Genomic DNA, 106,361 nt, shown 5'->3' with positions numbered 1-106,361 from the left:
CATGCTGGCGGGCTATGTGCAGCCCGAGGACGGGCGGCTGATCGATGCGCCCGGCTCCCTCAAGGGCGTGATCGGCGCCGCACCCGTATTCTGAGATTGCTCGCATGACTGACACCGGCCCCGCTCCGAAGCCCGGCATCCTCGACATCGCCCCCTATGTCGGCGGCAAGTCGGCCATTGCCGGCGTCGCCGAGCCGATGAAGCTGTCGTCCAACGAGAACGCCCTCGGCGCCGGCGAGAAGGCGCGCGAGGCCTATGTCGCGGCGCTCAAGAACATCCACATCTATCCCGACGGCCGCGCCACCAAGCTGCGCGCCGCCGTCGCCGAACACCACGGTCTGGAGCCCGAGCGGCTGATCTTCGGCAATGGCTCGGACGAGGTCTTCGCCTTGCTGAACCAGACCTATCTGACCGCCGGGGACAATATCGTCTGCGGCCAGTACGGCTTCCTCGCCTATCAGATCAGCGCCAAGGCCTGCGAGGCCGTCGTCAAACAGGCTCCGGAGCCGGGCTACAAGGCCGAGATCGACGCCCTGTTGGAACAGGTCGATGAGCGGACGAAGATCGTCTACGTCTCCAACCCGTCCAACCCGACCGGCAGCTACAATACGGGCGAGGAAATCCGCCGCCTGCACGCCGCCCTGCCCGAGAACGTCCTTCTGGTCATCGACGAGGCCTATGCCGAGTTCGTCACCGAGAGCGACTGGGAGACGGCCCTGCCGCTGGCCAAGGACGCGCCCAACGTCGTCGTCACCCGCACCTTCTCCAAGATCCACGGCCTCGGCGGCCTGCGCATCGGCTTCGGCTATGCCCCGCTGGCGGTGGAACAGGCGGTCGACCGCATCCGCCTGCCGTTCAACGTCTCGGTCGCCGGTCTCGCCGCCGCCGAAGCCGCCCTCGGTGACGAGGCGCACCAGCAGGCCTCGCGCGATCTGGTCCAGACCTGGCGCCCGCGCCTGACCCAGTCGATCCGCGGCTTCGGCTTCGACGTCCTGCCTTCGGCCGGGAACTTCGTGCTGGTGCTGTTCAACGACGGCAAACACACCGCCGCCGCCGCCAACGACTGGCTGAACGCCAAGGGCATCATCGTCCGCCCGGTCGGCGGCTACGGCCTGCCCAATGCGCTCCGCATCACCGTCGGCACCGAAGACCAGAACCGCGCCGTCATCGACGCGCTCAGCGAGTTCGCGGCTTCCTAGAAGGGCGCTAACGCCGGCGACGCGGTCACCGGCGGCTTGAGCTAATCAGCGCAGCCGTTCGAGCAGGGCCTGGGATGCCGGTTCGATGCGGCCTTCCACCATGGCCATGAAGGCCGCGCGCTTCAGACCGGCCGGGGCGGGCGGCAGGAATTCGAACACCACCTTGCCCGGGATGCGCCGGAAGCCGTGGGCCGGCCAGTGCTCGCCCGAGTTGGTCGCCACCAAGGCGCAGCTGGCCTCCAGATCGCGATAGATGGCCGCGACGCCGGGCTTGTACTGGCCGGGCTGGCCGGGAGGGGTGCGAGTGCCTTCGGGGAAGATGATGATCTGGCGGCCTTCAGCCAGCCGGGCCTTGGCCTGACGCGTCATGTCGCGCAGGGCCGTCGCGTGACCGGCGCGGTCGACGGCGATCATCTTCGTCTTCCAGGCGAACCAGCCGAAGAAGGGCAGGGGCATCAGCTCCTTCTTCAGCACGAAACAGGGCTCGGGCAGGATGGCCAGCAGGGCGACGATGTCCAGCATGCCCTGATGCTTGGACGCGACCAGCGCCGCGCCTTTCGGCCGGTATTCCAGCCCCCGCACCTCGACCCGGACCCCGGCGATATGGCGCAGGCCGAACAGCACGGTCCTGGCCCAGGCCTTCACCACCTTCATCGCCACGGGGACGGGCATCAGCAGGGCCGGCGACAGACCGACCGCGAACACCGCCATCGACAGATAGGTCCACAGGGTGAACAGCAACGAACGCAGGGTAATCAACCAGCCGTCTCCGTAACGCGGTCCGGAGCCGAGGCGGTCGCATCCGGGAAGACCGGGTCCCGTTCGGGATGTTTGCCGGTCAGCCGGTGCAGGCCCTCGCGGCCCAGAACGGCGAGGTATTTCATATATTCCAGCGTCATGCGCCGCGCGGTGACGGCCGCCTTCCACCAGCGGGAATTGTCCAGCGACGGGGTCTCGACCGCATAGGGAACCAGCTTGATGTCCGGCGCCACGCTGTGGATCTCCAGCAGGGAGCGCGGCATGTGGTAGTCCGAGGTCACCACGATCAGCCGTTTGTACTCATGAGACCTGGCCCAGGCGCCGATTTCCTGGGCGTTGCCCACGGTGTTCTCGGCGTCGAAGCCCAGATCGACGCAGCAGTTGAACAGCTTGTCCGAGCCGGGCGTCAGGGCGCGCAGCTCCTGGCGGCGGACCGACGGATTGACCCCGGAAATCAGCAGCCGGTCGCCCTTGTCATGCTCCAGCAGGCGGATGGCCGCATTGACCCGCTCGGCCGAGGGGCCGGTCAGGGCGACAATGGCGTCGGCGCGCTCGGGCTCGGCCGCCGGGGTCAGTCCGCGCACCCGGTCGGCGAACACGAACAACCCGACCAGCCACAGCAGCGCGATCGTGCCGATAAGCGTCAGAAACTTCATCTGAACCTCCTATCGTCGCGAACGGCGTCCGCCAAGCGTCCCCGGATCCGGCGCGGCCCGCGCCAGGGTGGTCTGAGCCGCGATTCTGGCCGCGACAAGCGCCACCGTACCCGCCAGCAGCGGACATGGCGAGAGCAGCAGGATGTCGCTCCACGCCAGCGGCAGGGCGGTCGTCAATCCACCGGGGCCGCCGAGGGCTCTCAGGGCCGCGATCAGCAGCGCCGCCGCGACTGCCCCGCTGGCGCCCGCCCCCGCGGCCAGAAGGCCGAACCGGGTCTGGAACAGGCCGGCGATATAGCCCTCGGTGGCCCCGGACAGGCTCAGGGTGTCGATGACCGCGCGCTGGGCCTGAAGTCCGGCCCGGGTCGCATAGACGATGGCGGACGCCGCGGCGCAGGCGATCAGCAGGAAGCCGGCCAGGCTCAGGGCGGTGATCAGGGCCGCGGATCGCTCGACCTCGCCGCGCCAAAGGGAATGGTCGTCGACACTGGCGTCCAGCCCGGCCTCGGCCAGGGCGCGGCTCAGAACCACGGTGCTGGCGGGCGCCTTCGGGTCCAGCCGCACGGTGACGAGGAAGGGCAGGGGCAGGTCGGGCAGGACCGCCTCGCCCAGCCAGGGGCGCAACAGGTCCTCGGCTTCCTTGCGGTCCATGACAGCGGCCTCGGACACGCCGGGCACGCTGGACAGGGTCTCGGCGGCCCGTCCGGCGGCGGCCAGACCCGTCTCCCCGACACGTGGACGCACCTGCACCGTCGCCTCGGCGCGCAGCTGACGCGCCCAGCCGTGGGCGGCCCGGTCGGCCGCGACCGCGCCGACGCACGCCAGACAGGCGATGAAGCACAGGACGGCGATCACCGCCGCCAGCCAGGTCTCGCCCGCGGCGTCGCGGGGCAACAGGCCCGGGGATTTTCCGGAGAAGGGCGACTTCATCCGACGCCTCCCGTCAGCCTGCCGCGATCCAGCCGGAGCCGCCGCGCGCCCGACTGTTCGGCCAGAGCCTCGTCATGGCTGGCGATCAGCACCGTGGCGCCCAGCTTGTTCAGGGTCTGGAACAGATTCAGCAGCTTGTCGGCCATAGCCTTGTCGACGCTGCCGGTCGGCTCGTCGGCGATGATCAGCTCGGGCTTGGTCATCACCGCCCGGGCGATGGCCAGCCTCTGCTTCTCGCCGCCCGACAGGGATGGCGGTCTGGCGTCCATGCGTCCGCCCAACCCGACCCAGCGCAGCATCTCCTCGACGTCGGGGGCGTATTCGGCGCGCTTGCGTCCAGCCAGCCGCAGCGGCAGGGCCGCGTTCTCGAACAGGTCCAGATGGTCCAGCAGGCGGAAGTCCTGGAACACCACTCCCATCCGCCGCCGCAGGGGCGGGGCCGCCGACCGGGGCAGGTCGGTGACGTCCTGTCCGAACAGGGCGATCCGGCCCTCGGTGGGGCGCTCGGCCAGTGTCAAAAGCCGCAGCAGCGACGACTTTCCCGCGCCGGACGGGCCGGTAAGGAAGTGGAAAGAGCCACGCGGCAGAATGAGGTTAACGTCCCGAAGCACGTCGGGCGAATCGGCATAGCCGAACCCCACGCCGGTCAGGCGGACGGTTTCGGGCGCGGATTCAGCAGCGGCGGCGCGGCGGGGCGGAGCAGGCATCGATTTTCTTTGGGACCGGGGCGCGCGCGCCTCGACAGGAGGGGGCGGATCACGCCCCGCAGTCAGACCGCATGATACTGACCTGTCCGTCCTGCGCCACCAGCTATTTCACGCCTGACGAGGCGATCGGCCCCAATGGCCGCAAGGTCCGTTGCAAGACCTGCGCCCACGTCTGGCACGCCTCCCTGGCCGACGAACCGCTCGAACTGACCGCCCCGCCCGAGGCCGCCCTGGTCGAGATGGTCGCCAACGGCATGGTCGGCGCTTCGGCCGGCGGCTTCGGCAAGCGTGAGGACGGTCCCGACAGTCTCGCCGAGACCCCCGCTCCCGAACTGCCCAAGGCTTTCCGCGCCCGCGCCGAGGAACAGCGCCGCGTCCGCCGCGCCGCCACCCACGGCGCCGTCTGGGCCGGTCTGGCCAGTGTCTTCGTGGCCATTCTCGGCGCCGCCTGGCTGTTCCGCGTCGAGGTCGTCGACCTCTATCCGCGCGCCGCCGCCGCCTATGCCGCCGTCGGTTCGCCGGTGAACGCCACTGGCCTGAATTTCGAGGCCATGGCCATCAAGGTCGCCCCCTATGATCCCGGCAAGGTGATCGTTTCGGGCTCGGTGCGGAACATCCGCGACCATGAAATCGTCAGCCCGCCTGTCCGCATCGCCCTGCTGGACGCCCACGGCGCCGAAATCGGCTTCCACGTCATCACCATCGACGCCGCTCCGGTCCTGCCGGGCGGGGTCCAGGGTTTCGCCGCCGTCATCCCCGATCCGGGTGCCAAGATTTCCGGCATCGGCGTCGATTTCGTCGCCACGCCGAAGGCCAAGGCCGAACACGCCGCCGAGGACGCCCACGACGCGCCCGCTCATGAAGCGCCCGCTCACGGCGACGACCATGCCGCGCCTCAGGCCGGGCACGGCGACGAAAACGGCTCCGATCATGGGGCGGCCCCTGCTCCGGCGGGCCACAGCTCCGGCCCCCTGACCGGTCATGCGGCCGAGAGCGGTCTGCGTCCGGCCATCGACCACGAAATCCGGGCCCCGGCCCTGGCGCCCGTCGACGCCCACCCTATCGACAGTGGGCATGGCGAGGCGGTATCCGCTTCGCATCATGGCTGACTCCTCCTCCCCGACGTCTTCCACGCCCGAAGTCCTGCTGTCCGAGGCCGAGATCGCCCGGATCGTGGCTGAACTCGCCGAACGGATCGCGCCCGTCATCGACGACGACACTGTCGCCGCCGTCCTTCTGACCGGCGGGTTGTGGTTCGCCGCCGACCTGACGCGAGCGCTGTCGCGGGTCGGCCGTCATGTTCGTTTCGACGCCCTGTGGCTGGCCTCCTACGGTGACGAGAAATCGAGCCGGGGCCGGATCGACATCCACGCCCCGTTCCAGCGCTCGCTGGAGGGCCGCAAGGTCCTGATCCTCGATGACGTCTTCGATACCGGTCTGTCGCTGGCCGAGGCTGTGCGGATCGCCAAGGAGAAGGGCGCTACGGAGGTCCTGACCTGCGTCTTCGCCCGCAAGCCTTTCCCCTTGCCGCGCGCGCCCGAGCCCGACTTCTTCGGCTGGCAGGCCCCCAACCGCTTCCTCGTCGGCTACGGCCTCGACAACGCCGGCGCCATGCGCGGCCTGCCGGACATCTGCGCGCTGGATTAGTGGCCTAAAGCCAGTCCGCCATCGGTTCGCGGGCCAGCATCTCCTCATAGGTCGGGCGTGGGCGGATGACGGCCCAGCGGTCGCCGTCGACCAGCACCTCGGGGACCAGAGGCCGGGTGTTGTATTCGCTCGACATCACCGCGCCGTAAGCCCCCGCGCCGGTGAAGACGACCAGATCGCCGGCCTGCAGCGGCGGCAGGTCGCGACCCCGGGCGAAGGTGTCGCCGGTCTCGCAGATGGGTCCAACCACGTCGTAGGCGGTCGGTGCATTGTGGCCGCCGGCCTCGCGCGGTCGCACCGCCTTGATCTCGTGGAAGCTGTCGTACATCGCCGGGCGGATCAGGTCGTTCATGGCCGCGTCCAGCACCAGGAAACGGCGGCCGTCGGCCCGTTCGGTGATCTGGATCACCCGGCTCAGCAGCACGCCGGCATTGGCGGCGAGCAACCGGCCCGGCTCGAACGCCGCCTCTACATCAAGCCCGTCCAATACCCGGGCGGCCATGGCCACATAGTCGGCGGGGGAGGCCGTCGGGGCGCCGCCGACATAGGGCACGCCCAGTCCGCCGCCGAGGTCGAGGCGGGTCACGGTCTGACCGCTGGCGCGCAGTTCCTCGGTCATCGACCGCAGCAGGCGGAAGGCGGCTTCGAGCGGCGTCAGGTCAGTGATCTGGCTGCCGATGTGGCAGGCCAGACCCACGGGCGTCACGTGCGGGCTGGCGGCGGCGCGAATATAGAGGGCCATCGCCTCGTCCGCCGGAATGCCGAACTTGTCGCCTTCGCCGCCGGTGGTGATCTTGGCGTGACCGCCGGCGCCGATCTTGGGATTCACCCGAATAGCGATCTCCGGAACCTTGCCCAGACGTTCGGCGATGGGAATGAGACGGTCCAGCTCCGCCGGGCTCTCGACATTGATCTGACGCACGCCCGCCTCGATGGCGAAGGCCAGTTCGCCGTCGGTCTTGCCGACGCCGGAGAAGATGATTTTGCCGGCCGGCACGCCTGCCTTGAGCGCGCGGCGGATCTCGCCTTCGGACACGGTGTCCGCCCCGCAGCCCAGCCGCGCCAGGGTCGCCAGCACCGACAGGTTGGAGTTGGCCTTGACCGCATAGGCGATCAGGGCGTCGCCCAGGGCTTCACGATGGGCGTCCGCCGCCTCGCGCAGCACGCCGTAGTGCCGCGTCAGGGTGGCGGTGGAATAGACATAGGCGGGCGTCCCGACCGTCTCGGCCAGGGTTTCCAGAGACACGCCCTCGGCTTGCAGGGCGCCGTCCTTCAGATCGAAATGGTGCAAGGCGTCTCTATTGGGGATCACGTCCCGCGGCGGGGGCGCCGAGGGGATTGGAGGGGCCGCCGTCGATCGGCACCTGGCTGGACGGCCGGTTGACCGTGGCGGGATCGGGCAGATGGGGCGCCCAGGCGTCACGCTGCGCGCGCTCGGTCGCGCGAGGCGCAGGGGCTTCCAGATCAGCCATGCGGCCGCAGGCGGCGGCCGAGGCGGCCATCACGGCGAGAGCGCCGAGAACAATCAGCTTTTTCATAGACGCGACTTCCAATCGGCGATGCGAGCGCGGACCTGCTCGGGGGCGGTGCCTCCGAAGCTCTGGCGGCTGGCGCAGGAGGCCTCGGGAGAGAGCACCTTGTAAATGGCCTCGGTCACCCCGGGTTCAAGCGCCTGCAATTCCGACAGGGGCAGTTGCGCCAGACCCACACCGAGGCTCTCGGCTTTCTTCACCGCCGCGCCGGTCACATGGTGCGCCTTGCGGAAAGGCAGGTTCAGTTCGCGCACCAGCCAGTCGGCCAGATCTGTGGCGGTGGAGAACCCTGCGCCGGCCGCCGCCGCCATACGTTCCGTGTTCGGAATAAGGGCCGCGACCATGGCCGTCATGGCGGTCAGGGCCAGATCCAGTGCGTCAAAAGCCTCGAACACCGGCGGCTTGTCCTCCTGCATGTCCTTCGAATAGGCCAGAGGCAGGCCCTTCATCACCGTCGACAGGGCGACGAACGAGCCAAGGATGCGCCCGGTCTTGGCGCGCACCAGTTCGGCGGCGTCGGGATTGCGCTTCTGCGGCATGATCGACGAGCCGGTGGTCAGGTCGTCGGGCAGGGCGGCGAAGCCGAACATCGGCGTCATCCACACCACGATCTCCTCGGCCAGCCGCGACAGATGGCCCGCCGTGATTGAGGCGGCGGCCAGGCTCTCCAGCGCGAAGTCGCGGTCCGAGACGGCGTCGAGCGAATTGGCCATCGGCCGGTCGAAGCCGAGGTCGGACGCGGTCGCATGACGGTCGATGGGGAAGGGAGACCCGGCCAGGGCGGCGGCGCCCAGCGGGTTCTCGTTCATCCGCTTGCGGGCGTCGGCGAAGCGTCCGGCGTCGCGCCCGAACATCTCGACATAGGCCATCAAATGATGGCCCAGGGTCACCGGCTGGGCGGTTTGCAGGTGGGTGAAGCCGGGCATCAGGTCGCCCGCATGCTGTTCGGCCCGGGCCAGCAGCGCCTTCTGCAGGGCGACCAGCTGATGGCCGGTGCGGTCGCAGGCGTCGCGCACCCACAGGCGGAAGTCGGTGGCGACCTGGTCGTTACGGCTGCGCGCCGTGTGCAGACGGCCCGAGGGCTCGCCGATCAGTTCGCTGAGGCGGGCCTCCACATTCATGTGGATGTCCTCGAAGCTGTCGCGGAAGGGGAAGGCGCCGTCGCGGATCTCGCCCTCGATGGTCTCAAGCCCGCCCAGAATGGCCTCGCCGTCGGCCGCGCCGATGATCCCCTGTTTGATCAGCATGCGGCAATGGGCGCGCGATCCGGCCAGATCCTGGGCCCACAGACGCTGGTCCACGCCGATGGAGACATTGATCGCCTGCATGATGTCGGCGGGCTTGGACGAGAAGCGGCCGCCCCACATGTCTTGACCTGCGGGCTTTTGATCCGCTTTGGTCTTTTCTTCGGGGGTGGAAACGTCGGTCATGAGCGGCTCGAAGACGGCGATCGGGGTAATTCTGGGGGTGCTGCTGATCGGAGCGATCGGCGGCGGCGCGTTCCTATACGCCAAGCCTGACGCCGCCGCCAAAGTTTCCGCAACCGCCGAGGCCCCGAAAAGCGCGCTCGCCCGGTTCGCGACCGGTTCGCTGGTCACGCTTGAGACGCCCGCGGCCACTCCGTTGGCGCCCGATTATGTGTTCAAGACCGCCGAAGGCGCCGACGTTCGCTTCGCCGCCTTCCGGGGCAAGGTGGTGCTGGTCAACCTGTGGGCCATGTGGTGCGTGCCGTGCCGCACCGAGATGCCGACCCTGGCCGCCGCTGCGAAGACGTATGAGGGCAAGGATTTCATCGTCCTGCCGATCAATGTCGACGTCGAGCCCGACGCGGTCGCCGATGCGAAGAGTTTCATCGGCGTCCACGAACCCCTGCCGCTCTACAGCGACCCGAAATTCCAGCTGCCGTTCGAGTTTCCCGGCAAGGGCAAGATGCCCCAGACCATCCTGCTGGATCGTCAGGGCCGTATCCGGGCAACCTTCGCCGGCGAGGCCGACTGGAACAGCCCCGAAGCCCGCGCCCTGATCGACGCGGTGCTGGCGGAGCCTGCCTGAAGCCTAGTGTCCGGCTGGAGCCGGCACGCGCTGGTCGGTCGACGGGTTGACGGCGCCGGGCTTGCCCTCGGCGGCGGCCTCAGCCTGGTTGGCTTCCAGATGGTCGGCGACCTTGCCCGCGCCCTTCTCGACGGCCTGGGCGGCCTTCATGGCGCCGCTCTCGACCACTTCGCCGGCCTGGGCGGCGACTTCCCCCGCCTTGTCGCCGGCCTGGGCGGCGGCGACCTCAGCCTTGTCGCCCGCGACGGCGGCGTCGGACTTGGCTTCGGTGGTTTCGGACTTCGTGCAGGCGGCGGCGCCCAGGGTCAGGGCGGCGACGGCGATCAGGGCGGCGGGAATGCGAACGGACATCGGAAATCTCCGGCTGAGGTGAACCTTGGCTGGAGAAACGCGGGCGACGAACGCCGGTTGCGAGGGGCTCTTCGTCGCGGGGACCGATGGTGGCTGGAGGCGGGCTCGAACCGCCGACCTGTGGGTTATGAATCCACCGCTCTAACCAGCTGAGCTACCCAGCCACGCTATCGGTCGCCCGGCGGAGCCTGACGGCCGCGCGCGGGAAGAGGCGTGCCTATATAGACGGCGGGGCGGCGGTTCAAGTCGCTTCGCAAAAAGCCTGTCCTGAAGCGAGGACGATCGGTCGCAACGACAGTCCCCGGTCGGGCTGGAACGGTCAAGCCCGGCTTCCGTTTTTCCGCCGACAGTTCTGATTCCCCGCCTGAAAGGTTCCCCGATGCGCACCCTCGTCCTGGCCTCCAGCGCCTCCCTGATGGTCCTTGCCGCGGCCTGCGGGGCGCGAGGCGAGAACGATGCGACAGCGTCCGGCGCCGCCTCGGGCGCCCAGGTCGAGACCCGGCCCGCCAATGGTCAGGGCCAGACCCCCGCCTTCGCCGGCCAGACCCGGGCCCCGGGTCTCACGACCGATGTGAAGCTGGCCTCGACCGTCGTCGCGGCGGGGCTGGAGCATCCGTGGGGCCTCGCCCTCCTGCCCGACGGCCGCTGGCTGGTGACCGAACGGCCCGGCCGGCTGCGTATCATCACCGCCGAGGGCCAGAAGGGCGAGCCGATCACCGGCCTGCCCGCCGTCGCGGCGCGCGGTCAGGGCGGTCTGCTCGACGTCGCCGTCGGCCCAACCTTCGCTCAAGACCGCTTGATCTACTGGGCCTATTCGGAACCGCGCGAGGGCGGAAACGCCACCTCGGTCGCGCGCGGCCGCCTGTCCGACGACGGGACGAAGGTGGAGAACGTGCAGGTCATCTTCCGCGCCCTGCCGACCTATGACGGCGACAAACATTTCGGCGGCGCCCTGGCCTTCGCCCCCGACGGCAAGCTGTTCATCACCCTCGGCGAACGCTCCGACGCCCCGATGCGGCCCCAGGCCCAGGACCTTGGCTCCCACATGGGCAAGGTGATCCGCATCAACGCTGACGGGTCGGTCCCGGCCGACAATCCGTTCGTGAACACGGCCGGGGCCCGGCCCGAGATCTGGAGTCTCGGCCACCGCAACGTCCAGGGCGTGGCGATCACGCCCACCGGTCAGGTCTGGACCATCGAACACGGCACGCGCGGCGGCGACGAGGTCAACCACGACCGCGCCGGGGTCAACTACGGCTGGCCGATCGTCGCCTATGGCACGGAGTACGCCGGCGGCGCGATCAACGGCGGCGTCACCGCCCGCGAGGGTCTGGAACAGCCCGTCTACTACTGGGACCCGGTCATCGCCCCCGGCGGCGCGACCTTCTATGAGGGCGCCATGTTCCCGGGCTGGCGCGGCAATCTGCTGGTCGCGGGCCTGAAGGAGAAGCACATCGCCCGGCTGGTGCTGCAGAACGACCGCGTCGTCGGCGAAGAGCGTCTGCTGACCGATCTGGGCGAGCGCATTCGCGATGTGGCGGTCGGGCCCGACGGCGCCGTCTGGGCCATCACCGACGAGACCGACGGCAAGCTGGTCCGGCTGTCGAAGGCGCCCTGATGTTCGATGGAGGCCTGGCCTCCGAGTCGAACGGAGGGTCCTCGGGCTTGCAGGCCCGCCGCGTCGCCACTCCGCCACCAGGCCGACGGAGGCATCGGCGCGGCCAGGCGAACGGCCGCAAGGCGTCACTGCGGGGTGATGACGGCCAAACCGTGATCGGCTTGTTTCCGGCGTGAAGCCTCAGTTCCGGCGGAACAGCCGCGAGGCGCCGTAGCCCGTCGCCGCCGCCAGCAGGACTGACAGGACGCCGTACAGCCACGGCCGGCGATGGGCGAATTCATAGACGTCGCGCTCGAACCCGACCTTCTCGACCGTCAGGGTCAGGTTGGACACCGATTGCGGTTCCCCGTCCCGGAACAGCCAGACCTCGGCGTAATACTGGCCGGTTGGAGCGACGGCGGGCAAGTCGATCTCGGCGCGGAACAGGCCCTTGTCGACGAATTTCACCCCTTGAGGATCGGTGTCGTAGAGCGCCGCGGCCTCCTTCAGCCGGATGACGGCGCGGCGCCAGTCGAGGTAGTCGTCGCCCAGCCGCGACACCACCACATCGCGCACGCCATAGCGGGTCACGGTGCGCTGCTCATCCGGAGCCCCGATCCGCAGGTGGTCAACGCCGACGCCCAGCCGGCGTAGCTGGCCGAAGTCGGCGATGTCGCTGAGCGGCCGTGTCGAGGCGGTCATGTAGAAGCCGGGCGCGCCCTCGAACAGCACGGGACGGCTGTTCAGCCAGACGCCCATGTTGCGGGTCTTTTTGACGAGCCGGACCGGAGTCTCCGGGCCGCGCATGACCACGACCACATCCGTCGGGCTGTTCGACGGGTTGAACACCGCGCCGTACAGAACGATCGAGGCGCCCCGGAAGCTGGAATCGACCCGAATCCGGGCGTTGGTCAGGGCGGCGGCGACGCGCAGTTCTCCCTCGGTCCCGGCCGACTGCTCGGAAGGCGGAATGGCGGGGGCGGGCGCCGGCCCTTCGGGAATCAGGGGCGCTGAAATCGCAGGAGGAGGGGGAGGCGGGGGCGCGTGGATCATCGGTCCGCGATCCCCGGGGCCAGCAGGAAGATGTCGTGCGGCTTCACGAACAGCTCCAGCCCCATATAGACACCGACGCCCAGGACGATCAGCCCCAGCAGGGCGCGCAGCTCCTCGGCACGAAACCGGCTGGCGAACCGGGCGCCCAGCTGGGCCCCGACCACCCCGCCCAGCAGCAGGAGAGTCGACAGGACGATGTCGACCGTCTGGTTGCGTCCGGCCTGCAGGATGGTGGTGATGGCCGTGGTGATGATGATCTGGAACAGGCTGGTTCCGACCACGGCCCCGGCCCGCATGCGCAGGACATAAAGCATGGCCGGCACCAGGATGAAGCCGCCGCCGACGCCCATGATGGCTGACAGGATCCCGGCGAAGATCCCCAGGGCCAGCGGCGGAATGGCGCTGATGTAGAGGCCCGATTTCGGGAAGCGCATCCGGAACGGCAGGCCGTAGAGGAACAGGGGGCGGCGGCGGTCCTTGTGCGGGGCGGTTTCGCCGCGGCGGCGACGGATGATCTCGGTCAGGCTCTCGTTCAGCATCAGGGTGCCGATGGCGCCGAGGAAGAGCAGGTAGGACAGGGCCACGACCAGGTCGGCCTGACCCAGCAGCCGCAGGTAGCGGAACAGCTCGACGCCCGCGACCGCGCCGATCGCCCCGCCCGCCGCCATGATGCCGCCGAGCTTGAAATCGACCGCCTTCTGGCCCGAGTAGCGGATCACGCCCGAGGTCGAGGAGGCGACGACGTGGCTGGCCTGGCTGGCGACGGCCACGGTCGGTGGGATGCCGAGGAAGATCAGGATCGGTGCCATCAGGAAGCCGCCGCCCACGCCGAACAGGCCGGACACGAATCCGACCGCCGTTCCCAGCAGAACCAGGATCGGCCAGTTCACCGAAACCTCGGCGATCGGCAGATAGATATCCAAAGGACGCGCCTTCGGCTGACGGACAAAAACAAGCGCCGGAAGGCGTGGGGAGGGTCTAGCGCCCGGGCGGCGGCTTCACCACCCGGTGCGCGTCATTGGGGCGTTCAGGCCCGATCGCTCAGCCGAGAGGATCGGTCTGGAAGGCTTCGACGGCGGCGCGGGCCGAGGCGCGGGCCGAGGCGGACAGGGTCGGGCCCAGCCGATCGGCGGCCGCCTTGGCCTCCTGGTCGCCCTGACGCGCTGCGATCAGATACCATTTGTAGGCCTCGGTCGGGTTCGGAGCCACGCCCTCGGTTCCGTACTGATAGATCTTGGCCGCGTTGAACTGGCTATTGACCTCGCCGCGGTCGGCGGCCTTGACCAGCCAGTCCAGGGCCTCGGCGCGGTTCCCCGCGCCGCCGACGCCGTCATAGAGATACATGCTGTAGGCGCGCATCCCGAGCGGGTCGCCGGCGCCGGCCGCGCGCCGGGCCCAGAGCCGGGCTTCGGTCTGGTTGCGGGCGACGCCGTTCACGCCGTTTTCGTACATCTCCACCAGCTTCAGCTGGGCGGCGGGCAGACCCATGTTGGCGGCGCGGGTCAGGGTGGCGACGCCTTCCGGCTTGCCGCCCGACAGTTCCTCGGTCGCCTGGTCGAACAGGGCCTGAGCCTCGCTCGAGGGGAGGGGCACGGCGTCGGTCGGGGTCGCGTCTCCCGTCAGGGCCACAGCGGCCAGGGGCGCGGCTTCCTCGGCGGCGGCGGCCGGAGCCAGACCCAGAGCCTGACGCACGCCGTCCATGCCCGGCAGCTCGAAGCCTTGCCCGCCGGCCAGACGATTGGTCGTGTAAAGGGCGCCGACCAGGGCCATGCCGGTCACCGAGGCCAGGAGCCCCTTGCGAATGGTCGAACCGCTCTTGGCCTGCTTGTCCAGACGCTCCTGCAGGCGCGACTTGCCGCCGCGCTTCAGGCCGAAGCCGGCGCGCGGCTCCTCGGCTTCCGGAGCGGCGGTCATGGCGGCGCGGGCGGCGTCGATGGCGCTGCGGGTCGAAGCGGCGCGGCCACCGGCGGCGCCGGCGGACAGGCCGGCGCGCATCGAACGGGCATCGACGAAATCGGTCTCGGCGGCGAACTCGTCCGTACCGGCGTCGAAGGCATCGGCCGGGTCGAAGGCCGGAGGCGCGCCGAAGCCGGCTGCGGCCGGGGCCTGAGCCTGGGGCGCGAAGGCAGGTTCGGGTTCCGCCGCATGGGTTTCGGGCGAATAGACGTCGGGGGCGACGGCGGCCGTGGCCTCCAGGGCGTCCTCGACGTCGGCGCCGCCGAAGCCGCCGAAAGCGGGGGCGGCGAAGGGTTCGGGCAGGGCTTCCGGCGCGGCGGCAGCCTGGGCGGGTTGAGCGAAGACCGGGGTGGAGAAGCTCGGCTCGATCACCGGCTCGGCGGCCGTGGGCTGGGCCAGACGCGGCGAGGCCAGGATCTCGGCGACCGCGCGGGCCGGGTCGAAGACGGTGTCGGCCGCGGCCTCAGGCTCGCCGAAGCGGCCGGGGAAGGGTGCGGGCGCGCGCTCGTCCGAGATGAGGGGATCTGTCGACCAGATGTCGTCCGGCGCCGCGCCGAAATCTTCGTCGGGGAAGGCGGTGGCGCGCCAGTCGGGCTGGCTCAGGTCCGAGGCGGCTGACAGGGCGGAGGGAGCGGGAGCGGCGTGCGGCGCCTCGACCGGCTCGGGGAAGTCGAGCGAAGAACGGCCGGCACGGTCGACGCGGCTCTCGATGCGCTCGCGGGCCTCTTCCAGCAGGCGGGCGGTGCGTTCCTCCGACAGGCGCATCCGTTCCGCCAGCTCGCCCGAGGCGCGGTCGTAGGTCTGTTCGATACGGCTGGAGCTGTCCGACAGACGCCGGCCGATGTCTTCCAGCGCCTGGGCCGACTTGCGCTCGGACTGGGCGATGCGATCGGCCAGACGGTCCGAGATGCGGGTGATCTCCCCGCCCAGCTTTTCCAGCGCCAGGGCGTGCTGGTCGTCGGTGCGGTTCAGTCGGTGTTCGACGGCCTGGGCGTAGCGGCCCATGTCGCGATCCAGCTTGTCGCCGAGGCTGGAGTTCAGGTCGGCGGCGATGGCTTGGCCGGCGCGGGCGATCTTGTCCGAGACGCCCGCCTCGACCCGCTGGATGGCGGCGTCCAGGGTGGTGGCGCGGGCGTCCGCGGCCTGCATCCGGTTGTTCAGGTTCTGGGCGATGCGCAGGACCTCGCGGCCCATGGCGTCGATGCCCTGGGCGGAGCGCTGCTCGGCGGCGCGGGCCTGTTCGCCGATGGCGGCCATGGCGCGCTCGATGCGGTCCATCCGGCCTTCGCGTTCGGCCGTGTCCAGCCGCTGGATCATCTCGGCGCGGTTGGCGTCGACCTGACGGGCCAGGGTCTCGGCCAGCTTCTCGAAGCGGGCGGCCTCGCGCGAGCCTTCCGGCTCGACCCGACCCTCGGCGGCGCGCAGCCGCTGGTCGAGGCCGGCGAACGAACGTTCCAGACCGCGCAGGGCCTCGGTCGTGTGGGCCTGGGCGGTGTCCAGACGCGCGCTGACCTGCGCCATCATCTCCGTGCCCACGCCCTGACCGTTTGGCAGGGCGCTGACCGACTTCTCGGCGGCGTCCATGCGCTGCCGCAGTTCGTTCAGGCTGGTCCGCTGGCGTTCCTCGATGTCGTAGAGGCGCGCGGCGATGGCGCCGATGCCGCTCTCGACCTTGCCGAAGGTGGCCTTGGTATCGGGGCCGACTTCCTGCTCGAAGCGGCGCAGGCGGCGGTGGCCTTCCTTGAGCTCTTCGGAGATGTCGTCGATGCGACGGCCATAGGTGCGCGTTTCCTGGTCGGCGCCGTCGAGGCGGCGCACCAGACCGGCGACGGCCTGATCCACGCCCTGGATGGCCACGGTCGAGCGGCGCTCGGCGGCTTCCAGACGGGCGGCGATGGCGTCCACCGACGCGGCGACGCGCTGCAGGGTGTCGTCCGAATGGGAGGAGGAGAAGGAAGGCGACGAGGCGGCGTAGCGCTCCTCGCGCTCATAGCCCGGCTCGCGGTCATAGGCGTCGTCGAGGCGGCGCGAACGGCTGCGGCGTTCGAAGGAGTCGGCGGCGTGGGCACGGCGGGACAGGGGCACGACGATTTCCTCGTCCTCGCCGTCGTCCATGATCATGGTGTTGAGCCACTCGCCCAGCGTCATGCCGGAGCGACGCGCGAGGTCCTTTGCGACTTCGCGTGCCTTGGGGTCGATACCCTTGACGCTCCAAGGCGCAGCTGCGCTCACCGATTCGCTCCCCGACGTACGAGACGCCACGCTAGTCGCCCATATCCGGGGTGTAAATCTTACGTTAACCCCAAGATGTTGGGGGCGACCGATCTTCCTGTGGAAATCCTCTGTCCCCAAGGCGTGTGTGGCTTAATCATGGTTAACCACCCGTAAAGATTAACGCCCGGGCAAGGAATTCGGGCCCTCGGGCTTGTTTCCTCCGGCCTTCGCCGCCAGTTGGGCCGGGTGCCTCTGAACCCCACCCTGATCCTTCTCGCCGTCTGCCTGGCCGTGACCGTATTCGCCGGCTGGCGCGGTCAGCGGCCGCCCGATCTGTTGAAAGGGGTGCGCATGGCGCCCTGGCGCTTCCTGATGCTGCTGTTCGGGGCGATCAGCTTCCTGCTGGCGGTCCATGTCGCCGCCCTGCTCGGGATCACCCATCCGGGCGGCTGATCAAGCGGAGCCTTTAGGAACTTCAACGCCTTAAGGCGGTTCAGTCTCCAACCCCGAACATGAGGAACAGGAGACGACCATGGCCGACGATCTGACCGCCGCCGAGGCGGAAAAGGAATTCTGGAAGCATCTGAAAAGCTCCAACACCGGCATGCTGGGACTGGACCAGCCCGGCTATCACAACCAGCCCATGACCGGCTTCCGCGAGGAGGAGACCGGGACGATCTGGTTCTTCACCCGCGATGACACCGACTTCGCCCGCGACGTGGCCGTTGGCGGCCAGACAGGCATGTTCACCTATCAATCGAAGGATCAGCAGGTTTACGCCTGTATCCACGGCGACCTGTCGATCGACCAGAACCGCGAGCGGATCGACAAATACTGGAACCCGGTGCTGGCCGCCTGGTATCCCGAGGGTAAGGACGACCCGCACCTGACCCTGATCCGCTTCGACGGCGACGATGGCCGGGTGTGGGTGTCGAAGAAGGGGCCGGTCGGCTTCATGTTCGAGATCGCCAAGGCCAATCTGACCAAGACCCTGCCCGACGCCGGCGGGGTGGCGGACGTCAATCTGAACTAGCTTGCCCTGACGACGGAAAGGGCGTGGTCTGTCGTAATGGCCACGCCCGCCGATCTCGCCCACATCGCGCTCAGCCTGCCCGGCGTTTCGGGCGAGGGGCTGGGCTTCGGCGTCGGCAAGAAGGGCCTGAGCTGGAGCTATCTGGCGCGGGCCAGGCCGAAGGCGAAGCGGGAGGTCGTGCCCGGCGTCGTCGCCATCCGCTGCGACCTCGCCGCCAAGGAAATGCTGATCGAGACGGCGCCCGACCGCTTCTTCGACGACGACCACTATCGCGGCTATCCTGCGGTCCTGGCCCGGCTGGGGGCGCTGGATGTCTCCGAGCTTCAGGGCCTGATCCGGTCTGCCTGGGCGATCCAGGCGCCGAAATCTCTGCAGAAGGGTGTCGAATGACGACAGTCACCGGACTGGTCCCCATCCTTCTGGTCTCGGACGTGCCGCGCTGTGCGGCCTTCTTCACGCAGAAGCTCGGCTTCAGGACCGACTTCCTCCATGGCGAGCCGGCCTTCTACGGCGCGGTGTCGCGCGACGGGGTGGTGATCCACATGCGCCATGTCGACGAGCCGCCCTTCGCGGCGGCCGCGGCGCAGGCGGAACAGCTGATCTGCGGCTCCTTCTCCGTCACCGACGTGAAGGCCCTGTACGACGAGTTCGCCGGTCGCGGCGTCGCCTTCGCCCATCCCCTGACGACCCAGCCGTGGGGCGGTACGGATTTCCACGTCGCCGATCCTGACGGCAACGTGGTCTCCTTCGTCACCTACGGGGCCTAGAAGGCCCCGAAGCACCACGCCAGGACGGCCTTCTGGGCGTGGATGCGGTTCTCGGCCTCGTCCCAGACCAGCGACTTCGGCCCGTCGATGACGGCGTCGGTCACTTCTTCCCCGCGGTGTGCGGGCAGGCAGTGCAGGAAGACGGCGTCCGGATCGGCCAGATCCATCAGGGCCTCGTCGACCGTATAGGCCTCGAAAGCCTGCAGGCGCGCTTCATAGTCGCTGTCGCCCATCGACACCCAGGTGTCGGTGACCACGACGTCGGCGCCCTTGACCGCCTCGCGCGGGTCGGCCGTCAGGGTGACGGCGTTGCCGCCCTTGGCCAGGTCGTGCAGGTCCGGATGGTATTCGGCCGGGCAGGCGACGTTCAGGTGGAAGCCGAATTTGGGCGCCGCATGCATGAAGCTGTGGCAGACGTTGTTGCCGTCCCCGACCCAGGCGATGGTCTTGCCCGCGATCGGCCCCTTCTGCTCCTCGATGGTCTGCAGGTCGGCCAGGATCTGGCACGGGTGCGACCGGTCGGTCAGGCCGTTGATCACCGGCACGGTCGAGACGCGGGCGAAGCGTTCGACGTCCTCATGGCTGTTGGCGCGGATCATCACCGCATCGACCATGCGCGACAGGACGCGCGCCGTGTCCTCGACCGGCTCGCCGCGACCCAGCTGCATGTCTGAAGCCGTGGCGATGATCGAGGCGCCGCCCAGCTGGCGGATGGCCGCGTCGAAGCTGAAGCGGGTGCGCGTCGAGTTCTTCTCGAAAATCATCGCCAGCACGCGATCCTTGCCCGGAGCGTCGGCGTCGGCGCGGCCCTGGGGCCAGCCCTTGCGGGCGGCCTTGCGGGCGTGGGCGTCATCGAGAATGGCGCGCAGGTCGGCGGCGTCCAGCCGATGGATGTCGAGGAAATGCCGAACGGGAGTCTGGGCCATCAGGCGACCGCCTTCATCTGTTCCCGCGCCGTTTCGCAGGCGCCCTCGAAGCGACGGATCGCCTCGCGCGCCTCATCGAGCGTCAGGTTCAGCGGCGGCAGGATGCGGCAGCAGTTGTCGCCGCCGCCGGCGATCAGCAGCTGCTGGTCATCGCGGGCCAAGGCCATGAAGTCGCGGTTGTTCGGGACCAGCTTGACCCCGATCAGCAGCCCCTTGCCGCGCACGTCAACGATGACGTCCGGGAAGCGGTCCTGCAGGCCGGCCAGCTGCTGTTTCAGATAGGCGGCGATCTCGTTGACGTTCTGGATCAGCTCGGGCTTCACCAGTTCGCCGAAGGCCGCCAGACCCACGGCCATGGCCAGGGGGTTGCCGCCGAAGGTGGTGCCGTGGACGCCCGCGACCATGCCTGAGGCCGCCTTTTCCGTGGCCAGGCAGGCGCCGATCGGGAAGCCGCCGCCGAGCGCCTTGGCGATGGCCATGATGTCCGGGGCGATGCCGGCCCATTCGTGGGCCCACAGCTTGCCGGTCCGGCCCATGCCGCACTGGACCTCGTCGAAGATGATCAGGACGCCGTTTTCGTCGGCCATCTGACGCAGCCAGCGCAGGTCCTCGTCCGGGGTGACGCGGCATCCGCCTTCGCCCTGGACCGGCTCCAGCACGATGGCGCAGGTGGTCGGATTGGTCAGAGCGGCTTCCAGCGCCTCGCGGTCGCCCCAGAGCAGCTGATGGAAGCCTTCCATCTTCGGGCCGAAGCCCTCGACATAGGCCGGGTTGGCGGCAGCGTTGATCGCGCCATAGGTCCGGCCGTGGAAGGAGCCGTCGAAGCCATAGATGTCGATCCGCTCAGGCGCGCCATTGGCCCAGTGGTAGCGGCGCGCGGTCTTCAGGGCGCACTCGACCGCCTCGGTGCCCGAGTTGGCGAAGAAGACGCGGTCGGCGAACGAATGCTCGCACAGCATGTCCGCCAGCTGCTCCTGGCCCGGGATCCGGTAGATGTTGGAGACGTGCCAGAGCTTCTCGGCCTGGTCCTTGACCGCCTGGACCAGCACCGGATGGGCGTGGCCCAGGGCGTTGGTCGAGATGCCGGAGACCATGTCCAGATATTCGGTGCCATCCGTGGACCACAGACGCGCGCCTCGCCCGCGTTCCACTTCCAGCGGAGCACGATTGTAGACACCCATCAGATGGTTTGTGGACACGGGACAGTCCCTCCAAAAGCAGAAAGCCCGCGCGCGGAATGCGGCGGGACTTTTCCGGAGCGGCGTTGTCGGACGGGGGAGGGGGTGTGTCAACACCGGGCGGAAAGGCGGGGCCGGCGACAAGGGTCAGGGTCGTCGGCCCCGGCTGGGTCAGCGCGCTTCGGCGGTGGGGGGCGGAGCGGTCTCGACGCCCTTGTCGCCTTCGAGCGTGCGGGTCTGGGCGGGCTTTCCGGCCTGGAATTCTTCCATCGCCGTCTTCTTGCGGGCGCGCATGGCGTCGGCCAGAGCGTCCATGTCGAGGCCGGCCGCGCGGGCCTGGGCGAACATGCCCTCGACGCGCTGCTCCTCCTCCTTGACGTGGTGTTCGATCTCTTCCGACAGCACCTTGACCTTCGCGTCGTAGAAATCGTCCTCGGGGCTGCCCGCTTCGATCTCGTTGATCAGCAGCTTGGCGCCGTCGTGCTCGACATAGGCTTCCTTGAGCAGGTCCTCCTCGATCTTGCCCTCGCAGGCCGGATAGAAGATTTCCTCCTCGATCGTGGTGTGCACCTTCAGCTCAAGGCAGGCCTCAAGGGCCAGCTTCTGCTTCTTCGCGGGACTGGTGGCGGCCTCGAAGGCGGCGAAAATCTCTTCCACCTTGCGGTGGTCGGCCTTCAGCATCGCGATCGCGTCCATCTCTTCATAGGTCTGGGCCATGGCGTTCTTCCTCCTGACAGCAGGGCGTGTCTGGCGGGAAAAGGCATGGGCCGGGCGCGTGTTCCTACGGCGCAGCTAGGTGCGAGTCGTTAGCGAGAACAGCGGCTTGTGAGTGTCCGGCGTCTGACACAACGGGCGCCTTTTTCGCCGTTTCGCGTTGGAGGAACGAGGCAGGGAGGCCTTCGCATGATCGACCACATCGGCCTGGCGGTGACCGACATCGCCCGTTCCAGAGCCTTCTATGAGGCGTCTCTGAAGCCGCTCGGCTATCGGTTCATCCACGATGCGACCAATGACGTCGGCGGCACGGCGGTGATGTTCGGGGTCGGCGATGAGGTCGATTTCGTCATCGCCGACAGGGAGCGTCCCGGCGAGGGCAATCATGTCGCCTTCCGCGCCGCGAGGCGGGCCGAGGTCGACGCCTTTCACGCGGCCGCGTTGGCGGCGGGCGGCCGGGACAATGGCGGGCCGGGTCTGCGTCCGCAGTATGGCGCAACCTATTACGCCGCCTTCGTCCTCGATCCGGACGGGTTCAACGTCGAGGCGGTATGCCACGCGCCGGACTAGCCGGCGTCTCCATCAGGCGTGATGCGAGGCCGAGGGGAGCAGGGGTTCGATCCAGGCGATCAGCGGGTTGCGCAGCCAGGCGACCGCGCGGCGGGCGCGGCGCGTGGCCGAGGCCTGTGTCGGGGCGTGGCCGGAGCGCAGCTGGTCCCCGTCCTCATCGAAGATGACCCACAGCCAGTCCGTCCGACCGCCGTGCACTTCGATCTCATAGCCGTGATGGCCGATACGCATTGTTCCCCACCTGTCCCGATCAGGCCCGTTTCGAGCCGTCTCGCCCTGTCTCCGCAGGGTTCATGCCAAACGACGATACGCGAGGCCGACGAAAAAACGGCTAACGCAAACCGGTTTGGCGCCGGATCGCCCGCGGTCCCTCTGGGACGATCACGAATGCAGGACTACCCTTCTGCCGCATGCCTTCTTACTTGACGTTGACGTAAACGTAGGGTTCATGGCGCCAACGCTTCGAACCGTCCTTATTGGAGACTGACTCCCATGGCTGACGCCTATATCTATGACGCGGTGCGCACCCCGCGCGGCAAGGGCAAGAAGGACGGATCCCTGCACGAGATCACGGGTCTGGATCTGGCGACCCAGGTGCTGCAGGCCCTGCGTGACCGCAACGATCTGGACACCTCGAAAGTCGACGACGTCATCCTGGGCTGCGTGACCCCGGTGGGTGAACAGGGCGCCGACATCGCCCGCACCGCCGTGCTCAACGCCGGCTGGTCCCAGTACACCGCGGGCGTCCAGATCAACCGCTTCTGCGCCTCGGGTCTGGAAGCCGTGAACATGGCCACGGCCAAGGTGAAGTCCGGCGAGGCCGACTTTGCAGTGGGCGGCGGCGTCGAGGCCATGAGCCGCGTGCCGATGGGCTCGGATGGCGGCGCCTGGCCGGTCGATCCGACCTCGGCCTTCAACACCTATTTCGTGCCCCAGGGCGTGTCTGCTGACATGATCGCCTCGAAGTACGGCTTCAGTCGAGACGACGTGGACGCCTATTCGGTCGAAAGCCACAAGCGCGCCGCCAAGGCCTGGGCCGAGGGCCGGTTCGCCAGATCGGTCGTCCCGGTCAAGGACCAGCTGGGCCTGATCCGTCTGGATCATGATGAGACCATCCGTCCGAACTCGGACATGCAGACCATGGGCGCCCTGAACCCGTCCTTCACGATGATGGGCGAGATGGCCTTCGACGCCGTGATCAACCAGCGTTACCCCGAGGTCGAGCGCGTCAACCACGTCCACACCCCGGGCAACTCCTCGGGCATCGTCGACGGTTCGGCCGGCGTCCTGATCGGCACCCTGGAAGCCGGCAAGGCCCTGGGCCTGAAGCCGCGCGCCAAGATCCTCGGCGGCGCCTCGATCGGCTCGGAGCCGTCGATCATGCTGACGGGCCCCGAATATGTGACCCGCAAGCTGCTCGGCAAGCTGGGCATGACCCCCGACGACATCGACCTGTGGGAGCTGAACGAGGCCTTCGCCGCCGTCGTCCTGCGCTACATGCAGGCCCTGAACATCGACCACGCCAAGATGAACGTGAACGGCGGCGGCATCTCCATGGGCCACCCGCTCGGGGCCACCGGCGCCATGATCACCGGCATCGCCCTGGACGAGCTGGAGCGCTCGAACAAGTCGACCGCTCTGGTCACCCTGTGCATCGGCGGCGGCATGGGCACCGCCACCGTCATCGAACGCGTCTGATCCCGGAGAGTATGACCATGAAAACCTTCGAGAACTTCAAGATCGACGTCGACGCTGACGGCATCGCGACCATCGCCTTCGACGTCCCGGGCCGTTCGATGAACACCCTGACTTCCGGCGTCATGGCCGAGCTGCCGGAACTGGCCGAGCTCATCAAGACCGACGAGACCATCAAGGGCGCGGTGATCACCTCGGGCAAGACCTCGGGCTTCTGCGCCGGCGCAGACCTCGGCGACATGGCCGGCGGCATGATCGGCGGCGCCTCGCTTCAGGACGCCTTCGACGCGGGCTGGAAGATGAATGGCGCCCTGCGCGCCATCGAGACCTGCGGCAAGCCGGTCGCGGCGGCCATCAACGGTCTGGCGCTCGGCGGCGGTCTGGAACTGACGCTGGCCTGCCACTACCGCGTCGCCGGCGACAATCCGAAGATCCAGCTCGGCCTTCCCGAGATCAAGGTCGGCCTGTTCCCGGGCGGCGGCGGCACCCAGCGTCTGCCGCGCCTGATCGGCGTCCAGGCGGCGATGATGGCCATGACCGAGGGCAAGTCCTTCCGTCCCAACGACGCCAAGGGCGCCGGCATCATCCATGAGGTCGTTGCGGCCGGCGCCGAGGTCGAGGCCGCCAAGGCCTGGATCAAGGGCGGCGGCAAGGCCCAGGCCCCGTGGGACGACAAGGGCTTCAAACAGCCCGGCGGCGGCCCCTATCATCCGGCGGGCATCCAGAATTTCCTGGTCGGCAACGCCATGATCAAGAAGCAGACCTACGGCAACTATCCTGCCGCCCTGAACCTGATGAAGGCCGTCTACGAAGGCATTCAGGTGCCGATCGACGCCGCCCTGCGCATCGAGACCCGCTACTTCATCAAGACCCTGATGACGCCGCAGGCCCAGGCCATGATCCGCTCGCTGTTCCTGTCCAAGCAGGAGCTGGACAAGGGCGCCGTGCGTCCGGCGGGCGTTCCGAAGTCGGACCCGAAGAAGGTCACTGTCATCGGCGCCGGCATGATGGGCGCGGGCATCGCCTATGTTCAGGCCATGGCCGGGATCGAGACCATCCTGATCGACCAGACCCAGGAAGCCGCCGACAAGGGCAAGGCCCACGTCGAGGAACTGCTGAAGAAGCGCCTGTCGCGCGGTCAGCTGACGCAGGAGAAGTTCGACGCCCTGCTCGGCTCGGTCACCGCGACCACCGACTATGACCTGATCAAGGGTTCGGACCTGGTCGTCGAGGCCGTGTTCGAAAACCGCGAGATCAAGGCGGATGTGACGAAGCGCGCCGAGGCCCAGCTGGCCGAAGGCGCCATCTTCGGCTCCAACACCTCGACCCTGCCGATCACCGGCCTGGCCGAAGCGTCGGTGCGCCCCGAGGACTTCATCGGCATCCACTTCTTCTCGCCCGTCGACAAGATGATGCTGGTCGAGATCATTCTCGGTGAGAAGACGGGTGAGGCGGCCATCGCCAAGACCCTCGACTACGTCCTGAAGATCAAGAAGACCCCGATCGTCGTCAACGACAGCCGCGGCTTCTACACCTCGCGCTGCTTCTCCACCTTCCTGATGGAAGGCATGGCGATGCTGGAGGAGGGTTGGGCCCCGGCCCTGATCGACAACGTCGGCCGTATGACCGGCATGCCGCGCGGTCCGCTGGAAATGCACGACGACGTCGCGCTGGACCTCTCCTACAAGATCGCCAAGCAGACGGCTCTGGACCTGGGCGACAAATACGTCCCGGCCGAGGGCGCCGACATCGTCGCGAAGATGGTCGAGGGCGGCCGCTTTGGTCGCAAGAACGGCATGGGCTTCTACGACTACGCCACCAAGCCCAAGACCCTGTGGGCGGGCCTCGCCGAACTGGCGCCGGTCACCAAACACATCGACGGCCCCGAAGAGCCCGGCGCCTTCGCCCAGATCGATGAGCTGAAGACCCGCCTGCTGTACCGTCAGGCCGTCGAAGTGGCCCGTTGCTGGGAAGAGGGCGTCATCGACGACCCGCGCGAGGCCGATCTCGGCGCCATCCTGGGCTGGGGCTTCGCGCCCTGGACCGGCGGCCCGATCACGATGATCGACCAGACCGGTCTGGCGAAGTTCGTCGAGACGGCCGACCGTCTGGCCGCCACCTACGGCGACCGCTTCAAGGTCCCGCAGCTGCTGCGCGACATGGCCGCCAAGGGCGAGACCTTCTACGGAAACTTCGCCGGCGCCCAGAAGGCCGCCGCTTAAGCCATCCGGACGACGGAATGCAGGACGGCCCCGGGAGCGATCCCGGGGCCGTTTCTGTTTGTCCTGAAATTATGAACGGCGGCCTCGTCCCCCGACGAAGCCGCCGCTCGCTCGACCGGCGTAAGCCGGTCGTCAATCAAGCGGTCTCCGGTCGCGTCCCCCGACGCTTGCGGTCGCCTGACCGATGCTTATGCGTTGCGTACCGGTTTCCCTCGAAACGGGTTTCGAATCAACCGAGCCGTGCGCCGAATGCATGCATGGACTTCATCGCGTGAAGACAGTCTGAACGTAAAGCGGGTGAGCGTTCACAACCGATCATTGTCTCAAGATTGGGACGAATTTCACGTGCGATTCCAGTCGGAAAGATAGTTTCTGATGCCGGGCGCCACTCCGGATGGCGCCGCCTCTACGCCGCCTCAGATGATGTCCAGCGGCTGCGCGGTCGTGGGCGGCGGGAAGGCGCGGTCCAGCACCGCCAGATCCTCGGCGTCCAGTTCGATCTCCAGCGCTTCGGCATTGGCCCCGACGTGGGCGACGGTGGAGGCCTTGGGGATGGCGATGACGCCCTCCTGACGCAGGATGGCGGCCAGGGCGATCTGGGCGGTGGAGACGTCGTGGCGATCGGCGATCTCGATCAGGGCCGGATGCTCCAGCAGGCCCCCTTTGCCGCCGCGCCCCAGGGGGGAATAGGCCATCAGCGGCATGTTCCGCTCCTGCGCCCAGGGCAGAAGGTCGAACTCGATGCCGCGCGAGCCGAGGTGATAGAGCACCTGATCGGTCTGGCAGCCGACGCCGCCGTCCAGCGCCTCCATCCGGTCCATGGCCCTGAGGTCGAGGTTGGACACGCCCCAGCGGGCGATCATCCCCTCGTCGATCAGTTCCTCGAAACCGGCGATGATCTCGTCCATCGGGAAACGGCTTTCCCAGTGAAGAAGATAGAGATCGAGCCGGTCCACGCCGAGGCGCTCAAGGCTCTTTTCGCACGCCAGCATCATCGACATTTCACCGGCGTTCTCGGGCCGCACCTTGGAGACCAGAAAGACCTCTTCGCGCCGATCCCTGATCACCTCCCCGACAAGCCGTTCGCTTTTGCCGTTCCCATAGAGTTCGGCGGTGTCGATCAGGGTCAGGCCCAGGTCGAGGCCGCGCGACAGGGCGGCCTGTTCGGCATCGGCGGTCTTCGGATCGTCGCCGATCTCCCATGTGCCTTGGCCGAGCACGGGGAGCAGGGTACCGTCCGGAAGCGAGGTCATGCGGGTCATGGCCTTTCAATGCACGACGCCCGCCAAGGGTGCAAAGGGCGGCGTCGAACGGGCCGCGGGAGAGACGCCATGCAGACCCGGATCATCAGGACCGACGGCCTGAACCAGCAGATCCTCGAGGCCGGAGACGGCCCGTTGGTGCTGCTCATCCACGGCTTTCCCGAACTGGGCGTCAGCTGGCGGGCGCAGGTCGAGGCCCTGGCGGCGGCGGGCTATCATGCCGTGGCGCCCGACATGCGTGGCTATGGCGGGACCGACAAGCCGGAGCGGCGCGAGGACTATTCGATCCTCAAACTGGTCGGGGACATGGTCGATATGGTGAGGGCTCTGGGCGAAAAGACCTGCGTCGTCGTCGGCCATGACTGGGGCGCGCCCGTCGCCTGGCACTGCGCCCTGCTGCGGCCCGACATCTTCAAGGCTGTGGCGGGCCTGTCGGTGCCGTTCCAGCCACGCATTCCGAAGGGGGCGCCGACGCCGATGATGGCGACGCTCGCCAAACGCGCCGGTCTCGGAGATCTCTACATCAGCCGCTTCCAGCCGCGCCCATGAGGCCTTCGACGTCGATCCGGCGACAACCCTCAGGAAGATGTTCTGGTCCTATGACGGAGCCACCGCCGACGACGGCCAGTCGACCGGCTTCCTGACGCCGGGCGTCTCCATGCTCGAGAGCATCGACGACGACGCCGTCCTGCCGCCCTGGCTCAGCGGGGCCCATTTCGCCGAATATGTCGACGCCTTCTCCGAGGGCGGCTTCCGCGGTCCGATCGACTGGTATCGCTGCATCGATCTGAACTGGAGCCAGACCGCCTTCCTGCAGGACAAGACCATCGACCAGCCGTCGCTCTTCCTCGTCGGCGAGCGCGATCCGGTGCGACGCTACGCGGGCCAACACGAGGCCGGACTGTCGAAATGGCTGACCGACCTGCGCGGCCAGATCGTCCTGCCCGGCGCCGGCCACTGGCTGCAGCAGGAACGGCCTGAGGAAATCAATGCGGCCCTGCTGGGGTTCCTGAAGGGCCTCTAAGACCGTTTCGTGAAATTCAAAGAACGAAGATATCCAAACCTGAACGTTGTGTTAGCCTGACGCAGAACGGGAGCGTGAGGCATGACTTTCAATCCAGGGTTTGAAGATTTCATCAGCACCGACAGCGTAAAAATCTATCCCAACGCCGTCACCAAGAAGGTCGCACGGTTCGGGCTCTGGGGTGACGGCGTCCACCTCCTCCAGGGGCAGACCGCAGCGCGTCAGGAAGTGCGTATCCGGGGGGCGAGCGGTTGGATTGAAAAGTCTGCGCTCGGCGGCCAATCCCTGTTGGAATACTATTTCATCGACGTGGGACAGGGCGACGGAGTCCTGATCAAGACCCCCGACTTCCACCACATCCTGATTGATGGAGGGTATCCCCGTAAGGCCCAGCCAACGGGCAAGAGCGCGGCCGATTTCGTCGACTGGAAATTCAACAAGGACTACGGTTCGGACACCATCGTGCTGGACGCCATGGTCTCGTCGCACATCGACTACGACCATTTCGGCGGCCTCAACGACATTCTGGACGTCGCGCAGCTGGACGAGCTGAACTGTCAGAAAATCACTGTCGACGGCTTCTATCATTCCGGCCTGTCGTATTGGGGCAAGGCTGGCGGCGGTCGGGAACTCGGCCCCTATCAAGCCGTGGGCGGAGCGTCATGGTTCACCCGGGTGCTGGACGACCGGGTGTCGGCGACCGCAGCCGTGGATGAAAGCGTCGGGCCGAAGCTCACCGGGGAGTGGCGAGCACTGATCAAGAACGTCCTCGCCACACGAACCGCAGACGATCGACCCACCCCGATCCAGCGTCTGAACCAGACTGTCGGCTGGCTGCCTGGTTTCGGCGCGGGGCAGCCGGTTTCGATCAAGGTGTTGGGGCCGATAGGCCGTGATGTGGCCGGCGCGCCCGCCGTTCTGCGGCTGGGATCTTCCGACAGTCAGAACACCAATGGCACCAGCGTCTTGCTCAGGTTCGACTTCGGAAACAGCCGGGTCCTGATGACCGGTGACCTCAACGCGGCGGCGCACAAGGCCCTCCTTGCCGAGTTCAGTGGTCAGGAGGCGATGTTCGCCTGCGATGTGGCCAAGGCTTGCCATCACGGCTCGGATGACGTGTCCCTGTCCTTCCTTCGCCACGTCAACGCCGGCTGTACGGTTATCAGTTCCGGAGACGATGAGGGGCATGATCATCCGCGGCCCCGGATCGTGGCTGCGAGCGGACTGACCGGTCACGTGACCACTGACGGCGACGCTCTGGTGACGCCCTTGGTCTATTCGACGGAACTTGCGAGATCAGTCCAGGTTGGAACGCTGAACACCGTCCGGGTCGGCAACGTCGACTATCGGGACGCCGCCTTGAGCGGCATTCAATTTACCTCGACGGTGACGCCGCCGGGCGCCTTGAACCCTACCACGGTCAACCGTTCCGCCGCGGGGGCCCGGATCATGAACCGGCTCGTCTACGGGCTGGTGAACATCCGCACCGACGGAAAGCGGATTGTCGCGGCGACCATGAACGAAGGGGATGGTTCGTTCACGGTGAAGTCGTTCAACGCCCGGTTCTAATTCTCTAGACCGGATCCGTCGGTTTGGGCGTCACCTCGGCGGGCGCCGGTTCCGGCGTCGCGGGGGTGTCGGGCAAGGGGATGAACTCCAGATCGTCCTCGGTCGGCAGGGCCATGCGGCCGGCCTTCCAGTCGGCCTTGGCCTGATCGATCCGCTCCTGTGAGGAGGCGACGAAATTCCACCAGATCAGTCGTTCGCCGACGGGCTCGCCGCCGAGCGCCATGACGGTCGACTTGGTCAGGGATTTGACGGTGGGTTCGGCCTGGGGCTCCAGCACGATCAGCTGGCCCTCGTGGAAGGTGCGGCCCGCGACCTCGATCTGGCCCTTGGCGACATAGAGGGCGCGTTCGGACATGCCGCCGGCGCCCTTGCCCGGAGGAGGGGCGGTGCGCACCCCCTCCTCCATTTCCCAGTGCACATAGAAGAGCGGCGAGGAGGTCTTCACCGCCGAAGAGGCGCCGTAAGCCTCGCCCGCCACCAGACGCGCGAACAGGCCGCCGTTCTCATAGGCGGGCAGATCGGCCTCGCCATGGTGGAAGAAGCCGGGGTCCATCTCCTCGGCCTCGTTGGGAAGGGCGATCCAGGCCTGCATCCCGTGCATCGGGCCGCCCTGCGCCTTCTTCAGCGGATCGGTGCGCTCGGAGTGGACGATGCCCTTGCCGGCCGTCATCCAGTTGACCTCGCCCGGACGGATGGCCTGGGTGAAGCCCAGGTTGTCGCGGTGCATGATCTCGCCCTCGAACAGATAGGTCAGGGTCGACAGGCCGATGTGCGGGTGGGGGCGGACGTTGATCGATTCCGAGCCCGGCGCGAACTCGGCCGGTCCCATCTGGTCCAGGAAGATGAAGGGGCCGATCATCCGCCGCGAATGGAACGGCAGGACGCGGCCGACCTCGAACCCGCCGAGATCCTTGCGCCGCGCGTCGATCACCATCTCGATCATGTCGTATCCCCTCTGAGTCTGCCGTCTCTATCGCACGTGGGGGGTGATGATGCCGAGGGGAAGGGCGGTCACATTCTTCACGCCGCGCGTCACGATATGGCTCTCGCAGTCCGAGACGATGGCCAGGGCCAGCAGCTTCTCGCGCAGGAATTTGTCGAAGGCGTGCATGTCGGAGGTGACGATCCGCAGCACATAGTCTTCGCGGCCGGTGATGGTGGCGCACTGGACGACTTCCGGCCAGTCGCTGACGGCGGTCTCGAAGGTCTGCAGGTTCTCGGACGAGGGCAGCATCAGCTTGACGATGGCATAGACCTCGAAGTCCAGGCCCAGCAGCTTGGCGTCCAGCAGGGTGACCCGCTTGCGGATCAGGCCGGAATCTTCCAGTCTCTTGATGCGCCGCCAGCACGGCGAGGCGGACAGACCGACCCGATCGGCGACCTCCGCGACGGACAGCCCCGCGTCCTGCTGCAGGATGTCCAGAATTCTCGCGTCGATAGGATCGAGTTCGTCCGCCAAGGCGTTTCTCCGTTTGTCGTTATGACGCAATAAAATACCCTGAAACCGCCTAATGCAAGGCGAACTTCGGTAAGTCTTGATCTGCCGCGTCTGCTATCAGGCGCTATAAAGGCAAATGCGGCCGGATCAACCAGGCGCAGGCCAACAGGCAGGACCAAATGACCAGGAACACCCAGCCCCTGTCCCTGCGCGTTCCGGAGCCTTCGGGCCGTCCCGGAGACGCCCCGGACTTCAGCGGACTGAAGCTCGACGTCGCCGGCGCCGTCGACCGGCCCCCGGTTGATTCCCGGCCCGTCCAGATGATGGACTTGGCCTTCCGCCTTGTTCGGGTGCTGGATGATGAGGGCAATGCGGTCGGTCCGTGGAACCCGCGCCTCGATCCCGAGACGGCGCGCCGCGGCCTGAAGGCCATGATCCTGACCCGCGCCTTCGACGACCGGATGCACCGCGCCCACCGCCAGGGCAAGACCAGCTTCTATATGAAGTGCACCGGCGAGGAGGCCATCGCGGTCGCCCAAGGGATGATCCTGAGCCGCGAGGACATGGGCTTTCCCACCTATCGCCAGCAGGGCCTGCTGATCTCGCGCGGCTATCCGCTCGCGACGATGATGAACCAGATCTATTCCAACGCCGCGGACCCGATCAAAGGCCGTCAGCTGCCGATCATGTATTCGGCCAGGGATTTCGGCTTCTTCACGATCAGCGGCAACCTCGGCACCCAGTTGCCCCAGGCCGTGGGCTGGGCCATGGCCAGCGCCTACAAGGGCGACGACAAGATCGCCATCAGCTGGATCGGCGACGGCTCGACGGCCGAGAGCGACTTCCACTCGGCCCTGACCTTCGCCAGCGTCTACCGCGCCCCGGTGATCATCAACGTCGTCAACAACCAGTGGGCCATCTCGTCCTTCCAGGGCATCGCCGGCGGCAATGAGACGACCTTCGCCTCCAAGGCCATCGGTTACGGCCTCCCGTCCCTGCGCGTCGACGGCAACGACTTCCTCGCCGTCTGGGCCGCGACCCAGTGGGCCGAGGAGCGGGCCCGCACCAACCAGGGCGCGACCCTGATCGAGATGTTCACCTACCGCGGCGCCCCGCACTCGACCTCGGACGATCCGTCGAAATACCGCCCGGCCGACGAGCACGACCAATGGCCGCTCGGCGATCCGATCCAGCGCCTGCGCCAGCACCTGACCCTGATCGGGGAATGGGACGACGAACAACATGAGGCCGCTCTGAAGGAGGCCGTCGAACAGGTCCGTCAGGCCGGCCGTGAATCCGAGGCCATCGGCACCCTGGGCCAGTCGCGCCCGTCGGTGAAGGAGATGTTCGAGGAGGTCTATGCGACCGAGGACTGGCGCATCACCGAACAGCGCGGCGAAGTGGGGATCTGAGCATGACCGAGACCTACAGCGCCGCTGATCAGCACGACGGCATCGATCCCGACATGGCCTCCCACGGGGCCGACGCCACCGAAACCCCCGCCTCCGTCTCGGAAGGGACCGGCGTCGTCCCGATGAACATGATCCAGGCCCTGAATTCGGCCCTGGCGGTCAAGATGGCCGAGGACCCCAACGTCCTGTCCTACGGTGAGGATACGGGCTTCTTCGGCGGCGTCTTCCGCGTCACCGACCAGCTGCAGCAAAAGCATGGCCTGACCCGCAGCTTCGACGCCCCGATCAATGAGAGCGGCATCGTCGGAACCGCCATCGGCATGGCGGCCTACGGCCTGCGCCCGGTCGTCGAGATCCAGTTCGCCGACTACATCTATCCGGCCTACGACCAGATCGTCTCCGAGGCGGCCAAGATGCGCTACCGCTCGGGCGGCCAGTTCTCGACCCCGATCGTGGTCCGCAGCCCCTACGGTGGCGGCATCTTCGGCGGCCAGACCCACAGCCAGTCGCCGGAAAGCCTGTTCACCCACATCGCCGGGCTGAAGGTCGTCGTTCCGTCCAACCCCTATGACGCCAAGGGTCTGCTGACAGCGGCCATCGAGGACGACGATCCGGTCATCTTCTTCGAGCCGAAGCGCCTCTACAACGGCCCCTTCGATGGCTGGCACCAGAAGCCGGTATCGCCCTGGAAGGCGCAGCCCGAAGCCCAGGTCCCGACTGAAAAGTACGTCGTGCCGATCGGCGAGGCCAAGATCGTCCGCGAAGGCTCGGACGTGACCATCCTCGCCTGGGGCACCATGGTCTGGGTCTCGCTGGCGGCCGCCGAACATGCGGGCGTGGACGCCGAGGTCATCGACCTGCGCACCCTCGTGCCGCTGGATATCGCCACCATCGAGGCCTCGGTGAAGAAGACCGGCCGTTGCGTCATCGTGCATGAGGCGCCGAAAACGTCCGGGTACGGAGCGGAGCTGTCCGCCCTGGTCCAGGAGCGCTGTTTCTATCATCTCGAAGCGCCCATCGGCCGCGTCTGCGGCTGGGACACCCCCTATCCGCACGCCTTCGAGTGGGAATATTTCCCGGGGCCGGAACGGGTCGCCACAGCCCTGAAAGCCGTCATGACGGGAGGAACCCGCTGATGGGACGCTATGTCTTCAAACTGCCCGACGTGGGCGAAGGCACCGCCGAGGCCGAACTGGTCGCCTGGCACGTCAAGGTCGGCGATCGCGTCGAGGAGGACCAGATCCTCGCCGACGTCATGACCGACAAGGCCACCGTCGAACTGACCTCGCCGGTCTCCGGCGTGGTCCTCGCGACCCACGGCCAGCCCGGCGTCATGTCCGCCGTCGGCTCGCCTCTGGTGGAGTTCGAGGTCGAGGGAGCGGGCAATGCGTCCGACGCTCCGGCGCCCGCGCCCGTCGAAGCGGTCGCCGAGCCCGAAGCCGCCGAACCGGTCGAGGCCCCCGCGCCTGAACCCGCGCCCGAACCCGTTGCTGCCGCCGGCAACTATGTCTTCAAACTGCCCGACGTGGGCGAGGGCACGGCCGAGGCCGAACTGGTCGCCTGGCACGTCAAGGTCGGCGACGCGGTCGAGGAAGATCAGCTTCTGGCCGAAGTCATGACCGACAAGGCCACCGTCGAACTGACTTCGCCCGTCATGGGCGTCGTCGCCGCCCTGTTCGGCCAGCCCGGACAACAGGTCCCGGTCGGCGGACCTCTGGTGACCTTCGATGTCGCAGGACCGGGCAATGTCGCGGCCGCCCCGGCGCCGAAGACGGTCGAAAAGCCCGCGCCCAAGGCTGAAACGGCAAAGCCCGCTCCCGCCAGGGCCGCCGCGCCCAAGCCCGTCGCCGTCGCCGAGGCTGCGCCGGTCGCCCGCACCGCCCAGACCCCCGGCGTTCGTCCGCTCGCCTCGCCCGCCGTTCGCAACCGCGCCCGCGAACTGGGCGTCGAGCTGCAGTTCGTGCCCGGCTCCGGCCCGGCCGGCCGCATCGAGCACGCCGACCTCGACGCCTTCCTGGCGCGCGGGTCGCAGCCGGCTGCGGCTCCGGCCGCTGCGGGCTCGACCTATGCCCAGGCCGAAGGCACGACCGAGGTCCGCATCATCGGTCTGCGCCGCAAGATCGCGGAGAAGATGGCCGAGAGCGTGCGCCGCATTCCGCACATCACCTATGTCGAGGAAATCGACATGACGGCGGTGGAAGAGCTGCGCGCCCACCTGAACGCCCAGGCGAAACACACCGGCAAGGCAAAGCTCAACGTCCTGCCCTTCATCGCCCGCGCCATCATCGTGGCCCTGCGCGACCAGCCGCAGATCAACGCGACCTATGACGACGAGGCCGGGATTCTGACCCAGCACGCCGCCGTCCATCTGGGCATCGCCGCCCAGACGCCGAACGGCCTGATGGTGCCGGTCGTCCGCCACGCCGAGGCGCGCGACCCCTATGACACCGCCGCCGAGATCGCCCGCGTCTCCGGCGCGGCCAAGGACGGTTCGGCCAAGCGCGAGGAGCTGTCGGGCTCGACCATCACCATCACCTCGCTGGGGACCCTGGGCGGCGTCGTCCACACCCCGATCATCAACCACCCCGAGGTGGCCATCGTCGGCCCCAACAAGATCGCCGAACGGGTGGTGGTCAAGGACGGCCAGATGGTCGTGCGCAAGATGATGAACCTGTCGTCCAGCTTCGATCACCGCATCGTCGACGGCCACGACGCGGCCGTCTTCGTGCAACGGATCAAGGGCCTGCTGGAGCACCCCGCCACGCTGTGGATGGGGTGAGGGCTTCCCCCCAATCCGCTCATCCCCGCGAAGGCGGGGACCCAGCGCTTTGGGCGATAGTCCCCGGAAAGACTGCCTAATATCGATCCCGACCGGATCGCTTCAATCAAGGACTGGGTCCCCGCCTTCGCGGGGATGAGCGGTAAAAAGATGCAGCAGATCAAAACCAAAGTCCTGATCATCGGCGCCGGCACCGGCGGCTATGTGGCCGGTATCCGCTGCGGCCAGCTGGGGCTCGACACCGTGCTGGTAGACGGCGGCGACGGGCTCGGCGGCACCTGCCTGAACGTCGGCTGTATTCCGTCCAAGGCCATCATCCATGCGGCGGGCAAGTATGAGACGGTGCTCAAGGCCGCCGGCGACGGCACGCTCGGGATCACGGCGTCGGAACCGGCCATCGATCTGTCCAAGACGGTCGCCTGGAAGGACGGGATCGTCCGTAAGCTGAACAACGGCGTCGCCGCCCTGCTGAAGAAGGCGAAGGTCAAGGTCATCAAGGGCTGGGCGACCTTCGCCGACGCCAAGACCTGCGTCGTGACGACCGAGGACGGCGACATCCGCATCACCGCCGAACACGTCATTCTGGCCACCGGCTCCGAGCCGGTCGAACTGCCCTTCCTGCCCTTCGGCGGCGACGTCATCTCCTCGACCGAAGCCCTGTCGCTGGACAAGGTGCCGAACAAGCTGGTCGTGGTCGGCGGCGGCTATATCGGGCTGGAGCTGGGCATCGCCTATCGCAAGCTGGGCGCCCAGGTCGCCATCGTCGAGATGGCCGACCGGATCCTGCCCCTCTACGACAAGGCCCTGACCGACCCGGTCATGAAGTGGCTGACCAGCCATGGCGTCGAGATGCACCTCGGCGCCCGCGCGGGCGGCTTCGGCGACGGCAAGCTGTCCATCACCACGAAGGACGGCGAACCGCTGCAGCTGGACGCCGACAAGGTGCTGGTCACGGTCGGCCGTCGCCCGCGGACCAAGGGCTGGGGTCTGGAAAACATGGGCGTGACCATGGACGGTCCGTTCGTGAAGACCGACAACCGCTGCGCCACCAATATGAAGAACGTCTGGGCCGTCGGCGACCTGACCGGCGAACCCATGCTGGCCCACAAGGGCTCGGCCCAGGGCGAGGTGGTCGCCGAGATCATCGCGGGCCACGACAAGGTCTTCGACCCCGTCACCATCGCCGCCGTCTGCTTCACCGAGCCCGAGATCGTCTCCGCCGGCCTCGGTCCGAATGATGTCGAGGGCCGCGACGACGTGATCACCGCCGTCTTCCCGCTGGCCGCCATTGGCCGGGCGCTGGCCATCGAGGCGGGCGAGGACGGCGGCTTCGTCCGGGTTCTGGCCTCGAAGGCCGACCACCGGCTGCTCGGCGTTCAGGCCGTCGGCCAGCACGTCGCCGAACTCTCCAACAGCTTCGCCCAGATGCTGGAAATGGGCGCGGTTCTGGAAGACGTCGCGGGCGTCATCCATGTCCACCCGACGCTGGGCGAAGCCTTCCACGAGGCGACCCTGCGGGCGCTGGGACACGCGATACATATCTAGGGATCAACGGGCACCAAAATCCGCTCATCCCCGCGAAGGCGGGGACCCAGGTTTTGGGCTAGGGTTGCAGCCTTTCCAACAGGTCGTGCCACCCAGGGTTCATCTCTTCGATGAGCCTGAGCTTCCACAGCCGGTTCCATTTCTTGAGCTGTCGCTCGCGGCGGAAGGCGGTCCCCCGGGTTTCGTGAACCTCGTACCAGACGAGGATGTCGATATCGTACTTGGCCGTGAAGCTGTCCGGCCGCGCCTTTTCCCTGTGCTGCGAGATGCGGACGATCAGATTGTCGGTCGAGCCGATATAGAGCGTGCCGTTGCGCTTGCTGGCGACGATGTAGGTGTAGAAGGCCAATGGCGGAGACCTTGGCTAAAACCTGGGTCCCCGCCTTCGCGGGGATGAGCGGAATAAAATCCGATCATCCGCACAAGTCAAACGTGTATTTTACGCGCGCAAATCCGGCGGCGTGGCCTCTTCCGTCAGCAGGCGGATCGCCTCTTCCACCGACACGATGGTCTGGGCCTGCGAGCCGAGCCTGCGGATGGCGACCATGCCTTCCTCGGCCTCCTTGCGGCCGACGACGGCGATGGCGGGGACCTTGCCGACCGAGTGTTCGCGGATCTTGTAGTTGATCTTCTCGTTGCGCAGATCGGTCTCGACGCGCAGGCCCGCGGCGCGGAACTTCGCCGCCACTTCCTCCGCATAGCCGTCGGCGTCCGAGGTGATCGTCGCGATCACCGCCTGCACCGGCGCGAGCCACAGGGGGAAGGCCCCGGCGTAGTTCTCGATCATGATGCCGATGAAGCGCTCGAACGACCCGAGGATCGCCCGGTGCAGCATCACGGGGCGGTGCTTCTGGCCGTCTTCACCCGTATATTCCGCACCCAGACGTTCGGGCAGGACATAGTCGAGCTGGATCGTGCCGCAGGTCCATTCGCGGCCGATGGCGTCCTTGACGATGAAGTCCAGCTTGGGCGCGTAGAAGGCGCCGTCGCCGGGCGTGACCACGGGCTCGGTCCCGGCGGCGCGGGCCGCCTCCGCCATCAGGCTCTCGGCCTTGTCCCAGAACTCGTCCGTGCCGGCGCGGTTCTCGGGGCGGGTGCCCAGGCTGATATAGGCCGTCTCCATGCCGAGGTCGGCGTGGACCGAGCGGGCGAGCTTGATGAACTCGGCCGTCTCCTCGACGATCTGGTCCTCGCGGCAGAAGATGTGGGCGTCGTCCTGGGTGAAGCCGCGCACCCGCATCAGGCCGTGCAGCGAACCGGACGGCTCATAGCGGTGACAGGCGCCGAACTCGGCCATGCGCAGCGGCAGTTCGCGGTACGAGCGCTGGCCCTGGTCGAAGATCTGCACGTGGCCCGGGCAGTTCATCGGCTTGAGGCTGAGTTCCTCGCCCTCGACCGTCTCGCAGACGAACATATTGGGACGATACTTCTCCCAGTGGCCCGACTTCTCCCAGAAGGTGCGGTCCAGCACCTGGGGCGTCTTGACCTCGACATAGCCGGCGGCGTCCAGGCGGCGGCGCATATAGGCCTCCAGCACGCGCCACAGGACCCAGCCCTTGGGGTGCCAGAAGACCATGCCCCGGCCTTCTTCCTGCATGTGGAAGAGCTCCATCGCCTTGCCGAGCTTGCGGTGGTCGCGCTTCTCGGCCTCCTCGATGCGCAGCAGATAGGCGTCCAGATCGGCCTGGGTCGCCCAGGCCGTCGCATAGATGCGCTGGAGTTGCTGGTTGCGGTGGTCGCCGCGCCAGTAGGCGCCCGCCAGCTTGGTCAGCTTGAAGGCCTTGCCCACGAACTTCGTCGAGGGGAAGTGCGGCCCGCGGCACAGGTCCTGCCAGGGGCCCTGGTGATAGACGCTGATGTCCTCCGACGCCGGCAGGTCGCGGATGATCTCGGCCTTGTACTTTTCGCCCATGGCTTCGAAGCGGGCGATGGCCTCGTCACGCGGCAGGACCTCGCGGACGATCTTCGCGTCGCGGTCGACGATCTCGGCCATCCGCTTTTCGATCTTGGCGAAGTCGTCCGTCGAGAAGGGCTCGTCGCGCGCGAAGTCGTAATAGAAGCCGTCCTCGATGGCCGGGCCGATCGTGACCTGGGTGCCGGGGAACAGCTCCTGCACCGCCTGGGCCATCACGTGGCTGGCGTCGTGGCGCAGGGTGTCCAGCGCCTCGGGGCTGTCGCGCATGATGATCTTCAGCGCGCCCGAGCCGCCGATGGGGGCGTCGAGGTCCAGAAGCTTGCCGTCCAGCTCGATCAGGGCCGCCTTCTTGGCCAGCGACGGCGAGATGGAGGTCGCCACGTCACGGCCCGTGGCGTCGGCGGGATACTGGCGCACGGCGCCGTCGGGGAATTTCAGGTCGATCATGTGTCTGTCGTCGTCTTTACAGGCGGAACCGGGTCGTATCCCGACCCGCCGAAGGGATGGCATTTACAGAGGCGTCGCACGGTGAGCCATCCCCCTTTGACCGGTCCGTGCTGGATCAGCGCGTCGCGGCCATAGTCGGAACAGGTCGGCAGGAACCGGCACGACTGCCCGAAGAAGGGAGACAGCGTCAGCTTGTAGCCCCGATGGGCCGCGCGGACGCCGCGTTCGTAGAGGGTGATGCCGGTGCGGGCCATGGTGGACACGCCTTAACCCGGTTTGCGGGTTCAGGCACGCCCTGTCAGGCGGCGCCGGCGAGGCTAGTTCGTGTGTCGGCCGTGTCGCGTTGCGAGGCCTGACGCACGGCGTCCAGCGTCGCCTCGAGGGCGACCATGGTGGAGGCGTGGCGCGCCGGATAGTCGGCGACCAGTTTCAGGGCGCGCAGACCCTCGAAACGACCCTCGGGGCCCTCGCCGCCGGACTTGAGCATGGCCAGCATGGCGTCTCGGGCGGAGGCGATCTCATCGACCGAGGCGCCCATGACGCTTTCGCCCACTACGCCCGCCGCGGCCTGGCCGAGGGCGCAGGCCTTTACGTCCTGGGCGAAGTCGGAGACCCGGTCTTCGGCGTTCAGGACCACATCGACGATGGCTTTCGATCCGCACAGCTTGGCCACGCGCTCGCCGGTGCCTTCAGGCATGGGCAAACGCCCGCTGTGCGGCAGGTTGGCCGCCAGCGACAGGATGCGCGCGCTGTAGAGCTCATCGATCATGGTTTGAAGATAGGCGGTTCAGCGACGCGATTCAAAGGGTCAGGTTCAACCGCCCGTCCTCGTCGACCACGCACCGCACGCCCTCATAGCCGTCCAGCGCCGGATGGGCCGTCTCCAGCGGGTGCTGGTGGGCGGCGGTGATGACCACGACGTCGGCGGGCGCGGCCTCGGCGGCGGCGATCCCGGCCTCGGCGTCCTCAAACACCAGACAGTCCTCGATCCGGAAGCCCAGCCTTTCGGCGGCCAGCCGGAAGCCGGCGGGATCAGGCTTGCCGCGCGTGACGTCATTCGCGCTGATCAGGAGTGGTGGAGGGGCGATCCCGGCCGCGTCCATCCGCGCCTTCGCCAGATCCGGCGTCGCCGAGGTGACCACGGCCCAGCGGTCAGGCGGCAGGGACGCGAGGAAGGCGAGGGCGCCCGGGATTTCTTCGACCCCGTCTGTGTCCGCGATCTCTCCGGCCGTGACCCAGGCGGCCTCGGCCTCCAGATCGATTCCGGGCAGGTTCTGTCGGCGGATGGTGTCGGGCGCACGGACACCGTGGATGGTCGGGATAAAGGTCTTGAGATCCAGACCGTGGCGGCGGCCCCAGGCGGACCAGACCCGCTCGGCGGCGGCGATGGAAGAGAGCAGGGTCCCGTCCATGTCGAACAGGAAGGCGTCGTAAGACCGCGTGGGGAGCGTGGGGGAGGGCATGATCCCATCCAGCACGCGCGTCCGCCGGGGGCAATCACGACTGTCTGACGCGGGGTTGAACATTTGTGACCGCCCGACCCGTGGAACACTTTGGACGCCCCGGCGATATGTCCTGTTCCGAAAGGGCCGTCTCCCCCGGTCCGAGGTAGTTTCGCGCCCGTATGGGGGCCGGAGGGTCGTGGCTTTTGTCGTGGCGCAGCCGGTCGGGCGTGTCCTTCAGGAGTGACCATGCGTCTTCAACTTATCGCCGCCGTTTCCGCCCTCTCGCTCGCCGCCGGCCTGGCCGCCGTCGGGACCGCCGCCTTCGCACAGGAGGCTCCCGCCGCCGCCTCGCCCGCGGGTGAGGTCACCGACGCCCAGCTGACCGCCTTCAACACCGCCATGCAGAAGGTGAAGGCTGTCACCGCTGCGGTTCAGGGCGGAGCCCCCACCACCGAACAACAGGCCGAGATGGCCGCCGCGGTCGAGGCCTCGGGTCTGGGCATCGAACAGTTCAACGCCATCAGCGGCAAGGTCTCGTCTGACGCTGTCCTGCGCGCCCGTCTCGCCGTGCTCGACGCCCCGGCCAGCAGCGCGGTCGCAGCCGGCGTCTCCGATGAAGAGGTCGGTCAGTTCGCCTCGGCCATGGTCAAGCTGCGCGAGCTCGCCCCCGCCGGCGGCGCGACGCCGACGCCCGAACAGCAGACCGCCATGGCCGCGGCCGTCGAGGAATCCGGCCTGAGCCGCGAACGCTTCAATGAGGTGGCGACGGCGGTGTCCGCCGATGCGCGCCTGCGCGCCCGGGTCCAGCTGGCCGACGCGCGTCGGGGCTGATCGCTAAAGGCTGAAAGGCGGCCGCTAGGGGTTCTGGAGTGAATTCCAGGTCCGGGCGGTCGCCGATCCGGCGGGAAGAGACGCCGGCGTCGCCTGGGGCGCCGACTTCTCGCGCAGCCATTGCAGGTTGCGGTCGGCCTGTTCGGGCGGCAGGTCGCGGCGGATGATCTGTTCGGCCTCGGGCGTCTTGCCTTGCAGGCCGAGAACCAGGGCGAGGTTCAGCCGCATCTTGGTCGTGGCGCCCGGCTGGGCCACGGCGCGGCGCAGCAGGGCCTCGGCGCCCGGCAGATTGCCGTCGGTCATCTGGGCCACGGCGGCGTTGGTCAGGATTTCGGGATTGTCGACCGACAGCTGCAGGCCTTCGTTCCAGGCGGCGCGGGCGTCTTCGGCACGGCGCACCTGATTATAGGCCACGCCCAGCAGGGACAGGGGGCGCCAGTCGCCGGGCGCCATGGCCTTCGCCTTCTCCAGAGCCGCGATCCCGTAGAAGCCCTGGCCGCGTGCGATCTGGTCGCGGCCGAACTCCAGCATGGCCTCATAGTTGTCAGGCTGGGCCTGCAGCACGATCTGGGCGGCGTCGGCGGCCTGATCGTACTGGCCCATTTCGCGCAGGGCGGCCGCCAGCTTGACCCCGGCGATCGGGTCGGCCGGATTGATGTCGCGCTCGCGGTTCCAGAACACCGACCGGGTCAGGGCGTCCTGCCGCTCGATGGCGGCGCGCTGTTCCGCCGTGGCGGGCACGGGCGCGGTCGAGGCGGGCGCAGCCTGGGTGTCGGGCGCGCGGTCTCCCGCCAGCGCCGGGGCGCCGATCAGGCTGGTCAGAACGAGGGCGGAGGCGAGGGCAAGGCGCGACATGGGACGCTCCCATAGGAATGAGCGGCCTCCAGAATCGCCTTTCGGCGTCAACCAGTGGTTAACGGACCGGATCAGACCTTGCGCACGATCACATGCATCGCCCCGTCCGTCGCCGTATGCGCCGCGACGTCATAGCCGAGCGTCGGCAGGTCCAGTCCCGCCAGCAGGGCCTCGCCTGAGCCCAGCAGCACCGGCGACACCGCCAGATGCATCTCGTCGATGAGCCCGGCCTCAAGGAAGGCGCGCACGGTAGAGACCCCGCCGCCGATGCGCACATCCTTGCCGTTCGACACCGCCACGGCCTGTTTGAGCACTTCGCCGACGTCGCCAGAGACGAAGTGGAAGATGTTGTCGCCCTCCATCACCAGAGGGTCGCGCGGATAGTGGGTCAGGACGAAGATCGGCACATGATAGGGCGGATTGGGTCCCCACCAGCCCTTCCACTCGTCGTCCGGCCAGTCGCCGCGAACGGGTCCGAACATGTTGCGCCCCATGATCCAGGCGCCGACGTTCTCGAACCCCTTGATCGCGAAATCATTGTCCGCCCCGGTCGAGCCGCCCTCGGCGCCGACCATGTCGTGGAAGGTCTTCGTGCCGCGCAGCCAGCCGTGCAGCAGGCCGCCGCGCCCGCCCATCGGGTCGTCCAGCGTCTGCACCGGCCCGGCCCCGAAGCCGTCCAGCGAGATCGTGAAGCCGTCCACCCGGACTTTGGTCATGGCCTTGTTTCCCGCCGATTGAAGTCGCCGCGATGCTGGCGCGGGCGGACGAAAAGCGCAATGTACGAGGCTTCTTACCGACGCCTGCCCGGGATCGCCTCATGTCTGCCTCTTCGACCGCCGCCCTCGTCGCCTCCGCCGAAAGCGCCATCCCTGTGCGGCTGATCGGCAAGGACGCGGCGCTGGAAGGACCGGTCGCCGCCTGGGCCGCCGCCAACGCCTTCGCCGGCAAGCCGGGCCAACTGCTGCTGGTTGCGGGCCCCGACGGCGCCCTGTCGGAGGTCCTGTTCGGCATCGGCGCGGCCTTCGAGCCCAAGGCCTTGCGGGCGCTGCCGGCCAAACTGCCTGCCGGGACCTACCGTTTGGACGGCGTCCCGGCCTCGGAGATCGGCGCCGCTGCGCTTCAGTTCGCGCTCGGGGCCTATCTGTTCGACCGCTACAAGGCCCGGCCCGAGCGCGGCGCCGTCCATCTGGTCGCGCCCGAGGGCGTCGATCTGGCCGAAGCCCTGACCATCGCCTCGGCCTGCGCCCTGGCCCGCGAGATGGTCGACACCCCCGCCGCCGACATGGGGCCGCTGCAGATCGAGACCATCGCCCGCGAGATCGCGGAGAGCGCGGGGGCGACGATCACAGTCACGGAAGGTCAGGCGCTTCTCGAAGACAACTATCCGGCGGTCCACGCCGTGGGCCGCGCCGCCGCCCCGCACCGCCAGCCGCGCGTGATCGAGATCGGCTGGAACCTCGACAGGACCGACCTGCCGCTGGTCGCCCTGGTCGGCAAGGGCGTGGTGTTCGACACCGGCGGCCTCGACCTCAAGCCCGCCGCCGGGATGCGCAATATGAAGAAGGACATGGGCGGCTCGGCCCACGCCCTCGCGCTCGGCCGTCTGGTCATGGCGGCGGGGCTGAATGTCCGGCTGGTGGTGCTGGTGGCGGCGGTCGAGAACGCCGTTTCCGGCGACGCCTTCCGCCCCGGCGACATCCTCAACAGCCGCAAGGGTCTGACCATCGAGATCGGCAATACGGACGCCGAGGGCCGGTTGATCCTCGCCGACGTCCTGACCCGCGCCTCGGAGCATTCGCCCGATCTGACGCTGGATTTCGCCACCCTGACCGGCGCCGCCCGCGTGGCGCTCGGCCCCGAACTGCCGCCGCTGTATACGGATGACGAGGCCCTCGCCGCCGACCTGCTGGCGGCCTCGGCGGCCGTCGACGACCCCCTGTGGCGCATGCCGCTGTGGGCCGGCTACCAGGCCTCGATCGACAGCGAGATCGCCGACGTCAAAAACGATTCCGCCGCCTGGGCCCAGGCCGGATCGGTGACCGCCGCCCTCTTCCTGCAGAAGTTCGCGCCCACGACCGGCGGCTGGGCCCATATGGACATCTTCGCCTGGAACAGCCGGGGTCGTCCGGGTCACCCCGAGGGCGGCGAGGCCCAGGCGATGCGCGCCTGCTACGAGATGCTGAAGCGCCGCTACCCGAAGGCGTAACCGGGCCAGGCCGGGTCGGGCTCGTCCGACCGGGGAGGCTTCGGCGCCGTCGGCCGGGCCTTGAACGCCCTCTGCCGTCCTCTTGTCAGAACTGTGCGAGTACCCGTCACGATCTGACCGGCTATCGCCAGCACCCGGTCCCGGACCGCTCTGAATCGTGTGGTCGCGGCCATTGCGACAGCCACGGCGGCGAGGTCCAGAACCGCGGCGGCGTCGAACATGGCCAGCCAGCTCACCACCTCGGGCGCCGCCATCCCGACCAGCCGCACCCCCTCCCATTCAAAGAAGACGATCAGTGCGGTCGCGAGGCCGATCAGCACGGCTGCAAAGACCAGATGCCCGGGCCGCACCCGGTTCAGCTTCGCCGCCAGAGGCTGGACCAGCCACCGGAAAAGAGCCCGCGCCATAGCGGTTTCAGGGAAGACGATCAGGACCGCGAGGATCCCCAGCAGCAGGCTCAGCAGCATCGACCATCGTCCCCTTCGGCGTCCCATCGATCTGGGAAACGAACGGTCACGCTTCAAGCCATGCGCATCAGCTGGGGAAAAATCCTCCGCCGTTAACGCCGCTTTCGCCTTCCTTGCCCAGAGTATGCGTCCGGGTCGTCAGGGACCCTGTCTCGTCGGGATTTGCGTGACCGCAGCCGCCGCCATCGAGGAACGCAGCTGGCTCCTTCGGCCCGATCTGGCCGAGCTGGGGCTGGAGGGGCGCGTGCGCGCTCCGGCCTTCCGCGCGGTCGTTCCGATGCACGGCCGCCTGCCGGTCGCCGATATTTCCCTTTCCACCGATCCGTCTTCCGAACGCGTCGACCAGCTGATCTTCGGCGAGGCCTTCGACGTTCTGGACAGCCATTCCAGTGAAGACTGGGGCGACCGCCTCTGGGGCCGCTCGCGTCGTGACGGCGTAGTCGGCTGGATCGACCGCGCCGCACTGGACCGGGGCGCGCCCCTGGCCACCCACCGGGTCGCCTCGACCACCGCCGTCCTGCCGCTGAACGCCCTGATCCATCATGCCTGGTCCGGCGTCGCCGTCGACGATCTGATGCAGACCGGCACGTTCGAGCGCGACCCCGTCGCCGTCGCCGAACGGATGCTCGGCACGCCGCACCAGCTGGGCGCCCGCACCTCGCGCGCCACCGACTGCTCTGGCCTGATCCAGTCCTGCCTTTACGCCTGCGGCCTGGCCGGCCCGCGCCGCACCGATGAACAGGCCGAGCTCGGTTACGCCGTCGAGCGCGCCGACCTCAAGCGCGGCGACCTCGTCCTCTGGCTCAAGCCCGACAGCGGCGAGAGCTGGACCGGCCATTCGGCCTTCGCTTACGACGCAGACCGCCTCATCCACGCCACCGGCCATGCCGGCGCCGTGGTCATTGAGGATCTGGCCGAGGCCGAGGCGCGCTACGCCGCCGACGGCTTCTCGGCCCCGGTCTTCCGTCGCCTCTAGCGCGCAAATGAAAAGGGCGGCCCGAAGACCGCCCTTCCCAACTCTGTTCTGACCGAAGCCTCAGTGCGCGGCGGGCGCCGGCGCGGCTTGCGTCGTCGAGGCGCCGGCGGGACCGGCGGCCGGGGCCGAAGCGCCCGAGGCCGGAGCGCCTTCAGCGGCGGCCGGGGCGGCAGCAGCGCCCTCAGCGGCCGGGGCGGCGGCGCCCGCAGCGGCCGGAGCCGCGCCGGGCTGACGCGAGGGATCCGGCGCCGGGATGGCGAAACCGGTCGAGCCCTGCGAGCGCAGATAGGCGATCAGATTGATCCGGGTCGCCGTGTCGCGCAGGCCGGCGAAGGACATCTTGGTGCCCGGGACGTATTTCTGCGGCGAGGTGATGAAGGCGTCCAGCTCGTCATAGCCCCAGGTCGGATGCTCGGCCTTGTGCTTGGCCATGGCGTCGTCATAGGCGAAGCCGGCGCGGTGCATGACCGGACCGCCGACCACGCCATACAGGTTCGGGCCGATGGCGTCGGGGCCGCCCTGGGCGTTGTTGTGGCAGGCCTTGCAGCGGGCGAAGGCGGCCTCGCCGGCGGCCAGGTCGGCGGCGGGCAGGACCGTGCCCCAGTCGGGCTTCAGCGCCGGGGCGTCGCCGCCCTCGGCCGCTTCATCCGGGACGTTGACCGCATAGCCGGGCTTCTCGGGGGCGTGGGTCGCATAGACGTGGACGCCCACCTGCTGAACCACGATAATCACGAATGCCGTCGCCAGACCGGCGCCGAAAATCTTGTTCCACTTCAGATCGCCGCTCATCCGTGTCGTCGCACCCCGTTTTGGGCCCCGCCGCTTGAATGGACGAGGCGAATTCTTGCGTGGGCGTCTCTGACACGCTAGCGCCGCAATCGCAACCGACCCACAACGCAGTTAGAAACGTCCCGCCGCAACAAGGCAACACCTGCACGATGAACCCGCTCATATTGATACCCGCTCGCATGGCGGCGACCCGCCTGCCGAACAAGCCGCTGGCCGATATTGGCGGCAAGCCGATGATCGTCCGGGCGTATGAAAGCGCCCTGAACTCCGGCCTGCCCGTCGCCGTGGCGGCCGGGGATCAGGAGATCGTGGACGCCATCGTCGATATCGGCGGACAGGCCGTGCTGACTGACCCGGACCTGCCCTCGGGCTCGGACCGGATTCGCGCGGCGCTCGAGGCGATCGATCCCGACGGCGCCTATGACGCGGTGATCAATCTGCAGGGCGACATGCCCTTCGCCGACCCGGGTCTGGCCACCGCCTGCGCCGCCCTGCTGCACGGCGAGCCGACCTGCGACATCGCCACCCTCGTCGCTGCCGAATCAGACGTCTCGGACCGCACCAACGTCGATGTTGTGAAGGCCGTCCTCGCCCTCGCTGACGGCGAACGTCAGGGCAAGGCGCTCTATTTCACCCGCTCGACCCTCTACGGCGACGCCCCGATCTGGCGTCACATCGGCGTCTACGGCTACCGCCGCGAGGCCCTGATGCGCTTCTGCGCCGCCCCTCCGTCGCCGCTGGAGAAACGCGAGAAGCTGGAACAGCTGCGGGCGCTGGAAATGGGGCTCAGCATCTGGGCGGCGACGATCGCCGAGGCGCCGCTGTCGGTGGACAATCCGGCCGATCTGGAAGCGGCGCGAGCGCTGGCTCAATAATTTCCGCTCATCCCCGCGAAGGCGGGGACCCAGTGCTTTCGTGAGGCACGGCGCCCGGGATCAAAGTCCGCCCAGACCTTGGACGCTCATCGCCCAAAGGTCTGGGTCCCCGCCTTCGCGGGGATGAGCGGATTTAAAGCGGGTCAAACCCCTCCACCCACGCCTTGATCAGGGTGTGGGCGATGGCGAACGGCGGCGGGGCCTTGATGGTCGGATGCGTTCCGGCCAGCACATCCGCCGCCTCCGCCCGCGTCAGCCATCTCACTTCTTCCAGCTCCGTCTCGTCCGGCGCCGCCTGATCGTCGGAGACCTCGGCGATCAGGCCGATCATCAGCTGGGACGGGAAGGGCCAGGGCTGGCTGGAGTGGTAGCGGACCGCGGTGACCGTCAGTCCGCTCTCTTCCTTGATCTCGCGCGCGCAGGCCTCCTCGATGCTCTCGCCGGGCTCGAGGAATCCGGCCAGCGCCGACATCCGCCCCGCCGGCCAGGCCGCCTGACGGCCCAGCAGGCACAGGGGCTCGGGGCCGCCCTTGTAGACCGGCAGCATGATGGTCACCGGATCGACGCGCGGGAAATGTTCGGTCCCGTCGGCCGAGCAGATCAACTTCCAGCCGCCGTTGGCGATGCCGTTCTTCTGACCGCAGGCGGCGCAGAACCCATGACGCCGGCGCCAGTCGAACAGGGCCTTGGCCGTCCCGGCCATGGCCGCCTCATTCCCCGGCAGGACGGCGGCCGCCTCGCGCATTCCGCTGAACTGGCCCAGACCACGCACCGGTCCCGTCGTCGGATCCTCGGGCGTCTCATATTCGATGGCGAAGACCGGCGCCTCTTTCCAGAGGCCAAGGAACAGCTCCCGGTCCTTCACCAGATCGCGCGCATGACTCATCGACAGCCAGGCCAGACGCGGCCCCTCTGGCCCGTCCTCCAGCAGAGGCTGACCCTCCCACAGCACCATGGCCAGGGCCTCGGGGTGCGTCGCCTGCGCCTCGATCCAGCCGGGGTCGTTCCGGAGGTCTCCCGCCCGATCGAGCGGATTGCCGGCGAAGGTGTTCAGGACGGGGAGGCTCATGGTCTGCACATAGCCTCCCCGACGGCTTTGCGGGAGAGGCGCCTTGATCTCGCCGCCGGGATTCGCGATATGGGCCTCGGAGATCGGTGCGGGCGAAGGCTTCGCCAACCTGGTCAGGGCCGGAAGGCAGCAGCCACAACGAATTCCCCTTCGGGTCGTGTCGGTCTCCACTTTCCTCTTTTTAGTGCGCTAACGCTCACGACGCGGTCGCTCACTGCTTGAGCGCGTTCCGCTTCCGCTCATCCCCGCCCCCGGGTCCGGCTTCGCAGGCCCGAAGATAAGCCAAGGGCGGGGACCCGGAACCTGGGAAAGAAGGACGCTAGTTCAGCGTCCGCCGCCCATCCGGAATATCCAGGCTGAACGCCGGAATGGCCGCCTCGAACACCCGCCCGTCGCCGTCGGTCATGGAATAGGCGCCGACCATCGAGCCGGACGGCGTCGTCAGCGGGCAGCCCGAGGCGTAGGAATAGCTGTCGCCCGGCGCGATCACCGGCTGTTCGCCGATGACGCCCGAACCGCGCACCTCCTCGACATGACCGCGCGCGTCGGTGATCACCCAGTGGCGCGACACCAGCTGGATCGCCGAGGTCCCCAGATTGACGATCTCGACCTGATAGGCCCAGACCCAGCGCCCGGCGTCGGGATCGGATTGACCGGCCAGATAGCTGGGCCGGACCTTGACTAGGACCCCTTCGGTTTCAGCGATGTAAGGCTTGCTGTCGTGCATGGCGCGACACTCGCGCCGCTGCCGCCGCGCTTCAACCCCTCTCGCTTTTCGGGCGCAACGTGTATGGCTGTCGAAATGACATTCGACATTTCCAAAGCAGGCATTCTGCCCTGCCAGTCCATCGAGACCCTGATCGCCACGGGCGCCATCACCTCGCAGACTCCCTTCGACGCCGATCAGGTCCAGCCGGCCAGCCTCGACCTGCGCCTGTCCGACCGCGCCTGGCGCGTGCGCGCCTCCTTCCTTCCGGGCCAGCGTCTGGTCGCCGACCGCATCGCCGACGTCTCCATGCATCCGATCGACCTGTCGGGCGGCTATGTGCTCGAAAAGGGCTGCGTCTATATCGCCGAGCTGCAGGAGCGTCTCAGCCTGCCCAGGGGCCTGATCGCCCGCGCCAACCCCAAATCCTCGACCGGCCGCGTCGACGTGTTCGTGCGTCTGCTGACCGATCGCGGCGCCAGCTTCGACGACGTCGCCGAGGGGTATGAGGGGCCGCTCTATATGGAGATCGCGCCCCAGACCTTCTCTATCCTCGTGCGCCCGGGCACCCGACTGAACCAGCTGCGCCTCAAGGCCGGCGAACCGCCCAAGCTGGAGACCCGTTCGGTCGGCGTCGACCTGCGCGGCGGCGACATCGTCGGCTTCCGCGGCCGTCGCCACGCCGGCGTCGTCGATCTGGAGAACATCGACGGCCACGACCCGCGCGACTACTGGGAGCCCCTGACCCTGCGTCGTGGCGAACTGCTGCTGGACCCGGGCGAGTTCTACATCCTCGCCTCCTCGGACGCGGTCGAAATCCCCGTCGATCAGGCCGCCGAGATGACCCCCATCGACCCGTCGGTCGGCGAGTTCCGTGTCCACTACGCCGGCTTCTTCGACCCGGGCTTCGGCACCGACGAGGCTCACGGCGCGGGCTCGAAAGGGGTGCTGGAAGTCCGCACCCACGATACCCCCTTCCTGCTGGAACACGGCCAGATCGTCGCGCGTCTGGTCTATGAACCCCTGACCGAAAAGCCCACCCGCCTCTACGGCGAGGGCGGCAGCCACTACCAGAAGCAGGGGCTGAAGCTGTCCAAGCACTTCAAGGTCTGGGGCTAGCCGCCGCTACTCCAGCCGGTCCGCCTTCCTCAGGCTCGGGAACATCTTCGCCCACAGACCGGTGGCGGCCAGGGCGCCGAAGCCGCCGAACACCGCCGCGCCGATCGGTCCCATGATCCGCGCCATCAGGCCGGTGAAGGCGTCGCCCAGTTCGTTGGAGGCGCCGATGAACAGCATCGAGACCGAGGACACCCGGCCGCGCATCTCGTCGGGGGTGGCCAGCTGGATCAGGGTCTGGCGGATGTTGACGCTGATCATGTCAGCGGCGCCCGCGATGGCCAGGGCCACGCCCGAGACCCAGGCGATCCGCGACACGCCGAACACCAGGGTGCAGACCCCGAACACGGCCACCGCTCCGAACATCCAGGCGCCGCCCCGGCGCACGATGGGGAAGCGCGCCAGATAGAGGCCCATCAGGAAGGCTCCGACCCCGAAGGAGGCGCGGAACAGGCCGAAGCCCTCCGAACCCACATGCAGGATGTCGCGCGCGAAGACCGGGATCAGCAGCGCCATCCCGGCCAGCAGGACCACGACCAGATCCAGCGAGATCGCCCCGATCACCACACCCGTCTTCCAGATATAGCTCAGGCCTTCGCCGACGGCCGTGATCCGGTCGCGCAGGTCCCCGCCTTCACGGGCGTTCAGCGGCTTGCCGCTGGTCTTGACCAGAAGGATGCAGATCAGGGCGATCACGAACAGGGCCGCCGAGACGCCATAGGCGAAATTGATCCCGAACCGGCCGATCAGCAGCCCGCCCGCGGCGGGACCGGCGATGGCCCCGACCTGAAACGCCAGCGCCTGGGCGACGATGGCGCGGGGCAGGCCGGCGCGGCCGACGACCATCGGCAGATAGGCCTGACTGGCGGGCGCGAGGAAGGCGCGGCTGACCCCGAACAGGCCGGCGACGGCCAGCAGGGCCCACAGCGGCACGGCGCCGTGCAGGGCCAGGCCGAGGAACAGGACTGCGCAGGTCAGCTCGCCGGCCACCGAAAAGGCTACGGTGCGGCGGCGATCGCGCCGGTCGGCCATCTCCCCGGCGGGCAGGGTCAGGATCAGCAGCGGAATGAACTGCACCAGCCCCACGGCGCCGGCATACAGCGCCGCCTCCTGCACCGTGGCGCCGCGCACCCGCGCCAGATCCAGAACCTGCCAGATGACCGTCGTCGACTGGATCTGGATCGCCAGCCCGGCCGCGACCCGCGTCACCCACAGATAGCGGAAGTCGGGGATCGCCCACGGATTGGTCCCGTGGGCGGCCAGCGCCGCTTCGGCGACGGGCTTGGTGATCGGTTCGGGGGCGTCAGGTGCGTCGGTCATACTTGGGGTACGGTGTTCCGTCTCGGTGGTGATAGCGGTCGCCGCCGAGCGGCAGGACCATGTCGATATCGGGATAGTCGCAGCCGTCGCCGGTCGGATTGCGCGTCCCGACCTCCAGCAGCACAGCCAGACTGTCCGAACGGTTCTCGATCTTGTGGCCGTAGGGGGCCCCGGCCTTGAAGCCCGCACACTCCCCGGCCCGCAGAACGGTCTCGACCAGGGTTTCACCCGAGCCGTCCGGGTTCGGCTCGCCCTCGATCAGGACCACCTCGCCAGACACGACCCAGACGAACTCGTCCTCGGTGAAATGCCAGTGGCGCTGCGAGGACCAGGCCCCGGCTGGAAGATGCAGCAGATTGACGCCGAACTGGTCCAGCCCGACCGCATCGCCCAGCCGCCAGCGGCGGCGCGGCCGGCACTCCGCCGCGTATTCGTCGGGGTAGGTAGTTCCGCTGATGGTCGGGGCCTCGGCGTTAACTATCTTGGGCACGGCCATCCCTTCTCGCAGTCGCACAAGCCCCGTAAAGCATAGAGCCATGAGCCGCGCATCAACTCCTGTGATCGATCCTGTCGAACTGACCCGCCTGCTGATCCGTCGACCCTCGGTGACTCCGGTCGACGCCGGGGCGATGGAGGTGCTGGAGACGGTCCTGACCGAGCTGGGCTTCACCTGCCGCCGCATGCCGTTCGAGGGACCGGGCGGCGCCGGGGTCCATGCGCGGATCGAGAACCTCTACGCCCGTCGCGGCACGGCCTCGCCCAACCTCTGTTTCGCCGGTCACACCGATGTGGTGCCCACCGGCGCCGAAAGCGGCTGGTCCTCCGATCCCTTCCAGGCCGAGGTCAAGGACGGCATCCTGTTCGGCCGCGGGGCAGTGGACATGAAGGGCGGGATCGCCGCCTGGGTCTCGGCCGTCGCCGAGGTCCTGGCCAAGGGCGAGCCGCACGGCTCCCTGTCCTTCCTGATCACCGGCGATGAGGAAGGCCCGGCCCTGCACGGCACCAAGCGCGTGGTCGAGGCCTTGATGGCCGAGGGCGAGATCATCGACGCCTGCATCGTCGGAGAGCCCTCTTCGCAGGGCGTGCTGGGCGACATGATCAAGATCGGCCGCCGCGGCTCGCTCAACACTTGGATCACCGTCCACGGCAAACAGGGCCACGTGGCCTATCCGCAGCGCGCGGCCAACCCGGCCCCGGTGCTGGTGCGGCTGCTGGGGGTCCTGGACGCCCACGTCCTCGACGAGGGCTATGAGGCCTTCCAGCCCTCGAACCTCGAGATCACCACCATCGACATCGCCAACGGGGCGACCAACGTCATTCCGGCCGAGGCGAAGGCGCGGCTCAATATCCGCTTCAACCCCGCCCACACCGGCGATGAACTGATCGACTGGCTGAACCGTGAGGCGGGCAGGATCCAGGCCGAGACCGGGATGCAGATCACGCTTGAGCACATGTGTTCGGGCGAGGCCTTCCTGACCCCCGTCGGGCCGTTCGTGACCCTGGTGCAGGACGCGGTCGAGGCCGAGCTGGGCCGCCGCCCCGAAGCCTCCACCACCGGCGGCACCTCCGACGCCCGCTTCATCCGCGCCCTGTGCCCGGTGCTGGAGCTGGGCCTCGTCGGAGTGACCATGCACCAGTTCGACGAGCGCGTGCCCACCGCCGAACTGGACGCCCTGACCTCGGTCTATCGCCGGGTGATCGAGAACGTCTTCGCCGCCGCCCGCCCGGCGGAATAGGCCTGTCCTCACCGAGTGTCGCGTGGCGCGGAGCCGCGTGGCGACGGGACGGAGGGGCGTTTCAAGGCCCCTACAGGTCTGTGATCCGCTGGTGAGAGTCTGCCTTCAGGCCACGCCCATGATGCGCGCGCACATCGCGACGACGACTATAACGGCCGCGACCGCGCCCGCGATTTTCAGTTCTGCCCAGCCCCTTTGCACCGCAGTTGGCGGCGCATATTGAAGCGGGACGAAGTCCTCTGGTCGATAGGGCTCTGCATGCCGCGCATCCTGCCCATCAGCTTCGTCTTCCGGTTCAGTCATCGCTCATAGTCACCGTCGCCGCGCTCCGTAGCAACGTTGGTTCTCCGCCCCTGCGCTGTGGTCTGGTATAGACCCATTGCGGTCCCTGAACCGGCGGTGGATAGTAAGGGGGTGAGACCGATCAACCTGAACGCCGTTCCGTTTCTCAGCCGCTGGGCATCTCTCGTTCAACTCGGCGCGCTGGAGGCAAACAACGGTCGAACCGGTTGGTTGCGGGTAGCCGGGATAGGCAGGTCAAATCGCCAATTCTCGCGAATGGCGCTCATCGGGGCCGCCCCTGTTCTCCTGTTGCTTATACCCGACGCGCTCGGTCACCATCGGGGGCTTCTTTGGTGGACTATACTGGTCCCAGCCATCGCTTGGGGCTGTGCCGCGTTCGCTCTGATCGCAGTTACGCTGGCCGCGTCTATCTGGCGGGCGGCTCGTGTTCGGCGGTCCATTGATCGAGGCCAGCGAAGTAGGCTTTCTCGTCGGCGTTGACGCTATGGTTTCAAGCAGCGCGCAATCCGATGACCGCTCATTGTCCATAGACGCCCGATGGCTTCCGACCCGTTGCGGACATCCGCCGGCCATGGAACCCTTCCGTCAAATGACAGGGTCACTGCATGTCTGCACGCCGAGCATTTCTAACGTTCTCGCTCATAGGGTTTCTCCTCTCTGGATTGGCTTTCCTTGGGAGCGCACTGGCCCTTGAGACTCCAACTCCATTTGGGCGTCTCGTCTGGGCCTTCATTTCAAACCGCTCTTTCGATCTTCAGATCGTGCGGTTGATGCTCATAGGATGTTTCGCGGCCGTCCTCGCAGTCAGGGCTGGAATATCAGAGAAGGCGCGGCTGGTTCTGACGGGCAGCATAGTCGCTGCGGCCGCCCTCTATGTCAGCTTTAACCTTCTTGAGCGTGTGTGGGCTATGTCCTCCCCAGCAGCGCCGCCTTGGGCGCCCATGGGGTCAATGGCTTGGTGGAGATTGGCAACCCACGATTGGCCATTCTACTTACTCGACATGGTTCTGGCTTTTGGCTGCGCCGCAGCCGTGATCAGCCTCATGCCGAAGTCTAGGAAGCTTTCAAACGCAGCTTAGGAGCGTCCGCTTCCCACCCTTCCCGGACGTTCGACATGTCTGCGGGCTGGCCCTTACGCGGATTGCCGACGCGATCTTCGGTGACGACGTCCGGTTCTAACAAGGAAGCTTCCGCCACACAGTCCCTCACGAAGCTTCGTCTGGTGGGGATGAAATATTTCCCGGGCCCATGTCACACTCACCCCGCCCGTCTCGTCATCGGGGTGAAGCGCAATAGAGCGCGACGTGGAGAGACGATGATGACCCCCCGACTGACCGACCCGTTCAAACTGGCCCCCGCCCATCTTCAGGCCATGGTCGCTCTGGAGAAGGCGACCGCCGACAGCGGTCTGGAGGCCTCCCTGATCGAACTGATCAAGACCCATGTGTCCCAGATCAACGGCTGCGCCTTCTGCATCCATATGCACACCACCGACGCCCTGAAGGCCGGAGAGACGCCGATGCGTCTGGCCATGCTGCCGGCCTGGCGGGAATCCAGCCTCTATTCGGCCCGCGAACGCGCGGCTATCGGCTGGGCCGAGGCCCTGACGAAGATCGCGAAGACCCAGGCTCCCGACGCCGACTGGGAGGCCCTGAAGGCGCAGTTCGACGAGGCCGAAATCGTGCAACTGACCTTCGCCATCGGCGCCATCAACGTCTGGAACCGGGCCGCCATCGGCTTCCGCTTCGCCCACGGCGCGGACCACAGCCGTGTCGCGGCCTGACCTTCCCACCGATCTGTTCGAGACGCACCGGCCCCGGCTGGTGCGTCTCGCCTATCGCATGCTCGGCTCGGTCGCCGAGGCCGAGGATGTGGTTCAGGATGGCTGGCTGCGCTGGCGCTCGGTCGATCCGGTCGACATCCGCGAGCCCGCGGCCTGGCTGACCCGCACCGTCACCCGTCTGTGCCTCGACGAGATCAAGTCGGCCCGGTCGCGGCGCGAAACCTATGTCGGCGCCTGGCTGCCCGACCCGCTCGTCGGGTCGGTCGATCCGGCGGAGGATGCTGCCGACGACCTGACCCTGACCCTGATGATGGCGCTGGAGCGTCTGTCGCCGCTGGAGCGGGCGGCCTTCCTGCTGCACGACGTCTTCGGCGTGGCCTTCGACGAGGTCGGCCGCACCCTCGGCCGCGACGCCGGCGCCGTGCGTCAGCTGGCCTCGCGCGCCCGCAAACATGTGCAGGACGCCAGACCCCGCTTCCCGGTGGCGCGCGAGGAGGGCGACCGCATCGCCCGCGCCTTTTTCGCCGCCAGCCGCGACGGCGACCTCAAGACCCTGGGCGGCCTGCTGGCAGAGGACGCAGTCCTCTATGCCGACGGCGGCGGCAAGGTCATCGCCTTCCACAACCCGATCCGGGGCCTCGCCCGCCTGCTGCGTCTCTTCGCCGGTCTGAACCGCAAATACGGGGCCGACGCCTTCAGCCTTCTCCGGCCGATGTGGATCGACGGCCTGCCGGGCTACGCCAGCCTTGAGCGCGGTCAGGTGCTCCAGACCACGGCGCTCGACATTCGCGACGGACGCATCGTCGGGGTCTATATCACCCGCAATCCTGACAAGCTCGCGGCCGTCGCGGGCCTCGTCGCCGACCTCAGGCCGGAGGCAACGTCGCACTGAGCGGGTCCGACATGACCGATTTTAAACTGGCGGAACGCGGCTGATGGGGGTTCACTCCGCCAAAGCCTTTCACAGGACGCACCCGATGACCCGCCAGTTGTCGCCGAAGAAGAGCGAAACGCTCGAAATCCGGCTGCCGCACCAGACCAAGACCGCCTTCATGGCCCGCTGCCAGACCGAGGGCCGCACCGCCTCGGAGGCCGTGCGTCGATTCATCGACGGCGAGCTGGTTGAGGCGGCGCCGCGCCGTCCCCGCGTCGGCCTGTGGCACGCTCTCGCCGCCGCCGCCGCCGGTCTCGCCATCGGCGCCGTCGCCGCCCCCTCGCTGGCCCAGACCGCTCACGCGCAGGAAAATCCCCGCGCCGCCTTCGACCGCCTCGACCGCAACCACGACGGCGTGGTCAGCTATGCGGAGTTCCGCGCGGGCCCGGCCTAACCCCGCATCCGCTCGACCAGATAGTCGACGAACACCCGCACCCGGGCGGGCATGTTCGGGCCGCCGACGAAGACCGCCTGGAAGACCTCCGAGTCGCCCGGATTGAATTCCTCCAGCAGGGGCACGAGCCGCCCCTGCGGGATGTGGTCGTCCAGGCAGAAATTCCCGAGCCGTGCGATCCCCACCCCGGCCAGGGCCAGCTGGCACAGGGTCTCGCCGCTGTTGGCCTCCATGACCCCGTCGATCTTCATGACATGGTCGATCCCGTCCTCGCGGAACGGCCAGACCGGCTCGGTGCGGCGGAAGTTGAAGTTCAGACAGTCGTGGTCCAGCAGGTCGTTGGGCCTCTTCGGAGTGCCCCGCCGGGCCAGATAGGCGGGGGAGGCGACGATGGTCCGCCCGTTCTCGCTCAGCCGGCGCGCGGTCAGGGTGCTGTCCGGCAGCACGCCCGAACGGATCGCCACATCGGCCTGACCCGCCGCCACATCGATCATGGCGTCGGTCAGATGGACGTCGACGACGATCTTCGGATAGCGCTCGGCGAACCCGGCCAGCAGGGGCACGATACAGTGCCGCCCGTGGGAGATGGCGCCGGTGACCCGCACCCGCCCCTGCGGCGTCCCCAGGTCGACGATCACCCGGTCCGCCTCGTCCAGATCCGCCAGGATGCGTCGCGCCGCCCCCAGATAGGTCTGGCCTTCCGGCGTCAGGGTCAGGGCCCGGGTCGAGCGCAACATCAGCCGGGCCCCCAGCCGGGCCTCCAGCCGGTCGATGGTGCGGCTGACCCCTGACGGCGTCATGTCGGTCGCCCGCCCGGCGCCGGAGAAGCTGCCGGTGGTCGCGACGGCGACGAACACCTCCAGCTCGCGCGCGCGATCCGCCCCTGTGACCGCCATCTTTGCCCCTCGATCAAGAATGCTTCGCCGAGCTCCCGACTAATCGCGTTCGCTGAGCTCTGTAAATCTCCGTCTCAGCCGATAGGGGCTCTCAGGAGATCGACCAATGACCAACACCCGCACCGCCTTCCGCCGCCTGGCCCTCGCCGGCGCCGCCCTGACCGTGATCGCGACCTCCATGGTCGCCGCCCCGGTCCTCGCCCAGACCGCACAGCCGGCCGCCGCCGCCTCTGCTCGCCCGGCCTTCGAATTCCCCGCCGGTTTCCAGACGCGCGAGATCGCCGCCAACGGCACGACCCTGCACGTCCGCATCGGCGGTTCGGGTCCGGCCGTCGTCCTGCTGCACGGCTATGGCGAGACCGGCGACATGTGGGCGCCGCTCGCCGCCGACCTCGCCCGAGACCACACGGTGATCGTGCCCGACCTGCGCGGCATGGGCCTGTCGGCCACCGCGACCGGCGGCTTTGAAAAGGCCAATGAGGCCGAGGACATCCTCGGCGTCATGGCCGCCCTGAATGTCGACCGCGCCGATGTGGTCGCCCACGACATCGGCAATATGGTCGCCTACGCCCTCAGCGCCCGTCATCCGGACAAAGTGACCCGACTGGTGCTGATGGACGCCCCCGTCCCCGGCATCGGCCCGTGGGAAGAGATCCTCAAGAACCCGCTGCTCTGGCATTTCCGCTTCGGCGGCCCGGACATGGAGCGTCTGGTCCAGGGGCGTGAGCGCATCTACCTCGACCGCTTCTGGAACGAGTTCTCGGCCAATCCCTCGCGCTTCACCGAGGCCTCGCGCGCCCACTTCGCGACCCTCTACGCCGCCCCGGGCCGGATGCATGCCGGCTTCGGCCAGTTCGCCGCCTTCGATCAGGACGCCATCGACAACCGCGCCTGGCTGGCCGACCACGGCAAGCTGACCATGCCGGTCCTCGCCGTCGGCGGCGCCAAGAGCTTCGGCGCGACCATGGCCGTCGTGACCCAGGCGGGCGCGGTCGATGTGCAGGAACGCGTCATCCCCGACGCCGGCCACTGGCTGATGGAAGAGCAACCGGCCCTGACGGTCGCCGCCATCCGCGAGTTCCTCGACGGCACGCCGCCCGCGGCGCCGACCGGCCGCCATCTTGGCCAGACCGCCATGTCGCTCGGCCAGACCCAGGCCCTGCCGACCTCGGGCGCCGGCGCCGGCACCTCGGGCCTCGCGGGCGTCCAGACCGTCCTCCTCTACGGCGATCCTTCGAAGGCGGGACCCTACGCCTTCGAGATCCACGTCCCGGCCAATACCCGGATCCAGTCGCACACCCATCGCGACGACCGCTTCGCCACGGTGATCTCGGGCTCCTGGTTCTTCGGCTATGGCCGTGAGGCGACCGACGCCACGGTCCGTCCCCTGACCACGGGCGGCTTCTACACCGAGCCCGCCGGCGCCCCGCATTTCGCCTTCACCCGCGATGAGCCCGCCGTCGTCCGCATCACCGGCAATGGCCCCAGCGACACCGTCTACGTCGCCGGCCAAGCCGCCCACTGACCGCAGGAAGGGGAGGAACGATCATGACCACCGACACCCTTCAGGCCGCCATCGACCGCGCCAACGCCTCCGGGCGGCAGCCGGTGGTCTTCATCCACGGACTCTGGCTTCGGCCAGAGTCCTGGACTCCCTGGGCCGAGCGGTTCGAGGCTGCGGGCTACATCGCCCTGACCCCCGGCTGGCCCGCGGAGGAGGGCGTTCTCGAAGGCGCTGAAACCATCGGTCAGGTGCGCGACCACTTCGCCGGGATCGCCAAAGCGCTGAAGCGCAAGCCGGTCCTGATCGGCCATTCCTTCGGCGGCCTGATCGCCCAGATTCTGGCCGGTGAGGGTTTGTCGCGGGCGACGGTGGCCATCTCGCCCGCCCCCTTCCGCGGCGTCCTGCCCCTGCCGCTGTCGGCCCTGCGCTCGGCCTGGCCGGTGCTCAAGAACCCGGCCAACGCGGGCCGCCGCGTCCCCCTGACGAAGGCCCAGTTCCGCTACGCCTTCGGCAACGCCCTCGATACCGCCGAAAGCGACCGCCTCCATGACGCCTTCCACGCCCCGGCGCCCGGTCGGCCGATCTTCCAGGCCGCCGCCGCCAACCTCAATCCCTGGACCGAGGCGCGCGTCGACACCCGCGCCCCGGACCGGGGTCCGCTTCTGCTGATGAGCGGCCGGATGGATCACACCGTCCCGCCCCCCGTCGTCCGCGCCGCCTGGACCCTCCAGCGCCGCAACGAGGCCGCCGTCACCGAGCTCTTCCAGCTCGACGGCCGGGGCCATTCCCTGACCGTTGACGCCGGTCTGGGCGAGGTCGCCGACATCGCCATGGCCTTCATCGACCGGGCGACAGCCGAGGGGGCAGGTCTCTGAGGGCTATCGCACGAAGTAACCCACGGCCTTCCAGCCGCCGGCTTCGTGAACGAAGACGGCGGTTTCGGTCATGTCGGGACGGTTGGCGAACGTGGTCTGGTACTGGATCACTGTGTAATCGCCCGCGGGGGCGCCCGGCAGGGACGCGGTTCGCGTCGCGCTCTTCTGGACGCGGGAGACGACCGGACCGACGCCCTCGCGAACGGACCGGGCATTTGCGGCCCAGTCGGCCTCGGACACCTGGGTCTTGAACATCGCGCCGGCGCTCGCCCAGCTTTCCGCCCACTGGCCCTGATCCAGAAGTGCGATCCACGCCGTCGCGGCTTCGGTCGCTTCCGGCGTGGCGGTCGTCTGCATGGCGGCGGGCGCCCCGGAGGACGGAGCGACTGGTCCTGCAAGGCTGCTGAGGCTGTAGAGGGCGGCGGCGACGGCGATCGAAATCATGACGGGCGATCCTGCGAAACGCCGGACAGGTTACGGCCCGGCTGACGATGCGGCCGATCCTGCCGCATCGATCGGCCCCCGGCTACCGCAACGGCAGATGCACCTCCGCCGCCGTCCCCTGTTCCGGCGCCTCAAGGAAGAATCGTTGGGCGTAGACGGGGAAGTCGCGCATTTCCTCGCCGCTGTCGGGCAGCCAGTCGCGGTACAGGAACAGGGCGGCAGGCTCGAGGTTGTGGGTGTCGCCGGTGACGCGCAGAACGGCGCAACGGCCGCCGGGGATTTCACCCAGCCTCACATCGTGGCCGTCCGCTTCGAACACATGGCCCTCGGGCAGGCCGACGCACAGGTCCATGGCGTAGTCGTTCGGGTTCGCCGGGCGCCGCTCGGTGTGCCAGATGTTGAAGGTGGTGCTGTTGGCGGGCGACAGGCCCTGCGACTTCCGCCAGGCGATGAAGCGCTGGATGGTCTGGTCGAGGGTCTCCGGGGCGCCCCGGTGTTCGAAGATCGCGACCCGGGTCGGGGCGGTTTCGCGGATGACGATGTCGGCGTTCGTGAAGGTCTGGGGCATGATCTGGCTCCGGGCTGAGTTGAGCGGCGAAAAGGCCGCGAGCCACGGCTCCCAGGCGGGAGATTTCCGGAAGTCTGACGGTGACTGTCCCAGCCTCTGGCGAAAGGCGCGGGCGAAGGCGTCGGGCGTCTCGTAACCGGCGTCCAGGGCGATGTCGGTGACGCTGGCCCCGCCCACATCCGCCAGCCGTTTCGAGGCCTGTCTCAGGCGGGCCAGCTGGACGTAGCGGTGCAGCGACAGGCCGAAGGTCGCCCTGAACTGCCGGTGGAAATGGAATTTCGAAAACGCCGCGACGGCGCTCACGCTCTCCAGGTCCAGATCGCCGGCCAGGCGCCGGTCGATATGATCCAGCACCCGGGCCATCCGGGCCATGTAGGGGGTCAGCGTCGTCGTCATCGTCCTCTAATCCTCGTGACGAGGCTTACCTGAAGGACGCACGCCGCGCGCGCTCGACCGATCTTGCTGACTTCAGTGAATGGGCTTGAAGAACCGGTTCCCGCGCAGGTTCAGCCAGGTCCAGGGCTTGATCAGGGCGCTGCCCGCGTTCCACGAGCCGACGACGATTTCGGCCTTGCCGATGATGTTCTGCGCCGGCAGCAGGCCGACGCCCACCGTTCCGGGCCAGCGGCTGTCGAGCGAGTTGTCGCGGTTGTCGCCCATCATGAAGTAGTTGCCGGCCGACACGACATAGACGCCGGTATCGTCGCCCGGCAGGCCCGATCCGCCGTCATAGGTGACGTAGGTCTTGCCGGAGGCCTGGGTCTCCCGAACCTGCATCACCTCGCGCAGCGGCGCGTCGAAGTCGTGGGTCAGGCCCTCGGCCGCCTGCGGAATGGCGATCCCGTTGACCGACACCACCCCGCCCGTCACCTGCACCCGATCGCCCGGCAGGCCGATCACCCGCTTGACCCAGGTCTGTTTCGGATCGCGCGGCAGGCGGAACACCACGACATCGCCGCGCTTCGGCCCATGTCCGAGGATGCGGCCCTTGCCCGGGATCAGCGGCAGGTTCAGCGGCAGGGACGCCCGGCTCCAGCCGTAGGCGAACTTGGACACGACGATATAGTCCCCGGTCACCAGCCCCGGCTCCATCGACGACGAAGGGATGGTGAAGGGCTGGAACAGCACGACCCTGAGCACCGTCGCCAGGGCCAGGGCGACGACCACGGTCTTGACGATCTCGATGATCTCGCCACGGGTCGACGGCGCCGATGTCGTGGCAGGGGAGGGGGCGGTGGGTTCGGTGATCTCGGTCATGGCCGCATTGGCCCCGGCCTCGCGCGTGGAAGCAATCAATAGCCTGTCCGGACAGCCTGAAATCGTGTCCGGACACGAAAACGCCTCCGCGGGCGGACCTGCGGAGGCGTCGATCTCGTCAGACTGTCGAAGCGATCAGGCCGCGTTGGCGGCGCCGCTCTTCTTGGCCTTCTGGGCCTCGTCGTGGGCGCGCATGCCCTCGGCGATCAGGGCGGCGGCCTCGCCGGCGTCGCCCCAGCCCTTCACGGTCACCGACTTGTTCTTCTCCAGATCCTTGTAGCGGGTGAAGAAGTGCTCGATCTGCTCGACCAGGATCATCGGCAGCTGACGATAGCTGGCGATGTCGGTGTAGTAGGGGTTCAGCTTGTCGACCGGCACGGCCAGGATCTTGTCGTCGCCGCCGGCCTCGTCGACCATGCGCAGCACGCCGATCGGGCGGCAGCGAATGACGCAGCCCGGCACCACCGGCGAGGGGTTCAGAACCATGACATCGCAGGGGTCGCCGTCGTCGGCCAGGGTATGCGGCACGAAGCCGTAGTTGCCCGGATAGTACATGGCGGTGTGCAGGAAGCGGTCGACGAACAGGGCGCCGGAATCCTTGTCCATCTCGTACTTCACCGGCAGGCCGCCCTGCGGGATTTCGATGATGACGTTCAGGTCCCAGGGCGGGTTCGGGCCGACGGGAATGGCGTCGATGTTCATGATGTGCTCGGATTGTGCATCTGCGAAGTGTCGGGCGTCATAGTCCGACCGGCCGTTTCGGGCAAGTCAGCATCCCTGACAGAACGTCCCTCTTGCGGTACGCAGGGGTGCTGGATCTGTGCGGACAAGACCTGAATGACCACCACCGACTGGGCTGCGCTGTCGCTCTTCATCCTGTGCTGGCTGGGCTATGACCCGCTGCTCAAACTGCTGGCCCGGCGCAGCGGCGCCCTGAACGAGGACATGCTGACCATCCGGCGCGCCTGGATGACGGCCATGACCCATCGGGACCTGCGGCTGCTGGACAGTCAGCTCCTCGGTCATTCGATCAATTCCGGCTCCTTCTTCGCCTCCTCCAACCTGCTGCTCATCGCGGCGGTCGGTGGGGTGCTGTTCGGGGGCGAGAATGCGCTGCGCGCCTTCGCCTCGGTCGGCGCCGAGGCTGTGCCGGTCCGTTTGCTGGAGGCCAAGCTTGCCCTGATCCTCGCCTGTCTGGCGCGCGGCCTTCTCGATTTCATCTGGTCCCTGCGCCAGATGAACTATGCGCTCGCCCTGATCGGCGCCGCGCCCGAAATCCATCAGCCCGGCGACAAGGTCGCCTTCGGCGAGGCCACGGCCCGGGTGCTCAATCCGGCGCTGGCCTCCTTCAGCCAGGGTGTGCGCGGCTATTACTTCGCCCTCGCGGCCGGCGCCTGGCTGTTCGGCCCGGTCTGGCTGGCGGCGGCGGTGGTCTCGGCCTTCAGCCTGTTGGCCTGGCGTCAGGCGGCCTCGCCTGCGGCCCGCGCGATTCGCGAGGCCCGCCGCATGCTTGAGGCGGAAGAGGCGCGAGCGGGTGGCTTCCCCGGCGCTCTTTCCAACACCCCGGCCGAGAACGATCCGCGCTGAACGGCACAGCTATTTTGCATTGCAGCATCACGCATTGCGTGATCACGCCCGTTTCGGGTCCGATTCGTGCTTGGACACCGGTTACCTGACGTAAGGTGAGGCAAATTACGGTAACAACCCGTGATCCGATGCGCGGATTGGATGGTTGACGCATTGTGCATCGCAACCTAGATTGATCTTCGACGCCTTCGGGCGTCTTGCCCTTCCTGGGCGTTTCCTCCCTATAGACTTTCATGGCCGCGCCGGTATGGCGCGGCCTTTTTTTCGTTCCGCGCTCGGCCGGCGGGCGGGTGGGACGCGCTTTAACGTCTAATTGACCACGCCACTTCATGGCGCATTGGACATCGCGTGCGTAACCTGAGGTTCTGTTTTCAGGATCTGCTCGCGTGTTGACGCCGTCTCTCCTCACTCCCAACCGGGTCCTCGCGATTCTGCGGCCGGCCGCAGCCGTCTGCGGGCTCGGTCTGGCGGTTCTGATGCTGGGGCCGTTCCACGGGATTGAGCGGGCCTTCGGCCTGACCGACGGTCCCGCCCACGCCATCGCCTTCTTCTGGATCACCACGGGTCTGTTCGCGATCGCCCCCGGATGGCGGCGTGGCGACATCGCCCTGGCCACCCTGCTGATCGCGGTGATGTCCGAGACCCTTCAGGCCGTGACAGGCCGCAGCCTGTCGCTGCTGGAACTGGCCGCCGATGCGGTCGGGATCGTGGTGGCCATGGTCCCCGGCTGGGTCGAGCGCCTGCGCTATCTGGCCCGCACCGCTCCCGATGTGACCTTCGCCGAGATCCGCGCCGCTGATCGTCGCGGCCAGCCGGATGCGGAGTCCGCGCTGGACGTCAGCGCCCTGGTTCGGGCGCCCGCCATTCGCCATCGTCGGCGGCGCAAAGATCGGCGATGACCCTGTCGAGCACGGCCTTGCAGCGGCCATAACCCGGCCCCGGCTCCAGCGTCGTCTCATCGAGATAGAGGGCGCGGTTCAGCTCGATCTGGATCGCCTGATACCCCTCGTCGGGCCGCCCCCAGGTCTGGGTCGTATAGCCCCCCGCATAGGGCTGGTTCAGCCCGACCCGCCAGCCCGCCGCCTCGAACAGGGTCCGCAGTTTGCGCGTCAGGGCAGGGGCGCAGGCCACGCCATGCCGGTCGCCCAGGATCACATCGGGCCCCGCCGCGCCGCGCGCCCCGCCCCGCACCGCCCGCGATGGCATCGAATGCCAGTCGATCAGCACCGCCAGCCCGTGCCGCGCCCGCGCCGCCTGCATCAGCTCGCCCAGGGCCGCGTGATAGGGCGTATGCGCCAGCGCCAGCCGCGCCTTAGCCTCCGTCGCCGTCAGCCGCCGGTCGTAGAGCAGGACGCCGTCACCGGCCTTCCTCGGGATCACCCCGAACCCCGCCGCCGTCTTGGCGGACACCGCACCGCCCGCGCAGCCGTCGATCAGGGCCGGGTCCAGCTCCTCCGGCGCCCGGTTGAGGTCCACATACGACCGGCTGAACCGCCCCGCGATCAGGGGGGCGCCCCGCCCGGGCCCCGAGGCCACCAGCCGGTCCACCCCCACGTCCTCGGCGCTGCGCAGGGAAGCCTCCGACAGCCCCGCCGCCGCCCCCATGTCGCCCGGCAGGTTCGCGCCCGAATGGGGTGAGGCGAACACCAGCGGTCCCGCCTCGCCGTCGGGCAGGCTCAGGGTGAAGGGCGAAGCGTCCGGCGTCATCCGTCCGGCATAGCCGATTTCCACCCCTCGTCCACAGACCCGTCCCCCGCTGTCGTTCGCCCTACCGGTGATTTTCATGGGCGGTTTACGCTTGGCGGCATAAGGTTCCCGTTCTGGAACGTGGGGAAGGCAACAGATGGCGCGCATACTTCTGGCGGAAGACGACGCCTCCCTGCGCGGTTTCCTGACCCGGGCGCTCGAGCGCGCCGGTCATACGGTGGTCGATTGCGAGAACGGCGACGACGCCATCGACGCCCTCGAGCACGGCCCCTACGACCTGCTGCTGACCGACATCGTCATGCCCGGCGCCGACGGCATCGAGGTGGCCCGCGTCGCCGCCGCCCGCATGCCCGGCCTGCGCATCATGTTCATCACCGGCTTCGCCGCCGTCGCCCTCTCGGCCGCCCAGGCGTCGCCGCAGGCCAAGGTCCTGTCCAAGCCCGTCCACCTCCGCGACCTCGTCAACGAAGTCGACCGGATGGTCGCGGCATAACGCTCAAGAGCGCTACGCTCGGCTCGCGGAGCCTCGCTACTTGAGCGCGTCCTCCCCTCGCGGAGGGGAGGGTCAAAGCCACCCGGCTTCCGGCCACGGGCTGGCCACCGACAGCCCCCTCGGCACATACCCGAAATCCAGCGACCGTATCCTCGGCCCCTCTCCGCGCGCGCCGAGAAGCAACGCCGTCACGCCCCAGACCAGGGCGTCCGCGCGGTCGAGGTCATACCGCCCCTCGTCCTCCGACCCGAAGGCCATCAGCTCCTCCTCCAGAGCGCTGAAGACGCCCGCGTGCCGCACCCGCCCCTGCTCATAGAGGGCCGCCACCGGCTCGGCCCGCGCCCGCTTGCCCGAGGTCGCCCGCACCGCCCGGAACCGCAACCCTGACCCTCTCAGCCCCGCCGCCTCCAGCACCGCCCGCACCATCTCCCCGCCCTGATTGACCTCGGCGACGATCTCCGACGCCCCGAACTCGCTCGCCGCCGCCAGAGCCCGCCGCGCCCAGCCCTCCGGCGACAACCCCCGCGCCGACCGGTCCGCCAGCACCACCGCCCGCTCCCCGGCCCGGGCGACCACCACGATCCCGCAGGCGTTCCCGGCGGCGGTCGTCGTCGGGTCCACCGCGACACAGACCCGATCGAACGGCCCCTCCACCGCCTCCCTCGCCCCGGCCAACATCTCGGCTGTGAAGAGCCCGCCCTCCGGCTCCACGACCAGCCCCTCCAGCTCCTGCGCCGCCCGTCGCGTCCCGCCATACAGCGCCTGCAGCCCCTCCAGGAACGCCGGCGCCAGGTTCTCCGCATTGTCCGCCGTCGGGGCGTGGCTCTGCTTGCACGAGGCCTCCGCCCGCAGAGCCTTCAACGCCGCCGTCGGCCGGGGCGTCGTCGTCACACACAGACGCGGCGCCGACGTCTCCTCCCCGCTCTGCGGGGAGGGGGACCGCGAAGCGATGGAGGGGCTCTTCACCCCCGCACCGCACTCGCCCCCAAGACCCCTTCCGTCTCCTCGCGCAGGGCTCGGAGCCACCTCCCCATCGCTGTGCGACGGGGAGGAGACGGTCGGCCCCAACGGCAACCGCAACCCCATCCGCACCATGGCCAGCACCTCGCCCCCGTCCCGCCAGGCGCAGAACTCATCCGCCCAGGCCGCCGCGAACTGCGGCCCTCTCAGCGAATCCGGGTCCTCGGCCGAGAAGACGAACGCCTCGGCCCCGTTCGGAAACACCAGCCGCCGCCGCGACGCCTGATACCGCGGCCAGTCTCCCAGCGCCCGCCATCGCGGCAGGTTCAGGATCCCCGACGGTCCCCCGATCATCACCTCGCGCGCGTCATGCAGGGTCGCCCCGATCAGGGCCAGCCGCCCGCACCGCTCAGCCATGTCCGAAATCCACGACGCCCCCGCACATGTCTTGCCCGCCCCGCGCCCGCCCAGAAACAACCACGTCGACCAGTCCCCCTCCGGCGGCCGCTGCGCCGTCCGCAAAATGAGCTGGCGATCCTCCCCCATTGGGGGAGGGGGACCACCCGCAGGGTGGTGGAGGGGGCCAGCCACACGCGCGGCCTCTCCCAACCCCATCACCCGCCCCGTCCGCAACGCCGACCGCGCCGCCTCATTGAGCCTCAGATGATCCTCGATCCGCCCCTCCTGCGCCGCCCGGGCCGACTGCTCCAGCGCCCGCGCCGCCGATCCCTCCGGGTCCGCCGGGTCATAGTCGAAGGCCAGGTCCTCGACCCGCCGCTCATGCGCCGCGATCGGCGGCGGCTGCCGCCAGCGATAGACCGCGTCCGGCCGGTCCATCTTGCGATAACCCCGGTTCCGCGCCTGCCAGTACAGGGCCTCGACGCTGACCCCGTGCTCCAGCGCCAGCGCCCGGGCCGTCTCGCCGCGCACATAGCGCTCCAGCAAGGCGATCCAGATCGCATCCTCCAGCAGCGGCTTCCCCGGGCGTCGTTCGGTCATGCGCGTAGTATGGGGGCGCCGTCGACCAGGGCGGGCTCAGCGGCGCGAGAAAAGCGCAAACCCGGGCGGGCCTTGGGATCGGGAGGCTCAGTTATGATGGCTGGCGGATTTGGGTACCGTGTTTTGCTCTAAGCGCTCCCAAACCCCGCAGCCTCCGCAACCGACGCGGCGTTAAACGCGGTGCCAGTCCGGATTGCTAAAGTCCGTTTGGATAAACCAATCAGTGGCAGCGAGAGCAGCGTAAGCCGTACGGCTCCAACCGTTCAGTTCGAAATCGGTGCTGTTGGCGTTCTCCAACAAGTATTCCTGAAATGACGGAGAAGACAGGTTTCTAAGGCTGTTTGCACGGAGTTGGACGACCTTCGCCACTTCCCCTCCGGCTTGAACGGAGAAGCGAGAGCTGAGTTTATAACCCATAAAGTGATGGCGAACGCGTTCCTTATCTTTGCATTCCCAGTCTTCCGGCGGCGCGCACTGAAAGGTCAATAGTACAGGATTGCCACGATGAACAACTGCTCTTACCCAGCGCTGTTGAAAAAATAGATCCCCGTCTAGGTATGGATGCAATGTCTGCTGATCTGGTAAAGCCCCGAAGGATGCATTCTTGCCCGAGTTACAGTCTCTGCAGCACGGCACCAAGTTAAGCGGATGAACCGAATAAGCTGGAAAGTTCGCCTTTGGGAGGTAATGGTCCAGAGTTCCGGCGTGCCCAAGACCACCGCAAAATGGGCAAAAACCTCCTGCGTTGGTCAAGATTTCGTCGTATACTTCCCGTGAAGAGCCTGTCGCGGCTACCATGTAGTGAGTGTACAGATCCATTAAGTTCTGTTTGCTCAGCGTGCCTGCAATTAGCGCTGCCCTGTTGCCCCGGGGGACTCGCGGCAAGCCGGACCAGGCGGCATCATCACTTGCTGTATCGAAAGCAACGTTTGCACGTTCAATGTTCGCACGATTTGCGACGAAAACTCCGCGAAGCGTGGGATCGCCTACGGCCGCCGCACAGGCGTCGTAGGTGTCGAGTGGATCGTGTTGTGGGCGATTCAACCTTTTCACGAAAGGGATACCGGTTGGTCTCGATCCGTAATCATTGCCCGTAAGATGCCGCGCGCCTCGTGCCCCAGCTGATCGCCATACAAAGCGACGATGTCGTCATAACTACCGCCGCGGGCGACAGATTTTTGTAGCAGATCATGGAATCCGGACTGCGACACCTCCAAGCCAAAAACTTCGCGTGTTAACGAGCCAACATTTTCGCCGAATGTTTCAACGCGCGGTCGCTCCGCGTTCATGGATAATCGCGAGCGGCTAATAACGTACGCACATGAACGCGGAACTTCCTGAAGGACCACGGGAGAATGAGTCGCAATAATCGCCACTCCGTTTCTATTATGAAGAAGCTGGCTTAATGCTCGAGTGAACGCGGAAAGCAATGGAGGGTGCAAGTGACTTTCTGGTTCGTCCAACAACACCAGTGTCTTTTCTTCTACTCGAGCAACTAGTCTGGAAATTGTTAAAAGCACGATTGCGTGGCCCGAACTCATACGTTCAACCACGCTTTTTGCTGTTTCTGTCAGCAAATCTCCACGGCTATCAGCCAAGCGAGACAGCTCCATACGCGCAAAATTCTCGTCGGATTCTAAGGTTGATATGGCCGCAAGCCACCTCTGCTGTCTCCCTGTATCCGAAAAACATTCTTTCAGACTGCTAACACATTCCGCTCTCAATGTGCTCAAAGACTTAAGTAAAATTCCGCTTTCGTCTTCCGTATCTTTTAATCCAATGTAACTATATCGCGTCCCCAATCCCGGATCTGACCTTTCTGGCGGAGGCGTGAAGGGATCGAAGGCGCTGAATGCAACTGAAACCAAAGAACTAAAATAATCGGCTGAAATCTCTTCTTTACTTATCCAGGTCGTTGCTAAGAATCGTGATTGAGTTGATTCTTTGCGCATGATTGATGCTACCATGTCGTTTAGAAGTGTGGTCTTGCCTACGCCATTTCTGCCAATCAATGCGTGAATGTTGGTGCTTGGGACTGATCCCGCTGTGACTAGAAAATTGAGATCTACCCCAGCTACGCTTTCTGAGCTTGGAGAGAAAAATCCAAATCGAAAGTCACTTAAGGGGGCACCGCCATCTATAACGCGTCGAAATTGTCCTTCTATGGAAGTGAAACTCACTGATCGCATCAAAGATGTAGAAAAAACTTTTTCTTCCTTAGCTCTACTGAGTAGATCTTCATCCACGACAACGTCGCGAATTCCAGAAAGAAAATCTATCCTCGAATTCTCGGAAACTTTTAGAACTTTCTGATAATATTCTACGTCCTGTCCTAAAGAAAAATAGCTCGGCCCCAGTGAATCAAACGCTCCAGGAATCGTTTCATAAGTGCTATTTGCTTCGGACTGGCCAAAAAATCCGATTTTTACACTACCGAGGTCAGTTCTAGATCCTTGATCGTCAAAAACGACCACTTGAAACATGGTTACAAATGAAAAATCGTCCCAAAGATCTATCCTGAGGTACGCAGTGTTCACCCCCGCATCGGGAGCGCGCTGAGACCGGCTTATAACGATGAACTTCAATGATTCCCCCTGAAAGGCTCATCTCGCATTTGTAAAACAGGTCGCCTCAATGCGCCTCGTCCCAGTTCTTCGCCGCCCGCGCGTCCACCACCAGCGGCACGCTCAGCTTCACGGCCGGTTCGTCCGCCGTCTCCATGACGCGGCGGATCACCACCATGGCCTGTTCGGCCAAGGCTTCCGGGGCCTCGAAGACCAGTTCGTCGTGGACCTGAAGCAGCATCTTCACATCCGACAGTCCGGCCTCCGCCAGGGCGGCGTGCATCCGCATCATGGCGCGGCGGATGATGTCGGCGGCGGCGCCCTGGATGGGGGCGTTGATGGCGGCGCGTTCGCCGAACTGGCGCTCGGCGCCCGATTTGGAGTGGATGGCCGGGATGTGGATCTTGCGGCCGAAGATGGTGGAGACGAAGCCCTGCTGGCGGACCTCGGCCTTCGTCTTGTCCATGTAATCCCGGATGCCGGGGAAGCGCTCGAAATAGGTCTTGATATAGGCGCCGGCCTCGCCCTGATCGATGCCCAGCTGGGCGGCCAGGCCGAAGGCCGAGATGCCGTAGACGATGCCGAAATTGATCGCCTTGGCGCGGCGCCGCGTCTCGGCGGGCATGCCCTCGACGGGGACGCCGAACATCTCGGACGCCGTGGCCGCGTGGATGTCGAGCCCGGCCTTGAAGGCGCGTTTCAGCTCGGGGATGTCGCCGATATGGGCCAGCAGGCGCAGCTCGATCTGGCTGTAGTCGGCCGAGATCAGGACATTGCCGGGGGCGGCGATGAAGGCCTGACGGATCTGGCGGCCGATCTCGTTGCGGACCGGGATGTTCTGCAGGTTGGGGTCGGAGGAGGCGAGGCGGCCGGTGGTGGCGGCGGCCAGCTGATAGGAGGTGTGGACGCGGTCGGTGGCCTCGTCCATGGCGGCGACCAGGGCGTCGGTATAGGTGCCCTTGAGCTTGGAGAGCTGGCGCCAGTCGAGGATGGCGCGGGGCAGGGGGTGGGTCTCGGCCAGGGCCTCCAGCGTGGCCGCGCCGGTCTCCCACTGGCCCGAGGCGGTCTTCTTGCCGCCGGTCAGGTTCATCTCGCCGAACAGCAGCTCGCCGATCTGTTTGGGGCTGCCGATCGAGAAGGGGCGGCCGGCCAGCTCGTGGGCCTCGGTTTCCAGCTCGGCCATGCGGATGCCGAACTCCGAGGACAGGCGGCGCAGGCGCTCCGGGTCGACGCGGATGCCCTCCAGCTCCATCTTCGACAAGGTGGTCGGCATGCGGCGTTCCAGCGTCTCATAGACGGTGGTCAGGCCTTCCTTCGCCAGCCGGGGCTTGAGGATGCGCCACAGCCGCAGGGTGACGTCGGCGTCCTCGGCGGCATAGGCGGTGGCCGGTTTCAGCTCGACGTGTTTGAAGGATTTCTGGGCCTTGCCGGTCCCGGCGACCTGTTTGAACGGGATGGGGTCGTGGGCGAGGTGGAGTCGGGCCAGCTCGTCCATGCCGTGGCCGTGCAGACCGCCTTCGAGCACATAGGAGATCAGCATGGTGTCGTCGGTGGGGCTGACCGCGACGCCTCTGCGGGCCATGACGGCGATGTCGTATTTTCCGTTCTGGGTCACCTTGAGGACGGCGGGGTTCTCCAGCAGGACCTTCAGGCGGGCGAGGACGGTGGGCTTGTCCAGCTGCTGCAGCGGCTCGCGGGTATCGGGCGTATCGCCGAAGTCGAGGCCGCCGGCGCCGGCCATCGGCTCATGCTCATGCGTCAGCGGCACATAGCAGGCGTCATTGGGCCCGATGGCGAGCGACACGCCGCACAGGCCGGCGTGGGTGGCGCTGAGAGAGTCCGTCTCGGTGTCGAAGCCGACCACGCCCGCCTCGGTCGCGCGGGCGATGAAGGCGTCCAGCGCCTCGAGGTCCTGAATGCAGTGATAGGCGTCGTGGTCGAAGACATGGGCCTCGACGTCGGCGTTGATGGCCTTGGGGGCGTAGCGCGGGGTGATGACGGGGGCGCCGAGCTGGGGGATTTTCGGCGCGGCGCGATTCTGGGGGGCGGTGAAGGCCTGGCCGTCGTGGTCGGTGGTCTTGCCGTCGCCGACGCGGCGGGCCAGGGAGCGGAACTCCATCTGGTCGAGGAAGGCCGAGAGGGTCGCGGGGTCGGGGTCGCGGACGGCGAAGGCCTCGATCGGCTCGGGCGCCGGGGCGTCGCAGGTCAGGCGGACCAGCTCGCGGCTCAGCAGGATCTGGTCCTTGAAGTTGATCAGGGTCTCGCGGCGCTTGGGCTGTTTGATCTCGCCGGCGCGCTCCAGCAGGGTGTCCAGATCGCCGTATTCGTCCAGCAGCTGGGCCGCCGTCTTGGGCCCGATGCCGGGGGCGCCGGGGACGTTGTCGACGCTGTCGCCGATCAGGGCCTGAAGGTCGACCATCTTGTCCGGGGTGACCCCGAACTTCTCCATGACCGCGTCTTCCGCCAGGCGCCGGTCCTTCATCGGATCGAACATCACGACGCCGTCGCCGATCAGCTGCATGAGGTCCTTGTCGGAACTCACAATGACAGCTTCACCGCCCGCCGCCCGCGCCTTGCAGGCATAGGTCGCGATCAGATCGTCCGCCTCATACCCCGCCAGCTCAACGCAATGCACCCCGAACGCCGCCGTCGCCTCCCTGACCAGCGGAAACTGCGGAATCAGATCCTCCGGCGGCGGCGGCCGATGCGCCTTGTACTGGTCATAGAGCGCGTTCCGGAACGTCTTCTCCGAATGATCGAAGATCGCCGCCAGGTGCGTCGGCCCGTCCGACCCCTTCATGTCCTGCAGCAGCTTCCAGAGCATGTTGCAGTAGCCCTGCACAGCCCCGACCGGCAAACCATCGGACTTGCGCGTCAGGGGCGGCAGGGCGTGGTAGGCGCGGAAGATGTAGGCCGAGGCGTCGATCAGATAGAGGCGCAGGGGCGGGCCGTCCTGCGTCAGGACGTGCGCGGCAGCAGCGGGGGTTTCGGTCGGATCGGCGGGGGTGTCGGACATGGCGCCCAACATAGGGGGCGTCGGCGGCGGCGTCAGCCTCGATGTGGCGGCAGCGTCAGAACTCGCGCCAGCTGTCGCCGGGGTCGCGCTCGCCGGGCGAGAGCGACTGCTGGCCCCAGGCGATGACCATCATCACCTTGTGGCTGCGGATGCGGAAGGTGCCGATCATCGGGGCCACGGCGCCGAGCGGGGCGCCGGTCTGGGCGTCGTAGAGGAAGCCCGAGAACTCGGCGACGCCGACCCGGTCGCGCCGGCTGTAGACCGACAGTTCCGGAATCGAGACGACGTTGAAGGTCTCATTGATCGGCACGGCGAGCGGCGGCAGGCCGACGACGCGGCGCATCTGCTCCAGCGACAGGGCGCCGGCGCGCAGTTCGAACACGGCGTCGGCCTTGTCGCGATTGTCGGCCAGGGCGTAGCCGGCCTCGGAGAGGGCGGCGCGGATCGAGGAGATGGCGTAGCTGGGATTGTCGACGTTGAAGAAGGCGCCGTCGACGAAGACGCGGCTGCCGACCGGCAGGGGAAGGGTCAGATGCTCGACCGCACGGTCGGCGGCGCGGGCCAGCAGCAGCTGTTCGGTCGCGGTGCGCCCGGTGTTGCTTTCGGTCGTGGAGGCGCAGGCGGCGGCGAGGGCGCAGGCCCCGGCGATGCCGATCAGGCGCAGGCCGTGGACCGTCACCATGCGCCGACGTTGGGCATGGAGGCCCAGGGCTCGGCGGGAGCGAGGGGCTCGCCCTCCTGCAGCAGTTCGATGGAGATGCCGTCGGGCGAGCGAACGAAAGCCATGTTTCCGTCGCGGGGCGGGCGGTTGATGGTCACGCCCGCGTCCATCAGCCTTTGGCAGGCGGCGTAGACGTCGTCGAACTTGTAGGCCAGATGACCGAAATTCCGGCCGCCCGTATAGACTTCCGGGTCCCAATTGTATGTCAGCTCGACCTCGGGCGACCGCTCGGCGGCCGAACGGGCCTTGTCTCCGGGGGCGGCGAGGAAGACCAGGGTGAAGCGGCCCTTCTCGCTCTCGGTGCGGCGCACCTCTTCCAGCCCGAGCGCGTCACACCAGAAGCGCAGCGAGGCGTCGAGGTCGGCGACCCGGACCATGGTGTGGAGATAGCGCATGTTCGGAACCTTCGGGGAGAGGCGGGGCCTATGGACCCCAATCCGGACCGTCTTGGGGCGTTAGTGCGCCTCGGGCGGGCGGGCCGCCGGGTCGAGGTATTCGCTTTCGCTGTGCGGATGGGCCGACAGGACGAAGCGGCGGTCGCAATAGCCGCACTCGATGAAGTCGTCCTCACCCATGTCCAGATAGACCAGCGGGTGGCCCAGGGTCGCGCCGTGGACGCCGTTTCCGCCGTCGCAGGCGACGCGTTTGGACGAGACCACGATCTCTTCGGGCGGGGGAACGGGGGTGTCGAGATGGCGCGGGGGCATGGGAACAAGCCTGAAAGGGAGGTGTCCGTTTCCTAGGCGGGGAGGCCCGCGCCGTCAAACCCTCCCCGCCCGCTGTCCCTCATCGAGGGCGGGATTCAGGCCTCGGCGCCGGCCAGTTTGCGGCGCCGGAACACGCGGTCGAACAACGCCTTGCGCTTCTTGAAGATGGTCAGGCCGAGGCAACCGGCGGCGACCCACAATCCGCCTTCGCCGATCAGGGCGGCGATGGCGCCGAACAGCAGGGCCATGGTCGTATCCAGCGCGCCCGTTTTCGCCAGAACGGCGATGACCGCGCAACTCGCATAGCCGAGTCCGCACACCGCCATGGCGCTCCAACCGATCAACCGGGTCTTCGTCATATCCATTCTCCGTCAAGGGTCTTTGTCTCAATGACAAGGAAACTGGACATTCCGTCCTTCTAAGTCAAGCGTCATTGACATAAAGTCTGCAAGGCTTGTCCCCAATGAGCTTTCCGCATTGTCTTTCCAGCGGCGCCTTGGCGAACCGGGGCAGGCGGCATACCTATGCGGCGCGCTGTTCCGCGCGTTCTCCGACCAAAGCCGACGCATGACCGAGACCGAAGCCCTGCCCGTCAACGCCATCGAGGTGCGCGGGCTGGAGAAGACCTACGCCGGGACCAAGAAGGCGCCCCCCAAGACCGCCCTGCGCGGCGTGGATCTGGTGATCCCGCGCGGCTCGATGTTCGGCCTGCTGGGTCCGAACGGGGCGGGCAAGTCGACCCTGATCAACATCCTGGCCGGGATTGTCAACAAGACCGGCGGGACCGCCGCCATCTGGGGCCGCGACATCGACAAGCAGCCGCGCGACGCCCGCGCCGCGCTCGGCGTCGTACCGCAGGAGATCGTCGCCGACGTCTTCTTCACCCCGCGCGAGGCGCTGGAGGTGCAGGCGGGTTTCTACGGCGTGCCGGCCAATGAGCGGCGCTCTGACGAGTTGCTGGCCGCGCTCGGCCTGTCGGACAAGGCCAATGCCTATGTCCGCGCCCTGTCGGGCGGGATGAAGCGCCGGCTGATGGTGGCCAAGGCCCTGGTGCACAATCCGCCGATCCTGATCCTGGACGAGCCGACCGCGGGCGTGGACGTCGAGCTGCGTCGCCAGCTGTGGGAGTATGTCCGTCGCATCAACGCCGAGGGCGTGACCATCCTGCTGACCACCCACTATCTGGAAGAGGCGCAGGAGCTCTGCGACACCATCGCCATCATGAACCGGGGCGAGGTCGTGGCCTGCGAGCCGACGCCGCAGCTGTTGCGCCGTCTGGATACGCGTAATGTCGTGGTGACGCCCGAACATGCGCTGGACGGTCTGCCGACGGTCGCCGGTTTCGACGTGGTCGCCCGGGCCAACGGCGCCTTCGCCATCAGCTACAAGAAGGGCCAGTCGTCGGTCGAGCACGTCCTGGCCGCGGTCCGCGCCGCCGGGGTGACCATCGCCGACATCACGACCGAGGATCCGGATCTGGAAGACGTCTTCCTGGCCCTGACCTATGGCGACGCCAACGCGGTCAGTCCGACCAAAGACTAGGGTCCCGCCGTCGCGGGGATGAGCGGAGCGGATGCGCGCTCAAGCCGTGAGCGACCGCGTCGCGAGCATAGCGCCCGCTTAAAGCACCATCACCGTGCCCAGCAGCACGACGGCGCCGCGCTTCTTCAGGATCTTGAAGGTCGCGACCTGAAGGTCATGGGCCAGTTGGGTGAGGTCGGGCGCCTGTCCGGGCAGCAGGGTCCCGGCGGTGGTCTGAATCACCGAATTGTGGGCGTCGGCCAGGCGCGGAATGGCCTGGGTCGCCTTGGTGTGAAGTTCGGCGTCCGGAACATCGAGGCCGATCTCGACCGTCATCACGCCGCGCTGACCATCGGGCCGCACCACGGTCGCGGTGAGGGTGCTCAACCGCATGAAGCTGTCCTTGGGCGCCTCGCCTTCACCACCTTCGCCCCCGCCGGAGGCATGGGCGGGCAGGGCGGCCGCGACGAGGGCGACGCCAGCGAGCGGGGCGAGCGTAAAGAGGGCGCGACGGTTCATGCGCCGACCTTAACCAACAGCGTTTAAGGCCGGGTTACGGACGCTGATGGGCTGTGGCGGCGGCCAGGTTGGCGATGGTCCGAAGGTCGGCGGCGCTGACGTCCAGCGGCTCGCCAAAGGTCTCCAGCGCAGCCTTGATGTCCGCCTCGGTGATGGACGGCGGGGGCGCGACGGGAAGCGGAACGGCCTTGTGCGGATAGGCATGGCCGGTGAAGCGATGGAACAGCCATCCCGACGCGACGACCAGCACGGCGTTCAGGCCGATCGGCACGAAGGCGAACAACCAGCCGTGGCTGGCGAGGGCCGGGCCGCCGAGGGCCGCGACCAAAGCGGAGCCGCCGCCGGCCGGATGCAGGCTGCGCGTCGCCGACATGGCGGCGATCGACAGGGCCACGGCGGCACCGGCCGCGATCATCGGCTCAGGGATCAGGTGGGCCGCCACGACCCCGGCCAAGGCCGAGACGACATTGCCGCCGATCACCGGCCAGGGCTGACCCATGGGGCTGGCCGGAACCGCGAACACCAACACCGCCGAGGCGCCCAGCGGCGCGGCCAGCAGCATGGCCAGCTCGAGGTCGCCGAGGATCGCGCGGCTGACCAGCCCGGTCGCGGCGATACCGAACAGGGCGCCCAGACAGGCGATGGCGCGGTCGCGCAGGGTGGCGCCCGCCAGAATGGGCGTGAAGATCTTCATGTGAGGATCAGGCGTGCGCCGGCTGCATCGGCTTCAGGTCGAGCAGGGCGAACAGTTTCGCGTCCTCATCCTGCTCGGGGTTCGGCGTGGTCAGGAGTTTGCCGCCGACGAAGATGGAGTTGGCGCCGGCGAGGAAGCAAAGCGCCTGCATCTCCGGGCTCATGGTCTCGCGACCCGCCGACAGTCGGACCATGGCCTTCGGGCAGACCAGACGGGCGACGGCGACGGTGCGCACGAACTCGATCGGATCGATCTCGCCGGTCTTCAGGACGCGTTCGCCCAGCGGGGTGCCGGTGACGGGCACCAGGGCATTGACCGGCAGGCTGTCGGGATGTTCGGGCAGGGTGGCCAGGGCGTGCAGCAGGCCGGCGCGGTCGCGACGGCTCTCGCCCATGCCGACGATGCCGCCGCAGCAGGTCGACATGCCGGCGTCGCGCACGTGCTGGAGGGTGTCGAGCCGGTCCTGATACGTCCGCGTCGTGACGACCTCGGCGTAGTACTCCGGCCCGGTGTCGAGGTTGTGATTGTAGTAGTCCAGCCCGGCGTCCTTGAGCTGCTGCGCCTGGTCGGCGGTCAGCATGCCGAGCGTCGCGCAGGTCTCCAGACCCAGGGCCTTCACCCCCGCGATCATGGTCGCCAGTTTCGGGGTGTCGCGGTCCTTCAGCTCGCGCCAGGCCGCCCCCATGCAGAAGCGCGACGCGCCGCCGGCCTTGGCGGCCATGGCCTCGGCGATGACGGCGGTGGCGTCCATCAGCTTTTCGGCCTTCAGGCCCGTGTCGAAGCTGGCCGACTGGCTGCAGTAGCCGCAGTTCTCGGCGCAGCCGCCGGTCTTGATCGACAGCAGCTGGGACTTCTGGACCTCGGACGGGTCGAACCAGCGGCGGTGAACGGTCGCCGCCTCGAACACAAGCTCCATGAAGGGGCGGGCGAACAGGGCCTCGACCTGGTCCAGCGTCCAGTCGTGGCGCGGCAGGCTGAGGTCAAAAGAAGCGGTGCGGATCGGGGATGCGTCGTCGGCCATGCGGAATCCGTAGACCTGTCGATCGCCTGCGCCAAGCGACCGCGCTCACATAAGGATATCCTTATATGTTTATTGCCCCATTCACCCGGGCGGGCTATAGGGCGCTCAACCGCCAATTCGCGACCGGCCGAGGCCGTGCGCTCCAGGAGCCTCCTGCATGACCGACTACATCGTCCGCGACATCTCGCTCGCCCCGTTCGGCAACAAGGAAATCGCCATCGCCGAAACCGAAATGCCGGGCCTGATGGCTCTGCGCGAGGAGTTCGGCAAGCAGCAGATCCTGAAGGGCGCCCGCATCGCCGGCTCGCTGCACATGACGATCCAGACCGCCGTCCTGATCCAGACGCTGGAAGCCCTGGGCGCCGACGTCCGCTGGGCCTCGTGCAACATCTTCTCGACCCAGGACCACGCCGCGGCCGCCATCGCCGCCAACGGCACCCCGGTCTTCGCCACCAAGGGCGAAACCCTGGAAGAGTACTGGGACTACGCCCACAAGATCTTCGAATGGGCTGACGGCGGCTATCCGAACCTGATCCTGGACGACGGCGGCGACGCCACCCTGCTGTGCGTGCTCGGTCCGAAGGCCGAGAAGGACCTGTCGCTGATCTCGAACCCGCAGAACGAAGAAGAGGAAGCCCTCTTCAAGGTCATGAAGCGCTACATCGCCGAGAAGCCCGGCTTCTACACCGCGATCCGCGAGGCCATCGGCGGCGTGTCGGAAGAAACCACCACGGGCGTTCACCGCCTGTACGAAATGGCCAAGAAGGGCGACCTGCCGTTCCCCGCCATCAACGTCAACGACAGCGTCACCAAGTCGAAGTTCGACAACCTGTACGGCTGCCGTGAATCGCTGGTCGACGCGATCCGTCGCGGCACCGACGTCATGCTGTCGGGCAAGGTCGCGGTGGTCTGCGGCTACGGCGACGTGGGCAAGGGCTCGGCCGCTTCGCTGCGCAACGGCGGCGCCCGCGTCATCGTCACCGAAATCGACCCGATCTGCGCCCTGCAGGCCGCCATGGAAGGCTATGACGTCCAGACCCTGGAAGACGTCGCCGACAAGGCCGACATCTTCGTCACCACGACGGGCAACAAGGACGTCATCCGCGTCGAGCACATGCGCGCGATGAAGAACAACGCCATCGTCTGCAACATCGGTCACTTCGACTCGGAGATTCAGGTCGCCGGCCTGAAGAACTTCAAGTGGGACGAGATCAAGCCGCAGGTGCACCACATCGAGTTCCCGGACGGCAAGAAGATCATCCTGCTTTCGGAAGGCCGCCTGGTGAACCTGGGTAACGCCACGGGTCACCCCTCGTTCGTGATGTCGGCCTCGTTCACCAACCAGACCCTGGCCCAGATCGAACTGTGGACTAACATCAAGTCCTACGAGAACCAAGTCTACACCCTGCCCAAGCACCTCGACGAGAAGGTCGCCATGCTCCACCTCGGCAAGCTGGGCGCCAAGCTCACCGTGCTGACCCCGGATCAGGCCGCCTACATCGGCGTGCCGACCGAAGGCCCGTTCAAGCCGGAAGCCTACCGTTACTGAGTGAGGGCGAAAGCCCGAACGAAAGAGCCCCGCGACGGTGTCGCGGGGCTTTTTCTTTGTTCAGGCCGCCAGTGAAATCCCGCCGGTGTCGTCGTCGCGGCCGGTCAGGCTGATCTCGAAATCGGCGAGGAGGTCGAGCAGTTCTTCCGGCGACGGGGCCGGTTTGCCAGGCGCCATCCGGTAGTTCCAGAAGCTGACGATGTGCTGGACCGCCCCCAGTCGCTCGCCCAGCTTGGCGAACAGGTGAGGGGCATCGCGCAGGAAGTCGCGGAAGCCGGCGGGATCGCCGTGCTGGGTCATGCCGGCGAAGGCGTCGTCATAGACGCGCAGCATGCCCGCGGTGCTGTCGCAGGTGGCCAGGATGCGGCGGCGCACCGTCTCGCGGCTGCGATCTAGGGCGACATATTGCTGGCTGGTGGGGCGGCCACGCGGCTTGACGGTGCGGACGGCCTCCACCACCGCCCCGACATCGCCGATGACGCCGCGCAGGACCCATTTGTAATAGAGGAAGCCCTTCCAGCAAAAGATGCCTTCCTCATACTCCTCGGGCTTAAGCCGGAGGGTCTGGCCGAGCGCGCTGAGGTCGTCGCCGGCCGAGTTGGACAGGATCTTGTCGGTCAGGCGCGCGACCGGATTGTCGGCCGAGAGATCGGCGTCCGGGCCCATCGACAGGTCGACCAGCGGGGTAATCTCGTCGCCGACGAAGGCGATCATCGCGCCGAGGTCCGCTTCCGACAGATTGAAATAGCAGGTGGCGGGAGTGACGCCGCTACGGCGCAGGGCCTCGCGCAACAGGAAGGGGTCGAGGCCGGGCAGGGCGTCCATGACCTTCAGGGTGGCGATGTCGGGGTGTTCCAGGCCGATGCCGAACACCTGCTGCATCGTCGCCTCATAACCCATCTCGCCGACGAAGATGTAGCGGCCGCCGACGCGCAGGTCGCCGGCGTCAATCGGCAGGACGATCTTGGTGGCCACGTGCCGCCGCAAGCGGAACCGGTCGAGCTCGTCACGGCGCAGGCGGTGCTTGATCAGCAGGGCCCGGTTGAGAAGCGGGTTTTTGAACAGGGGCGCATCCGCCCATTCCTCGGTGTGGCCGTGCGCATGATGGACAGCCGTGAGGTTGAGCACACGGGCGGTCGACGCCGAGTCGCGCAGGTTGGCCAGGTTTCGGATCGAGCGGTCGGTCATCAAGGATCCCGGGGAGGAAGCGCCACCGTACGCAGGAAAGGTTGACCAAGGCCCCTGTGAACACGGTGACCGGGGCATTAACCCGCTTGACCGTTTGAGATTGTATATGCAGTTATATATCGAGTTATGTAATTGGATGCGCTATGGTCTCTGACGTCATTCGCGAACGGCCTTATCTGTTCCTCGGCAGCCGTCTGAAGCGGATCGGCGAGAGCATGCAGGCCGATGTGCTCAAGGTGGTGGAGCAGGCCGGCCTGCCCGTGCAGCCGGCGCAGTATCCGGTGCTGGCGGCGCTGGATCGACATGGCCCGCTGGGCGTCGGCGATCTCGTCAAGGCGACGGGGGTCAGCCAGCCGGGCGTGACCCGGACGGTGGCGAAGCTGATGGAGATGGGACTTATTGAGGCAGCGACGCCGTCATCGGACCGTCGGCGGCGGACGGTGCGGCTGAGCCCCGAGGGTCTGGAGCTGATGGCCCGGTCGCGGGTCGCGGTCTGGCCGGCGGTTGAGGCGGCAGTGGTCGCCCTGTGCGCGGAGTTGAAGGGAAATCTGTTGGAACAGCTGGACGCCATCGAGGCGCGATTGACTGAAAAACCTCTCAACGAGTGGGGCGGAGCCAGCGTCCGGCCGATGGTGGAGATCCTGCCCTTCGACGACAGCCTGGCCGGCGACTTCCACGACATCAACGCCGAATGGATATCCTCGATGTTCGTGCTGGAGCCGACGGACCGGGAGGTGCTGGAGAACCCCCGCGCCCGGATCATCAATCCCGGCGGCGACGTCCTGTTCGCGAAAGCAGGCGATCTGGGCGTGGTCGGGACCTGCGCCCTGCAGAAGACCGGCGAGAACCAGTTCGAACTGACCAAGATGGGCGTGCGGGAGACGGCGCGCGGCCTGAAGGTTGGGGAGGTGCTGCTGGAGGCGGTCATCGCCCGGGCGGGGCAACTGGGGGCGGAGACCCTCTATCTGCTGACCAACTCGAAATGCGCCCCGGCCATCCATCTGTATGAGAAGCTGGGCTTCGTTCACGACGCCGACATCATGGCGCGGTTCGGCGCGCGCTACGCCCGTTGCGATGTGGCGATGCGGTATCGGGCGCGGCCCAGGGGGTGAGGCGCGAAATCCGCTCCCGTCCCGATCGGCGATGGGTTAGGGTCGGTCCATGGGAACCCTGTTCAATATCCTGATCCCGCTGTCGGTTCTGGCCGTCGCGATCACCCTGGGCTTTGGCCTGTATTCGCTCTATCGGGGCGGGGACTATGCGCGGTCCAACTCCAACAAGCTGATGCGGCTGCGCGTCGCGCTGCAGGCCACGGCGGTGGTGCTTCTGGTCGCCGGCCTGTGGTGGAAATCGACGCACGGGGCCTGAGGCCATGGTCGTCCTGAACAAGATCTACACCCGCACCGGCGACGCCGGCACGACCGGCCTGGCCTCGGGCGCGCGGGTGTCCAAGACCGATGTCCGGGTCGAGGCCTATGGCACGGTCGACGAACTGAACGCCGTCATCGGCGTGGCCCGGCTGCATTCGGGCCAGAATGACCGCATCGACGCCATGCTGGGCCGCATCCAGAACGAGCTGTTCGATCTGGGCGCCGACCTCGCCACGCCGCTGGATCCGCCGCCGAAGTGGGAGGCGCTGCGTATCGTGGCCTCGCAGATCGACCGGCTGGAGGCCGAGATCGACTGGATGAACGAGAGCCTGAAGGCGCTGGACAGCTTCATCCTGCCGGGCGGCTCGCCGCTGGCCACCTATCTGCATCTGGCGCGGACGGTCGCCCGTCGGGCCGAGCGCGACGCCATTCGCCTCGTCGAGACCGGAACGCCGGTGACGCCCGAAGCCTTGCGCTATCTGAACCGCCTGTCCGACCATCTGTTCGTCGCTGCCCGCCGCGCCAATGCGAACGGGGCGGACGATGTGAAGTGGGTTCCGGGCGGGACGCGGTAGGGTCGGTCAGAGCCTGACCACTCTGGTCGGGCCATCGGCATTCACCCTCCAGAAGGCAGCCAACTCCAGCACCTCTTCCAGGGTTTCGCCGGGATGGCTGGACGTCGTGATGTGGCGGTGCTCATCGGTTCCGTCGCCGACGATGACCCAATCGATCAGGTCTTCAATCCGTTCGCAGTCTTCGCCATGGACGGCGATCAGCGAAACATTGTCCGCCAGGCAATCTTCGACGAAGGGCGCGAGAAGCGCTTCGTCGGACAGGGGAAGGCAGAGCACGACCTTGGGCTCAGGGCGCGCTGACATCCAGGCCTACTTCGACATCCAGGGCTTGGACTTGCCTGCGGCGACGCGGGCGGCCTGTTCGCGCTGGAAGCGGCCGCCGCGCGGCGGCTTGGGCTTGGCGTCCTGAACCGCCTTCTTCAGGCGCAGCGCCTTCTGGATCGGGGTCTCGCCGGGGATGTCGTCGGTCGGGGGGGCAGTGAATTCGTCGCTCGGCTTGCTCATGTCGAAGGCCTTAGCACATTCCCACGCCACAATGGGCTCGGGCCATTCCCGTTGACTAACGGGAAACGTCAAGCTTTGCTCGTATATCGATGATACTTTATCGGGGTGGGGAAGGTGGACGAAGTCGGATCCAGCGATTGCTACACGCTTCTGGCCGACGACAGCAGCGCATTTGCGAGCGACCCCAAGTACCGTCGTGGCTTCAAGGCCCACATCGTCCTCAACGTGATCCTCAACGACGGCATCGTCTTTTCTGACAATCAGGCGATATGCGCCACCAATTTGCGAGATCTTGCAAACGAGGACGGGGTCATTCGGGAACTGTTCAAGGAGAAGCGGCTCGGGCTCGCCATTCGTCAGGGAGGTGGTGAGAATCCGGACGCAATCATGCCCCTGGTCGAGGTGAACAACGCATTCGAGCGCGAGGGCAAGATCAGACCTGGTCGCAGACATATGTCTGGAACGGGTGATCTGGAGTTCATGGAACGGCACGCGCGGGTCATCCCATGGCCCTATAGGGAGGTCAGGGCGAATTTCACCCGAACCAGCGAGTCCGTCATGCGCACCGAGTTCGGCCGGCTGCTCAGCGATGCGGATTTTCAGCGGTTCGAGGACCTACTTGAGGCGGGAAGGATGGCTGAGCTCGACGGCGGACTGGGGCGCGCCTTTCTGCAAGATCGTTTGCCGGAAGCCATGACCAAGGCCGGCATCGGGCGAGGTTTCGACCTGAAATCGCTCATGAAAACCTTTACGGACGCGGCCTATGTGTCGAACCTTCCCACGACTATCGGACTGAATCCGATCTATTCGAACGAACACGCCGGTTCGTTCGCTCTCCTGCGAGGCGGCGAACGCGGCGCCGTCGATATCGGTGGGCCAACCACCGTGGCGATGAAGCTGGATCATGTCCACTTCATCGAGGGAGTGAATTGGCTGAGCCTCGATGACATCGAGTTCCTTCGGAACTGCGAAGAACGTCGAACCTATTTGAGGCTGGCGCAACAGGTCGGCGATGACGCTCGCCGACTCGACGAAGTCGCTCTTGCCTACACGGAACTCAACCTGCGGATTGAGGATCGCATTATCTCCTGCCGACCTGACTTGCTGGTGCACAGCCCGGCGGCTGATCGGCGGCAGATTCGAAAGCGTGTCATGACCGGAATCGACCACGTCTGGGCGGCGACCGACTGCCTGATGCTGGATTGGGACTGGATGGGACGTGTGGGCGAGTTGTGCGCCGTGATGAGCGTAAAGATCATTTTTGACGCCATCAGAGCCAGAATAGAGAACGATGGCGCGCGTCCCTATCTCGACCACGCCAAACACACGCTGCAGGTCAAGCGGCTGAGAGACTATCTCACTTCCCACAACGTTGGAGAGACACTGGCCCTTGAGGAGACCGTCATTGAGAGCTCCTCCTTCGCAAAGGAGATCGTGGTCAGCTAGAGGCGTCAGATCTGCGTTTGGGCGAAGGCGAGCAGGGCGGCGACGCTGCCCCCGTCGAAGACTCCGATTGCAGCCAAGGCGTCAGGCGATATGTCCCGGGTCTGCATATAGAGAAAGTCGTCGATGCTTTCGGTCGCCTCGGCGCCTGAAGGGTTTGGTGAGGCCGAGGGATCGATCCGGGCGATGAACACATGGGTCGCATAGGTGACCCCAAGTCTCATCAACGGGGTCAGGCTGGTCGCAGTCAGGCCGGTCTCTTCGAGAAGCTCTCGCGCCGCATCTTCTTCAGGCGTGGAGTTCTCCGAGCCGAAGCCCTGGGGAATTTCGATCGACCAGGCCTTCTCGGAATAACGGTAGTTGCGAAGCAGAAGAACCCGCTCACCCAGGACAGGCACGATGGCCACCCCGTAGGGCGCCTTCCAGCGGCTGTAGTAGTAGGTCCCCGATGATCCGCCCGGGAATCTCACCGCGTCGTCATACACACTGACCCAGGCATTCTCGTAGACCAGATGCTCTTCGACCGTGACGATCCCGGCCTTTTCCAACGCCACTTCAGTGCCCCTCGGCCTTCATCTTGTCGCGCTCCTTCTGGACGGCGGCGGCGATCGCGGCCTTCTGCACGACGACCTCGTTCTCCAGCTTGACCAGTTCCGCGTTCTTGGCGGCCGAGGCCTCGGCGCGGGTCACGCCGGCGGGGCGATGGGTGATGTCGGGGATGTAGATCGGGGTCGCGCAGGTGCGGCTCTCGACATCGTACCAGTTGCCGTCGGCCTCGCAGCGCTTGCCGGGATTCAGCCAGAAGGCCTGGAAGGTCATCGCGCCCGCGACCAGAACCGCGAAAAGGCCGAAGAACATGAAGCTCAGGCGTTTGATGCTCAGGAAGCGTTTCATCAGTTCTCTCCAAGGCTCTCTCTGCAAACTTTCCGAGCGGATTGGCCCATTTAGTTCACGCTACGTTACGTTGACAGGGGCTCCGGCCCGTACCATTCCCTGCCCCAACAATTCGACGAAGATATGGATAGGCTTCCCATGAAGGTACTCGTCCCCGTCAAACGGGTGATCGACTATAACGTCAAGGCCCGCGTCAAGGCGGATCAGACGGGCGTCGATCTCGCCAACGTCAAGATGAGCATGAACCCGTTCGACGAAATCGCCGTCGAAGAGGCCGTGCGCCTGAAGGAAGGCAAGGAACACCACGCCGCCGGCACCGCCGCCGAGATCGTGGTCGTCTCCATCGGGGTGACCCAGGCCCAGGAAACCATCCGCACGGCCCTGGCCATGGGCGCCGATCGCGGCATCCTGATCCAGTCGGACGCCGACCTGGAGCCGCTGGCCATCGCCAAGCTGCTCAAGGCCGTGGTCGAGGAAGAGAAGCCCGACCTGGTCCTGATGGGCAAGCAGTCGATCGACGGCGACAACAACGCCGTCGGCCAGATGCTGGCGGCCCTGCTGGACTGGCCTCAAGCCACCTTCGCCTCCAAGGTCGTCATCGGCGATGGCAAGGCGACCGTGACGCGTGAAGTCGACGGCGGCCTGCAGACCATCGCGGCGACCCTGCCGGCGGTGGTCACGGTGGACCTGCGCCTCAACACCCCGCGCTATGCCAGCCTGCCCAACATCATGAAGGCCAAGAAGAAGGAGATCGCGGTCAAGGCGGTCGCCGACTATGGCGTGGACGTCGCCGACCGGCTGAAGGTCCTGAAGGTCACGGCTCCGGCGACCCGCTCGGCCGGCATCAAGGTGGCCGACGCCGCCGAACTCGTCTCCAAACTCAAGACCGCGGGAGCCCTGTAAATGGCCGTCCTCGTCATCGCCGATCACGACGGCTCGACCGTTCGCGACACCACCAACAAGACCGTCACCGCCGCGACCGCCATTGGCGGCGACGTGGACATCCTGGTCGTCGGGCAGGGGGCGAAGGCCGCCGCTGACGCCGCCGCCAAGATCGCCGGGGTCCGCAAGGTCCTGCTGGCCGAAAGCGCCGGTCTGGGTCACACCCTGGCCGAGGCCGTCGAGGCGACCGTGATCGCCCTGGCGCCCGGCTATGACGCGATCCTGTCGCCCGCCACCATGGACGGCAAGAATTTCATGCCGCGCATCGCCGCCAAGCTGGACGTCGCCCCGATCTCGGACATCGTCGAGGTCGTCTCGGCCGACACCTTCGTGCGCCCGATCTACGCCGGCAACGCGCTGGAGACCGTCCAGTCTTCGGACGCCAAGAAGATCATCACCGTGCGTCCGACCGGCTTCACCGCCGCTGCGGACGGCGGTTCGGCTTCGGTCGAGACTGTCGCCGGTTCGGAAGCCCCCAAGACGACCTTCGTCGGCGAAGAGCTGGTCAAGTCGGACCGTCCGGAACTGGGCGCCGCCAAGATCATCGTCTCGGGCGGCCGCGCCCTGGGCTCGTCGGAAGAGTTCCACGCCGTGATGGAGCCCCTGGCCGACAAGCTGGGCGCCGCCATCGGCGCCTCGCGCGCCGCGGTCGACGCGGGTTACGCCCCGAACGACTACCAGGTCGGTCAGACCGGCAAGGTCGTGGCGCCGCAGCTCTACATCGCCATCGGCATTTCGGGCGCCATCCAGCACCTGGCCGGGATGAAGGACTCCAAGACCATCGTCGCCATCAACAAGGATCCCGACGCTCCGATCTTCCAGGTCGCGGACTACGGCATCGTCGGCGACTACAAGACCGTCGTTCCCGAGCTGATGAGCGCTCTGGGCTAAGCCCTGAGCAAAGGCTTCGAACGGGGGCGCGGACCGCAGGGTCCGCGCCCTTTTTCATGCCCGCATACAGACCGCTTGACTCATTTCGATATTTAGCTAATTGTCGATTCATGAGCTCGGTATTCAAGGCCCTTTCCGATCCGACGCGCCGCCGGGTGCTTCAGCTGCTCCGTCAGGGACCCATGACGGCCGGCGACCTCAGCGACCGGTTCGACGTCTCCAAACCGACCATGTCGGCCCATTTCGCCGTCCTGAAGGAGGCTGACCTGGTCCATGCGGAGAAGGCGGGAAAGTCGGTCGTCTACCACCTGAAGCTCTCGGTGCTTGAAGAGGCCCTGCTGGGCTTCGTCCATTCATTCGGCCTCGACGCCCAGCCGTCGACGCCTTCAGAGGAGCCTGCGAAATGAAAAAGGACCTGATCCACAGCTTCACCTGGGGTGGTATCGTTCTGGTCGTTGCACTGGTCGCCGCGCTGGCCCGAAACCTCGGCTATATCGATCAGGAAATGACGACGCGGATCGTCATCGTCGCCACGGGCCTGATGATCGTCGCTTTCGGCAACCGCATTCCCAAGACCTTCACTCCCAGCGCCTGCGCCCGAAAGGCCCAGCGTGTCGCGGCGTGGTCGATGGTGATCAGCGGCCTGATCTACGCCGGCGCCTTCCTGTTCCTGCCCATCGACACGGCGGTCGTGGTCGGATGCGGGGCGGTGATCCTCGGGATGGTCGTCACCTTCGGCTATTGCCTTTCGCTCAGAAACCGGGCGCGCGCCGCCTGAGCCTTGGCCCGTCTTGAGATCAAACTGACGCCGGGCGCGTCCGTCGATCGCATCGACGGCTGGGCCGCGGACGCCGCCGGACGACCCGTGCTGAAGGTCCGCGTCCGCGCCCGCCCGATAGAAGGCGAGGCGAATGAAGCCCTTGTCAAACTGCTGGCGAAAACACTCGGCGTTCCGCGATCGTCGGTCGCCCTGACCCACGGCGCCCAGTCCCGGTTGAAGAGGATCACGGTCGACAATCTCGACGACGAGGGCGTGCGGACAAGATTGTCCGCTTCCTGATTTTCGACCTTTACAGGCCGGGGAACGCACCCTTTCTATGTCGCCGTTCGGAAAGCCCGGCGGTGGTCGGGGACACGGGGAATATCCATGAAGATGTCTCGCCTGCGGGGAGTCAGCCTCGGCGTGCTCGCCTGCGCCATGGTCGGCGCGCTCGGTCTGTCGGCCTGCGCCACGACCGGAACCTCCTCCTCTTCCACCGCCAGCACGGAGGGCAAGGCGCCTGAGCCTCTGGCGCCCGGCCTCGACTATGCGGCCAACCGCGATCCCTATCCCTCGACCTACCAGCCCCTGCCGCGCCAGAACTCGGCGATCGTGGGCGCGACGGTCTTCACCGGAACCGGCCAGAAGATCGAGAATGGCGTCGTCCTGATGGCCGACGGCAAGGTGCAGGCGGTCGGCGGCGCCGATCTGGCCATCCCGGCCGGATATACGGTCATCGACGCACGCGGCCGCTGGGTGACCCCGGGCGTGATCGACGTTCACAGCCACCTCGGCGTCTATCCCTCGCCGGGCGTGCAGGGGATGTCGGACGGCAATGAGGCGACCAACCCCAACACCGCCCAGGTCTGGGCCGAGCATTCGGTCTGGCCGCAGGATCCCGGCTTCAACACCGCCCGCGCCGGCGGGGTGACGACGCTCCACATCCTTCCGGGGTCGGCCAATCTGTTCGGCGGCCGCGGCGTGACCCTGCGCAACGTCCCGGCGATGAGCGTCCAGGGCATGAAGCTGCCCGACGCCCCCTATTCGCTGAAGATGGCCTGTGGCGAGAACCCCAGCCGCGTCTATGGCTCGCGCAACCAGTCGCCCGCGACCGGCATGGGCAATGTCGCCGGCTATCGCGCCGCCTTCATCGCCGCGCGCGACTACAAGGCCAAGTGGGACAAGTGGCGCGACACGGGCAAGGGCGATCCGCCCACCCGCAACCTGCAGCTCGAGACCCTGGCCGACGTTCTGGACGGCAAGATCCTGGTCGAGAACCATTGCTACCGGGCCGACGAGATGATCGTCATGCTCGATATCGCCAAGGAGTTCGGCTACCGCGTCACCACCTTCCACCACGCCATCGAGGCCTACAAGATCGCGCCGCTGCTGGCCCGCGAGCACGTCTGCGCGGCCATGTGGTCGGGCTGGTGGGGCTTCAAGATGGAAGGGCTGGATGCGGTCGAGGCCAATGCCGCCCTGGTCGATGCGCCGGAAGGCTCCTGCGCCGTCATCCACTCCGACGACCCGCAGCTGACCCAGCGCCTCAATCAGGAAGCCGCGGCGACGCTGGCCGCCGGTCGCGCCGCCGGGCTGAACATCTCCGAGGAACACGCGGTCGCCTGGTTCACCCTGAACGCCGCGCGGGCCATCGGCATCGCCGACCAGACGGGTTCGCTGGAAGCCGGCAAGCGTGCCGATGTGGTGATCTGGTCCGCCGATCCCTTCTCGGTCTACGCCCGCGCCGATCAGGTCTTCGTCGACGGCGGCAAGGCCTTCGACCGGTTCGATCCGGCCTATCAACCCACCTCTGACTTCGAACTGGGCCAGCCCGGCTATGGCCTGACGGCCGCCACCGTGAACGAGGGAGCCCGCTGATGCGTCGCCTCATGACGAAAAGCGCCGCCCTCGGCGCGGTCGCGGCTCTCGCCCTCGGCGGCGCGGCCTTCGCCCAGTCCACGCCTGTCGCCATCACCGGCGGCAAGGTGCTGACCGGAACCTCGGTGATCGAGAACGGCACTGTGGTGCTCCAGAATGGCCGGATCGTTTCGGTCGGGACCGGCCCGGCCCCGGCCGGCGCCCGCGTCATCGACGCCACGGGCAAGACTGTCGCGCCGGGCTTCATCGCGGTCGACAGCGGCCTCGGCGGTTCGGAAGTGTCCTCGGTCCAGGGCTCCAACGATCTGGCCAGCGGCGCCAATACGATCTCGGCCTCGTTCGACGTTTCCTACGGGCTGGACCCCTGGTCCTTCACCCTGCCGGTGGCGCGTCTGGGCGGCATCACCCGGGCCATCGTCGTGCCGAACCATCCGGGTGGCGGCGGCGGCAACCACAAGGACGACGGCGAGGACGACTTCGCCGGTCTGGGCGGCGGCGGTCTGCAGTCGCCGGGCCTGTTCGCGGGTCAGGCGGCCATCATCACCCTGGCGCAAGGCAATGACATTCTGGTCAAGCCGCGCGTGGCCATGATCGCCCCGTTCGGCGAGGCGGGCGCCCGTGTCGCCGGCGGCGCGCGTGGGGCCGAGTTCATCCAGTTCAAGGAAACCCTGGCCGAGGTCCGCCTCTATGCGCGCAACAAGGCTGCCTATGACCGCGCGGCCCTGCGCGACCTCAGCCTGTCGCGCGCCGATCTGGAGGCCCTGATCCCGGTCGCCAACGGCTCGATGCCGCTGATCGTCACCGTGCACCGCGCGTCGGACATCCAGCAGGTGCTGCGTCTGGCCAGGGAGGAGGGCGTCAAGGTCATCCTGGACGGCGCCGAGGAGGGCTGGCTGGTCGCCGCCGATATCGCCGCCGCAGGCGTACCCGCACTGATCAATCCGATCGACAACCTGCCCGGCGATTTCGAGACCCGGGCGGCGCGGATGGAGAATGCGGCGGCCCTGAACGCGGCCGGCGTGACCATCGCCATCAAGGGCAATGAGGGCTCGATCCACCGCGCCCGCGAGATGCGCTACAACGCCGGCAACGCTGTGTCTCACGGCCTGCCCTATGCGGCGGCCATCGCGGCCATGACGGTCAATCCGGCGAAGATCTTCGGCGAGGCCGGTCAGGCGGGCGAACTGACGCCCGGCGCGGCCGCCGATGTCGTGGTCTGGACCGGCGACCCGCTGGAGCCCCTGACGACGGCGACCAATGTCTTCATCGCCGGTCAGGAACAGCCGATCTCGAGTCGCCAGTTCCTGCTGCGCGACCGCTATCGCAACGGCGGCGTGCAGCCGAGCGGCATGCCGGCGGCTTACAACCCGCAATAGCGCGGGTTGTAAGCTTTGCTTTTGGGGGCGCTATGGTCGCGACGCGGTCGCTCCCGACTTGAGCGCGGGGCGCTGATTTCTCGCGAGGCGTGGGGTAGAAGGCGCCCATGACCGTGCTGCCCCGCCTCTTCATCGACGCCGACGCCTGCCCGGTGAAGGACGAGGTCTATCGCGTGGGGGCGCGGTACGGCCTGAAGGTGTTCGTGGTGTCCAACAGCTGGATCAACACCCCGCGCGAGAAGTGGATCGAACAGGTCGTGGTCGATGCGGGGCCGGACGTGGCCGACGACTGGATCGCCGAGCGCGCCGTGACCGGCGATGTGGTCATCACCGCCGACATCCCTCTGGCTGACCGCTGCCTGAAATCGGGGGCGCAGGCGATCAAGTCCAATGGCCAGTTCTTCACCCCCGACATGATCGGCTCGGCCCTGGCCGGACGGGTGGTGGGCGAGCATCTGCGCTCGATCGGGGTGGCGACCTCGGGCCCGCCGCCGTTTGGGCCGAAGGATCGGTCGAACTTCCTTCAGGCGCTGGATCAGGCCGTGGTCAGAGCGAAGCGGGCGTTGGCGCTGCAGGCGGCCGGGGCGCCGCCCCAATGACCGTCATTCCCGAGAGCGAACTGGAGTTCCGCTTCTTCCGCGCCGGCGGGCCGGGCGGCCAGAACGTCAACAAGGTGGCCACCGCCCTCCAGATGCGGTTCGACGTGAAGAACTCGCCCTCGCTGCGCGATCCCGTGCGCGAGCGGCTGATGAAGCTGGCGGGCAGCCGGCTGACGCTGGACGGGGTGATTGTGATCACCGCCGTCCGTTTCCGCACCCAGGAACGCAACCGCGCCGACGCCATCGAGCGGCTGCAGGAGCTGGTCGACAAGGCGTCTGTGGCGCCGACCTATCGCGTGCCGACGCGGCCGACGAAGGCCTCGAAGGAGCGGCGGCTGGTGGCCAAGTCGCACCGGTCTGGCATCAAGAGCGGGCGCGGACGTCCGATCCCGACCGACTAGCGGCGTCGTCCACCACGGCCGTGGCTGCCCGGGCCGCCGCGCTGCTGCAGCTGGGTCCGGGGCAGTTCGGCCAGGGTCAGGACGCCGTCCTTGTCCGTATCCAGCAGGTCGAACCAGCGGTCGCCGGCCCGGGCCCATTCCTCGGGCGTGACGCGCTGGTTGATGTCGACGTCGGCCGCCTTGACCGGTTCGGGCACGTTCAGAAGCCCGGCCATGGCGAGGATGGAGGTCGCCGCCATGCCGCCGCGATGACCGCCGCCGCGCGGGCCGTCGCCCATGCCGCCGTCCGGACCGCCGCGGCCGCCGCCGGGGCCGCCCATCCCGCCGCCGGGCATACCCATGCCGCCATCCTGATCGGTGTCGGCGAGGGAGGCGCCGCCGGGGCCACCGCCCCAGCCGCCGCCTCCGCCAGCAGGACCTCCCGGACGGCCCATTCCACCGCCGGGACCACCCATGCCGCCGCCCAGCTGACCGGCCATGGCCTCATAGGCGGCGATCTCGGCCTGACCGATGACCCCGTCCTTGTTGACGTCCAGCTGGTCGAACCAGCGCACCCCGTCGGCCATGAATTCGGCGCGGGTCAGCTTGCCGTCGTGATCCGCATCGGCGCCCGCGAACCAGGCGGCGACAGGGTAGGGCTCTCCCGGCTGTGACCGGAAGGGCTCGCCGAAGGGGCTGACGAACAGCCCTGGCGTCATCGGCGGACCGCCTTCCGGGCCGCCGGGGCCTCCCGGACCCTGCTCGGGGCCGGAGGCGCAGGCGGCGCACGTCATCGCAACCAGGCTGAGGGCAGCCAGGGACTTTCGCATGGAGGTATCCGGAGTGGAGAGAGAAGAGGGAAGCGTATCAGGTCGGCGGCGCGGCGGGCGCCGGGCGGAACAGCAGGGCGTTGATCTTGCCCTCGGGCGTCAGATTGATGATCCACTGGGTCGGGGCGTTGGCGAACATGACCAGGAACAGCTCTGCGCCGTTCTCGGTCCCGACATGGCTGACGCCGTTCAGGGCGCCGAAGCCCTGGATCAGCGGCGTGACCGTCGCGGCCTGTTCGCGCACCTTGGCGGCCAGGTTGGGGGTCATGGCGTCATAGTTGGGCGTGCCCGCCTGCATGGCGGCGATGGTCGCCTTTAGCGCCGCCTCGGTGGCGGCGACATGAGCAGGATCGGACGGAGCGGCGGGGGCTGCCTGAGGCGCGGCGGGCGCGGGCGCGGCTGGGGCCGGGCGGTCAAAGGTGTTGGGCAGGGTTCCGGCCGCACCCAGGTTCTGGGCGGAAGCGGCGGCTGGCAGGACCAGGGCGGCGGCGAGGGCGGCCAGAGCCGTCAGTGTGGTCTTGGTCATGGTGGGATCCGCGAAACCGGTCGTCACCGATGGATGATCGACCAAATGGACAGAAGAAGGGCGCCGATGGAGGCGCTTGTTGCAACGCTGATACAAACCACCAGCCAGGCGGGCGTTCCGTACTTCTGGATCACGACCGTCTCGGGGCGCGGCGGGTCCTGCACCAGTCGGGACAGGGCCCGGGCGCCGGAGATCAGTTCGCGCACGCCGTCGCGGATCTGGGCCCGCGGGCCGAGCTCGCGCAGGATCCAGCGCTCGACCACCGGCCGGGCGGCGGCCCAGAGGTCGTGATCGGGGTTGAGGCGGCGCGCCACCCCCTCGACCGAGACCATGGTCTTCTGCAGCAGGATCAGTTCGGGCCGCAGATGCATGTCGAACAGGGCGGTGATTTCGAACAGCTGGCCCAGCAGCCGGCCCATGGAGACCTGCGACGCCTGTTTGCCGATGACCGGCTCGCCGACCGCGCGCAGGGCCTGGGCGAAGGCCTCGACCGAATGGTTCGGCGGAACGTACCCGGCCTCGAAATGCACCCGGGCGATGCGCGGATAGTCGCGCTGCAGGAAGCCCCAGAGGATCTCGGCGAGGTAGCGCCGCTCCCCGGGCCCGAGGCGGCCGACGATGCCGAAGTCGACGGCGGTCAGCTCGGCCGGGGCCGAGGCGAACAGATTGCCCTCGTGCAGGTCGGCGTGGAAGGCGCCGTAGTCCAGCGCCTGGCTCAGGAAGGCACGCACGACGTTATCGGCCAGGGCGTCCTTGTCGAGGCCCGGCTGTGCGATGCACTCGGGGTCGGTCATGGGCATGCCGGTGGCCCATTCCAGCGTCAGGACGCGTCGGCCGACCCCGTCCCAGACCACGCCGGGCGCGATCATATGGGCGCCGTCCTCGGCCGCGGCCTTGTCCATGATGTCCTTCATCTCGGAGGCGGCGGCGGCCTCCAGACGCATGTCCAGCTCCAGCTCCATGGAGCGGGCGATGGTCTCGACGAAGGCGTCGGGCTCCAGTCGGCGCGCGACGGGCACGAAGCGGTGCACCAGCTGGGCGGCCAGACGCATGGAATCGAGGCCCCGCGCCACGCGGCGCTCGACCCCGGGGCGTAGAATTTTGACCGCGACCTTGCGGCCGTCGGCGAGCCAAGCCGGATGGGCCTGGGCCAGGGAGGCCGCGCCGATGGGGTCGCCGAAGTCGAGGAACAGGCTGTCGACGGGGCGGCCGAGGGAGCGCTCGATCTCGCGCCGCGCCTGATCGGTGGGGAAGGGGGCCAGCTTGTCCTTGAGGCGGCCGAGGTCGGTGGCGAACTCTCCGCCGAAGATGTCAGCGCGAGTGGCCAGGACCTGACCGAGTTTGATGGCCACTGGCCCCAGATGTTCGAAGGCCTTGCCCAGACGCTGGCCGGGCCGGCCCTCGCGGCCCTCGCGGCCGGAGAACAGATGGATGAAGGCGGCGATCGGCCGGACCCAGGCCGGCAGCAGCGGCGTGATCTCGCGCGGGATCAGGGCGTCGTGGCGGGCGAGGACCGAGCCCCAGCCGATCAGCCGCCAGGCCGCGCCAAGCGGATCGCGTACGGGCACGGCCTTCGGCGCGGCCGGAGCGACCCTGAAGGTCCCGGGATCAGGAGGCGTCGGCGTGGTCAGATCGCCCACCCGAAATGGATGGCCGCGACGCCGCCCGACAGATTGGTCACCGAGACGTTGCGGAAGCCCGCAGTCTCGATCATCGCCTTGAAGGTCGGCTGGTCGGGGAAGCGGCGGATGCTCTCGACCAGATACTGGTAGCTGTCGCGGTCGTGGGCGATCCACTGGCCGATGCGCGGAATGGCGTGGAAGGACCAGGCGTCATAGGCCTGACGGATCACCTCGGTCGTGGGGCGCGAGAACTCCAGGCACAGGAAGCGGCCGCCGGGTTTGAGCACGCGGCGCGCCTCGGACAGGGCCACGGCGATGTCGGCGACGTTGCGGATGCCGAAGCTGATCGAATAGGCGTCGACCGAGGCGTCGGGCAGGGGCAGGGACATGGCGTCGCCGACGGTCCACTGCATCTCCGGCTCGCCGCCCTTTTCGACGCCGGCCATGATCATCTCGGCGTTGTAGTCCAGCACGATGACCGAGGCGTCGTCGCCGCCGCGCCGCTCCTGGGCCCGGCGCGCCATTTTCGAATAGCGCCGCGCCATGTCGCCGGTGCCGCCCGCGACGTCGAGGATGGTCTCGCCCGGACGCGGGTTCAGCTTGGCCGCCGCAGCGTCCTTCCAGAGCCGGTGGACGCCACCGCTCATCAGGTCGTTCATCAGGTCGTAGCTGGAGGCGACGCTGTCGAACACGCCGCGCACCATCTTCACCTTCTCTTTCGCGTCGACGTCGCGGAAGCCGAAGGAAGAGGTGTCGCCGGAGCTGTGCGGGCCGTGCGGGGAAGCGCTGGTCATGGCAGCGGTTTAGCGGGTGAAACGGGCCGCGTCACCGGCCCGTTCGCCACGTGGACACAAAGTCCGCCTCGCTCAGCTTGCGCGGGGGCGGGGCTGGCCGAGGTCGTGCATGACGCCGCGCATAATGCCGTAGCAGCCACAGGACGCCTTCTCGAGCGCCTTGCGATCCGTGACCTCGACCCAGCCGCGGCCGCGCTTGATCAGGTGCTTGCCTTCCAGCACGGCGCCGACCTCGCTCACGGTGGCGCGGCGCACGCCCAGCATGCCGGCGATGTCGGACTGGGTCAGTTCGAAGCGGTCGCCGTCGGACCGGTCGTGGATGGTGAGCAGCCAGCGGGCCAGACGCTCGTCCAGACGATGCTGGGCGTTGCAGGCGGCAGTCTGCTGCACCTGGGCGAACAGGCCTTCGGTGAATTTGGCCAGCGACATCCGCATGGCTTCGCTCTTGCCCAAGGCGTCGGAGAAGATGTCGTTGGGCAGGCAGGCGGCGACGCCGTCGGACTGGGAGATGGCGCGGCTGAAGGCGCGGGCGTTCATGGGGCCGCAGGTGACCCCGACCAGACCTTCGCGCCCGATGGCGGCGGTCTCGATCATCTTGTCGTCCGGCAGCATGGTCATCAGGGAGACCACGCCCTTGAGCGGGAACCAGACCTCGTCGACGGCCTCGCCGGCGTCGTAAAGCATCTGACCTTGGTCGAAGGCCTTTTCATGCAGATGTGGCTCGATCCGCTTGCGGTCCGCAGGGTCGAGCGAAGCGATCCAGAGATTGTCCATGGGTACACTCCGTTGAAGCATGCCAATCAATGGCGACGCTCGATAACGCCCAAGCTTCCAACTGCGTTCCTTTGTCGCCAAGGCGACTTGTGAGGGACCTTCGAGCGGGTTAGGGCGATAGGAGGCGAGGAACATAAAATGGCGCAAATGCCTGTTGACGTTGCGGAAACTCTGGCCGCTCTGCCGCTGTGGAGCCGCGCGGATGATCCGCGTCCGGCCATTTCCCGCACCCTGATCTTCAAGGATTTCAACGCCGCATTCGGCTTCATGACCCGTGTCGCCCTCATGGCCGACAAGATGGACCACCATCCGGAATGGTCGAACGTCTACAACCGGGTCAGCATCGTCCTGACCACCCATGACGCCGGGGGCGTCACCGAGCTCGATATCAAGATGGCCCGTTTCATCGACGGGGCCGCGCAAGCGCTGGGAGCGAAAGAATGAGCAAGGCAGGACGCGTCGAAGGCAAGAAGGCCCTGATCACGGGCGCCGCCGGGGGACTGGGCGAGGCCTTCGCCTGGATGCTGGTGCGGGAAGGAGCCAAGGTCGCCCTGACCGACATCGACGGCGGCCGCGCCGAGACCCTGGCCAAGGCGATCAATGCGGAAATCCCGGGTTCAGCCTTCGCCTATGCTCACGACGTGGCGTCGGAGGAGCAGTGGGTCTCGGTCGTCGCCGCGGCCGCCGCCGATCTGGGCGGGCTGTCGGTGCTGATCAACAATGCCGGCGTCGGCGGGCCCCTGGTCTTCGTGGAGGAGGACACGGCCGAGAACTGGCAGCGCCAGTACGAGATCAACCTGCGCTCGGTGATGTTCGGCTGCAAACACGCCATGCCGCATCTGCGCGCCGCTGCGCCGGCATCGATCATCAACATCTCGTCCATGGCCGGCCTCGCTGCCGCGCCCGGCATGGGCGCCTATAACGCCACCAAGGCCGGGGTCTGGAACTACAGCCGCACCATCGCCCTGGAAGCCGCCAAGATGGAGTGGAATGTCCGCTCGAACTCGGTCCACCCGGTCTTCATCAAGACGCCGATCCTGGACCCCTTCGTCGCCATGGCCCACGGCGACGAGGCCAAGGCCCACGAACGTCTGGCGCGCGGCATCCCGCTGAAACGGATCGGCGAGCCGAACGACGTCGCCTATGCGGTCCTCTATCTGGCCTCGGACGAATCGAAATTCGTGACCGGCTCCGAGTTCCGCATCGACGGCGGGATGCTGGCGCAATAAATCCGCTTATCCCCGCCTTCGCGGGGATAAGCGGTCATTTTAGCCGCGTTCCATCACCAGACAGGTCGAGGTGGCGGTGGCGTAGAGCTTGCCATCCAGGCCTCTCAGCTCGGCCTCGGAGAAGGCGGCGCGACGGCCGATCTGGACGATCTTGCCGACGGCGCGGACGGGAATGTCGGCCTTGAGCGCCTTGTGGAAGACGGTCTTGAGTTCCAGCGTCGTATAGGTCTGGCCGGGCTTGAGCATGGAATGGACCACGCATCCGCAGGCCGAATCGAGGACCGTGGCCATCCAGCCGCCATGGACGGTGCCGAGCGGATTGTAGACGGCGCGGGTCGGGACGGCTTCGAAGACAACGCGGCCCTCTTCCACCTCGACCAGTTCGAAGCCGACGGTCTTGGCGATCGGCGCGATCGGCGCCTTGCCCTCCATGCCGAGGCGTAGCTGCTCGATGCCCGACAGATCGGCCAGAGATGCGGTGATGGATTCGGACATGCGACGCTCCGGGGAGGATGCGATAGGGTCCGTTTACAATAAGGACGCACAAGCCGGTGGCAAGCGCGTCCTTATTCTCAAGTTCGTGAGCCCCAGGGGCGCGAGGTCGTGAGGCTTAAAGACCGGGCAGCTTGAAACCGGTCGAGCGGCGCGGCTGGATGGCGATGCCGCCGCGGTCGCCCGTGAGGGCTTCGAGGCGGGCATGCTCGCTGGCGGCGTCGATGGTCACAGCGCCCGAGGCGGTCTGGCTGACCGTCGGCGCCTGGCTGGCGGCGTCGTCCTTGCGCCAGAACATGACGCGGTTGGCGAAGCTTTCTTCCTTGTGCGTCAGGTCGCCGAACTCATCGTCGACGACGTAGCGGGCCAGCGGGTCGGCACGGTCGGCGCCGGCGGCGGTGACCAGGGCCGTTTCACCCGGGGTGCGGGTGATCGACTGGCGTTGACCCAGAAGGATCTGACGGGCGGCGCTTTCGGGCGCCAGCTCCTGCGGGCGCGGTTGGCCGGGCGCCGGCGGACGCAGGCCGTATTCCGGCGGCACGCTGAGCGGGGCGGTGGAGACGGTGACGAACTCGTCCGGCACGACCTTGGTCAGGCCGATGGTTTGCTTCAGGCCGCCACAGGCGCCGAGCGCCATTGTGGATACGGCCAGCAGGCTGACGGCGGCGAGGCTGCGAATACGCATGTGTGGGCTCAACTCCGGCGGCGCTTGATGGTGCGCGCCCCTAGGACACTCAAGACTGGGGAAACACTCAAGAGCGGCTGATTACGACTTTTCGTGGACAACGCCAACCTGAGCGGCCCGACGATCCGACAAAACGCTGTCGAGGATCAGAAGAACCACGCCGACGGTGATGGCGCTGTCGGCGATATTGAACACCCACGGAAAGACGCCGGTGCCGGAAAAGTCGAGGAAATCGACGACATAGCCGAAGCGAATGCGGTCGATGGCGTTGCCGAGCGCCCCGCCGATGACGAAGCCGATGGCGGTGATCAACAGGCGACGGTCGGCCTGGGTGGCCCACCAGGCCAGGCCCGCGGCGACGACGACCGAGAACAGCGACAGCACCCACCGGGCCGAGCCGCCGCCGAACAGGCCGAAGCTGACGCCGGTGTTCTCGACATAGCTGACATTGAAGACCGGCGGGAAGACGAAGACCCGTCCGACGTCACGCAGCTCCAGCCCGCCCAGTATCCAGGCCTTGCTCCACTGGTCCAGGACGATGATGGCCAGGGCGAAGCCGTAGGCGGCCCAGGCGATGCGGGGGATGCGGTCGGGGAATTTCATGCGGCCCGCTCGTTAGCAGGGTGAGCGACGGGGGTCGAGCAAAAGCACGCCGCCCCTTATTTCAACAGATCCACGGGCAGGATCTGGCTGGCCAGCAAGGTTTCCATGCCGCGCCAGTGCTCCGCGCCCTGACCCTCGACCCACGCCTGCACCGTGTCGCGCCCCAGACCGTAATTGATGATGTAGCTGCGATAGGTGTCGATGAAGCGCAGCCGCTGGGCGGCCTTGTCGGGCTGCATCAGCAGATATTTCGACAGGCGGGCGATGCTTTCCTCGCGCCCGACCCGACCCGACAGATAGTCGTCGGCGATGGTGTATTCGGCCCGCGCCAGCTGACGCGTCAGCTGGCCCAGCTCTGCGTCGGCGGCGATGTCGGCGGGCGGCAGGCCGGCCAGGGGCATCAGCACATCGCGCTCGAAAACAGCGGCCTCGTCGCCCGGGAAGGCGAGATTGATACCGTAGTTGGCGCTGCCCTCGGCAACGAACGACATGGGCGAGAACAGAGGATAGACGCTCATCTCCACCCAGCCCTTCTCCTTGACGAAGGTCCGCTCCAGCAGGGCGTTATAGACATGGTGGCCCGGATAGCCCTCGTGGCAGCCCAGATCGATGGCCCGGTCGACGTCGATGGGGAAATCGGCGTTGATCTCGATCTTCGAGGCCGCATCGCCGAGGTAATAATTATAGCCCGACCACGGCTTGTCGCCGACGAAGGCCAGGGTGAAGCGTTCATTGGCGGGCAGGGCGATGTGTTCGACGGTGCGGCGGCGGCATTCGGCGATGGCGGCCGAGATGACGGGCTCCAGCCGGTCCTTCGGAATGACGAAGCCGGCCTTGAAGGCGGCGATGCGGGGCGTCAGCGGGCCGGTCCCGGGAACGAGGGCGTCGATGCGGGCGAGAATGGGGTCATAGTCCGCCAGCGGTTTCAGTTCGGGCCGGATGCCGAACAGGGCATAGGCCTCATCTGCAAAAGCAAGCTTCTCGCCCGACAGCATGCGCAGCCGCGCCGAGGCGGCCGAGACGTGGGCCAGAAGATATTTGCGGCGCTGGATCCCGGCGGCGTCCTGGCCCCGGTCGGACACGGCGTTGAGCCGCTGGGTCAGGACGGCGGCGCCCTGGATCAGCTGCGGCACGGTGCGCGGGTTCGCCTTGGCCGCCGCCTGCCACTCGGCAGGGCCGTAGTAGGCGTCGACATAGCCGGGCTCGCGCTCGCCGATCTCCAGCGTCAGGGTGACATAGTCCTTGGCGATGAGGTCGAGGCTGTCGCCGGTCGGATCCGGCTTCACTCCTGTCGCGCAGGCGCCCAGCAGGAACAGCAGCATGAGGACGGCGGCGCGCATGGCGGAACTCCGGGATCGATCAGGCGTGGGACGCTAGGCGCGCCAGCCGGGTTCGCCAAGTCCGGCGAAGCGCTTTGCCGCCGGTCTTCATCGCTTTGGGATTGAGGCCGCCCGCGTCCTGCTGTAAGGCCCGTCGTCCGTCGCGTCGTCGCCGGAATGCACCCGTAGCTCAGCTGGATAGAGCGTTGCCCTCCGAAGGCAAAGGTCACACGTTCGAATCGTGTCGGGTGCGCCATTTCTCCTGAAAATCCTACCATAGGTTGAAGAACCGACCGCTGGTTACCCCTGCGGTGCAATTTTATCGCTTTGACGACTGGACGTTGCGAGGCGGTGCGGCATGATCCTTCCGCGGATCGGAGAATCCGCGCGTGTGGGGCGGGAGATATGGAACGGCCGTTGTCGCCGATGCAGCTCGAGTGTCTTCGCCGCGCGGCAAGCACCGACAAGGAAATCGCGCGCGCCCTGAACATTTCGCCCGATACGGTCAGCAACCACATCCGGGAGGCGATGCGCCGCCTGGGCGCTTCGGACCGGCGCGACGCCATGGGGCGCCTAGCGGTCCATCCGCTATACGGAGCGATCGACATACCCGGCGTGGTGATTGTCGCTCCTTCTCCGGTGGCGACAGCCGCTCCGTCGCCGCCGGAACCGATCCTCCTGCGTCCCCAGCTCTTCGGCCGTGATCTCCCGGTTCTTCCGGGAACGTCTGGTCGGTTGCGATGGGTGGTCCTGACCTTCCTGGCCCTCACCGGTCTGGCCCTGCTCGGGATCGCCCTCGTCAATGCGTTGGCGGATCTGGGTAATCGGCTGGCGCCGCCCGGGGCGATCTGACGCGATTTCAAATCGCACCCGTGGGGAACCAACATGACCAACAAGCACGAAGCCGGCGTCAAGATCGCTCGCCAGCTGCGCACCACTGAACACGCTGTCGACTCGGCTCTTGCCGAGATGTTCCGCCTCGGCGCGCAGATGATCGACGGACGCAAGGCCGCGAACCTCGCCGCAGCCGTCGGGCAAGACAGTCTGACGGAGATCGTCTCCGGTCTGTCGGCCCTGAACGCCGCGCGGATGGCCACGGTCTCGGCGCACGGAGGTCTTCTTGAGGTCGCCCAGGACCATGGCGTGGCCTGGCGTATGGACGGCGCCACTGAAAGCAAGCCTGTCCCGACCGGCGGGGGCACGACCGGCTACCTGTCGATCGTCGCCTGAGGTTCACTAAGTGCCGGGTATCGTCCTTACGCCTTTCGTCATCTTTTCCTTCACCGCCCTTTTCGTCCTGGCGGGGCTTGGGGGATGGCCTGAGAGGCGGGGGGCGGTGCTGCTCATCGCCGTCCTGCTGCTGACGCCCGTCATCGAGACCTACACCGTCGGCGGGTTTCGCTGGGCGGTGGCGCTGTCCTCCCTGGCCCTGTTCGCCATTCTGCTCTGGATGGCCCTGACCCGGGATCGCTGGTGGCTGGTCTTTGCGGCCGGCTGCCAGCTGATGGCGCTGGCGACCCATGTGGTGGCGTTGCTTCGGCTCGACACCCTGGAGTGGACCATGGTTTCGATCCGCTGGTTCTCCTGGTTCTTCATGATGGTGATCGCTTTGTTCGGCGCCTGGGAGGGGCGGGCCCTGACCCGGATCGCCCGCGCCAACCCACCGGCCGTCTGAGCCTTGTCTGCCGCGGTCTGCACCGCACCCCTTTACCAGTATCGGAGAAGCCGCCGTGGCGGATTTTGATCACCTGACTTTCATGAGTCATGCCCTGCTCTGGGCCGAAAACAGCCAGGAGCAACTGCCGGAAACGGACGAAGCCGAAGACGAGAACGGCCTGTCCCGCGTCGAGCTCGCGGAAGCCAGCATCCTTTCGCATCCGCCCGAAAACGCCGCCCAGATGATCGTTCAGATCGAGATCATCTGTCAGGATCTCGGTGGCGGGGTTCGCTACGACGGGCTGGATCTGCGCGCCCTGCGCAATATCCAGCGGGCCCTGCAGGATCCGCGGCTCGCGGGAGACGGCGATTTCGGCCGTTTCGCCGCGATCCGTTCGGCATCAGGAAATCTGCCGCTGAGCCACTAGAAACTGACGGTGGCGACCACGGCGATCTGGGTGTCGTGCTTGTCGGCGCCGGGCGCGCGGCGCAGCTGTGAGCCGACTTCCATCTGGACGTCGAAATGGCGGTCGATGCTGTAGTGAACGTTGAAGCCGACGCTGGCCAGGGTCGCGCCGGGGGGCAGGTCGGGGAAGGGCTCGGGCTGGCTCAGATGAGCATAGTCCACGAACAGGCCCAGCTGCATCTCGTCGTTGACGCCGGGCAGGACGCCGAAGGCCCTGGACCGGACCTCGGTGGAGAGCACCACCCCCTCGCTGCCCAGGGCCACGTTGGGATCATAGCCGCGCACGCCACCGATGCCGCCGCCGCCAATCTGCTCGCTGTAGGGCAGGTTGCTGCTGGCGATCTGGGCCATGCCGCGCACGATCCAGGTCATCTCCGAGGGCAGCAGGGTTGTGCGGGTGATCGACAGCCGGTCATAGCCGTAGTTGGCGTCCGCGAAGGGCACCAGCTGGCTCATCGAAGCATCGTTATTGTGATCCGAGAGGCCGCCCGGTGAGATCACCGTCATGTTCTCGAGCACCGTCTGACCGTGTTTGTCGGGCGCGGCCAGGGTGTAGACGAGCGGGATCTGGATGATCTCCACCGCGCTGTCGAGCACGGTGAAGCCGAGGAATTCGAGGTCGTTGTCGGTGCGCTTGTAGTCGAAGCCCAGTTGCAGGCTCTGGGTCAGGGCCGAGGCGCGCGGCAGGTCGCGGATGTAGCGGGCGCTGACCTGCGAGGTCTTGCCCTCGCTGTTGAAGATCGTGCCGTCGCCGATCTCCGGCCGTTGGGTCGCATAGGCGCCGAACAGCCATAGACGCGCATCGCTGTGCAGAGGGATGACGTCGCTGAGCGAATGCGATTCGTAGCGGCCCGAGAAGCTGCGCGTGTACTGATAGGACAGGACCTGGGCCTGGCCGAACAGATTGCCGAGGTTGAACCCCACGTTCCATTCGTCGCGGCCCAGCGACGGCGCGCCCTGGTTGTCATAGCCGGCATAGACCCGCACCGGCGTGCGGTCCTCGACCTTGAGTTCGATGTCGGTCCGGCCGGTGATGTCGCCTGGTTTGGCCACAGCGCTGACCGACATGAAGGGGTTGCGGTTATAGTCGTCCAGCGCCTCGCGCAGCCGCGGCAGGGTCAGCAGATCGCCGCTCTTCAGCCCGCCCATGCGAAGGATCAGATCGTCCGAGAAATGTCGATTGCCGCTGACCTCCACCTGATCGAGCCGGTATTCGGTGACCACGATCTGGATCACGCCGCCCTGCACGTTCTGCGGTGGGGCGGTCACGTCCATGAAGGGGTGGCCGGCCTTGCGATACCAGTCGCGGACCAGGCCGATCAGGCCGTCGAGGCCGGCGCGGGTCAGGGGGCGGCCGACCCAGGTTCTCGCCCGGGCGACGAAATCCGGGTCGTACAGCAGGGGCAGGCCGTGCGAACTGACCCCGCCGGGCGCGGCCGCTTCGCCGAGGCCCGCAGTCTGAACCGCTCCGGCCTCGCTGACGAAGACCACGCCCTTCAGCTCGGGCATCAGGACGGTCTGGTCCCGGGAAGCAGGCGTGACCTCGGGCGGGGTTTCGATCGGGGCGGGTTGGACGACGGGAGGCAGTTTGGGCGCAACGTGCTCGAAATCCTGGGCTTCAACCTGGGTCGCAAGCGCGGAGATCAGCAGGGCCAGCATGGCGGCGCCGATCTGGGCGCGGTAGGGCGGCGTCACGGTTGGACCTCGAGCATCTCGCTCGTGGGGCGCGGCGGGAAGACGATCGACCAGCGCTTGGCGCGCCCCCCCTGCCGCAGGATCTGGGCCGTCGAGTTGATCACCGGCGCTCCGGTGTCGACCACCATCCCGTCTTCGGTGGTCGTGGTGCTGGGCGTCCACAGGATGTTGGGCAGGCTGGCCAGGCCGCTGCTGCCGCCCTGATAGAGGCCATCGGCGACCGGGTAGGGGACGAAGAAGCGCGGGCTGCCGAGCACATGGGCCAGGGGCGGGAGGTCGGGAAGGGGCACGCAGTCCCGCAACGATCGGCATGG

The 106,361-nt window shown here is 67.4% G+C and carries 120 protein-coding genes, 3 tRNA genes and 1 other RNA gene (2 of these 124 only partly in view); 57 read left to right on the top strand and 67 right to left on the bottom strand.

What is annotated here, in order from left to right:
* Positions 1-94, top strand: partial view of a hypothetical protein gene (locus AC07U0_RS03830; RefSeq protein WP_494718693.1) — the end only. 593 nt of this gene lie to the left of the window's left edge; 94 of the gene's 687 nt are visible here — the last part of the coding sequence; its start codon lies beyond the left edge, outside the window; the stop codon is at positions 92-94.
* 10 nt (positions 95-104) lie between these two features.
* Positions 105-1,199 carry a histidinol-phosphate transaminase gene (gene hisC / locus AC07U0_RS03825; RefSeq protein ID WP_494718692.1) on the top strand — a complete coding sequence of 365 codons (1,095 nt, stop codon included), beginning with the start codon at positions 105-107 and terminating at the stop codon, positions 1,197-1,199.
* 45 nt (positions 1,200-1,244) lie between these two features.
* Here the strand turns inward: hisC and AC07U0_RS03820 are convergent, their stop codons facing one another.
* Genes AC07U0_RS03820 through AC07U0_RS03805 form a run of 4 tightly spaced genes read right to left on the bottom strand, consistent with a single transcriptional unit; the run spans position 1,245 to position 4,251 of the window.
* Positions 1,245-1,958 carry a lysophospholipid acyltransferase family protein gene (locus AC07U0_RS03820; RefSeq protein WP_494718691.1) on the bottom strand — a complete coding sequence of 238 codons (714 nt, stop codon included), beginning with the start codon at positions 1,956-1,958 and terminating at the stop codon, positions 1,245-1,247.
* Positions 1,955-2,614 carry a YdcF family protein gene (locus tag AC07U0_RS03815; RefSeq protein WP_494718690.1) on the bottom strand — a complete coding sequence of 220 codons (660 nt, stop codon included), beginning with the start codon at positions 2,612-2,614 and terminating at the stop codon, positions 1,955-1,957. Before AC07U0_RS03815 ends, AC07U0_RS03820 begins: the two co-directional genes overlap by 4 nt.
* A 9-nt stretch (positions 2,615-2,623) precedes the next feature.
* The gene (locus tag AC07U0_RS03810; protein ID WP_494718689.1) at positions 2,624-3,544 is read right to left on the bottom strand and encodes a cell division protein FtsX; all 921 of its coding nucleotides are present in this window, start codon (positions 3,542-3,544) and stop codon (positions 2,624-2,626) included.
* Entirely contained in the window at positions 3,541-4,251 is a 711-nt protein-coding gene (locus tag AC07U0_RS03805) for a cell division ATP-binding protein FtsE (RefSeq protein WP_494718688.1), read from the bottom strand. Before AC07U0_RS03805 ends, AC07U0_RS03810 begins: the two co-directional genes overlap by 4 nt.
* Before the next feature lie 71 nt (positions 4,252-4,322).
* Between AC07U0_RS03805 and AC07U0_RS03800 the strand changes: the two genes are divergently transcribed.
* Positions 4,323-5,360 carry an MJ0042-type zinc finger domain-containing protein gene (locus AC07U0_RS03800; protein ID WP_494718687.1) on the top strand — a complete coding sequence of 346 codons (1,038 nt, stop codon included), beginning with the start codon at positions 4,323-4,325 and terminating at the stop codon, positions 5,358-5,360.
* Positions 5,353-5,898, top strand: coding sequence for a phosphoribosyltransferase (locus tag AC07U0_RS03795; RefSeq protein WP_494718686.1), 546 nt, complete (start codon positions 5,353-5,355; stop codon positions 5,896-5,898). Before AC07U0_RS03800 ends, AC07U0_RS03795 begins: the two co-directional genes overlap by 8 nt.
* Positions 5,899-5,902: 4 nt before the next feature.
* Here the strand turns inward: AC07U0_RS03795 and lysA are convergent, their stop codons facing one another.
* From lysA to argH, 3 genes are read right to left on the bottom strand one after another with little or no spacing between them, the layout of a single operon-like run.
* Positions 5,903-7,189 (bottom strand): diaminopimelate decarboxylase, encoded by a 1,287-nt coding sequence (lysA, locus tag AC07U0_RS03790; protein ID WP_494718685.1) that lies wholly within the window; start codon positions 7,187-7,189, stop codon positions 5,903-5,905.
* 7 nt (positions 7,190-7,196) lie between these two features.
* A complete protein-coding gene (locus AC07U0_RS03785; RefSeq protein ID WP_494718684.1) occupies positions 7,197-7,436 on the bottom strand; it encodes a hypothetical protein in 240 nt (79 codons plus the stop codon).
* Complete coding sequence (gene argH / locus AC07U0_RS03780; protein ID WP_494718683.1) at positions 7,433-8,860, bottom strand: argininosuccinate lyase; 1,428 nt, start codon at positions 8,858-8,860, stop codon at positions 7,433-7,435. Before argH ends, AC07U0_RS03785 begins: the two co-directional genes overlap by 4 nt.
* Between argH and AC07U0_RS03775 the strand changes: the two genes are divergently transcribed.
* Entirely contained in the window at positions 8,859-9,482 is a 624-nt protein-coding gene (locus tag AC07U0_RS03775; RefSeq protein ID WP_494718682.1) for a TlpA family protein disulfide reductase, read from the top strand. The genes argH and AC07U0_RS03775 overlap by 2 nt on opposite strands.
* A gap of 3 nt (positions 9,483-9,485) precedes the next feature.
* On the opposite strand, the gene AC07U0_RS03770 is transcribed toward AC07U0_RS03775, so the two are convergent.
* The gene (locus tag AC07U0_RS03770) at positions 9,486-9,833 is read right to left on the bottom strand and encodes a hypothetical protein (RefSeq protein ID WP_494718681.1); all 348 of its coding nucleotides are present in this window, start codon (positions 9,831-9,833) and stop codon (positions 9,486-9,488) included.
* 87 nt (positions 9,834-9,920) lie between these two features.
* Positions 9,921-9,997, bottom strand: a tRNA-Met gene (locus AC07U0_RS03765).
* 215 nt (positions 9,998-10,212) lie between these two features.
* Here AC07U0_RS03765 and AC07U0_RS03760 point away from each other — a divergent pair.
* Entirely contained in the window at positions 10,213-11,451 is a 1,239-nt protein-coding gene (locus AC07U0_RS03760) for a PQQ-dependent sugar dehydrogenase (protein WP_494718680.1), read from the top strand.
* Positions 11,452-11,458: 7 nt separating this feature from the next.
* On the opposite strand, the gene AC07U0_RS03755 is transcribed toward AC07U0_RS03760, so the two are convergent.
* The 4 genes from AC07U0_RS03755 to AC07U0_RS03740 form a co-directional block, all read right to left on the bottom strand.
* Positions 11,459-11,535 (bottom strand) — tRNA-Ala (locus AC07U0_RS03755).
* Positions 11,536-11,631: 96 nt separating this feature from the next.
* Positions 11,632-12,483 carry a TIGR02186 family protein gene (locus AC07U0_RS03750; protein WP_494718679.1) on the bottom strand — a complete coding sequence of 284 codons (852 nt, stop codon included), beginning with the start codon at positions 12,481-12,483 and terminating at the stop codon, positions 11,632-11,634.
* Positions 12,480-13,406 (bottom strand): sulfite exporter TauE/SafE family protein, encoded by a 927-nt coding sequence (locus AC07U0_RS03745; RefSeq protein WP_494718678.1) that lies wholly within the window; start codon positions 13,404-13,406, stop codon positions 12,480-12,482. The genes AC07U0_RS03750 and AC07U0_RS03745 overlap by 4 nt, the downstream gene beginning before the upstream one ends.
* A gap of 118 nt (positions 13,407-13,524) precedes the next feature.
* The gene (locus AC07U0_RS03740) at positions 13,525-16,671 is read right to left on the bottom strand and encodes an SEL1-like repeat protein (protein WP_494718677.1); all 3,147 of its coding nucleotides are present in this window, start codon (positions 16,669-16,671) and stop codon (positions 13,525-13,527) included.
* Positions 16,672-16,899: 228 nt separating this feature from the next.
* Between AC07U0_RS03740 and AC07U0_RS03735 the strand changes: the two genes are divergently transcribed.
* The 4 genes from AC07U0_RS03735 to AC07U0_RS03720 all read left to right on the top strand — a co-directional run bounded on the left by AC07U0_RS03735 (position 16,900) and on the right by AC07U0_RS03720 (position 18,453).
* Positions 16,900-17,106 carry a hypothetical protein gene (locus AC07U0_RS03735; protein WP_494718676.1) on the top strand — a complete coding sequence of 69 codons (207 nt, stop codon included), beginning with the start codon at positions 16,900-16,902 and terminating at the stop codon, positions 17,104-17,106.
* A 79-nt stretch (positions 17,107-17,185) separates the two neighbouring features.
* Positions 17,186-17,686, top strand: coding sequence for a pyridoxamine 5'-phosphate oxidase family protein (locus tag AC07U0_RS03730; protein ID WP_492946682.1), 501 nt, complete (start codon positions 17,186-17,188; stop codon positions 17,684-17,686).
* Positions 17,687-17,722: 36 nt separating this feature from the next.
* Positions 17,723-18,076: an MmcQ/YjbR family DNA-binding protein gene (locus tag AC07U0_RS03725; RefSeq protein WP_494718675.1), complete on the top strand. Its 354-nt coding sequence runs from the start codon at positions 17,723-17,725 to the stop codon at positions 18,074-18,076.
* Positions 18,073-18,453, top strand: a complete 381-nt coding sequence (locus AC07U0_RS03720) for a glyoxalase superfamily protein (RefSeq protein WP_494718674.1) — start codon at positions 18,073-18,075, stop codon at positions 18,451-18,453. Before AC07U0_RS03725 ends, AC07U0_RS03720 begins: the two co-directional genes overlap by 4 nt.
* On the opposite strand, the gene argF is transcribed toward AC07U0_RS03720, so the two are convergent.
* The 3 genes from argF to AC07U0_RS03705 all read right to left on the bottom strand — a co-directional run bounded on the left by argF (position 18,450) and on the right by AC07U0_RS03705 (position 21,274).
* Entirely contained in the window at positions 18,450-19,379 is a 930-nt protein-coding gene (gene argF / locus AC07U0_RS03715; protein ID WP_494718673.1) for an ornithine carbamoyltransferase, read from the bottom strand. The two genes, AC07U0_RS03720 and argF, sit on opposite strands and share 4 nt — an antisense overlap.
* Positions 19,379-20,578 (bottom strand): aspartate aminotransferase family protein, encoded by a 1,200-nt coding sequence (locus tag AC07U0_RS03710; protein WP_494718672.1) that lies wholly within the window; start codon positions 20,576-20,578, stop codon positions 19,379-19,381. Before AC07U0_RS03710 ends, argF begins: the two co-directional genes overlap by 1 nt.
* 150 nt (positions 20,579-20,728) lie before the next feature.
* Positions 20,729-21,274: a hemerythrin domain-containing protein gene (locus AC07U0_RS03705; RefSeq protein WP_494718671.1), complete on the bottom strand. Its 546-nt coding sequence runs from the start codon at positions 21,272-21,274 to the stop codon at positions 20,729-20,731.
* A 186-nt stretch (positions 21,275-21,460) separates the two neighbouring features.
* On the opposite strand from AC07U0_RS03705, the gene AC07U0_RS03700 reads away from it, so the two are divergent.
* The gene (locus AC07U0_RS03700) at positions 21,461-21,841 is read left to right on the top strand and encodes a VOC family protein (protein WP_494718670.1); all 381 of its coding nucleotides are present in this window, start codon (positions 21,461-21,463) and stop codon (positions 21,839-21,841) included.
* 12 nt (positions 21,842-21,853) lie between these two features.
* Here the strand turns inward: AC07U0_RS03700 and AC07U0_RS03695 are convergent, their stop codons facing one another.
* Complete coding sequence (locus AC07U0_RS03695; protein ID WP_494718669.1) at positions 21,854-22,072, bottom strand: hypothetical protein; 219 nt, start codon at positions 22,070-22,072, stop codon at positions 21,854-21,856.
* Between the two features lie 261 nt (positions 22,073-22,333).
* On the opposite strand from AC07U0_RS03695, the gene AC07U0_RS03690 reads away from it, so the two are divergent.
* Both AC07U0_RS03690 and AC07U0_RS03685 read left to right on the top strand, forming a co-directional pair.
* Positions 22,334-23,539, top strand: coding sequence for an acetyl-CoA C-acetyltransferase (locus tag AC07U0_RS03690; protein WP_494718668.1), 1,206 nt, complete (start codon positions 22,334-22,336; stop codon positions 23,537-23,539).
* 11 nt (positions 23,540-23,550) lie between these two features.
* Positions 23,551-25,758, top strand: coding sequence for a 3-hydroxyacyl-CoA dehydrogenase NAD-binding domain-containing protein (locus tag AC07U0_RS03685; RefSeq protein ID WP_494718667.1), 2,208 nt, complete (start codon positions 23,551-23,553; stop codon positions 25,756-25,758).
* 416 nt (positions 25,759-26,174) lie between these two features.
* On the opposite strand, the gene AC07U0_RS03680 is transcribed toward AC07U0_RS03685, so the two are convergent.
* On the bottom strand, positions 26,175-27,020 hold the full coding sequence (locus AC07U0_RS03680; protein WP_494718666.1) for an aldo/keto reductase: 846 nt from the start codon (positions 27,018-27,020) through the stop codon (positions 26,175-26,177).
* A gap of 69 nt (positions 27,021-27,089) precedes the next feature.
* On the opposite strand from AC07U0_RS03680, the gene AC07U0_RS03675 reads away from it, so the two are divergent.
* The 3 genes from AC07U0_RS03675 (at position 27,090) to AC07U0_RS03665 (ending at position 29,613) form a co-directional block, all read left to right on the top strand.
* Positions 27,090-27,569: an alpha/beta fold hydrolase gene (locus AC07U0_RS03675; RefSeq protein ID WP_494718665.1), complete on the top strand. Its 480-nt coding sequence runs from the start codon at positions 27,090-27,092 to the stop codon at positions 27,567-27,569.
* 37 nt (positions 27,570-27,606) lie between these two features.
* A complete protein-coding gene (locus AC07U0_RS03670; protein ID WP_494718664.1) occupies positions 27,607-28,044 on the top strand; it encodes an alpha/beta fold hydrolase in 438 nt (145 codons plus the stop codon).
* An 81-nt stretch (positions 28,045-28,125) separates the two neighbouring features.
* On the top strand, positions 28,126-29,613 hold the full coding sequence (locus AC07U0_RS03665) for a ComEC/Rec2 family competence protein (RefSeq protein ID WP_494718663.1): 1,488 nt from the start codon (positions 28,126-28,128) through the stop codon (positions 29,611-29,613).
* A 4-nt stretch (positions 29,614-29,617) separates the two neighbouring features.
* Here AC07U0_RS03665 and AC07U0_RS03660 read toward each other — a convergent pair whose 3' ends face one another.
* A complete protein-coding gene (locus tag AC07U0_RS03660; protein ID WP_494718662.1) occupies positions 29,618-30,556 on the bottom strand; it encodes a pirin family protein in 939 nt (312 codons plus the stop codon).
* Between the two features lie 27 nt (positions 30,557-30,583).
* Positions 30,584-31,072, bottom strand: a complete 489-nt coding sequence (locus tag AC07U0_RS03655) for an Lrp/AsnC family transcriptional regulator (RefSeq protein WP_494718661.1) — start codon at positions 31,070-31,072, stop codon at positions 30,584-30,586.
* A gap of 158 nt (positions 31,073-31,230) precedes the next feature.
* On the opposite strand from AC07U0_RS03655, the gene AC07U0_RS03650 reads away from it, so the two are divergent.
* The 4 genes from AC07U0_RS03650 to lpdA all read left to right on the top strand — a co-directional run bounded on the left by AC07U0_RS03650 (position 31,231) and on the right by lpdA (position 36,787).
* Positions 31,231-32,463 (top strand): 3-methyl-2-oxobutanoate dehydrogenase (2-methylpropanoyl-transferring) subunit alpha, encoded by a 1,233-nt coding sequence (locus AC07U0_RS03650; protein ID WP_494718660.1) that lies wholly within the window; start codon positions 31,231-31,233, stop codon positions 32,461-32,463.
* Positions 32,464-32,465: 2 nt separating this feature from the next.
* Positions 32,466-33,599, top strand: coding sequence for an alpha-ketoacid dehydrogenase subunit beta (locus AC07U0_RS03645; RefSeq protein WP_494718659.1), 1,134 nt, complete (start codon positions 32,466-32,468; stop codon positions 33,597-33,599).
* Positions 33,599-35,242, top strand: coding sequence for a dihydrolipoyl dehydrogenase family protein (locus AC07U0_RS03640; RefSeq protein WP_494718658.1), 1,644 nt, complete (start codon positions 33,599-33,601; stop codon positions 35,240-35,242). Before AC07U0_RS03645 ends, AC07U0_RS03640 begins: the two co-directional genes overlap by 1 nt.
* A 150-nt stretch (positions 35,243-35,392) precedes the next feature.
* Positions 35,393-36,787 carry a dihydrolipoyl dehydrogenase gene (gene lpdA, locus AC07U0_RS03635; protein ID WP_494718657.1) on the top strand — a complete coding sequence of 465 codons (1,395 nt, stop codon included), beginning with the start codon at positions 35,393-35,395 and terminating at the stop codon, positions 36,785-36,787.
* Positions 36,788-36,845: 58 nt separating this feature from the next.
* Here the strand turns inward: lpdA and AC07U0_RS03630 are convergent, their stop codons facing one another.
* From AC07U0_RS03630 to AC07U0_RS03610, 5 genes are all read right to left on the bottom strand, one after another.
* Positions 36,846-37,136: a GIY-YIG nuclease family protein gene (locus tag AC07U0_RS03630; protein WP_494718656.1), complete on the bottom strand. Its 291-nt coding sequence runs from the start codon at positions 37,134-37,136 to the stop codon at positions 36,846-36,848.
* Between the two features lie 90 nt (positions 37,137-37,226).
* On the bottom strand, positions 37,227-39,149 hold the full coding sequence (gene thrS / locus AC07U0_RS03625) for a threonine--tRNA ligase (protein WP_494718655.1): 1,923 nt from the start codon (positions 39,147-39,149) through the stop codon (positions 37,227-37,229).
* Complete coding sequence (gene yidD, locus AC07U0_RS03620; RefSeq protein ID WP_494719182.1) at positions 39,146-39,388, bottom strand: membrane protein insertion efficiency factor YidD; 243 nt, start codon at positions 39,386-39,388, stop codon at positions 39,146-39,148. Before yidD ends, thrS begins: the two co-directional genes overlap by 4 nt.
* A 59-nt stretch (positions 39,389-39,447) precedes the next feature.
* Positions 39,448-39,918, bottom strand: a complete 471-nt coding sequence (locus AC07U0_RS03615; protein ID WP_494718654.1) for an iron-sulfur cluster assembly scaffold protein — start codon at positions 39,916-39,918, stop codon at positions 39,448-39,450.
* A gap of 31 nt (positions 39,919-39,949) precedes the next feature.
* Positions 39,950-40,612, bottom strand: coding sequence for an HAD-IA family hydrolase (locus AC07U0_RS03610; protein WP_494718653.1), 663 nt, complete (start codon positions 40,610-40,612; stop codon positions 39,950-39,952).
* 228 nt (positions 40,613-40,840) lie between these two features.
* Here AC07U0_RS03610 and AC07U0_RS03605 point away from each other — a divergent pair, with 228 nt between their 5' ends.
* Positions 40,841-41,425: a DUF4168 domain-containing protein gene (locus AC07U0_RS03605; protein ID WP_494718652.1), complete on the top strand. Its 585-nt coding sequence runs from the start codon at positions 40,841-40,843 to the stop codon at positions 41,423-41,425.
* Positions 41,426-41,449: 24 nt separating this feature from the next.
* Here AC07U0_RS03605 and AC07U0_RS03600 read toward each other — a convergent pair whose 3' ends face one another.
* Together AC07U0_RS03600 and AC07U0_RS03595 are read right to left on the bottom strand one after the other, a co-directional pair.
* On the bottom strand, positions 41,450-42,280 hold the full coding sequence (locus tag AC07U0_RS03600) for a tetratricopeptide repeat protein (RefSeq protein WP_494718651.1): 831 nt from the start codon (positions 42,278-42,280) through the stop codon (positions 41,450-41,452).
* Between the two features lie 71 nt (positions 42,281-42,351).
* Positions 42,352-42,996: a dihydrofolate reductase family protein gene (locus AC07U0_RS03595; RefSeq protein WP_494718650.1), complete on the bottom strand. Its 645-nt coding sequence runs from the start codon at positions 42,994-42,996 to the stop codon at positions 42,352-42,354.
* A 101-nt stretch (positions 42,997-43,097) separates the two neighbouring features.
* Between AC07U0_RS03595 and AC07U0_RS03590 the strand changes: the two genes are divergently transcribed.
* Entirely contained in the window at positions 43,098-44,486 is a 1,389-nt protein-coding gene (locus AC07U0_RS03590; protein ID WP_494718649.1) for a leucyl aminopeptidase family protein, read from the top strand.
* Here AC07U0_RS03590 and AC07U0_RS03585 read toward each other — a convergent pair.
* Entirely contained in the window at positions 44,471-44,953 is a 483-nt protein-coding gene (locus tag AC07U0_RS03585) for a hypothetical protein (RefSeq protein ID WP_494718648.1), read from the bottom strand. The genes AC07U0_RS03590 and AC07U0_RS03585 overlap by 16 nt on opposite strands.
* Before the next feature lie 166 nt (positions 44,954-45,119).
* Here AC07U0_RS03585 and AC07U0_RS03580 point away from each other — a divergent pair, with 166 nt between their 5' ends.
* Positions 45,120-45,929 carry a C40 family peptidase gene (locus tag AC07U0_RS03580; protein WP_494718647.1) on the top strand — a complete coding sequence of 270 codons (810 nt, stop codon included), beginning with the start codon at positions 45,120-45,122 and terminating at the stop codon, positions 45,927-45,929.
* 60 nt (positions 45,930-45,989) lie between these two features.
* Here AC07U0_RS03580 and AC07U0_RS03575 read toward each other — a convergent pair whose 3' ends face one another.
* The gene (locus tag AC07U0_RS03575) at positions 45,990-46,718 is read right to left on the bottom strand and encodes a c-type cytochrome (RefSeq protein WP_494718646.1); all 729 of its coding nucleotides are present in this window, start codon (positions 46,716-46,718) and stop codon (positions 45,990-45,992) included.
* Between the two features lie 149 nt (positions 46,719-46,867).
* On the opposite strand from AC07U0_RS03575, the gene AC07U0_RS03570 reads away from it, so the two are divergent.
* Positions 46,868-47,593 (top strand): 3-deoxy-manno-octulosonate cytidylyltransferase, encoded by a 726-nt coding sequence (locus AC07U0_RS03570; protein ID WP_494718645.1) that lies wholly within the window; start codon positions 46,868-46,870, stop codon positions 47,591-47,593.
* Positions 47,594-47,726: 133 nt separating this feature from the next.
* Here AC07U0_RS03570 and nudC read toward each other — a convergent pair whose 3' ends face one another.
* The gene (gene nudC, locus AC07U0_RS03565; protein WP_494718644.1) at positions 47,727-48,662 is read right to left on the bottom strand and encodes an NAD(+) diphosphatase; all 936 of its coding nucleotides are present in this window, start codon (positions 48,660-48,662) and stop codon (positions 47,727-47,729) included.
* 77 nt (positions 48,663-48,739) lie between these two features.
* Here nudC and ffs point away from each other — a divergent pair.
* Positions 48,740-48,835: signal recognition particle sRNA small type (gene ffs, locus AC07U0_RS03560), an RNA gene on the top strand.
* A 146-nt stretch (positions 48,836-48,981) separates the two neighbouring features.
* On the opposite strand, the gene apaG is transcribed toward ffs, so the two are convergent.
* Complete coding sequence (gene apaG, locus AC07U0_RS03555) at positions 48,982-49,389, bottom strand: Co2+/Mg2+ efflux facilitator ApaG/CorD (protein ID WP_494718643.1); 408 nt, start codon at positions 49,387-49,389, stop codon at positions 48,982-48,984.
* A gap of 75 nt (positions 49,390-49,464) precedes the next feature.
* On the opposite strand from apaG, the gene AC07U0_RS03550 reads away from it, so the two are divergent.
* Positions 49,465-50,487: a 2'-deoxycytidine 5'-triphosphate deaminase gene (locus AC07U0_RS03550; RefSeq protein ID WP_494718642.1), complete on the top strand. Its 1,023-nt coding sequence runs from the start codon at positions 49,465-49,467 to the stop codon at positions 50,485-50,487.
* A 6-nt stretch (positions 50,488-50,493) separates the two neighbouring features.
* On the opposite strand, the gene AC07U0_RS03545 is transcribed toward AC07U0_RS03550, so the two are convergent.
* Positions 50,494-51,804, bottom strand: coding sequence for an MFS transporter (locus AC07U0_RS03545; RefSeq protein ID WP_494718641.1), 1,311 nt, complete (start codon positions 51,802-51,804; stop codon positions 50,494-50,496).
* A complete protein-coding gene (locus tag AC07U0_RS03540) occupies positions 51,788-52,294 on the bottom strand; it encodes a cupin domain-containing protein (RefSeq protein WP_494718640.1) in 507 nt (168 codons plus the stop codon). Before AC07U0_RS03540 ends, AC07U0_RS03545 begins: the two co-directional genes overlap by 17 nt.
* A gap of 46 nt (positions 52,295-52,340) precedes the next feature.
* Between AC07U0_RS03540 and dapE the strand changes: the two genes are divergently transcribed.
* Positions 52,341-53,540, top strand: coding sequence for a succinyl-diaminopimelate desuccinylase (gene dapE / locus AC07U0_RS03535; RefSeq protein ID WP_494718639.1), 1,200 nt, complete (start codon positions 52,341-52,343; stop codon positions 53,538-53,540).
* Between the two features lie 105 nt (positions 53,541-53,645).
* On the opposite strand, the gene AC07U0_RS03530 is transcribed toward dapE, so the two are convergent.
* Entirely contained in the window at positions 53,646-53,843 is a 198-nt protein-coding gene (locus AC07U0_RS03530) for a hypothetical protein (RefSeq protein WP_494718638.1), read from the bottom strand.
* A 1,315-nt stretch (positions 53,844-55,158) separates the two neighbouring features.
* Between AC07U0_RS03530 and AC07U0_RS03525 the strand changes: the two genes are divergently transcribed.
* The 3 genes from AC07U0_RS03525 to AC07U0_RS03515 all read left to right on the top strand — a co-directional run bounded on the left by AC07U0_RS03525 (position 55,159) and on the right by AC07U0_RS03515 (position 56,954).
* Positions 55,159-55,626 (top strand): carboxymuconolactone decarboxylase family protein, encoded by a 468-nt coding sequence (locus AC07U0_RS03525; protein ID WP_494718637.1) that lies wholly within the window; start codon positions 55,159-55,161, stop codon positions 55,624-55,626.
* Positions 55,613-56,518 carry a sigma-70 family RNA polymerase sigma factor gene (locus AC07U0_RS03520; protein ID WP_494718636.1) on the top strand — a complete coding sequence of 302 codons (906 nt, stop codon included), beginning with the start codon at positions 55,613-55,615 and terminating at the stop codon, positions 56,516-56,518. The genes AC07U0_RS03525 and AC07U0_RS03520 overlap by 14 nt, the downstream gene beginning before the upstream one ends.
* 85 nt (positions 56,519-56,603) lie before the next feature.
* A complete protein-coding gene (locus AC07U0_RS03515) occupies positions 56,604-56,954 on the top strand; it encodes a hypothetical protein (protein ID WP_494718635.1) in 351 nt (116 codons plus the stop codon).
* On the opposite strand, the gene AC07U0_RS03510 is transcribed toward AC07U0_RS03515, so the two are convergent.
* Positions 56,951-57,850 carry a LysR family transcriptional regulator gene (locus AC07U0_RS03510; RefSeq protein WP_494718634.1) on the bottom strand — a complete coding sequence of 300 codons (900 nt, stop codon included), beginning with the start codon at positions 57,848-57,850 and terminating at the stop codon, positions 56,951-56,953. The genes AC07U0_RS03515 and AC07U0_RS03510 overlap by 4 nt on opposite strands.
* A 106-nt stretch (positions 57,851-57,956) precedes the next feature.
* Between AC07U0_RS03510 and AC07U0_RS03505 the strand changes: the two genes are divergently transcribed.
* Both AC07U0_RS03505 and AC07U0_RS03500 read left to right on the top strand, forming a co-directional pair.
* Positions 57,957-59,375, top strand: coding sequence for an alpha/beta fold hydrolase (locus tag AC07U0_RS03505; protein ID WP_494718633.1), 1,419 nt, complete (start codon positions 57,957-57,959; stop codon positions 59,373-59,375).
* Positions 59,376-59,398: 23 nt separating this feature from the next.
* Positions 59,399-60,229, top strand: coding sequence for an alpha/beta hydrolase (locus AC07U0_RS03500; protein WP_494718632.1), 831 nt, complete (start codon positions 59,399-59,401; stop codon positions 60,227-60,229).
* A 3-nt stretch (positions 60,230-60,232) separates the two neighbouring features.
* Here AC07U0_RS03500 and AC07U0_RS03495 read toward each other — a convergent pair whose 3' ends face one another.
* The 4 genes from AC07U0_RS03495 to ppa form a co-directional block, all read right to left on the bottom strand.
* The gene (locus tag AC07U0_RS03495) at positions 60,233-60,673 is read right to left on the bottom strand and encodes a DUF4019 domain-containing protein (RefSeq protein ID WP_494718631.1); all 441 of its coding nucleotides are present in this window, start codon (positions 60,671-60,673) and stop codon (positions 60,233-60,235) included.
* Positions 60,674-60,755: 82 nt separating this feature from the next.
* Positions 60,756-61,637: an AraC family transcriptional regulator gene (locus AC07U0_RS03490; protein ID WP_494718630.1), complete on the bottom strand. Its 882-nt coding sequence runs from the start codon at positions 61,635-61,637 to the stop codon at positions 60,756-60,758.
* Between the two features lie 72 nt (positions 61,638-61,709).
* Positions 61,710-62,498, bottom strand: a complete 789-nt coding sequence (lepB, locus tag AC07U0_RS03485) for a signal peptidase I (RefSeq protein ID WP_494719181.1) — start codon at positions 62,496-62,498, stop codon at positions 61,710-61,712.
* Positions 62,499-62,633: 135 nt separating this feature from the next.
* On the bottom strand, positions 62,634-63,200 hold the full coding sequence (ppa, locus tag AC07U0_RS03480; RefSeq protein WP_207868961.1) for an inorganic diphosphatase: 567 nt from the start codon (positions 63,198-63,200) through the stop codon (positions 62,634-62,636).
* A gap of 135 nt (positions 63,201-63,335) precedes the next feature.
* Between ppa and AC07U0_RS03475 the strand changes: the two genes are divergently transcribed.
* Complete coding sequence (locus AC07U0_RS03475; RefSeq protein ID WP_494718629.1) at positions 63,336-64,085, top strand: DUF599 domain-containing protein; 750 nt, start codon at positions 63,336-63,338, stop codon at positions 64,083-64,085.
* Between the two features lie 386 nt (positions 64,086-64,471).
* Positions 64,472-64,984 carry a hypothetical protein gene (locus tag AC07U0_RS03470; RefSeq protein ID WP_494718628.1) on the top strand — a complete coding sequence of 171 codons (513 nt, stop codon included), beginning with the start codon at positions 64,472-64,474 and terminating at the stop codon, positions 64,982-64,984.
* Here AC07U0_RS03470 and AC07U0_RS03465 read toward each other — a convergent pair.
* A complete protein-coding gene (locus tag AC07U0_RS03465) occupies positions 64,923-65,870 on the bottom strand; it encodes an N-formylglutamate amidohydrolase (protein ID WP_494718627.1) in 948 nt (315 codons plus the stop codon). The genes AC07U0_RS03470 and AC07U0_RS03465 overlap by 62 nt on opposite strands.
* Positions 65,871-65,928: 58 nt before the next feature.
* Here AC07U0_RS03465 and cpdR point away from each other — a divergent pair, with 58 nt between their 5' ends.
* A complete protein-coding gene (gene cpdR, locus AC07U0_RS03460) occupies positions 65,929-66,285 on the top strand; it encodes a cell cycle two-component system response regulator CpdR (RefSeq protein ID WP_492946729.1) in 357 nt (118 codons plus the stop codon).
* 72 nt (positions 66,286-66,357) lie between these two features.
* Here cpdR and AC07U0_RS03455 read toward each other — a convergent pair whose 3' ends face one another.
* From AC07U0_RS03455 to AC07U0_RS03420, 8 genes are all read right to left on the bottom strand, one after another.
* On the bottom strand, positions 66,358-68,244 hold the full coding sequence (locus AC07U0_RS03455) for a terminase large subunit domain-containing protein (protein ID WP_494718626.1): 1,887 nt from the start codon (positions 68,242-68,244) through the stop codon (positions 66,358-66,360).
* A 171-nt stretch (positions 68,245-68,415) separates the two neighbouring features.
* Positions 68,416-69,297 carry an HNH endonuclease gene (locus AC07U0_RS03450; protein WP_494718625.1) on the bottom strand — a complete coding sequence of 294 codons (882 nt, stop codon included), beginning with the start codon at positions 69,295-69,297 and terminating at the stop codon, positions 68,416-68,418.
* On the bottom strand, positions 69,294-70,829 hold the full coding sequence (locus AC07U0_RS03445; RefSeq protein ID WP_494718624.1) for an AAA family ATPase: 1,536 nt from the start codon (positions 70,827-70,829) through the stop codon (positions 69,294-69,296). Before AC07U0_RS03445 ends, AC07U0_RS03450 begins: the two co-directional genes overlap by 4 nt.
* Before the next feature lie 46 nt (positions 70,830-70,875).
* On the bottom strand, positions 70,876-73,824 hold the full coding sequence (polA, locus tag AC07U0_RS03440) for a DNA polymerase I (RefSeq protein ID WP_494718623.1): 2,949 nt from the start codon (positions 73,822-73,824) through the stop codon (positions 70,876-70,878).
* 55 nt (positions 73,825-73,879) lie between these two features.
* The gene (locus AC07U0_RS03435) at positions 73,880-74,506 is read right to left on the bottom strand and encodes a DUF6655 family protein (RefSeq protein WP_494718622.1); all 627 of its coding nucleotides are present in this window, start codon (positions 74,504-74,506) and stop codon (positions 73,880-73,882) included.
* On the bottom strand, positions 74,500-74,940 hold the full coding sequence (locus AC07U0_RS03430) for a VOC family protein (protein ID WP_494718621.1): 441 nt from the start codon (positions 74,938-74,940) through the stop codon (positions 74,500-74,502). Before AC07U0_RS03430 ends, AC07U0_RS03435 begins: the two co-directional genes overlap by 7 nt.
* 60 nt (positions 74,941-75,000) lie before the next feature.
* Positions 75,001-75,252, bottom strand: coding sequence for a zinc-finger domain-containing protein (locus AC07U0_RS03425; RefSeq protein WP_492034052.1), 252 nt, complete (start codon positions 75,250-75,252; stop codon positions 75,001-75,003).
* 95 nt (positions 75,253-75,347) lie between these two features.
* Positions 75,348-75,611, bottom strand: a complete 264-nt coding sequence (locus AC07U0_RS03420; RefSeq protein ID WP_494718620.1) for a hypothetical protein — start codon at positions 75,609-75,611, stop codon at positions 75,348-75,350.
* Between the two features lie 208 nt (positions 75,612-75,819).
* Between AC07U0_RS03420 and AC07U0_RS03415 the strand changes: the two genes are divergently transcribed.
* Positions 75,820-76,794, top strand: coding sequence for an ABC transporter ATP-binding protein (locus tag AC07U0_RS03415; RefSeq protein WP_492946738.1), 975 nt, complete (start codon positions 75,820-75,822; stop codon positions 76,792-76,794).
* Positions 76,795-76,872: 78 nt separating this feature from the next.
* Here AC07U0_RS03415 and AC07U0_RS03410 read toward each other — a convergent pair whose 3' ends face one another.
* From AC07U0_RS03410 to bioB, 3 genes are read right to left on the bottom strand one after another with little or no spacing between them, the layout of a single operon-like run.
* Positions 76,873-77,292: a Tat pathway signal protein gene (locus AC07U0_RS03410; RefSeq protein ID WP_494718619.1), complete on the bottom strand. Its 420-nt coding sequence runs from the start codon at positions 77,290-77,292 to the stop codon at positions 76,873-76,875.
* Positions 77,293-77,326: 34 nt separating this feature from the next.
* A complete protein-coding gene (locus AC07U0_RS03405; RefSeq protein ID WP_494718618.1) occupies positions 77,327-77,986 on the bottom strand; it encodes an HPP family protein in 660 nt (219 codons plus the stop codon).
* Between the two features lie 7 nt (positions 77,987-77,993).
* Positions 77,994-79,007, bottom strand: coding sequence for a biotin synthase BioB (gene bioB / locus AC07U0_RS03400; protein ID WP_494718617.1), 1,014 nt, complete (start codon positions 79,005-79,007; stop codon positions 77,994-77,996).
* Between the two features lie 157 nt (positions 79,008-79,164).
* Between bioB and ahcY the strand changes: the two genes are divergently transcribed.
* Entirely contained in the window at positions 79,165-80,556 is a 1,392-nt protein-coding gene (gene ahcY / locus AC07U0_RS03395) for an adenosylhomocysteinase (protein WP_494718616.1), read from the top strand.
* Positions 80,557-80,616: 60 nt separating this feature from the next.
* Here the strand turns inward: ahcY and AC07U0_RS03390 are convergent, their stop codons facing one another.
* A complete protein-coding gene (locus tag AC07U0_RS03390) occupies positions 80,617-81,744 on the bottom strand; it encodes a hypothetical protein (RefSeq protein WP_494718615.1) in 1,128 nt (375 codons plus the stop codon).
* Positions 81,745-81,887: 143 nt separating this feature from the next.
* On the opposite strand from AC07U0_RS03390, the gene AC07U0_RS03385 reads away from it, so the two are divergent.
* Genes AC07U0_RS03385 through AC07U0_RS03375 form a run of 3 tightly spaced genes read left to right on the top strand, consistent with a single transcriptional unit; the run spans position 81,888 to position 83,689 of the window.
* A complete protein-coding gene (locus tag AC07U0_RS03385; RefSeq protein ID WP_494718614.1) occupies positions 81,888-82,856 on the top strand; it encodes a bifunctional helix-turn-helix transcriptional regulator/GNAT family N-acetyltransferase in 969 nt (322 codons plus the stop codon).
* 49 nt (positions 82,857-82,905) lie between these two features.
* Positions 82,906-83,112: a twin transmembrane helix small protein gene (locus AC07U0_RS03380; protein WP_494718613.1), complete on the top strand. Its 207-nt coding sequence runs from the start codon at positions 82,906-82,908 to the stop codon at positions 83,110-83,112.
* A 4-nt stretch (positions 83,113-83,116) separates the two neighbouring features.
* Entirely contained in the window at positions 83,117-83,689 is a 573-nt protein-coding gene (locus AC07U0_RS03375) for a cob(I)yrinic acid a,c-diamide adenosyltransferase (RefSeq protein ID WP_494718612.1), read from the top strand.
* A 6-nt stretch (positions 83,690-83,695) separates the two neighbouring features.
* On the opposite strand, the gene AC07U0_RS03370 is transcribed toward AC07U0_RS03375, so the two are convergent.
* Together AC07U0_RS03370 and AC07U0_RS03365 are read right to left on the bottom strand one after the other, a co-directional pair.
* The gene (locus AC07U0_RS03370) at positions 83,696-83,965 is read right to left on the bottom strand and encodes a DUF7684 family protein (RefSeq protein WP_494718611.1); all 270 of its coding nucleotides are present in this window, start codon (positions 83,963-83,965) and stop codon (positions 83,696-83,698) included.
* Positions 83,966-83,998: 33 nt separating this feature from the next.
* The gene (locus AC07U0_RS03365; RefSeq protein WP_494718610.1) at positions 83,999-84,193 is read right to left on the bottom strand and encodes a hypothetical protein; all 195 of its coding nucleotides are present in this window, start codon (positions 84,191-84,193) and stop codon (positions 83,999-84,001) included.
* Between the two features lie 114 nt (positions 84,194-84,307).
* Between AC07U0_RS03365 and AC07U0_RS03360 the strand changes: the two genes are divergently transcribed.
* The gene (locus AC07U0_RS03360) at positions 84,308-85,639 is read left to right on the top strand and encodes a hypothetical protein (protein WP_494718609.1); all 1,332 of its coding nucleotides are present in this window, start codon (positions 84,308-84,310) and stop codon (positions 85,637-85,639) included.
* A 5-nt stretch (positions 85,640-85,644) separates the two neighbouring features.
* On the opposite strand, the gene AC07U0_RS03355 is transcribed toward AC07U0_RS03360, so the two are convergent.
* A complete protein-coding gene (locus tag AC07U0_RS03355; protein WP_494718608.1) occupies positions 85,645-86,190 on the bottom strand; it encodes an NUDIX domain-containing protein in 546 nt (181 codons plus the stop codon).
* A gap of 1 nt (position 86,191) precedes the next feature.
* Positions 86,192-86,530 carry a hypothetical protein gene (locus tag AC07U0_RS03350; protein WP_494718607.1) on the bottom strand — a complete coding sequence of 113 codons (339 nt, stop codon included), beginning with the start codon at positions 86,528-86,530 and terminating at the stop codon, positions 86,192-86,194.
* Positions 86,531-86,668: 138 nt separating this feature from the next.
* Between AC07U0_RS03350 and AC07U0_RS03345 the strand changes: the two genes are divergently transcribed.
* The 9 genes from AC07U0_RS03345 (at position 86,669) to arfB (ending at position 93,377) form a co-directional block, all read left to right on the top strand.
* Positions 86,669-87,433 (top strand): electron transfer flavoprotein subunit beta/FixA family protein, encoded by a 765-nt coding sequence (locus AC07U0_RS03345; protein ID WP_492946750.1) that lies wholly within the window; start codon positions 86,669-86,671, stop codon positions 87,431-87,433.
* Positions 87,434-88,363, top strand: a complete 930-nt coding sequence (locus AC07U0_RS03340) for an electron transfer flavoprotein subunit alpha/FixB family protein (protein ID WP_494718606.1) — start codon at positions 87,434-87,436, stop codon at positions 88,361-88,363.
* A gap of 110 nt (positions 88,364-88,473) precedes the next feature.
* On the top strand, positions 88,474-88,770 hold the full coding sequence (locus tag AC07U0_RS03335; protein ID WP_494718605.1) for an autorepressor SdpR family transcription factor: 297 nt from the start codon (positions 88,474-88,476) through the stop codon (positions 88,768-88,770).
* Positions 88,767-89,141, top strand: a complete 375-nt coding sequence (locus AC07U0_RS03330; protein ID WP_494718604.1) for an SdpI family protein — start codon at positions 88,767-88,769, stop codon at positions 89,139-89,141. The genes AC07U0_RS03335 and AC07U0_RS03330 overlap by 4 nt, the downstream gene beginning before the upstream one ends.
* A gap of 3 nt (positions 89,142-89,144) precedes the next feature.
* Entirely contained in the window at positions 89,145-89,423 is a 279-nt protein-coding gene (locus AC07U0_RS03325; protein WP_494718603.1) for a DUF167 domain-containing protein, read from the top strand.
* 87 nt (positions 89,424-89,510) lie between these two features.
* Positions 89,511-91,001 (top strand): amidohydrolase, encoded by a 1,491-nt coding sequence (locus tag AC07U0_RS03320; protein WP_494718602.1) that lies wholly within the window; start codon positions 89,511-89,513, stop codon positions 90,999-91,001.
* On the top strand, positions 91,001-92,377 hold the full coding sequence (locus tag AC07U0_RS03315) for an amidohydrolase family protein (RefSeq protein WP_494718601.1): 1,377 nt from the start codon (positions 91,001-91,003) through the stop codon (positions 92,375-92,377). The genes AC07U0_RS03320 and AC07U0_RS03315 overlap by 1 nt, the downstream gene beginning before the upstream one ends.
* Before the next feature lie 107 nt (positions 92,378-92,484).
* Positions 92,485-92,976: a YaiI/YqxD family protein gene (locus AC07U0_RS03310; RefSeq protein WP_494718600.1), complete on the top strand. Its 492-nt coding sequence runs from the start codon at positions 92,485-92,487 to the stop codon at positions 92,974-92,976.
* The gene (arfB, locus tag AC07U0_RS03305) at positions 92,973-93,377 is read left to right on the top strand and encodes an alternative ribosome rescue aminoacyl-tRNA hydrolase ArfB (RefSeq protein ID WP_494718599.1); all 405 of its coding nucleotides are present in this window, start codon (positions 92,973-92,975) and stop codon (positions 93,375-93,377) included. The genes AC07U0_RS03310 and arfB overlap by 4 nt, the downstream gene beginning before the upstream one ends.
* On the opposite strand, the gene AC07U0_RS03300 is transcribed toward arfB, so the two are convergent.
* From AC07U0_RS03300 to AC07U0_RS03280, 5 genes are all read right to left on the bottom strand, one after another.
* On the bottom strand, positions 93,374-94,186 hold the full coding sequence (locus tag AC07U0_RS03300; protein ID WP_494718598.1) for an EF-hand domain-containing protein: 813 nt from the start codon (positions 94,184-94,186) through the stop codon (positions 93,374-93,376). The two genes, arfB and AC07U0_RS03300, sit on opposite strands and share 4 nt — an antisense overlap.
* A 37-nt stretch (positions 94,187-94,223) precedes the next feature.
* Positions 94,224-94,712 carry a hypothetical protein gene (locus AC07U0_RS03295; RefSeq protein ID WP_494718597.1) on the bottom strand — a complete coding sequence of 163 codons (489 nt, stop codon included), beginning with the start codon at positions 94,710-94,712 and terminating at the stop codon, positions 94,224-94,226.
* A gap of 23 nt (positions 94,713-94,735) precedes the next feature.
* Positions 94,736-96,352 carry a 2-polyprenylphenol 6-hydroxylase gene (gene ubiB / locus AC07U0_RS03290; RefSeq protein ID WP_494718596.1) on the bottom strand — a complete coding sequence of 539 codons (1,617 nt, stop codon included), beginning with the start codon at positions 96,350-96,352 and terminating at the stop codon, positions 94,736-94,738.
* Entirely contained in the window at positions 96,340-97,128 is a 789-nt protein-coding gene (locus AC07U0_RS03285; RefSeq protein WP_494718595.1) for a class I SAM-dependent methyltransferase, read from the bottom strand. The genes ubiB and AC07U0_RS03285 overlap by 13 nt, the downstream gene beginning before the upstream one ends.
* Positions 97,129-97,200: 72 nt before the next feature.
* Positions 97,201-97,902, bottom strand: coding sequence for a Crp/Fnr family transcriptional regulator (locus AC07U0_RS03280; RefSeq protein ID WP_494718594.1), 702 nt, complete (start codon positions 97,900-97,902; stop codon positions 97,201-97,203).
* Positions 97,903-98,040: 138 nt separating this feature from the next.
* Here AC07U0_RS03280 and AC07U0_RS03275 point away from each other — a divergent pair, with 138 nt between their 5' ends.
* Positions 98,041-98,346, top strand: a complete 306-nt coding sequence (locus AC07U0_RS03275) for a 4a-hydroxytetrahydrobiopterin dehydratase (protein ID WP_494718593.1) — start codon at positions 98,041-98,043, stop codon at positions 98,344-98,346.
* Positions 98,343-99,131 (top strand): SDR family oxidoreductase, encoded by a 789-nt coding sequence (locus AC07U0_RS03270; RefSeq protein WP_494718592.1) that lies wholly within the window; start codon positions 98,343-98,345, stop codon positions 99,129-99,131. Before AC07U0_RS03275 ends, AC07U0_RS03270 begins: the two co-directional genes overlap by 4 nt.
* 39 nt (positions 99,132-99,170) lie before the next feature.
* On the opposite strand, the gene AC07U0_RS03265 is transcribed toward AC07U0_RS03270, so the two are convergent.
* The 4 genes from AC07U0_RS03265 to AC07U0_RS03250 form a co-directional block, all read right to left on the bottom strand.
* Positions 99,171-99,626, bottom strand: a complete 456-nt coding sequence (locus AC07U0_RS03265; RefSeq protein WP_494718591.1) for a PaaI family thioesterase — start codon at positions 99,624-99,626, stop codon at positions 99,171-99,173.
* Positions 99,627-99,741: 115 nt separating this feature from the next.
* Complete coding sequence (locus AC07U0_RS03260; protein ID WP_494718590.1) at positions 99,742-100,308, bottom strand: DUF3035 domain-containing protein; 567 nt, start codon at positions 100,306-100,308, stop codon at positions 99,742-99,744.
* A gap of 81 nt (positions 100,309-100,389) precedes the next feature.
* Positions 100,390-100,911, bottom strand: coding sequence for a signal peptidase II (gene lspA / locus AC07U0_RS03255; RefSeq protein ID WP_494718589.1), 522 nt, complete (start codon positions 100,909-100,911; stop codon positions 100,390-100,392).
* A gap of 56 nt (positions 100,912-100,967) precedes the next feature.
* On the bottom strand, positions 100,968-102,251 hold the full coding sequence (locus tag AC07U0_RS03250; protein WP_494718588.1) for a hypothetical protein: 1,284 nt from the start codon (positions 102,249-102,251) through the stop codon (positions 100,968-100,970).
* 158 nt (positions 102,252-102,409) lie between these two features.
* Between AC07U0_RS03250 and AC07U0_RS03245 the strand changes: the two genes are divergently transcribed.
* The 5 genes from AC07U0_RS03245 to AC07U0_RS03225 all read left to right on the top strand — a co-directional run bounded on the left by AC07U0_RS03245 (position 102,410) and on the right by AC07U0_RS03225 (position 104,314).
* Positions 102,410-102,486 (top strand) — tRNA-Arg (locus tag AC07U0_RS03245).
* A gap of 149 nt (positions 102,487-102,635) precedes the next feature.
* Positions 102,636-103,082, top strand: coding sequence for a helix-turn-helix domain-containing protein (locus AC07U0_RS03240; protein WP_494718587.1), 447 nt, complete (start codon positions 102,636-102,638; stop codon positions 103,080-103,082).
* Between the two features lie 33 nt (positions 103,083-103,115).
* Positions 103,116-103,460, top strand: a complete 345-nt coding sequence (locus AC07U0_RS03235) for a hypothetical protein (protein ID WP_494718586.1) — start codon at positions 103,116-103,118, stop codon at positions 103,458-103,460.
* A gap of 106 nt (positions 103,461-103,566) precedes the next feature.
* Positions 103,567-103,905: a hypothetical protein gene (locus AC07U0_RS03230; RefSeq protein WP_494718585.1), complete on the top strand. Its 339-nt coding sequence runs from the start codon at positions 103,567-103,569 to the stop codon at positions 103,903-103,905.
* A 55-nt stretch (positions 103,906-103,960) separates the two neighbouring features.
* Complete coding sequence (locus AC07U0_RS03225; protein WP_494718584.1) at positions 103,961-104,314, top strand: hypothetical protein; 354 nt, start codon at positions 103,961-103,963, stop codon at positions 104,312-104,314.
* Here AC07U0_RS03225 and AC07U0_RS03220 read toward each other — a convergent pair.
* Both AC07U0_RS03220 and AC07U0_RS03215 read right to left on the bottom strand, forming a co-directional pair.
* Positions 104,311-106,047, bottom strand: coding sequence for a ShlB/FhaC/HecB family hemolysin secretion/activation protein (locus tag AC07U0_RS03220; RefSeq protein ID WP_494718583.1), 1,737 nt, complete (start codon positions 106,045-106,047; stop codon positions 104,311-104,313). The genes AC07U0_RS03225 and AC07U0_RS03220 overlap by 4 nt on opposite strands.
* Positions 106,044-106,361, bottom strand: the end of a protein-coding gene (locus AC07U0_RS03215) for a YDG domain-containing protein (protein WP_494718582.1). The gene runs 14,379 nt beyond the window's last position; the window shows 318 of its 14,697 coding nt (coding positions 14,380-14,697); the start codon falls outside the window, past its right edge; its stop codon occupies positions 106,044-106,046. The genes AC07U0_RS03220 and AC07U0_RS03215 overlap by 4 nt, the downstream gene beginning before the upstream one ends.

The sequence above is a fragment of the Brevundimonas sp. GW821-FHT02A10 genome (assembly GCF_059422025.1).
Note: the sequence above shows the minus strand (reverse complement) of the source record. Positions and strands in the feature narration are given on the sequence as shown.

What these genes read in the sequence shown, in the direction of transcription:
- hisC (WP_494718692.1), top strand. Translation starts at nt 105, where the DNA reads ATGACTGACACCGGCCCCGCTCCGAAGCCCGGCATCCTCGACATCGCC.
- AC07U0_RS03815 (WP_494718690.1), bottom strand. Translation starts at nt 2,614, where the DNA reads ATGAAGTTTCTGACGCTTATCGGCACGATCGCGCTGCTGTGGCTGGTC.
- AC07U0_RS03810 (WP_494718689.1), bottom strand. Translation starts at nt 3,544, where the DNA reads ATGAAGTCGCCCTTCTCCGGAAAATCCCCGGGCCTGTTGCCCCGCGAC.
- AC07U0_RS03805 (WP_494718688.1), bottom strand. Translation starts at nt 4,251, where the DNA reads ATGCCTGCTCCGCCCCGCCGCGCCGCCGCTGCTGAATCCGCGCCCGAA.
- AC07U0_RS03800 (WP_494718687.1), top strand. Translation starts at nt 4,323, where the DNA reads ATGATACTGACCTGTCCGTCCTGCGCCACCAGCTATTTCACGCCTGAC.
- AC07U0_RS03795 (WP_494718686.1), top strand. Translation starts at nt 5,353, where the DNA reads ATGGCTGACTCCTCCTCCCCGACGTCTTCCACGCCCGAAGTCCTGCTG.
- AC07U0_RS03785 (WP_494718684.1), bottom strand. Translation starts at nt 7,436, where the DNA reads ATGAAAAAGCTGATTGTTCTCGGCGCTCTCGCCGTGATGGCCGCCTCG.
- AC07U0_RS03775 (WP_494718682.1), top strand. Translation starts at nt 8,859, where the DNA reads ATGAGCGGCTCGAAGACGGCGATCGGGGTAATTCTGGGGGTGCTGCTG.
- argH (WP_494718683.1), bottom strand. Translation starts at nt 8,860, where the DNA reads ATGACCGACGTTTCCACCCCCGAAGAAAAGACCAAAGCGGATCAAAAG.
- AC07U0_RS03770 (WP_494718681.1), bottom strand. Translation starts at nt 9,833, where the DNA reads ATGTCCGTTCGCATTCCCGCCGCCCTGATCGCCGTCGCCGCCCTGACC.
- AC07U0_RS03760 (WP_494718680.1), top strand. Translation starts at nt 10,213, where the DNA reads ATGCGCACCCTCGTCCTGGCCTCCAGCGCCTCCCTGATGGTCCTTGCC.
- AC07U0_RS03750 (WP_494718679.1), bottom strand. Translation starts at nt 12,483, where the DNA reads ATGATCCACGCGCCCCCGCCTCCCCCTCCTCCTGCGATTTCAGCGCCC.
- AC07U0_RS03730 (WP_492946682.1), top strand. Translation starts at nt 17,186, where the DNA reads ATGGCCGACGATCTGACCGCCGCCGAGGCGGAAAAGGAATTCTGGAAG.
- AC07U0_RS03725 (WP_494718675.1), top strand. Translation starts at nt 17,723, where the DNA reads ATGGCCACGCCCGCCGATCTCGCCCACATCGCGCTCAGCCTGCCCGGC.
- AC07U0_RS03720 (WP_494718674.1), top strand. Translation starts at nt 18,073, where the DNA reads ATGACGACAGTCACCGGACTGGTCCCCATCCTTCTGGTCTCGGACGTG.
- argF (WP_494718673.1), bottom strand. Translation starts at nt 19,379, where the DNA reads ATGGCCCAGACTCCCGTTCGGCATTTCCTCGACATCCATCGGCTGGAC.
- AC07U0_RS03705 (WP_494718671.1), bottom strand. Translation starts at nt 21,274, where the DNA reads ATGGCCCAGACCTATGAAGAGATGGACGCGATCGCGATGCTGAAGGCC.
- AC07U0_RS03700 (WP_494718670.1), top strand. Translation starts at nt 21,461, where the DNA reads ATGATCGACCACATCGGCCTGGCGGTGACCGACATCGCCCGTTCCAGA.
- AC07U0_RS03695 (WP_494718669.1), bottom strand. Translation starts at nt 22,072, where the DNA reads ATGCGTATCGGCCATCACGGCTATGAGATCGAAGTGCACGGCGGTCGG.
- AC07U0_RS03690 (WP_494718668.1), top strand. Translation starts at nt 22,334, where the DNA reads ATGGCTGACGCCTATATCTATGACGCGGTGCGCACCCCGCGCGGCAAG.
- AC07U0_RS03685 (WP_494718667.1), top strand. Translation starts at nt 23,551, where the DNA reads ATGACCATGAAAACCTTCGAGAACTTCAAGATCGACGTCGACGCTGAC.
- AC07U0_RS03680 (WP_494718666.1), bottom strand. Translation starts at nt 27,020, where the DNA reads ATGACCCGCATGACCTCGCTTCCGGACGGTACCCTGCTCCCCGTGCTC.
- AC07U0_RS03675 (WP_494718665.1), top strand. Translation starts at nt 27,090, where the DNA reads ATGCAGACCCGGATCATCAGGACCGACGGCCTGAACCAGCAGATCCTC.
- AC07U0_RS03670 (WP_494718664.1), top strand. Translation starts at nt 27,607, where the DNA reads ATGTTCTGGTCCTATGACGGAGCCACCGCCGACGACGGCCAGTCGACC.
- AC07U0_RS03665 (WP_494718663.1), top strand. Translation starts at nt 28,126, where the DNA reads ATGACTTTCAATCCAGGGTTTGAAGATTTCATCAGCACCGACAGCGTA.
- AC07U0_RS03660 (WP_494718662.1), bottom strand. Translation starts at nt 30,556, where the DNA reads ATGATCGAGATGGTGATCGACGCGCGGCGCAAGGATCTCGGCGGGTTC.
- AC07U0_RS03650 (WP_494718660.1), top strand. Translation starts at nt 31,231, where the DNA reads ATGACCAGGAACACCCAGCCCCTGTCCCTGCGCGTTCCGGAGCCTTCG.
- AC07U0_RS03645 (WP_494718659.1), top strand. Translation starts at nt 32,466, where the DNA reads ATGACCGAGACCTACAGCGCCGCTGATCAGCACGACGGCATCGATCCC.
- AC07U0_RS03640 (WP_494718658.1), top strand. Translation starts at nt 33,599, where the DNA reads ATGGGACGCTATGTCTTCAAACTGCCCGACGTGGGCGAAGGCACCGCC.
- lpdA (WP_494718657.1), top strand. Translation starts at nt 35,393, where the DNA reads ATGCAGCAGATCAAAACCAAAGTCCTGATCATCGGCGCCGGCACCGGC.
- thrS (WP_494718655.1), bottom strand. Translation starts at nt 39,149, where the DNA reads ATGATCGACCTGAAATTCCCCGACGGCGCCGTGCGCCAGTATCCCGCC.
- AC07U0_RS03615 (WP_494718654.1), bottom strand. Translation starts at nt 39,918, where the DNA reads ATGATCGATGAGCTCTACAGCGCGCGCATCCTGTCGCTGGCGGCCAAC.
- AC07U0_RS03610 (WP_494718653.1), bottom strand. Translation starts at nt 40,612, where the DNA reads ATGCCCTCCCCCACGCTCCCCACGCGGTCTTACGACGCCTTCCTGTTC.
- AC07U0_RS03605 (WP_494718652.1), top strand. Translation starts at nt 40,841, where the DNA reads ATGCGTCTTCAACTTATCGCCGCCGTTTCCGCCCTCTCGCTCGCCGCC.
- AC07U0_RS03600 (WP_494718651.1), bottom strand. Translation starts at nt 42,280, where the DNA reads ATGTCGCGCCTTGCCCTCGCCTCCGCCCTCGTTCTGACCAGCCTGATC.
- AC07U0_RS03595 (WP_494718650.1), bottom strand. Translation starts at nt 42,996, where the DNA reads ATGACCAAAGTCCGGGTGGACGGCTTCACGATCTCGCTGGACGGCTTC.
- AC07U0_RS03590 (WP_494718649.1), top strand. Translation starts at nt 43,098, where the DNA reads ATGTCTGCCTCTTCGACCGCCGCCCTCGTCGCCTCCGCCGAAAGCGCC.
- AC07U0_RS03585 (WP_494718648.1), bottom strand. Translation starts at nt 44,953, where the DNA reads ATGCTGCTGAGCCTGCTGCTGGGGATCCTCGCGGTCCTGATCGTCTTC.
- AC07U0_RS03575 (WP_494718646.1), bottom strand. Translation starts at nt 46,718, where the DNA reads ATGAGCGGCGATCTGAAGTGGAACAAGATTTTCGGCGCCGGTCTGGCG.
- AC07U0_RS03570 (WP_494718645.1), top strand. Translation starts at nt 46,868, where the DNA reads ATGAACCCGCTCATATTGATACCCGCTCGCATGGCGGCGACCCGCCTG.
- nudC (WP_494718644.1), bottom strand. Translation starts at nt 48,662, where the DNA reads ATGAGCCTCCCCGTCCTGAACACCTTCGCCGGCAATCCGCTCGATCGG.
- apaG (WP_494718643.1), bottom strand. Translation starts at nt 49,389, where the DNA reads ATGCACGACAGCAAGCCTTACATCGCTGAAACCGAAGGGGTCCTAGTC.
- AC07U0_RS03550 (WP_494718642.1), top strand. Translation starts at nt 49,465, where the DNA reads ATGACATTCGACATTTCCAAAGCAGGCATTCTGCCCTGCCAGTCCATC.
- AC07U0_RS03545 (WP_494718641.1), bottom strand. Translation starts at nt 51,804, where the DNA reads ATGACCGACGCACCTGACGCCCCCGAACCGATCACCAAGCCCGTCGCC.
- dapE (WP_494718639.1), top strand. Translation starts at nt 52,341, where the DNA reads ATGAGCCGCGCATCAACTCCTGTGATCGATCCTGTCGAACTGACCCGC.
- AC07U0_RS03530 (WP_494718638.1), bottom strand. Translation starts at nt 53,843, where the DNA reads ATGACTGAACCGGAAGACGAAGCTGATGGGCAGGATGCGCGGCATGCA.
- AC07U0_RS03525 (WP_494718637.1), top strand. Translation starts at nt 55,159, where the DNA reads ATGATGACCCCCCGACTGACCGACCCGTTCAAACTGGCCCCCGCCCAT.
- AC07U0_RS03515 (WP_494718635.1), top strand. Translation starts at nt 56,604, where the DNA reads ATGACCCGCCAGTTGTCGCCGAAGAAGAGCGAAACGCTCGAAATCCGG.
- AC07U0_RS03510 (WP_494718634.1), bottom strand. Translation starts at nt 57,850, where the DNA reads ATGGCGGTCACAGGGGCGGATCGCGCGCGCGAGCTGGAGGTGTTCGTC.
- AC07U0_RS03505 (WP_494718633.1), top strand. Translation starts at nt 57,957, where the DNA reads ATGACCAACACCCGCACCGCCTTCCGCCGCCTGGCCCTCGCCGGCGCC.
- AC07U0_RS03500 (WP_494718632.1), top strand. Translation starts at nt 59,399, where the DNA reads ATGACCACCGACACCCTTCAGGCCGCCATCGACCGCGCCAACGCCTCC.
- AC07U0_RS03495 (WP_494718631.1), bottom strand. Translation starts at nt 60,673, where the DNA reads ATGATTTCGATCGCCGTCGCCGCCGCCCTCTACAGCCTCAGCAGCCTT.
- AC07U0_RS03490 (WP_494718630.1), bottom strand. Translation starts at nt 61,637, where the DNA reads ATGACGACGACGCTGACCCCCTACATGGCCCGGATGGCCCGGGTGCTG.
- lepB (WP_494719181.1), bottom strand. Translation starts at nt 62,498, where the DNA reads ATGACCGAGATCACCGAACCCACCGCCCCCTCCCCTGCCACGACATCG.
- ppa (WP_207868961.1), bottom strand. Translation starts at nt 63,200, where the DNA reads ATGAACATCGACGCCATTCCCGTCGGCCCGAACCCGCCCTGGGACCTG.
- AC07U0_RS03475 (WP_494718629.1), top strand. Translation starts at nt 63,336, where the DNA reads ATGACCACCACCGACTGGGCTGCGCTGTCGCTCTTCATCCTGTGCTGG.
- AC07U0_RS03465 (WP_494718627.1), bottom strand. Translation starts at nt 65,870, where the DNA reads ATGAAAATCACCGGTAGGGCGAACGACAGCGGGGGACGGGTCTGTGGA.
- cpdR (WP_492946729.1), top strand. Translation starts at nt 65,929, where the DNA reads ATGGCGCGCATACTTCTGGCGGAAGACGACGCCTCCCTGCGCGGTTTC.
- AC07U0_RS03455 (WP_494718626.1), bottom strand. Translation starts at nt 68,244, where the DNA reads ATGACCGAACGACGCCCGGGGAAGCCGCTGCTGGAGGATGCGATCTGG.
- polA (WP_494718623.1), bottom strand. Translation starts at nt 73,824, where the DNA reads ATGTCCGACACCCCCGCCGATCCGACCGAAACCCCCGCTGCTGCCGCG.
- AC07U0_RS03435 (WP_494718622.1), bottom strand. Translation starts at nt 74,506, where the DNA reads ATGGTGACGGTCCACGGCCTGCGCCTGATCGGCATCGCCGGGGCCTGC.
- AC07U0_RS03430 (WP_494718621.1), bottom strand. Translation starts at nt 74,940, where the DNA reads ATGCGCTATCTCCACACCATGGTCCGGGTCGCCGACCTCGACGCCTCG.
- AC07U0_RS03425 (WP_492034052.1), bottom strand. Translation starts at nt 75,252, where the DNA reads ATGCCCCCGCGCCATCTCGACACCCCCGTTCCCCCGCCCGAAGAGATC.
- AC07U0_RS03420 (WP_494718620.1), bottom strand. Translation starts at nt 75,611, where the DNA reads ATGACGAAGACCCGGTTGATCGGTTGGAGCGCCATGGCGGTGTGCGGA.
- AC07U0_RS03415 (WP_492946738.1), top strand. Translation starts at nt 75,820, where the DNA reads ATGACCGAGACCGAAGCCCTGCCCGTCAACGCCATCGAGGTGCGCGGG.
- AC07U0_RS03410 (WP_494718619.1), bottom strand. Translation starts at nt 77,292, where the DNA reads ATGAACCGTCGCGCCCTCTTTACGCTCGCCCCGCTCGCTGGCGTCGCC.
- AC07U0_RS03405 (WP_494718618.1), bottom strand. Translation starts at nt 77,986, where the DNA reads ATGAAGATCTTCACGCCCATTCTGGCGGGCGCCACCCTGCGCGACCGC.
- bioB (WP_494718617.1), bottom strand. Translation starts at nt 79,007, where the DNA reads ATGGCCGACGACGCATCCCCGATCCGCACCGCTTCTTTTGACCTCAGC.
- ahcY (WP_494718616.1), top strand. Translation starts at nt 79,165, where the DNA reads ATGACCGACTACATCGTCCGCGACATCTCGCTCGCCCCGTTCGGCAAC.
- AC07U0_RS03390 (WP_494718615.1), bottom strand. Translation starts at nt 81,744, where the DNA reads ATGACCGACCGCTCGATCCGAAACCTGGCCAACCTGCGCGACTCGGCG.
- AC07U0_RS03385 (WP_494718614.1), top strand. Translation starts at nt 81,888, where the DNA reads ATGGTCTCTGACGTCATTCGCGAACGGCCTTATCTGTTCCTCGGCAGC.
- AC07U0_RS03380 (WP_494718613.1), top strand. Translation starts at nt 82,906, where the DNA reads ATGGGAACCCTGTTCAATATCCTGATCCCGCTGTCGGTTCTGGCCGTC.
- AC07U0_RS03375 (WP_494718612.1), top strand. Translation starts at nt 83,117, where the DNA reads ATGGTCGTCCTGAACAAGATCTACACCCGCACCGGCGACGCCGGCACG.
- AC07U0_RS03365 (WP_494718610.1), bottom strand. Translation starts at nt 84,193, where the DNA reads ATGAGCAAGCCGAGCGACGAATTCACTGCCCCCCCGACCGACGACATC.
- AC07U0_RS03350 (WP_494718607.1), bottom strand. Translation starts at nt 86,530, where the DNA reads ATGAAACGCTTCCTGAGCATCAAACGCCTGAGCTTCATGTTCTTCGGC.
- AC07U0_RS03345 (WP_492946750.1), top strand. Translation starts at nt 86,669, where the DNA reads ATGAAGGTACTCGTCCCCGTCAAACGGGTGATCGACTATAACGTCAAG.
- AC07U0_RS03340 (WP_494718606.1), top strand. Translation starts at nt 87,434, where the DNA reads ATGGCCGTCCTCGTCATCGCCGATCACGACGGCTCGACCGTTCGCGAC.
- AC07U0_RS03335 (WP_494718605.1), top strand. Translation starts at nt 88,474, where the DNA reads ATGAGCTCGGTATTCAAGGCCCTTTCCGATCCGACGCGCCGCCGGGTG.
- AC07U0_RS03330 (WP_494718604.1), top strand. Translation starts at nt 88,767, where the DNA reads ATGAAAAAGGACCTGATCCACAGCTTCACCTGGGGTGGTATCGTTCTG.
- AC07U0_RS03320 (WP_494718602.1), top strand. Translation starts at nt 89,511, where the DNA reads ATGAAGATGTCTCGCCTGCGGGGAGTCAGCCTCGGCGTGCTCGCCTGC.
- AC07U0_RS03315 (WP_494718601.1), top strand. Translation starts at nt 91,001, where the DNA reads ATGCGTCGCCTCATGACGAAAAGCGCCGCCCTCGGCGCGGTCGCGGCT.
- AC07U0_RS03310 (WP_494718600.1), top strand. Translation starts at nt 92,485, where the DNA reads ATGACCGTGCTGCCCCGCCTCTTCATCGACGCCGACGCCTGCCCGGTG.
- arfB (WP_494718599.1), top strand. Translation starts at nt 92,973, where the DNA reads ATGACCGTCATTCCCGAGAGCGAACTGGAGTTCCGCTTCTTCCGCGCC.
- AC07U0_RS03300 (WP_494718598.1), bottom strand. Translation starts at nt 94,186, where the DNA reads ATGCGAAAGTCCCTGGCTGCCCTCAGCCTGGTTGCGATGACGTGCGCC.
- AC07U0_RS03295 (WP_494718597.1), bottom strand. Translation starts at nt 94,712, where the DNA reads ATGACCAAGACCACACTGACGGCTCTGGCCGCCCTCGCCGCCGCCCTG.
- AC07U0_RS03285 (WP_494718595.1), bottom strand. Translation starts at nt 97,128, where the DNA reads ATGACCAGCGCTTCCCCGCACGGCCCGCACAGCTCCGGCGACACCTCT.
- AC07U0_RS03280 (WP_494718594.1), bottom strand. Translation starts at nt 97,902, where the DNA reads ATGGACAATCTCTGGATCGCTTCGCTCGACCCTGCGGACCGCAAGCGG.
- AC07U0_RS03275 (WP_494718593.1), top strand. Translation starts at nt 98,041, where the DNA reads ATGGCGCAAATGCCTGTTGACGTTGCGGAAACTCTGGCCGCTCTGCCG.
- AC07U0_RS03270 (WP_494718592.1), top strand. Translation starts at nt 98,343, where the DNA reads ATGAGCAAGGCAGGACGCGTCGAAGGCAAGAAGGCCCTGATCACGGGC.
- AC07U0_RS03265 (WP_494718591.1), bottom strand. Translation starts at nt 99,626, where the DNA reads ATGTCCGAATCCATCACCGCATCTCTGGCCGATCTGTCGGGCATCGAG.
- AC07U0_RS03260 (WP_494718590.1), bottom strand. Translation starts at nt 100,308, where the DNA reads ATGCGTATTCGCAGCCTCGCCGCCGTCAGCCTGCTGGCCGTATCCACA.
- lspA (WP_494718589.1), bottom strand. Translation starts at nt 100,911, where the DNA reads ATGAAATTCCCCGACCGCATCCCCCGCATCGCCTGGGCCGCCTACGGC.
- AC07U0_RS03250 (WP_494718588.1), bottom strand. Translation starts at nt 102,251, where the DNA reads ATGCGCGCCGCCGTCCTCATGCTGCTGTTCCTGCTGGGCGCCTGCGCG.
- AC07U0_RS03240 (WP_494718587.1), top strand. Translation starts at nt 102,636, where the DNA reads ATGGAACGGCCGTTGTCGCCGATGCAGCTCGAGTGTCTTCGCCGCGCG.
- AC07U0_RS03235 (WP_494718586.1), top strand. Translation starts at nt 103,116, where the DNA reads ATGACCAACAAGCACGAAGCCGGCGTCAAGATCGCTCGCCAGCTGCGC.